The following is a 115,343-nucleotide window of genomic DNA, read 5'->3' as shown; positions in this document are numbered from 1 at the left end:
CGCCACGGCCGACGCGCCGAGCACCTTCTCCACGCCGACCAGGCTGTCCCGGCCGAAGTCGTCGTCCTGGCCGAGGAAGCAGACCTTCTGACCAGCCAGGTTCGTCTTCGCGTAGGTGGCGAGGATCTTGCCCTCGACCGTGTAGTCCGGGTTGAACCCGAACGTGCCCGGATACTTGTCGGGCTGGTCCCAGCTGCGGCTGCCCGAGGCGACGAAGAGATCCGGCACGCGGTTGCTCTTGAGGAAGTCGAGCACCCCGGTGTGCGTCGGCGTACCCAGACCATTGAGGACGGCGAAGACCTTGTCCTGCAGGACGAGCTGACGGACCACCTGCTGGGTGTTCGCCGGGTTGTAGCCGTCGTCCATGATCTTGTAAGTGATCTTGCGGCCGTGTACACCGCCGTTGGCGTTGACGTAGTCGAAGTACGCCTTCGTCGCCGGGGCGATCTTCGAGTAGCCGGCCGAGGCCGGCCCGGTCAGCGGCATGTGGGTGCCGACGGTGATCTCGGTGTCGGTGACGCCCGGCACCGGCGCCCCGCCGGAGCTGGGGCCGTCGTCACCGCCGCAGCCGGCCACGGCGATGAGCAGGGCAAGGGTGCTGGCGATCGCGAGGCCGCGATGCGCTTTACGGTGCATGGGAAACACCGACCTTTCTCGGTCCGGTTGTCTGGGGAACGGTGTGGTGGTGGGGCGCCCGGCCGAGGCCGGACCGAGGACAGCTCAGGAACGCCGGGTCGGCCGCCTGGCCAGCAGAGCCCGGCCGAGACGCGACAGCAGACCCTGCACACCGCCCGGGGCGGCGATCATGACGACGATCAGGGTGAGTCCGAAGATCGCCAGCGGGAGGTTGCCCTCCAGCCGCTGCGCCACCGCGGGCGAGAGCGTCAGCAGCTCGGTCAGCGAGTGGGTGAGATCGGGCAGGGCGACCAGCAGGACCGCCCCCCACAGCGCGCCGCTCAGTCGACCCAGGCCACCGATCACCACCGCCATCAGCAGGAACAGCGACAGGGTCAGCGAGAACGCCCCGGGTGAGACGCTCTGCGCGAGCACCGCCAGCAGCGCGCCGCCGAGCCCGGCGGTGGCGGCGCTGACCACGAACGCGAGGACCTGGGTGCGGGCCACGTGGATACCGGCGAGGCGGGCCGCCACCTCGTCGTCGCGGACCGCCCGGAAGGTCCGCCCGTACCGGCTGCGGATCAGGTTCGCCAGCAGCAGCAACGCCAGCAGGGTGGCCGCGCCGGTGACCCAGAGCTGCCACCGCTCGTACGGGAAGTACGCGCCGAGCGACAACGGCGGCGGCTCCACCGGCACCGACAACCCCTGCTCGCCGTTGAACACGCCGTCGAAGGTGACGGCCAGCGCCGGCACCACCACGGCCACGGCGAGAGTGACCCCGGCCAGGTAGGGGCCGCGCAGCCGGGCCGCGGCCACCCCGACCACCGCGCCGACCGCCACCGTGCTGACGACCGCCGCCGCCAGCGAGAGCGGCAACAGCCAGCCGCCGGTCATCCCCCGGTCGGCGAACGCGGTCTGGCACAGCGCCACTGTGTACGCACCGGTGGCCATCAACGCGCCGTGCCCGAGCGACAGTTGACCGTTGAGCCCGGTGAGGACGGTCAGCCCGGCGGTCGCGCAGAAGTAAGCGGCCACCGTGGCGAGCTGGAAGTTGCGGAACGGCTCCACGGAGTAGCTGACCGCCACCAGCAGCAACCCGGCGGCGAGCACGACCGCCAGGTGACGCAGCAGGGTCGAGCCGCGCCGACGGTCGGCCGGTCGGCCCGCCCCGACGAGCTGCTGTTTCGGCGGCACCGCCGCCCTGGTGGCGCTCACACCCGCCTCGCCGCGACCGGGGCGAACAGCCCACCGGGCCGGACCAACAGCACCGCCAGCAGCAGGACCAGCACCGCGAGCGGCGTCAGGTCGCTGCCGGCGTAGCCACTCACGTAGGAGAGCAGCAACCCCACCACCAGGCCGCCGACCACCGCCCCCGGCGGACTGTCCAGCCCGCCGACCACCGCCGCGGTGAACGCCGAGACGAACACCAGGTCCATCGCGTGCGGGTGCAGGCCCAACTCGGTCGGAAGAACCAGCATGGCGGCCAGCGCGCCCACCCCGGAGGCGAGCGCCCAGCCGAGAGTCAGCATCCCACCCACGTTGACCCCGAGCAGCCGGGACACCTCGGGGGCGAAGGCCGCCGCGCGCATCCGCAACCCCACCGGGGTACGGGCGAACATCCAGGCCAGGCCACTGACCACCACGCCGATCGTGGCGAAGACGAACAGGTCGTACGGGGACAGCACGGCCACCCCGCCCACGGTGAGGGCGGACCGGCTGAACGGGGCCTGCGCGGGGCGGAACTCGCTGCCGTACACCATGCCCAGCACGGCCTGGATCAGCAGCACCAGCCCGAGCGCGACGATCACCGGGTTCAGCGGTGAGACGTGATCGACGTGCCGCATCACCACCCGGTCCACCAGCGCGCCGAGCAACAGGCCGGCGACGATCGCGACCACGAAGCCCAGCCAGTACGAGCCGGTCGCGGTGCTGACGGAGTAGGCGACGTACGCGGCGGCGACGGCCATCGCCCCCTGGGCGAAGTTGACGACCCGCGCCGCCCGCCAGATGAGCACCAGGGCCAACGCGAACGCGGCGTACACCGCGCCCCGGGACAGGCCGTCGACGGTGAGGAAGACGAAGCGGTCCAACAGTCCTCCCTCCGGGGGACGAGGTGGTGGTCAGAAACCGAGGTACGCGTGGCGCAGGTCGACGTCGTCGCGCAGTTGCGCCGCCGGGGCGGCGATCACCACCCGACCGAGAGACATCACGACGCCCTGGTCGGCGACGGCGAGCGCGCTGCGCACGTTCTGCTCGACGAGCAGGACGGTCAGGCCGGTGCTGTCGCGCAGTTGGCGGAGCAGGGCCATGGTCCGCGCGACCACCCGTGGCGCCAGGCCGAGGGACGGCTCGTCCAGCAGCAGCAGACGGGGTCGGCCGACCAGGGCCCGACCGAGCGCGAGCATCTGCCGCTCACCCCCGGAGAGCTGGTGACCCAGGTGCCGACGGCGTCGGGCCAGTGGCTCGAAGAGCTGGTAGACCTCGTCGAGAGCCCGTCCCGCGTCGGCCCGGTCACGCCGCCACAACCCGCCGAGCCGCAGGTTCTCGTCAACGGTCAGCTCGCTGATCACGCCCCGGCCCTCCGGGACGTGCGCCATGCCGCGTCGAACGAGCTGCTCCACCGGCGTACCCCGAAGGTCCTCCCCGCCCAGCAGAACCTGGCCGGCGGTCGGGCGGATCATGCCGGACAGCGCGCGCAGCAGAGTGGTCTTGCCGGCGCCGTTGGCGCCGACCACAGCGGCGATCGTGCCGGCCGGGACGGTGAGGTCGATGGCCCGCAGCACGGGCGCGGCGCCGTAACCGGCGGCCAGCCCCCGCACGACGAGCAGGTCGGTCCCGGTCACCGTGCCGCCTTTCGTTCGCGACTGCGGGGCTCGCAAACCCGGCTCACTCCTCGCGCTCACACCGTGCCGCCTTTCGTTCGCGACTGCGGGGCTCGCAAACCCGGCTCACTCCTCGCGCTCACGGGGAGACCTCTTCCTCGACGGTGGCACCGAGGTACGCGTCGGTGACCGCGGGGTCGTCGCGGACCTCGTCCGGGGTGCCGGCGGCGATGACCCGGCCGAAGTCGAGCACCACGATCTCGTCGCAGACGGCCATCACCAGATCCATGTGGTGCTCGACCAGGAGCACCGCACAGGGATCGGTGTCCCGCCGGGGCAGTTGCCGGACCAGCTCCGCCAGCTCGGCGATGTCGTCGGCGCCGAGGCCACCGGCCGGCTCGTCGAGCAGCAGCAGCCGGGGCCGGGCGGCGAGCGCGCGGGCCAGGGCCACCCGCTGACGTACCGCGAAGGGCAGGGTGCCCGGCGCGGCCTCGGCGTGCCCGGCGATGCCCAGCTCGTCGAGGATGGCCAGGGCGTCGCCGCGCAGCCGGCGCTCGTCGCGGTCGCTGGCCGGCAGCCCGAGCAGCGCCGGGACGAAGCCGGCACGGGCGGTGTGCGACGCGCCGGTCATCACGTTCTCCACCACGCTGAGCCCGGCGAAGAGCCCGGTGCCCTGCAGGGTCCGGGCGATGCCGAGCCGGGTCAGCCGGTGCGGTCGGGGCCGCAGCGGCCGGCCGTCGAGGGTGAGCGAGCCCGTCTCCGGCGCGACGAAACCACAGATCACGTTGAAGAGCGTGGTCTTGCCGGCGCCGTTGGGCCCGATCACGCCCACCACCCGGTTGGGTGGCACCCGCAGGGACACGTCGTCGAGGGCGGTGAGGCCGCCGAAACGGACGCCGATGTGGTGCAGTTCGAGGCCGCGCTCCATCACCCATCCCTCTGTCGTGGCGGGTGTTTATTTACACTCGCAGTGTACGTTTCTCGGGTATGGCGTCAAGACCTTCAATGCTCCCGCGCGCAGGTGGACGGGGCGGCCGCCAACGGCGACCGCCCCGGTGACCGCCGTCAGGCGCTCGGACAGGTGTTGCGGTACTCCTGGATGGCCGAACCGCTCGGGCCGGGGCAGAGGAACTGCTCGTAGCGGGTGTCGTCGTCGACGAACCGCTTCAACCAGGCCACCATCTGCCGGGCGGTCGGCGTGTTGGTGGTCTGCGGGAAGAAGTGGCTCGCCCCGTTCAGCTCCAGGTACGCCTTCTCCGCCGAGGCCGGGATGCTGTTGTAGAAGGGCACCGAGTGCGTCGCCACCGGCGCGACGCTGTCGCTCTCCCCACCGATGATCAGGGTCGGCACCCGCAGCTCGGACCAGCTCTTGTCCAGGTTCCACGGCGCCAGTGGCACCGCTGCCTGCAACGAGGGCCGCGACGAGGCGGCCTCCAGGCTGCCCCCGCCACCCATGGAGTGGCCGGCCACAGCGAGTCGGCTGCTGTCGATCCGGGTCCGCACCGAGCTGCGTTCGGTGAGGTAGTCCAGCGCGGCGAGCAGCTGCCGGCCCCGGCTGTCCGGCTGGTCCAGCCGGGTGTTGGTCTCGATGCCGATCACCACGAAGCCGTGCGAGGCGATGCGCGGTCCGAGCCAGCTGATGCTCGACCAGCTGGCGGTGTAGCCGGGCGAGATGGCGATGGCGCCGAAGGTGCCCTCGCTGGTGCTGGTCGGGTAGTAGATGACGCCGCCGCCGAAGCCGGTGACGCTCAGCGAGGACACGCTCTGCGAGGCCGTGGCGAACGGGCCGCGACTGGCCTCCAGGATCGCGGTGGTCGGGGCCGGGCCCCGCTCGTACGGGCTCGCGGCCTGGGCGGCACCGGCCGAGCCGGCCACGACGCCGCCGGCGGCCAGGACGGCGGCCAGTGCGAACCGGGCTACGACGGAACGGGGACGGGTGGTGGTTGGTGAGGACACGTCGGGCACTCCCTAGAGTCGAGGGATATCGACGTGTGTCAGTTTCAGCCGCTCCGGCGGTCCCGGCATCGGCGAAATCACCAGTCCCCGCGAAGGATGCCGCGCCCAGATGTGTTTCGACCCTCTGACCAGGGGTAGCAGGGCAGGCGCCTGCCCGTACACGCGCCATGGAGAGGGTTCGTTCAGTGGATTCCAGCAAGCCCGCCGAGGCGGTCAAGAACGCCGTGAAGACCGCCTCAGGAAAGATCGCCGACGCCCTCACCCCGGACGTCCCCGGTGCGCCGGGGAGCGCGCCACCGCCCGTCGAGGAGCCGACGACGCCGCACGAGCCGCTGCCGCCGAAGCCGGAGCAGGGGGCACCGCAGACGCGGACGCCGACCGGGGCGGAAACCGGCGCGCCAACGACCGCGAACGGTCAGCAGGGGGCGTACCTCACGACCGCGAACGGGGCGCGGCTGCGCGACACCGACCACTCGCTCAAGGCCGGCCCGCGCGGCCCGGTGCTCCTGCAGGACCACCACCTCCGCGAGAAGATCACGCACTTCGACCACGAACGCATCCCCGAGCGGGTGGTGCACGCCCGGGGCGCCGGCGCGCACGGCGTGTTCACCGCGTACGGCACCGCCGAGGCGGTCACCCGGGCCGGCTTCCTCAAGAAGGGGCGCGAGACCGAGGTCTTCGTCCGCTTCTCCACGGTGCTCGGTTCGCGAGGCTCGGCCGACACGGTCCGCGACACCCGCGGCTTCGCCACGAAGTTCTACACCGACGAAGGCACCTTCGACCTGGTCGGCAACAACATGCCGGTCTTCTTCATCCAGGACGCCATCAAGTTCCCGGACATCATCCACGCCGGCAAGCCGCACCCGGACCGGGAGATCCCGCAGGCGCAGAGCGCCCACGACACCTTCTGGGACTTCGTGTCGCTGCACACCGAGGCGCAGCACCACACCATCTGGAACATGTCCGACCGAGGCATCCCCCGTTCGTACCGGACGATGGAGGGCTTCGGCGTGCACACCTTCCGGCTGGTCAACGAGGCCGGTGAGACGGTGCTGGCGAAGTTCCACTGGAAGCCGAAGCTGGGTGTGCACTCGCTGACCTGGGAGGAGGCGCAGCTGCTCGGCGGCATGGATCCGGACTTCCACCGCCGCGACCTGTACGACGCCATCGAGGCCGGCGCGTACCCCGAGTGGGAGCTGGGCATCCAGGTCTTCCCGGACACTCCCGAGGAGACCTTCGCCGGCATCGACCTGCTGGACCCGACGAAGATCGTGCCGGAGGAGCTGGCCGAGGTGCAGCCGATCGGCCGGCTGGTGCTCAACCGGACGCCGACGAACTTCTTCGCCGAGACCGAACAGGTCGCCTTCCACCTCGGTCACCTGCCCCCGGGCATCGACGTCACCAACGACCCGCTGCTGCAGGGCCGGCTCTTCTCGTACCTCGACACGCAGCTCACCCGGCTGGGCGGGCCCAACTTCGCGCAGATCCCCATCAACCGCCCGCACGCCGCCGTGAACGACATGCTGCGCGACGGCTTCCACCAGCACGCCGTGCACGCGGGCGTCGCTCCGTACCGGCCGAACTCGCTCGACGGCGGCAACCCGTTCCCCGCCGGGGACGCCGAGCACGCCTTCGTCGACGTGCCGGTCACGGTGGCGGAAGCGCCGAAGGTACGCGCCAACCCCGCCTCGTTCGACGACCACTACAGCCAGGTCCGCCTGTTCTGGCTGAGCATGTCGCCGGTCGAGAAGGAGCACATCATCCGGGCGTACACCTTCGAGCTGGGCAAGTGCTACCACCAGGCGATCAAGGAGCGTCAGCTGCAGAGCCTGGCCAACATCGACCCGGTGCTGTGTGAGCAGGTCGCCACCGGCCTGGGTCTGCCCGCGCCGCAGCCGAGCGTGCCGCTGGCCGACGTCGCGCCCAGCCCGGCGCTGTCGCAGGTCGGCCGGGAGTGGCCCGGCGACGGCCGTACCGTCGGGATCGTCGTCGACCCCGCCGGTGACCTGGACGGTGTCGACGAGGTCCGCCGGGCCGTGTTCGACGCCGGCATGGTGCCGCTGCTGATCGCCCCGCACGGCGGCATGGTGGGTGACCTGCCGGTGCAGCGCACCTTCGCCACCGGCCGGTCGGTCGAGTTCGACGCGGTCCTGCTGGCCGGAGCGCCGGCACCCGCGCCGGACGCCCTGCCCGCCCGCGACGCCAAGGCGGGCCGGCCGGAACCGACCACTGTCGACCCACGGGTGCTGCTGCTGGTCGAGGAGTGCTGGCGGCACGCGAAGGCGATCGGCGCCTGGGGCGCCGGCGTCACGGTGCTGGAGCAGGCCGGCGTCGCCGGCACGCCGGGTGTCGTCGCGGCGGGCTCGGGCACCGAGGCACTGACCGCGGTGCAGCAGTTGATGGCCGCGCACCGGGTGTGGGAACGATTCCCCGTCTCGGTCGCCTGACCTGACCTGACCGACCGACGAGGGCCGTCCTCCGCTCCACCGGGAGGACGGCCCTCGTCGGTGTCCTGACGCTGTCGCCGGATCCACCGCGGCTGTCTCGTGTCGACACCGCCAGTCGCGGCCCCCGTCAGCCGATGTCGGCCAACCGGGGCAGCACCTCGTCGCCGAGCCGCTGGGCGAACTCGACCGGGTGCCGATCTGGCGTCACCTGCACCTCGCTCACGCCGAGCGCCGCGTACGCGGACACCTCGGCGAGGAACGCGTCGGTGTCGTCCAGCGGCGCCTGGGCGGCGACCACCGTCTTCTCGATGGTGTCGTAGTCGCGGCCCTCGGCGGCGCAGTGCCCGCGCAGCACATCCAGCTTGCGCGCGACGTCGTCGATGCCCGCGCGGCCGAACAGGTTGCAGGCGTCGGCGTACCGGGCCACCAGCAGCAGGGTCTTCTTCTCGCCCCCGCCACCGATCATGATGGGCGGGTGCGGGCGGCTCAACGGCTGCGGCGAGTTGATGGTCTCGGCGAGCTGGTAGTGCTTGCCGTTGAACGGGCCGTCGTCGGCGCTCCACATCTGCAGGCAGATGCGCAGCGTCTCCTCCAACCGCTCGAACCGTTCGGCCACCGGTACCACCGGCACACCCAGCCCGAGCTGCTCCCGCTCGTACCAGGAGGCGCCGATGCCGAGGCGGGCCCGGCCGCCGGAGAGCACGTCGAGGGTCGTCACGGTCTTGGCCAGCAATCCCGGGTACCGGTACATCACACCGGTAACCAGCACGCCCAGCGTCATCCGCTGGGTCTTCGCCGCGACGTAGGCCAGCGTGGTGTACGCCTCCAGCATCGGTTCGTCGGCCGCGAACACCGCGTCCATCTGGAAGAAGTGGTCCATCACCGTGAACGACGCGACGCCGGCCTGCTCGGCGCTGGCGGCGGCCTGGGCCAGTGTCGGTGCGATGGCGGCCGGGTCGGCCGGGGTCGAGTAGTTCCAGTAGTGCAGCCCGAGCTTCATGTTCGGCACCTCCGCAACGAGCCTAGTGCCGCCCGGCCCGCGCCGGGGCGGCTCCGCGTCGCCGACGAGTCGGGTGCGGCCACGTCCATTACCGGATCATGACAATTCGGGGATCACGCGCGGATATCCGGCTGGCAGCTTTCGGTGGGTGATCCAACAGACCACCGAGTCCCGGCCCACCGAGCGGGAGCCCGACGCGACGCGTGTCCGGTTCCGCCACCGCCAGCGGACCGGACCCATCCCTGCCACCGTGTCCGCGCCCGCCGCCGGATCACCGCGGGCCCAGTGGGCCGATGCCGCGAAGGGCGTCTGCATCGTCCTCGTCGTGCTGTGGCACGTGGTGGTGAAGGACTACCTCCAGATCGACTGGCACATCGGCGTACCGGTGCCCGGCTTCTGGGGAACGCTCGGCGAGCAGTTCCTCCCGCTGCGGATGCCGCTGTTCTTCACCATCTCGGGCGTCTTCGCGGCGAACGCCGCCCAGCGGCCCTGGCGGCTGGTCGCCCGCGGCCGGATCGCCGGGTTCCTCTACCTGTACGCCGTCTGGCTGCTGATCCACACGGCGGTGCTCGCCGCCGCGCCGCAACTGCCGACCGACCGGGCCACCTCGGCCCTCGGTCTGCTGGAGCAGCTCACCATCACGCCGTCCAACCTCTGGTACCTGTACGCCCTGGCGGTGTACTTCACGATCGCCAAGGCGACCCGACGGCTGCCCCGGACGCTGGTCCTGCTCCCCGCCGCCGCGCTGTCCGCCGTCGCCGCCGCCGGCCTGCTCGACACCCCGGGCAACCGTGCGGGTCTCTACCAGAACCTGGTCTTCTTCCTCGCCGGCCTGTCCCTGCGACCGCAGATCGAACGGTGGGCGGCCACTGCCAACCGCCGCCGGCTGGTGCTGACCTCGGGGGCCTACCTCCTGGCGCTCGCCGCGATGGCGGTGACCGGCGCGCAGCAGTGGTTCGCTGTGTGGCCGGCGGTCTCCGTGCTGGCAGTGATCTTCGGCATAACCGCCGCCGCCCGGCTGACCTCCTGGTCGGTGCTCAGCGATCCACTGGCTAGGCTCGGCCGCATCACCCTGCCGATCTACGTCGTCCACATGCCGGTCCTGGCCCTGCTGCACCGGCTGTTGCTCGTACCGGTTTCCGGGTTGGGTGGGTCTGCTCAGGGCCTGATCGTGTTCGGTTATCCGATTCTGCTGACCGGGCTGGTGATCGGCCTGAGCCTGGCCGTGCACCGCGCGCTGCTCGCGGTCCGCGCGGGCTGGCTGTTCGCGCTCCCCGACCGACGGCGGGTGGAGGCGGCCCGATGAGCATGCTCGCCGAAGCCCTGGTCGACCTGGAGGCGATCTCCACCAACGTGCGGACGATCGCGTCGGTCACCGGCACCGGGCTGATGGCCGTGGTGAAGGCCAACGGGTTCGGCCACGGCGCGGTGCAGGTGGCCCGGGCCGCGCTCCGGGCCGGCGCCGCCTGGTTGGGGGTGACCTCGACGGCCGAGGCGCTGAGCCTGCGCGAGGCGGGTGTGACAGCGCCCACGTTGAGCTGGCTGCACCGCCCGGACGACGACTTCGGTATGTTGATCAAGGGTGGCGTCGACATCGGCGTGTCCACGACGACGCACCTGCACGCCGTCGCCGACGCGGCCCGTCTGCTCGGCGCGCCGGCGATGGTGCAGCTCAAGGCGGACACCGGGTTGTCCCGCAACGGGGCCGCCGGGGACGACTGGCCCGAGATGGTCGGTTGGGCCCGCAAGTACGAACGGGAGGGCGGTATCCGCGTGCGCGGGGTGTGGTCCCACCTCGCCGACGCCGACCTGCCGGGCGCCCCCGCGCTCACCCGACAGGTGGCGATCTTCGAGGAGGCGCTGCGGATCGCACGGTCGGCGGGTCTGGACCCCGATCTCGTCCACCTGGCCAACTCGGCGGCCGCGTTCTGCGCACCAGAGACCCGCTTCGACCTCTGCCGGATCGGGATCGCCCTGTACGGCGTGGACCCGTTCGGCGCGAGTGGTCCCGGCGAGTACGGGCTGCGCGCCGCGATGACACTGCGGACGAGCGTGGTCAACGTCAAGCGGGTGCCGGCCGGTACGGGTGTCTCCTACGGGTTCGAACACGTGACCAGCGCACCGACCACGCTGGCGCTGCTGCCGCTCGGCTACGCCGACGGGCTGCCCCGGGTCGCGGGTGGGCGCGCCTCGGTGTGGCTCGGCGGTCGGCGGTGCCCGATCGTCGGACGCATCGCCATGGACCAGTGCGTGGTCGACGCCGGCGATCTTCCCGTGACGATCGGCGACCCGGTGGTGGTGTTCGGCCCCGCCGAGGGTGACCACCACCCTCCGACCGTCGTCGAGTGGGCCCGTTGGGCCGACACCAACCCACACGAGATCTTGACCGGCATCGGGGCTCGGGTGGCCCGCGACCACCTCGACGGAAGGGCACGGAAATCATGACAACGCGACTGGCGGTCCTCTACGGCGGGCAGAGCGGCGAGCACGAGGTGTCCTGCCGCTCGGCGGCGAGCATCCTCGCCCACCTGGACCGTGAGCGGTACCAGGTCACCGAGGTCCTCATCGACCGCGACGGCGGGTGGCACGTCGGCGGTCGACCGACGCCACTTCCCGCGGCGTTGCGTGTGCTGCGCGCCCAGGACGTGGTGTTCCCCGCCCTGCACGGCCCGTACGGCGAGGACGGCATCGTGTCGTCGCTGCTGGAATGGCTCGGCGTGCCCTACGTCGGCAACGGTGTGTTCGCCAGCGCCGCCGGCATGGACAAGGGCGTCACCAAGCGGCTCCTCGCGGCGGAGGGCCTGCGGGTCAGCCCGGGGGTGACAGTGCGTCCCGGCGAGGACCTGTCACCCGATGACCAGCGCCGGCTGCAGCTGCCGGTCTTCGTGAAACCGGCCCGGGCGGGTTCGAGCCTGGGTGTGGTCAAGGTCGACGACTGGGCGGGGGTTCCCGCCGCGCTGGAGCAGGCCCGTCAGGTCGACCCGAAGGTGCTCATCGAGCAGGGCGCGCGCGGACGCGAGATCGACGTGGCCGTCCTCCAGCACCCGGACGGGCGGGTGCAGGCCGGCCCGCCGCTGGAGATCAGGGTGAGCGGCGCGGGTTTCTTCGACTACGACGCGAAGTACGACGGCGGGGCGACCTTCCAGATTCCGGCCCCGCTCGACGCGGCGACCACCGAGGTGCTCCAGGACCGTGCGATCCGCGCCTTCCAGGCCCTCGACTGCCGCGGGCTGCTGCGGGTCGACTTCTTCCTGCCCGCCGAGGGGTCGCCCGAGCCCATCGTGAACGAGGTCAACACCTTCCCCGGCTTCACCGCCGCGTCACAGTTCCCGCAGATCTGGCAGCAGGCCGGTATCGGGTTCGCCACCCTGATCGACATCCTGATCTCCGGCGCGCTGGCCGATCAGGACCACCGCCCCCACACCGGCCTGCCCCGGCAGGCCCGAGCTGTCGACCTGGTGTGAGGCGGTGGGGCCCGGTCACCTGGCGGGACACCGGCGGGCTGGCTGGGCACCGTCGGACCCGACGATGGTGACCGGGCCCGAGCTTGCCACCACACCGGCCTGGGCGGCGGCGTCGGACACCGTACAGATGATCTGGTCGGTCGCCGTCGGCGACAACGCCTGCGCCGTCCCGGTGACGCGCACCGTGAGACCACCGAACCGACCGGCCGTGGGCGTCACCTCGACGACCGGGTTCAACCCGGTCGGCACGTCGCTGGTCAGACCCTGGTCGCGTTCGTTCGGCTGCGGGCCGGCGGCGAGCAGGGCAAGTGCCTTGGTCGGTGAGGAATCCCCCCGGGCCGGGCGCAGGACCAGCACCAGTTCGCCCTGCGCGACCAGGTAGAGCCCGACTCCCTGCGCGGGGCCGCTGACCGCGGGACGACCGGTGATGACGAGGCTGGGCCGTACCCCGCACCCCGCCAGCAGCGGACCGAGCAGCAGTGCGCCGGCGAGCAGCGCCCGCCCGGTGCGCCGGCCGGTCACCGGGCACCCCCGGTGTCCGTCGTCTCGCGGGGCAGCCGGAGCGTGAAGACCGCGCCGCCACCCGGGGCGTTGCCGGCGACGAGAGCCCCCCGGCGCTCGCCGTGGTGGTGCAGCCGCGCGTTCTCCCAGGAGATGGCGAGGCCGAGGCCGCTGCCCTCGGAGCGGGTCCGCGCCGTGTCGGCCTTGTAGAAGCGGTCGAACACGTGCGGTAACACCTCCGGGTCCAGCCCCGGCCCCTGGTCGGCCACCTCGATGGTGACCCAGTCCGGATCGGCGCTCAGGCGTACGGTCACCGGCTCGGCACCGTGCCGGAAGGCGTTGCCGACCAGGTTGGCGACGATGACGTCCAGCCGGCGGGGATCGAGCCGGGCCACCACAGCGGGCGGCAGGTCGGCGCGTACCCGGTCGGTCCAGCCGCGGATCCGCAGGGTCGCGGTCACCGCCGCGCCCACGTCCACGTCGTCGAGGGCGAGCCGGGCCGTGCCAGAGTCGAACCTGCTGATCTCGATGAGGTCGTTGACCAGGTGGGTGAGGTTCTGCGTCTCCTGGCTGACCAGCCGAGCGGCCCGGCCCGCGTCCCCGGGCAGGTGCTCGGCCTCCTCGTCGAGCACGTCGGTGACCGCCGTCATCGCGGCCAGCGGGGTGCGGAGCTCGTGCGAGACGTCGGCGACGAAGCGGCGGGCGTCGGACTCCATCCGCCGCAGCTCCCCGACCTGCCGCTCCAGCGTGCCGGCGGTGTCGTTGAAGGTCCGCGCCACGTCGGCCAGCTCGTCCACGCCCCGGACCGTCAGCCGGGTGCTCAGGTCGCCCTCGCCGAGGCGGCGGGCCGCTCGGCCCAGATCGCGGACGGGTCGCAGGACCCCCCGGGCGGACAGCAGGGCCAGCAGGACGGCGAGCAGCAGGGACAACCCTCCGGTCCACCACGCCCTGGTGGCGAGCTGGTCGATGCTCTGCTGCTCGGGCACGAGATCGCGCACCGAATAGACCTCCAACCCGGACGGGTGGGCCGTGCCGTCGGGGCGCTCGAGCCGCAGTTGGGTGCCGATGAGCAGCCAGGGCCGCCCGTCCTGCGAGACACGCTGCCAGGCGATCTGACCGTCGCCGACCTCCGCCCGCAGCTCGGGGCTGAGCGGGGCGGGTGTCTGCGAGCCCTGTGCCCGCATGTCCCGGTAGATGACCACCGCGAAGCCCTCGCGGTCGGAGAGCCGCTGGGCCAACAGGTCCAGGTCGTTCTGGGTCGGCGGAAGCTGGGCGATCGGGTAGACCTTGGTGAGCTGGTCGGTCAGCGACATCACCGCGGCGTCCTGCGCCTGCTGGAGGATGACGGTCCGGGCCTGGAAGTAGCTGCCGCTGGCCACGACGGCCGTGGTGGTGACCCCGAGCAGCGCGAACGCCAGCAGCAGCCGGACCCGCAGGCTCGATGCCTGGGCGGCGACCGAGCGCCAGAAGGTCACAGCGGCCCGAACCGGTATCCGAAACCACGCACGGTCTGGATGAAGACCGGCGCCGACGAATCGGCCTCGATCTTGGCGCGGACCCGCTGGACGCACGCGTCCACCAGTCGCGAGTCACCGAGATACCCGTGCTCCCACACGGCCTCCAGCAGTTGCTGCCGGCTGAGCACCTGACCGGGCGTGTGCGAGAGTTCGAGCAGCAGCCGCAGCTCCGTGGGGGCGAGGCTGACCGGCGTCCCGTCCTTGCTGACCACCAGCGCCGCCCGGTCGATGGTCAACGCGCCGTGCTGTTCCAGGCCGGCCCGCTCGCCGCCGCGCCGCGAGTCGCCACCGGTGCGTCGCAGCACCGCGCGGATGCGCGCCTCCAGGACCCGGGCCTGCACCGGCTTGACCACGTAGTCGTCGGCGCCGGCCTCCAGGCCGGCGACCACGTCCATGTCGTCGTTGCGGGCCGTGAGCATGATGATCGGCAGGTCACCGAGCTGCCGGATCCGGCGGCAGACCTCGAACCCGTCCATCCCGGGCAGCATGAGATCGAGCACCACGACATCGGACGGGGCCGCGCGCAGTCGCTCCAGCCCCTGCTCACCGGTGCCCACGGCGTGCACCGTGTGGCCCTGCCGGGTGAGCGCCAACTGCAATCCGTCGCGCACCGTCTGGTGGTCTTCGATCAACAGCACCTGGGACATGTCGTCAAGTATCCCATCATGAGATCTTTCGGGCTTCGGTCGACGGCTGCGGCTGTGCGGGGCTCCGCGCCGCCCTCGGCACCGCGAAATCCGTCGAACGCACCAGGAACACCACAGCGCCCACCAGGAACATCGTCGAAACGGCCGCGGCCACGATCGCAACCAGCGGCCCGCGCTGCACCGACGCGGCCAGACCGGGCACGACCACCACCAGCGCCCAGACCAGCACGACCAGCCCGACCGCCGCCTCGGCCAGCCCGCGCCAGAGGCCGCCGCCGGCCGCGTCGTGGTCGGTGGGCCGGGCCGCCAACGCGGCCGCGGCCAGGAGAAACAGTGTCACCCCCAGCAGTACGCCACCGAGCACGTCGCTGAACCGGTGCCAGCCCGCGATCATCGTGGCGGCGGCGATCACCGAGACTCCCGCCGCACCCGGCACCGCCAGCCAGCGCCGGGCCCAACCGGGAAGGACCAGCAGAAACGCCAGCAGCAGGGCGGTCGCCGCCGCGACGTGACCGCTGGGAAAGCTGTTGTGGGTGGTGGAACTCTCGATCTGCAGGTCCGGGCGGGGCAGTTGTGTCTTCATCGCGCCGGCCACCAGCACCGCGCAGACGACCATGCCCACGCCGACGACGCCCGCCACCAGCCGGCGGCGCAGCACACCCACCAGCAGCACCACGCCGAGCAGGGCCGCGATGAGCGTCGGGTTGCCGAAGGTGGCCAGCGCGGTCTTGGCCGGGCCCACGAGCGCTGTCCGCTGCTCGTACCCGCCGCCGGATTCGGCGGGCGGCAGGAGCACCCCGTCCAGCCACTGCCCGGGATAGGTCCGCACGAAGACAGCGGCGGTGAGGGTCAGCGCGAGCAGACCACACAGCGCCGCGGCGAGCAGTCGGAGCCCCAACGGCACCGCCGCGCGGGCGTGGGGCAGCGGGCGCGCCGGACCGGGTGTCGGGCGCCCGACGGAGTACAGCGATCCGGTGGACATGGCGACCATGCTCGCCCCCGCAGGTCCGTACGCCGTCCTCGAATTGTCTTGGTTCTGTCACAACCACCCCCGCCGCTTCCGGAGAAGCGCATGGTCGGCGGTGGGGTCGGGTGGCCTGGCCGGCGCAACGGGATTCACATGCTTACATGCAACTATGTTTTACCCAGCCGAGATCAGCCACCACTAGGGTCAGGACGCCGATCGATGTCTCGGTCGGCGGTACGACAATCCATCCGGAGTGATGTGGGGAACCGGAAGGTGTTGGCACATGCAGGAAATTCCAGTCGCCAGCCTGGTCATCGGCATCGCATCCTCGCCGGCCGAGCGGCGACATCTGGCCCGGCTGCTCGGCGGCAGCGACGCCTTTCTGATCGTCTCGACAGTCGACCAGGCGCGAGAGTTTCTCGGGGTGGTCGAGGCGCCCGCCGCACCGGCCCCGCCGACCACCGCGGCGCGCGCCGAGGTGGCGCCGAGCCCGCAACCCCCGCCACCGGACCTGGCGGTCGACTCCGACCGTCGGGTGCTGCGGTGGCGTGACCAGGAGATCGACCTGACCCGGTTGGAGCACGACGTGCTGCTCTGCCTGGTGCACGCCCCCGGGCAGGTGTGGACCTACGAGCGGCTGCACCTGGAGGTCTGGGGCAACCGGCACCTCGGCCGGGGCTCGGACATGCACTCGGTGGTCCGCCGGGTGCGCGCCAAACTCGCCAGGCTCAACGCCGCGGCGACGATCCACTCGGTACGCGGCGTCGGATTCCGGCTCGCGCCCGTCTGATCACCCCGGGCGCGGTCCGGCCCGCCTGGTCGAGGACCAGGCGGGCCGGACGTCACGCGACTAGTGCTCGGCTGTCAGCACCTGATGGGCGCCAACCCGAAGTTCTCCACCGTGGGGGTCGCGGTGTCGATCCGGGTCTGGCGGGTCTGCGGCTTCCAGCCGTCCTTGGCCACGATCATCGTGAGCGGGTTGTTGCGGCGGTCCACCCAGTAGGCGTACTTGCCCTCGGCATCGGTGGCGAAGGTGTACGACGCCGCCCACGAGTCGACCTGCACGACCGCACCGGCGAGCGGCGAGGTCGCACCCTGGCAGCTGGTGCCGGTGACCGTACCCATGAGCTTGCCCCAGGTCTTCGGGGGGTTCGCGGTCATGGTCACCGCGACCGGCGCGACCGAGTACGGGGTGTTCTCGGAGATCGCTACCGCGCCGGAGTAGGTGCCCGGCTGGTCCACGTTCGCCGTCAGACCGACGGTGACAGTGACCTTCGCACCCGGTGCGAGGGTGACCTCCGACTTGTCGACGGTCATCCAGCTGACGTCGGCGGCCGACTCGGAGCATCCCTCGAAGCCCGGGAGCACCTCACTCTCGGGAGCCGCGTCGAAGCTGCCGGACGAGCCGCCGATCTTGTAGAAGCCGCACGCCGCGCCGCCGCGGTACCGCGCGGTGTTGGCGTTGGGCAGGTTGGACCACGAACCGGCGGCCGGGTCGTAGGCGAAGCCGGCGTTGCTGATGGCCCCGCCCTGCGAACCACCGACGACGAGCAGCTTGCCGCTGGCGACGGCGTACGCGCTGGCCCAGTTGTCGGTCGGCGCGTCGGCGATGGCGGTCCACGTGTTGGCACCCGGGTCGAAGGCGTAGCTGGACTTCTGCGCGGCGGAACCGTCGTTGCCGCCGGTGCAGTAGAGGACGCCGTCGATCCCGCCGCAGGAGGCGAAGGCCACCGACTTCGGGTAGTTGGCCATCGTCTCCCAGGTGTCACTGGTCGGGTCGTACCGGACCACGCTGTTCGACATCGGCGTGCAGGACGCGGTCGTGCAGCCACCGACCGCGTACAGCTTGCCGTCGACGACACCCTGACCGGCCGCGGCCCGGGGCGCCGGGTTGTCGGCCAGCTCGGTCCAGGTGTTGGCCCCGGGGTCGTACGACCAGGTGGCGGAGTCCGGGCCGGCGTCGCCCCAGCCACCACTGACGATGATCTTGCCGTTCACCACGCCGGCGGTCACGGCGTTGCGGGCGCCCGGAAGGTCGGCGATCGCCGTCCAGGTCTGCGCGGCCGGGTCGTAGGCGTAGTTCTTGGTGGTGGACGCCTCACCGTTGCCGCCACCGAGCGAGTACACCTTGCCGTCCAGGTTCACCACCCGGTTGTCCATGATCGTGGCCGGGTAGTTGGCGATGTCGGTCCACGGCGCCGCGCTCGGGCCGACCGCAGCGGCAGCGGCCTTGGCCTCCTTGCCGGACGCCTTGGCGGCGAACGACGTCGGCACGGTGAGCCGCTGCTCCGGCGCGCCGCCGGACCCGAGCACCTGCTGCCGGGTGACAGTGGAGCCGTCCGCCCGCAGGAGTTCGAACCCGTTGTCCCGCTCACCGAACTTCACCTCGACCGGCGCGCCGCCGGTGTTGGTCACCGTGAACGTCTTGCTGGTCTTGCCGTTGGGCATCTGGAGGGTGGCGCTGAGCTGCGTCGGCGTCACCGACAGCCGGCCGGCCGCGAGCTGGAAGTTCGCGGTGGTCGCCCAGTCGGCCTCGACGTCGACAGTCTTGGTCTGGCTGACGTAGTTGCCGGCGGACGCGGTGAACGGGTGCTCGCCGGTCAGCGACGAGTAGATCCAGTAGAAGCCGTCGGCCAGCTCCGGGTCGTCCGGGGTCGCCACCGTGACGGCCTTCTCGGCGGGCCGGTCCTTGCTGGTGACGGTCGCGCCGTTGACGTAGCTGCCGTCGTTCTTGTCACGGACGTTGCCGACGACCAGACCACCGTCGACCGGCACGCAGGTCACCTGGCTGCCGATCAGGACGTTGTCGACCTCCCACCACCACTCGTACGAGGCGTCGTAGTAGTGGAACCGGACCTGCACCCGCGCCTGACCGGCGGCCTGCGGGATCGGGATCTCGGTCAGCTTCGGTCCCCGGACGTCCGTCTCCTGCCGGAGCACGTTGGTCCAGGTGGCGCCGCCGTCGATGCTCAGGTCGACGTCGGCGGTGTCGTCGTTGAGCTGGTTGAAGTCCTGGTTGAACCGGATCACCGGGGCGGTGACGGCGGTCAGGTCGACCACCGGGCTGACCAGGGAGGTGTCCTGGCTGGTGCCCGCACCGTAGTCGTCGCTGTCGATCATCGCGAAGTTGCCGCTGCCCCCGGTCAGGTTGCCCCGGTTGCCGTCGTCGGTGAACTTCCAGACCTGACCGCTGCCCGCGTTGTCCACGACGGTCCAGCCGGCCGGCGTGGTGGTGGCGTCGAAGGTCTCGTACTCACCGTCGGAGCCGAACGTGTACCCGGCGGCGGTGGTGCAGTCGGTGGTGTCCACCGGCACGGCGACGTTGGCGGTGACGTTGCCCGAGCCGACCACGACCTGCTTGGTGACGGTCTGGTAGCCGGGGTACTGCGACTCGTACGTCAGGGTGTACGTCTGCCCGGCCGGCAGCTTGATGCTGTAGCGACCGTTCGACGGGGTGGTGTAGTCGTAGACGCCGGACACGCCGGTCACTGTCACCTTCGCGTACAACGGCCAGCCGTGGCCGGAGCCGTCGGTGACCGCTCCGGTGACGTTGACACTCGGCACCGCGGTGAGGGCGACGTTGAGCGTCGTGGTCGTGCCCTTGGCGATGGTTGCCGTCGTGGTGGTGCCGCCGTACCCGAACGCCGCGACGGCGACCTGGTAGTCACCGGTGGGGAGCTGGGTCGAGAACTTGCCGTCGGCACCGGTGGTCAGCTCACGCTCGGACGGGCCGGTGAGCGTCAGCGTCGCGCCGGCGATCGGGGCGCCGGAGGTCGCGTCGGTGACGGTGCCGGCCAGCGTGCCGATGTCGCCGGTCGGGGCGGCGTTGAGCAGCGCGAGGGCGTCCAGTCGGCCTTCGCCGTAGACGTTGTTGTCGGCGGCGGTGCCACCGCACTGGTCGTCCGCCTTGTCGATCGCGGCGCCGTTGAGCAGTGCGCGGGTCGCGTTGACGTCACCGACCAGCGACGGCGCCGCCGAGTACAGCAGCGCGATCGCGCCCGCGAGGTGCGGCGCGGCCATCGAGGTGCCGCTGATGCTGCCGTAGGCGCTGCCCGGGATGCTCGACCGGACGTTCACGCCCGGCGCGGAGATGTTGGGCTTGATCTCACCGTTCTGACCGGCGCCCCGGGAGGAGAAGCCGGCGACGTTGTTGTTGATGTCGTACGCGCCGGTGGAGTAGTTGCTGGCGAGGCTGCCCGGCGAGCCACTGGTCTGGCAGGCCGGTCCGCTGTTGCCGTTGGACCAGACGCCGAAGATGCCGGACGCGGCCCAGGCGTTCGTCACGTCCTCCATGAACGGCTCGTTGGACGGGTCCCGGGTGCCCCACGAGTTGTTGATGATGTTCGGTCGCTTGCTCGCGTCCGCGTTCTGACCGTTGAGGTCCAGCGGCTCCAGCATCCACTGACCGGATTCGATCAGGGCGGCGTCACTGGGGCAGCACCCGTTCGCCGCGATCCACCTGACCCCGGGGGCGACACCGATCTGGTTCGCGCCGTCGGAGCCGGCCATGGTGCCCATCGTGTGCGTACCGTGGCCGTCGCCGTCGCAGGGAGCTGTCGCGCAGGCCCCGGTGGCGTTGGCGGCGTTGAACCAGTTGTAGTTGTGGTCGAAGGTCCCGTCACCGTTGTTGCCCCGGTAGGAGTTCACCAGCGCCGGGTGGTCGAACTGCACCCCGGTGTCGATGTTCGCGATGGTGATGCCCTCGCCCTTGACGCCGTACTGGGACCAGACGTCGTCGGCGTTGATGTTGGCGATGCCCCACTCCAGGGCGTTCACCGTGTTCTCGTCGGCGCCCTTCGTCGTCTCCGGCACCTTGTACGCGACCGGGGCGTAGAGGCCCTCGACCTCCGAGTGGCCGGCGAACTTCTGCGCCATCGCCAGCGAGCCGCTGTTCACCTTGATGGCGTTGGTGGCCCAGAAGGTCTGGTACTTCGTGCCCGAGCTGTCGAGGTCGGCCCGGATCTTGCCCTGGCTCGCCGCGGCGGTCTTGCGCAGCGCGTCCGCCACCGCCGTGCCGCGCTTCGACCAGTCCTTGATGGCGCTGGCCTTGCTCAGGTCCGCCCGGTCCTTGAACCGGATCCAGAAGTCCCCTTCACTCTTGGCCTGGAGCTGCTTGGCGAGTTCGGGTCGGATCTTGTCCCCGGTCGAGGTGCCCGCCCCCATCGCACCGCCCGGCGCGGCCTGCGCGCCCGAACCGATGGTGGCCAGGCATGTCGCGGCGAGGATCGTCGCCGCACCGGCGCTCACCAGCGATCTGGCTGCGCGCCGCCATTGTGGACGTCTGAACATAGGTGCTGCCTCCCTCAGAACGACCCAGGGTGTAGTGGGCCATGGTGGACCTCCCCATGCACCGCGCGGGTCACGCCGGTTGCCCGAGTGGACACTATGATCGAGAAGAACGGACGATCAAGAACTTGCCGTGAGCAACTTGTCGCTAAGAGTCGCAGTGGCCGGCGGCGCGCTTGCCAATCATTGTCAGAACCGTGACGAGAGCTGGGCAGGGATGCCCATCGATCCCGGGTGGTGCGGTGGCCAAGGACGAGGCAACGGTGAACAGGGGTGATGCGGCCGACGAGCCGTTCCCGCTGCTGATCGCGGTCACCCCGTCGCCGGCCGAGCGCATCCGGCTCGCGGAGCTTCTCGACGGCATCGCGCCGCTGCTGCTGGTCGCCGACCTCGACGAGCTGCGCCGGCTGATCGCCGCTCCGCAGCAGGTCGCCGCCGCGTCCGAACCGGCGCCGGTCGCCACCCTGGTGATCGACTCCGCCCGCTCCAGCGCCCGCTGCGGAGATCGGGAGATCGACCTCACCCGGCTGGAACACGACCTGCTGACCTGCCTGATCACCGAGCCGGCCCGGGTGTGGAGCTACGCCGAGCTGCACCGGTCGGTCTGGGGTGACGAGGGGCGCGAACGCAAGGCGGACGTGCAGTCGCTGGTGAAGCGACTGCGCCGCAAGCTGACCGACCTGGGCACCGGGGCCACCATCGACGTGGTGCGCGGGGTGGGGCTACGGCTGACCGATCACCAGCAGGCCCGGGTCGAACGGGCCTGACAGCGACGTCGCCTGAACCGATCTCGACCGGAAGATCAGCAACAACCCCGGACCCCCACGACGTCGCACCGGGTGACGACCGGTCAGATCAGCCCGGCCCGGGCCCACAGCAGACGCCCCGGCCCCGCCACCAGGCCGACACCCGCCAGGTTGGCGTGCACCCGCGCCGCCGACCAGCGCAGGGTGGCTCGCCAGTGCGGGTTGGCGCGGGCGGCGGCACGACCGACCGCCGGTGGAATGCCCACCGCCGCGTACACGTCGGGATGGACCAGGCGGTTGGCGATCGTGTAGGCGGCGCGGCCGACCAACAGCCGGGCGTACGCCATGCCCACCGGGCCGGTGGCCGCCACCGCGGCGGCCAACTCCTCGCGGGCGAACCGGACGTGCCGCGCCTCCTCCACGACGTGGATGCGGGAGACCATCCGGATCAACGGTTGGAGCGACTCGTCCGCCATGATCTCGCGCTGGAACGCGTCGAGGATCTCCTCCGCGATGAGGATCGCGGCGTACATCCGGGGTCCGCTGGCGGTGGCCTTGAGGAAGCGCCCGAGGTGATGGTCCACAGTGCTCGCGCGGTAGACCGGGCAACCCATCGCCTCGATCAGCCGGCCGAACATGATGGAGTGGCGGCACTCGTCGGCGACCTCGGTCAACGCGTACTGGGCCTGGCGGCTGGTCGGGTCGGCGCGGTAGTACTCCCGGATCAGCATCTGCATGAGGATCGTCTCGAACCACAGCCCGGCGCTGGCGGCGCTGGCCACCTCGTGCCTGGTCAGGTCGACGCGCTGCTCCTCGCTGAGCCGCTCCCACAACGGCGTGCCGTAGAGGCTGCTGCGTTGTGGGGGCAGCCAGTAGGCGCCGGGAATGTGCGGGGCGTCCCAGTCGATCTCGACGGTGGGGTCGTAGCTGGTCCGCAGTGTGGACGTGAGCAGTCGCTCGGCGACCGCCGCGCGCTCGGTTTTCGCCGGTGCGGCCTCCATGACTCCTCCATATTGACGTGACGGCCGGTAACTGTTACGAGTAGTAGCATGCAATCGCCGCTCACTGATGTCAATGCATCCGACCCACCTCCGGCCGACGATCCGAAAGCGAAGGGCAACGGCCGCCGGGACCGCTGGGCAGACCATCGTGAGCACCGACGGCAGGAGTTGGTCGGCGCCGCCGTGCAGGCGCTGCTGCGACACGGCCCGGACGTCGACATGGAACAGGTCGCTGCCACCGCGGGCGTCAGCAAACCGGTCCTGTACCGCTACTTCGCCGACAAGTCGCAGCTCTGGGTCGCGGTGAGCGAGGTGGTGGCGGCCCGGGTGGTCGACGCCATCGCGCCGGCGATCGAGCAGGTCCGCGAGGAACGTGACCTGGTCGAGGCGACGATCGACGCGTACCTCGGGGTGATCGAGTCACAGCCCACGCTCTACCGGTTCCTGATGCGACAGTCCGGTCAACCCGGCATCCACCAGGTGGTCGCCGGCACCAGCCGGCAGGTCGCCGCCGGGCTGGCCCGGGTGATCGGTGACCGGCTACGGGCGCTCGGGCTGGACGCCGGCCCGGCGGAGCCGTGGGCGTACGGCCTGGTGGGCTTCGTGCAGGCGGTCGGCGACTGGTGGACCACGCACGGCCAGCCGATCAGCCGGGCCGCCCTCACCGACTACCTGACCACTCTGCTGTGGAGCGGCATCGAGGGGGTACGCGCCAGCGCCGACCTGCCGCCCGAGCTGACCCGCGCCCACGAACGGATCGTGCCGTGACCTACCACGGCCCGGCGGGTGTCGAGGGCATCTCGGTCCGGGTGCACCTCAGCGGGCGGTGGGAGCCGGTCGACGGTCGCTTCCACTGGGGTGGGCGGATCGAACCGGCGCCACTGGTGACCCACCTGCTGCGCCGCGGGCGGCGCGACGTCGAGGTGCGCATCGCCGACCGGGTCCGACCCGCCCGACTGGCCGAGGTCGACCCGTGGGGCGGCGTACGCGTCACCGGCGTGGGCGATCCGCCCTGGCCGCCCGAGCCCGACCCAGCCGCCGCAACCGAGCCCACGGAGGAGTGAATGGAGACAGACGTTGCCATCATCGGCGCCGGCTTCGGTGGCCTGGGCGCCGCCATCCGCCTGCAGCGGGCCGGCTTCACCGACTTTCTCGTCTTCGACCGGGGTGACGACGTCGGCGGCACCTGGCGGGACAACAGCTACCCCGGCTGCGCCTGCGACGTCCCGTCGCACCTCTACTCGTTCTCCTTCGCGCCCAACCCGAACTGGTCCAACACCTTCTCCGGTCAGCCGGAGATCTGGGACTACCTGCGCGGCTGCGTCGACCGCTTCGGGATCCGCCCGAGGTTGCGGCTGCGCCACGAGGTGCACGAGGCGAGGTGGGACGATCAGCGCCAACGGTGGCTGCTGCGCACCTCCGGCGGCGAGCACACCGCCCGGGTCCTGATCTGTGCGGCCGGCCCGCTCAGCGACCCGGCCATCCCCGACCTGCCCGGGATCGACGAGTTCGCCGGCACCGTGTTCCACTCGGCGCGGTGGCGGCACGATCACGACCTCACCGGCCGCCGCGTCGCGGTGATCGGCACCGGCGCCTCCGCCGTCCAGTTCGTGCCCCAGATCCAGCCGACGGTCGAGAAGCTGACGCTCTTCCAGCGCACCCCCGCGTGGATCATGCCGAGGCTGTCGCGCCGGATCAGCGCTGTCGAGCAGGCCGCGTTTCGCACAGTGCCCGGCGCGCAACGCCTCGCCCGGGCACGGCTCTATCTGCTCCGCGAGAGCCTGGGCCTGGGCTTCCTGTACCCGGCGCTCAACCGCTTCGCCTCCCGGCTGTCACTGCGTACGCTGCGCCGGCAGGTCCCCGACCAGCACCTGCGGGACAAGCTCACCCCCCGGTACACGATGGGTTGCAAGCGGGTGCTGATCTCCAACGACTACTGGCCGTCGCTCACCCGGCCCAACGTCGACGTGGTGACCGCCGGCATCGCCCGGCTCGTGCCGGACGGCCTCGTCACCGACGACGGTGTGCACCACGCGGCGGACACGGTCATCTTCGGCACCGGCTTCCACGTCACCGACTCCCCCGTCGTGCGGCGCATCCACGGCCGTGCCGGACGTAGCCTGAGCGAGGCCTGGACCCCGAGCATGCACGCGTACCGGGGCACCACCATCGCCGGCTTCCCCAACCTGTTCTTCCTGCTCGGCCCGAACACCGGGCTCGGGCACACCTCGGTGGTGCTGATGATCGAGGCGCAGTTGCGCCTGGTCCTCGCGGCCCTGCGGCACATGCGGGCCACGGGCATCCAGGCCATCGAGCCCACCGCGCAGGCGCAACAGCGCTGGACCGAGCGGATCGACCAGAAGATGGCCGGCACCGTCTGGCAGACCGGCTGTTCGAGCTGGTATCTCGACGCCACCGGCCGCAACACCACCGTCTGGCCGGGCCTCGCCACCAGCTTCCGGATGCGTCTGCGCCGCTTCCGCCCGGCCGACTACCGGACCGCTTCGGCCGGCAGCACCCCCAACGACTCGGAACGGGAGCATGCCGATGCGCTATGACCTGGCCGGCAAGACCATTCTCATCACCGGCGCGGCGCGCGGCATCGGGGCGCAACTGGCCCGCGAGGCCGTCGCCCGCGGGGCCCGGGTCGCCCTCGTCGGCCTGGAGGGCGAGCTGCTCAAGCGGCTCAGCGCCGACCTCGACGCGCACTGGTACGAGTGCGACGTCACCGACCAGGCTGCGTTGGACGCCGCGGTGACCTCGACCGTGGACCGTTTCGGTGGCATCGACGTCGTCGTGGCCAACGCGGGCATCGCGAACCTCGGCACCGTCGCCGTGGGACCGGTCGACGCGCTGGTCCGTACCGTCGAGGTGAACCTCTGCGGCGCGATCCGCACGGTCAGCGCGGCGCTGCCCCACGTCACCGCCGCCCGTGGTCACGTCCTGATCGTCTCGTCCGCCGCGGCCTTCACGGCGATGCCCGGCATGGCCGCCTACTGCGCGTCCAAGGCGGGGGTGGAGCAGTTCGCCAACGTGCTGCGCCTGGAGACCCGCCCGCAGGGCGTCACCGTCGGCACCGCGCATCCGATCTGGATCGACACCGACCTGGTCCGCGACATCCGTGACGACCTGGCGTCGTTCCGCACCGCGCTGCGCCGGCTGCCACGGCCGCTGTCCACGGTCGTCCCGGTCGAGCAGTGCGTCGAGGCCCTGCTGCGCGGTGTCGAGCGCCGCAGACGCAAGGTGTACGTGCCACGCTCGCTCGCCGTGGTGCAGGCGCTGCGACCGGTGGTGCTGAGCGGCTTGACGGACGCGTTGATCACCAGGTTCGGCGGCCGGACGATGGTCGACCAGATGGAGGACGAGGTGCGCCAGCTCGGGCGGTCCTTCGGCAGGACGTCGGTGGGAGGGCGGTCATGACAGTTCATTTCCGCCGGGCGGGCAGCGGGGAGCCGCTCGTGCTCGTCCACGGCATCGGTCACCGTCATCAGGCGTGGGAGCCGGTGTTCGACCGGCTCACCGCCCACCACGACGTGATCGCGCTCGACCTGCCCGGGTTCGGGAACTCGCCGGTGCCCGGCACCGGCATGCCCGCCGACATGGCCGCCACCGTGGCCGGGGTCCTGCCGGTCCTGACCGGGTGGGGGCTGACGCGTCCGCACGTCGCCGGCTACAGCCTCGGTGGGGCGATCGCCCTGGAACTCGCCGCCGCCGGGGCGGTCGCCTCGGCCACCGCCCTTTCCCCCGCCGGCTTCTTCACCCCGGCGGAGCGCCGCCGGGCGCTGGCCATCCTCCGGATGCTCCGGGCCAACTCGTACCTGCCCACGCCGATCATGCGGGTCGCGCTGCGCTCGGCGTACCTGCGGGCGTTGTGCTTCGCGCCGCTGATGGCCCGCCCGACGCTGCTGGACGTCGAGCGCGCGCTGGGCGACGCGCTCGCCCTACGCCGTGGACGCGGCTTCAACGCGGTGGCCAGAGCCGCCCGCGACTACCGCTTCGACTGCCATCGACTGTCCGACCCGGCGGTGCCGGTGACCGTCGGCTGGGGCGACCGCGACCGGATCTTCGGCGTTCACCAGGCCGAGCGCGTCCGGGCGGGCCTGCCGGCGGCACGGGTGGTGACGCTGCCCCGTTGCGGTCACGTGCCGATGAGCGACGACCCGGACCTGGTCGCCGCGCTCATCCTGGAGACCACCGGCGCCGTCCCCCGCGGCGACCGGCCGGATCCGTCGGTCGCCGTCTGACGGTCCCGAGTCAGGAAGATCACTTCACACGCTAAAAACTTGCAGTCTGTGCAACTTCGCTCCTAGCCTCGCTCGCGTGACCGACACCGACCACGCCGCCACCGGGCGTCGCGACCGCAAGAAAGCGCAGACGCGGGCCGCGCTGACCGCCGCCGCGCTGCGGCTGGTCGCCGAACGCGGCCTGGAGCACGTGACGGTGGAGGAGATCAGCGAGGCCGCGGACGTCTCCTCGCGGACCTTCTTCAACTACTTCACCTGCAAGGACGAGGCCCTCACCGACGATCCGGCGCTCGACGGCAACCCGGTCGTGGCGCGTCTGGCGGCCACCCCCGCACAGGTGTCGGCGCTGCAGGCCGTGCGGGTCGCCCTCGACGAGTCGGTCGACACGATCCAGGCCGACCGGGAGTTGTGGCGGTTGCGACTGACGGTCATCGCCCAGAACCCGGTGCTGCTGCCCCGGCTGGTGGCCGGCAACAGCGCGACCGAGCAGGCCATGGTCGCGATCGTCGCCACCCGCCTCGGCGTCGGCCTCGACCACGGCCACCCGCCGCTGGTCATCGCTGTCGCCGGTGCCGCCTTCCGCACCGCCATGCTGCGCTGGGCCGCCGACGACGACACCCGGCCGCTGCACGACTTCGTCGATGAGGCGTTCGCCGCGATCGCGGCCGGCCTGCCGGATCCGCCGTCCCCCTCCTGACCCGCCAGTCTCTGCCCCGCCGCATCAGCTGCGGGGCCAGCGCTGCGCCAGAAACCCGACAAGGGAGCGTCAATGACCACCACCGTCCCGCCCGCCGACACCGCCGGCGTCGGCACGCGCATGTCGCGTCGGGAGGTTCTCCAGGCCCTGTCCGGCCTGATGGTCGGCATGTTCGTGGCCATCCTCGCCTCCACAGTGGTGGCGAACGCGCTGCCGCGGATCATCGCGGATCTCAACGGCAGCCAGACCGTCTACACCTGGATCGTCACCAGCGAACTGCTCGCCATGACGGCGACGGTGCCGCTGTGGGGCAAGATGGCCGACCTGTACAGCAAGAAGCTGCTGATCCAGCTGTCGCTGGGACTGTTCGTGGTCGGTTCGCTCATCGCGGGCTTCACGCCGAACGTCGAGGTTCTGCTGCTCAGCCGGGTCGTCCAGGGCATCGGCGCCGGCGGCATGACAGCGCTGGCCACGATCGTCATGGCGGCGATGATCCCGCCGCGTGAGCTGGGCCGCTACGCCGGCATCTTCGGCGCGGTCTTCGGTGTGGGCACCATCGCCGGTCCGCTGATCGGCGGCCTGCTCGTCGACACGTCGTGGTTGGGCTGGCGGTGGTGCTTCCTGATCGGCGTCCCGTTCAGCATCATCTCCATCGCCCTGCTCCAGCGCACCCTGCACCTGCCGGTCGTCCGCCGCAAGGCGACGATCGACTGGCTGGGCGCCGTGCTCATCACCTCGGGCGTCTCCACCCTGCTGATCTGGTCGTCCCTGGCCGGCAACAAGTTCGACTGGGCCTCCGGCTGGACGGTCCTGATGGTCATCGGCGGTCTGGTTCTGCTGGCCCTGGCCGTGGTCGTCGAGTCGCGGGCGGCGGAGCCGATCGTCCCGCTGGACATCTTCCGCAACCGGACGGTCTCCCTGGCCACGATCGCCAGCGTGCTGGTCGGCGTCGCCATGTTCGGCGGCACCGTCTTCCTGTCCCAGTACTTCCAGATCTCGCTGGGCAAGTCGCCCACCGTCGCTGGCCTGATGAGCCTCCCGATGATCTTCGGTCTGCTGGTCTCGTCAACGGTGGCCGGCCAGCTCATCACGAAGTACGGCCGCTGGAAGGCGTACCTGGTGGCCGGCGCCGCGGTGATGACCGCCGGGATGCTGCTGCTGGGCACCATCGACGCCAACACCAGCGTCGTCGTGCTGTCGATCTACATGGCCGTGCTGGGCGTCGGCGTCGGCATGCTCATGCAGAACCTCGTGCTCGCCGCGCAGAACGACGTGCCGGCGCAGGAGCTCGGCGCCGCCACGTCGGTGCTGACGTTCTTCCGCAGCATGGGCGGCGCGATCGGGGTCAGCGCCCTCGGCGCGGTCCTGGCGAGCCGGGTGACCTCACTGACGACCGAGCGTCTCGGCCCGGCGGCCACCGCCGGTGGTGGCTCCACGGAGGTGCCCGACCTGTCCACCCTGCCCGAACCGGTGGTACGCATCGTGCAGGACGTGTACGGCATCGCCACCGCCGACCTCTTCCTGGTCGGCGCGCCGTTCGCGCTGCTGGCGCTGATCGTCGTGCTGTTCATCAAGGAGAAGCCGCTGCACACCGTCAGCGGGGACGAACGACGCGCCCAGGAGGAGGCGGCCGCAAAGGCCGCGATGCACTGAGCGGTACGACAGAGCAGTCGGGGGCGGGCCGGAGGGCCCGCCCCCGCTTCGTGCCCCCTTCCGGCCTCACCCGCGGGCGCCGACGTCGCCATCCCGCGTTTTTCGGTAATCACCTGGCGTGCACAAGTCGCCACGTAACGTGAGGTAGAGCCGGTAATCGGCTGATCGCCAGACGTGCGCCGGGCCGCCACTGCGGCGGCGCCGCTCGGCCAACTGCCGGGTCGGACAGCTCCGCAACGTCGCTCAGCCGCAGGAGGTGTGGACGATGCCCATGCTCTCGGTCTTCGATCCTCGGCACACTGTCGCTCCCCCGGGATACAGCCGCTGGCTCATCCCGACCGCGGCACTGGCTGTGCACGTGTGCATCGGTCAGGTCTACGCGACGAGTGTCTACAAGAACTCCCTCATCGCGCACTTCGACACCAGCCAGACGGCGATCGGGGCGATCTTCAGTATCGCCATCGTCATGCTGGGTTCGTCCGCCGCGGTGGGTGGCCGTTGGGTGGAAAAGAACGGGCCGCGCCGGGCGATGTTCGCCTCCGCCTGCTTCTGGGCCACCGGGTTCCTGGTCGGCGCGCTCGGCATCGCGACGCAACAACTCTGGCTGCTCTACCTCGGATACGGCGTCATCGGCGGCATCGGGCTCGGCATCGGCTACATCTCACCCGTCTCGACACTGATCAAGTGGTTCCCGGACCGCCCCGGCCTGGCCACCGGGCTGGCCATCATGGGGTTCGGCGGTGGCGCCCTGGTCGCCGGCCCGCTCGCGCGCCAACTGCTCTCCCTCTACGACTCCGGCTACAACCCCGACAACCCGGCCGCCGTGGCGTCGGGCAGCGCCCTCGTGGCGCTCTTCGTCACGTTCGGCATCGGGTATTTCGTGATCATGATGTTCGGCCCGTTCAACGTCCGGGTTCCGGCACCGGACTGGCGGCCCGCCGGGTTCGACCCGGCGAGCGTTGCCGCCAAACCTCTGGTGACGACGGCGAGCGTGTCCGCGTCGAACGCGGTGCGTACCCGGTCGTTCTGGTTGCTGTGGATCGTGCTGTTCTGCAACGTCACCGCGGGCATCGGCATCCTGGAGCAGGCCAGCCCGATGATCCAGGACTTCTTCCGGGACAACGGAACCGCCACCACGGTCTCGGTGTCGGCGGCGGCCGGCTTCGTGGGGGTGCTGTCGCTGTTCAACATGGCGGGCCGGTTCGTCTGGTCCACGACGTCCGACCTCATCGGCCGCAAGCCCATCTACATGGTCTACCTCGGCGTCGGCATGGTGCTGTACCTGCTGCTCGCCGTGGCCGGGCACTCCGCGACAGCGGTCTTCGTGCTGATCGCCGCCGCCATCATCTCCTTCTACGGCGGTGGCTTCGCCACCATGCCCGCCTACCTGCGTGACCTGTTCGGCACCTTCCAGGTCGGGGCCATCCACGGCCGGATCCTCACCGCCTGGTCGGCCGCGGGTGTCGCCGGCCCGCTGATCGTCAACGGGATCCTCGACACGCAGGGCAAGCCCGGCACACTCACCGCGGCGGCGTACCGTCCCGCGCTGTTCACCATGGTCGGCGTCCTCGCCATCGGGTTCATCGCGAACCTGCTGGTCCGTTCGGTGCCCGAGCGGTTCCACGAACCAAACCGGGGGCCGACGTCGCCCGTGGCGAAGGCGACCATCACCGAACCGGTGGCCATCGGGCCGCAGAGCCAGCCGCCCGCGCCGCCACGAGTCGGTAGCCAGACCGGGCGACTGTGGTTGTCGTGGCTGCTGGTCGCGGTGCTCCTCGGGTACGGCATCGTCCAGACCGCCATCACCGCCGCGAAGCTGTTCACCGGCTGACCGGCCGCGCCGGCGGTGGCCCGTCGCGCCCACACCTCTCCTCGGATCCGAAGAAGGCGCCCCGTCAGGGGGCGCCTTCCTCGTCGGTCCGCTCAGAGTGGGGTCGTCGACCGGCTCTCGTCGAGCCGCTCCCGCTGGGGCACGACCGTGTACTTCGGATCGCGCGCCGAGACCCGTCCCGCCTCGAAGACACCGAACCGGGTCGCGATCGACGACGCCACCAGGGCGGCGCCGGAGAGCGCCGACAGGATCCGGCTGCGTCGACTGACCAGTGCGGCGACCGTGCCCACTGTCAGCAGGACGCGTCCCGCCTTGACCAGCCGGCCGCTGCGTCCGTGCGTGTAGGGCTCGCCGGTGAGGCCCTGCCGCTCCAGATGGTGCCCCCCACCGAACTCGACGGCCGCCGCGGCCACTGCGAGTCGCCGTAGTGGGGCGGTCTCCGAGGGCGGTGCCGCGATCAGTCCGACCCCGGACGCGGCGGCGAGCGCGCTGCCGGCGAAGACGAACGGCAGCGAGGGGTAGGCGTCGTGCCAGGACGGCACGGCCGTGTCGGCGAGCAGCACCCCGGTGTACGTCGCCAGCGCCGGTGCCGTGGCCGCGGCGGCCAGTCCGGCGACGTTGCCGACGGGCGGTCCGATCCGGCGGGCGAGGCCGAGCACACCATGCCGCGGGAGCAGCGGTGCGAGTTCGGCGACCGCTGCCACGCCTGCGAGGGGCCCGAACGCGGCGAGGATCCAGGTGCCGACCGACATCGGCGAGGTCACCTTGGCCACCCGGAGCATGTGATGGAACCGGGTCGGCCGGCCGAGGTCGTGGATCAGCAGGTACGTGCTGGCGGCGACGCCGCCGAGCGCCGTCCACCGGCCCACCTTGCGCAGCCCCGGTCGTCCGGTCAGCTGGGCGCCCGCGCCGACCAGCGCGCTTCCGGCGGCGAGGCCACCGGTGAACAGGTAGCCGGCGATGTCGTACTTCCACACCGGCGGCTTCAGCACGGGCCGGCCGTAGTAGGAGGCGAAGTCGGCCGGCGGCACGGTGAGCTGCTCACCGCCGTCGCCGCGTCGCCGGCCGGGCTGCCGGTGGCGCTTCCCGTCGGGCTGGTCGAGGCCGGCCTGGAACTCGCGGAACCGGGCGCCGACCGACTCGTTCGATGGTGTCTCGTCGGTCATTGCCGCCTACCCATGAACGCGACCGCCGCGGCGACCGCCATCGTCATCGCCGCCAGGCCGGCGCGTTTCCACATGGCCGGTAGGTCGCGGGTGGTCACCACCGGGTCCGGTGGCAGCCCGTACACCTCAGGCTCGTCCAGGAGCAGGAAGAACGCCCCGTCCCCACCCACACCGTCGTTCGGGTCGTGCCCGTACAGTCGCGCCTCGGGCACCCCCCGCTCGTGCAGCGTCGCCACCCGCGCGGCGGCGCGCTCCCGCAACTCGTCGAGGGGCCCGTACTGGATCGACTCGGTCGGACACGCCTGCGCACACGCCGGCGTCATCCCCACACCCAACCGGTCGTAGCACAACGTGCACTTCCACGCCCGACCGTCGTCCTTACGCTGATCAATCACCCCGTACGGGCAGGCGGAGATGCAGTAACCGCAGCCGTTGCAGATGTCCTCCTGCACCACCACCGTCCCGAACTCCGTCCGGAACAACGAACCCGTCGGACACACATCCAGACACGCCGCATGCGTGCAGTGCTTACAGACATCCGACATCATCAACCACCGGAAATCCGTCCGACCCTCCGCGCCCGTGCCCCGCCCCGGCGGCTGCGCACCCGGCATCCCCAGAAACTCCGGCCCACCCGACATCCGCGCCGCCGCCCCCGGCGAACCGGTGGGCAGACCCGGATCCGTACCGGTGTCGGTCTCGGTACGCGCGCCGACGGCCGCCGTGAGCGGACTGACCGCCGGCCCGTCCGGGTTGTCCTCGAACGCCGCAGTCGCCCAGCCCACCGAGCGGGGCTGTTCGATGAACGCGACGTGCCGCCACGAGTTCGCGGTCAGAGCGCCGGTGTTGTCGTACGACATACCCAGCAGGTCGAGCCCACTCTCCGGCACACCGTTCCACTCCTTGCAGGCCACCTCACACGCCTTGCACCCGATACAGACGCTGGTATCGGTGAAGAACCCCATCCGCGGCGGCGCGTCCTCGTAGCCCGCGTCCGGTGCGGGGTCCAGCGGCCCGTACAGGGCATTGGCGTGGGGCATCGGTCAGGCCTCCTGGTCGCTGGCGCTGTCGGCGACGTCGGTCGTGACCATCGGTGGGTAACGGTGCACGAGGTTCCCCGACCGCCGTCGGTAGTCGACGACGAGGTCCAACAGTTCCTGGCCTCTGGGGCGTCGTCCGGGCCGGACGTCGCACGTGCCGACCTTGCTCTCCTGAATCAGGACGTTGGGGTCGAGGGTGATGCCGAACAGGTCGTTGGCCGAGTCGCCGGTCACCAGACCCTCAAAACCGAAGTGGTACGGCAACCAGACCTGGTGGATGATCCGGCCGTCCACCCGCAACGGCGTGACACGGTCGGTCACCAGCACCTTCGCCTCCACCGACGCGCGGCTGGTCACCAGATGGGCCCAGCCCAGATGGCTCAGCCCTCGCAGGGCAGCCAGCTCCGGCGACACCTCGACGAACATCTCGGGCTGCAACTCGGCCAACGGCGACACGTTGCGGCTCATCGCGCCGGCGGTGTGGTGCTCGGTGAGCCGGCTGACAGTGAACACGTACGGGAACACCTGACTGTGCTCCTGCGGCGGGCTCGGATTCAACGTGTTGATCGGGTGCGTGTAGACCTTCCGGGTCGGGTTGGCCTGCTGCCGGTAGAGCGGATTACGCACCGGCGACTCCACCGGCTCGTAGTGGGTGGGCAGGGGCCCGTCCAGGACGCCGGTGGGCGCGTACAGCCAGCCCTTGCCGTCGCCCTGAAGGATGAACGGGTCGTCGCCGGCGATGCCCGCCACGCCTGCGGCGTCGTGCTCCGGTCGGTAGGACGGTGGTTTGGTCTTCTCGAAGTCCGGCACGTCGTAACCGGTCCACTCGCCCTTGTCCGCGTCCCACCACACGTAGCGTTTGCGCTCACTCCACGGGTTGCCGTCCGGGTCGGCGGAGGCCCGGTTGTAGAGGATCCGCCGGTTCGCCGGCCACGCCCAACCCCACTCGGGCGCCACCAGTGACTGCTGCGCGCCGGGTTTGCGCCGGGCGGCCTGGTTGACGCCGTCCGCGTACACCCCGGTGTAGATCCAACAGCCGCCGACGGTGGAGCCGTCGTCCTTCATCTCGGTGAACGACGCCAGCGGCCGGCCGGTGGCCACGTCGTACCCGTTGATCTCGCGCAGCACCGCCTCGGCGCTCGGCTCCGCGTACGGACCGTGCGTGGGATAGTCCCAGGCGAGGTCGAGCAACGCCCGGTCGCGCGGCATGGTCGACGCCGCCAGCCGTTCCCGGATGATGCGCCCGAGGTGGTAGAAGAACCACAGCTCGGAGCGGGCGTCACCCGGCGGCTCGACGGCCTTCTCCCGCCACTGCAACAACCGCTGCGTCTGCGTGAACGTGCCCTCCTTCTCCACATGCGACGCCGCGGGCAGGAAGAACACCTCGGTACGGCACTCCTCGGGCACGATCTCCCCGGTCTCGATCTCCGGCGCGTTCTTCCAGAACGTGGCGCTTTCGATCTCGAACAGGTCCCGGACGACGAGCCAGTCGAGGTTGGCCATGCCGAGACGCTGCGCCCGACCGTGCGCCGACCCGACGGCCGGGTTCTGACCGAGCAGGAAGTACCCCTTGATCTTCCCGTCGATCATGTTCAGCACCTGCTGGTAGGTGCCGTGATCACCGGTCATCCGCGGCATGTAGCCGTAGCAGAAGTCGTTCTCGGCGGTGGCGGCATCTCCCCAGTACGCCTTGAGCAGGTTGACGCCGTAGGTGCGGGCGTTGCCCCAGAACCCCTTCTGCCCGGGGTGCGCGATGCTGTCCACCCACTCGGTCAGGGTGGGGTGGTCGGCGTGGTGCGGCATCGGCAGGTAACCGGGCAGCAGGTTGAACAGTGTCGGGATGTCGGTCGACCCCTGGATGCTGGCGTGCCCGCGCAGGGCCATCACCCCGCCACCTGGGCGACCCATGTTGCCCAGCAACAGCTGGATGATCGCGCCGGTGCGGATGTACTGCACACCCACGCTGTGCTGCGTCCACCCCACCGAGTAGACGAGCATGCCGGTGCGGTCCCGGCCGGAGTTCTGCGTCCAGGCCTGGGCCAGTTCGAGGAACTTCTCCTGTGGGATGCCGCAGACCCGTTCCACCATCTCCGGCGTGTAGCGGGCGTAGTGCCGCTTGAGGATCTGGTAGACGCAGCGCGGGTGCTGCAACGTCTCGTCACGTTCGGTCTCGCCGCCGACAGGCGCGCCGTGCGACTCGTTCTCCAACCCGGCCGCCGTCTCCCGCTGCGTCTCGCTGTCGCGGGTCGTCTGGTTCTGCGAGTGACCCTGGTAGCGCCAACTGGCCTGGTCGTAGGTGGCGTTGTCGTCGTTGAAGCCGGAGAAGAGGCCGTGCATGTCCTCGGTGTCGGCGTACTCATCGGTCACGATGGTCGCGGCGTTGGTGTAGGCGACGACGTACTCCCGGAAGTCCAGTTCGTTGTCGAGGATGTAGCGGATCACCCCGCCGAGCAGCGCGATGTCGGTGCCGGCCCGGATCGGCAGGTACGCGTCGGCCAGCGCGCTGGTACGGGTGAAGCGAGGGTCGATGTGGAAGACCTTCGCCCCCCGGCGCTTGGCCTCCATCACCCATTGGAAACCCACCGGGTGCGCCTCGGCCATGTTCGAACCCTGGATGACGATGACGTCGGAGTTCGACAGGTCCTGCTGGTACTGGGTGGCGCCGCCACGACCGAAGCTGGTCCCCAGACCGGGGACGGTGGAGGAGTGTCAAATACGGGCCTGGTTCTCGATCTGAAGCGCCCCCATCGCGGTGAACAACTTCTTGATCAGGTAGTTCTCCTCGTTGTCGAGCGTCGCCCCGCCCAGGCTGGAGATGCCCAGCGTCCGGTTGAGCGGTCGACCCTCGGCGTCGACGTCCTCCCAGGTTTCGTCCCGAGCGGCCAGGACCCGATCGGCGATCATGTTCATCGCGGTGTCGAGGTCCAGGTCCTCCCACTCGGTGCTGTACGGGCGGCGGTAGCGCACGGTGGTCTGCCGCAGCGGGCTGGTCACCAGGCTCTTGCTCGCCGAACCCTTCGGGCAGAGCCGACCCCGGGAGATCGGGCTGTCCGGATCGCCCTCGATCTGACTGACCTGCCCGTCCTTGACGAACACCCGCTGACCACACCCCACCGCGCAGTACGGGCACACCGACCGCGCCACGCTGTCAGCGGTATCGGTACGGGCAGTCAGCGCGCGGGACCCGTCCGACTTCGCGGCGGCACCCCGGCCCAGCGGGTCCGTGCCGGTGAGCTGGCGGTACACCGGCCAACCCGCGAACCAGCTGCGCACCCCCATCGCCGCACCTTCCCGACCAATCCGCCATATATGAACACTCTGACGGTAGATGAGGTGCCGGTCCGGTCGCAGCGGGATCACCAACAGTCATGCCTGCCCCGGCCGTTCGTGCCAGCCGTTCGTGCCAGCCGTTCGCACCGGCCGGGCGAGGCGCCGGGTGGGGCGCTGGTCAGCTCGGTGCGAGCTGACCGACGGGGTGCTCGCCGAAGGTGCGGTAGCGGCGCAGCGCCCAGAACAACCAGCCGATGCTGATGATCGCCACCACGACGAAGACCAGCGAGCCGGAGAACGTGTCCCAGAGGGTGTGCAGGGCGACGACACCCAGAAACGTGCCGATGAACCCGAAGATCCGACCGACACTCGGGCTCGCCAGCAACGCCCACAGCGCGCCAGCGGTGAGCCCGGTCCAGGCGGTGTGCCCGGCCGGCGCGGTCAGCCCACGGATGAACAAGGTCTGCTCCACCGCGCCGATGTTGCCCTGCGAGCTCAGCAGCGCGGTGAAGGCGTAGCCCATCGTCTCCAGCGCGGCGAAACCCATGCCGGCCGCGACACCGATGATCAGCCCGTCCGAGGGCACCCGACGCCGGTGCTGGGCCACCACCGTGAACAGCAGGATCACCGGGACGATCAACTTCGCCGACTCCTCGATCAACGCCACGAACAGCATCGGCAGGGTGCCGAGCCCCCGCAGGGTGTCGTACTCCAGCGTTCCGGCGACCACCGTGCCGATCACACCACCGAAGAACGCCGACGTCACCAGGACCGACGCCGGCACCTGCCACCGCCCGGTACGGGCCTGCGCGAACGTCAGGAACGTCAACGGCACCAGCGTCGCCCCGAGCAGGATCAACGCCGGTACGAAGTTCGGATTCTTGGTGCTGACCAGGGTGCGCAGCACCGCCAGATAGAGGATCAGCCCGACGACGAACACCCCGACCCACGCCCACCGGCGCCAACCATCACGCATACCGCGCAGTCTGTCGGACCAAGGTTACGAAGACGAACAACGGGTACTGAGATCCTGGCGACGTCCCGGCGGCAGCGCTGCTCCCTCGATCGTTGGCAGCTGAGCTGTTCGACACGCCGAGCGGTGCCCCGCTGAGCTGCCACCGATCGACGTGCCAAACCCCGCCTACTCCGCTTGCCCGGAAGCAGGGTGGGCACTGCCGCCTGGCTGCGGCCGGCGATCCCACAGCACCAGGCCCGCGAGCAGCATCGCCACACCCAGGCCGATCATGGCCAACCCCACGGCGGTGCGCGCACCCCCGCTCAGGTGGCCCGCCAGGATCCACCCGCTGTCGATTCCGAACGCCAACGGCATCACCCCCTGCGGGATGACCGGGATCCACCCCACGGTGAGCAACCCCAGCGCCCACGCGGTCAGCTTGTTCTCCCGGAACCACTGTGCGTCCCAGGTCGGCGGGAGCACCGTCTCCGGGGGCCGGCTGCGCTGGCCGGCGGCGGCGAGCACGTCGAGCCCGCGTCGGGTGAGACGTTCGTCGGCCAACCAGATGCCGCCCCGCCAGGCGGCGGCGCCGCTGAGCAGCCCGACCAGTGGCAGCAGCGGCGTCACTCCCGACGGACCCCAGATCACCAGGGCGAGCACCGGCGCGGCGGCCACCAGCCCTGACCCGGTCGCGACCAGCACGCTGACGATGTCCGTGGGGTTGTCGGCCGCGGTGGGGTGCCGGCGGTCGGCCACCGGCCGTACCCGCAGCAGCGACACCCACACCGGCACCGACGCGCCCGCGCCGAGCAGAGCCGGCAGGGTGCAGAGCGCGGCCAGCGGGTCGACGTCCGGTGCGAGGAGGACACCGGCGACGGTGAGCAGCACCCCGATCGGGGTGACCAGTACCAGCCAGGCCAGGGCCCGTCCCCGGACCTCGGCTCGTTCGCCGCCGGGCGTGGTGAGCGGCAGCCACAACGCGGTGCCGTCCAGCCCGACCAGGCCGGCCGACATGGCCGCCGCGCCGAGCACGGCGAGCGGCCCGGCCCACGGCAGCAGCAGATCCACGTCGGACAGCAGCGGCAGCCCGGCGAGCAGCGCCCCGTACACCACCGCGAACGCCAGATACTGCAACCGCAGCGGATGCCGCGTCCAGGCCCGCAGCTCGCGGCCGACGACCGCCCGCGTCGCGGCCGGCACCCAGCCCAGCCACTCGCGGTCAGGTGCGGCGGGCGACGCCGCGGTGGTCCGGCGCGGCCGGAACGGCACGCCAGCGGCGATCACCCTTCGGACAAGCATGAGGTACGCGGCGGCGCAGAGCGCCACGATGCCCACCAGGGCCGCCATCATGCCCACCCCTCGCCCGGTTGGCCCGGTCACGGCGGCGATCGGCCAACCGCTCGGCACGTACGCCATCGCCCGGACCACCTCCTGCGGCGCTGCCACGAGCAGGACCGACACCCACGGGAAGACCGCCCAGAGCGACCCCGCGACACCCATCGCTGTGCCGGTGAAGACGCCGGTGAGCAGCGCCCCGGCGGGACCACCGGCGTGGCCGACGACCTCCAGCGCGATGGCCGAACCGATCAGCCCGAACAGCCAGAGCAGCACCGCGCCGCCGGCGGTGACGAGGACCGCGACGGTGCCGTGCCGGGCGGCGTGCACCGGCAGCGCGGCGAGCGCCACCAGCGAGACGGCCGGACCGATGCCGATCGCCGACGCGGCGAGCAGACCGATCGCGGCCGGGACCCCGCCGATCGGCTCCAACCGCAGGTGGGCCGGGCGGACCCGGCCGCGCCCGCCGCCGAGCAGCAGCGGCAGGACGATCCAGCCGAGCACCCAGGCACCGGCGAGCAGGCCGAGGGTGTGCTGGTCGCCGCGCAGCGCGTACCGGATCAGCCAGGCGGCGGCCAGCAGACCGACCAGGGCGGCCACGGTCGGCCCGGGGTGCTCGCGCAGCGAGCGGCGCAGCATTGTCGTGCGCATCCGGGCCGGCACCGCGATCGCGCCGAGGGTGTCGGCCAGCGGGGCGAGGGAGGGTTGCGCGTTCATCGTGCCCCGGTCAGCCAGTCCAGGCCGGCGCTGCCGGAGGTTTCGGCGCCGACCAACTCGACGAACCGGTCCTCCAGGCTGCTGCCGGCGGCGACCTCGGCGACCGGCCCGGCGGCGACCACCCGGCCCTGGTGGATCACGGTGACGTCGTCGCACATCTGCTCGACGAGCAGCATCGAGTGGGTGGACAGCACACAGGTGCCGCCGCCGGCCACGAACCGGCGCAGCACCCGGCGGATGGTGGCCGCCGACACCGGGTCGACCGCCTCGAACGGTTCGTCGAGCACGAGCAGCCGGGGCGCGTGCAGCAGCGCCTGGGCGAGGCCGAGCTTCTTGCGGGTGCCGGTGGAACAGTCGGCCAGGGGTGTGCCGGCACCCTTGGTCAGGCCGAGCACGTCGATCAGTTCGGCGGCCCGGTCGGTGGCCGCGGCCCGGGTCAGCCCGCGCAGGCCGGCGCTGTAGCGCAGCAGTTCGGCACCGGTGAGGCGTTCCGGGAAGTCGAGGCCGTCGGGGAGTACGCCGGTCAGCGCGCGGGTCACGCCGCGCTCGCGCAGCGCGTCGTGGCCGAGGATCCGGATCTCGCCGGAGTCCGGGGTGACCAGGCCGACGGCCATCCCGATGGTGGTGGACTTGCCGGCGCCGTTGGGACCGACGATGCCGTGGAAGGTGCCGGGGTGGACGGTCAGATCGACGCCGTCCACCGCGCGATGCGCCGCGAAGGTCTTGACCAGGCCACGGATCTCGAGTGCCGGGGGGATCACGCGCCGAGCATAGGTGACCTTGCACGACCGTGTGGCCCGTCGCGGACCGGTGCGCGGCGGCTCCGGTCGCTCAGACGACGTGCACCAGCCAGAAGCGTTCGGTCACGACCAGGGTGTCGTCGTCCACTGTGAAGTCGGGGTCGCCCAGTTCGGCGCGCACGGCGGCGCTGTGCCAGAACGTCTCGTGTCCCGCGCGCCACTGGGCCACCGACTCGTCGCCCTCCCCCTCGGCAAGGGCGTGTGCCAGGTCGACGTCGGCGAGCCGGATCACCCGTACGTCGGTCAGCTCGATGGCCGCGACCCGCCGACCGGCGGAGTCCACCACGGCGGACAGTTGGCCCACCGTCGGCAGCGGCTCGTTGGCGCGCTGGTAGCCGATCAGCAGACCGGTCGTCGAGGTCTTCGCCCCGGACAGGATCGCGCCCACGAGTTTGTCCCGCAGTGGCCCCGGAAACGCGAACTCGGCGAGCGGAAGATCATCGAGGTCCATCCGCGAAGGCTACCCGGATCATCGGAGGGGCTGTTGCGGTGACCGACCGGTACGGGGGCACCCGGATCGCCACGAATCTGCGCGCCCTGCTCACCTCCCACCACGCGGAGGCGACCCGCGGGGCGGTGGTGGTGATCGGGTCGGACGGCTGGGACGCCGATCCGCCGGCCGAGCTGGCCGCCGTGATGGCCCGGCTGAGCCGCCGCGCGTCGAATTCCCTGCACATCCCGGTCATTGCATTCGGCCATCATCCCCTCACTCGATTGGGTGACCACGTATCGGGTGATTCTGTCTGGCGTTCGCGATTTGAGATCGTCAGGCGCGGTCGGAACGCCACTACTGCGACTCCTGCAGGCCGCATGACGGGGGAAACGAATATGGTTCGCGGGGAACGCCGATGGTTCACATCAGCGCTGGCGGCGGTCGGCGCGTTTGCCGCGTCGTCCACGCTGGTGGTTGTGGCGTCGAGCCAACCCGCATTGGCGACCGTGCCGGGCCTGCCCGGAACGCCTCAGCCCGGCACCCCGATTTTCACTGAGGACTTTTCCAACGAGAGCGCGGCTGCGGCGCCGATTCGCATTGGTTCCTACACCGGATCGCCAGGTTCCGTTTACGTGCCGGGGCCGGGTGGCAGCGGCGCGGACGGTGAGACCTATACGGCGGATCCCGCGTGGAGCCCCGGCGCGGGCGCGTGCAACGGCTGGATCATGCGTCAGACGTCGCCGCTGCCGCCCAACGGTGGCGACGCGCCGGTCACCAACAACGACCAGTGCGGTCGTTCAGACGCATGGGGCCGGCTACAGGAGATGGCCCGTGACATGGGGCTGTTTCAGGGGCAGAGCCCCGGGGAGGCCGCCACGAACCAGGTACTCACCGAGTACACCAACAGCGTGACCGGCGCGCAGCTTCCCGGATACCAACTGGAGACCGACAACAACACCATTCCGGCGATCGGTGGCCACTTCTACTCGGTCTCGGCGATCTTCGCTGAGAGGAACTGCACCGTTCCGTCCGCCCAGCGGGCGCGACTTCGGTTCGAGCTGCTTCTCAACGGCGTCCCGACGGTGCTCGCACAGAACCTGAGCCCATGCACGGATCCCGGCGCCGAGATCGTCAACAACACCTGGATAGCCAAGCTGCAATCGTTGGCACTGCAATTGTCGGTGGCTGACACACCGACCCTGGGCCTGCGCCTCTACAACGCGACCGCAACGGGCATCGGCAACGACGTCGCGTTCGACCTTCCGCAGATCGTCGACGTCACCCCCCAACTCGACAAGGCTTTCAACCCCACCACCATCGGGCAGGGGCAGACGTCCACGCTGACGTTCACCATCACCAACACCGACGATCTGCAAGCCAAGAACGGGATGAGTTTCACCGACACCCTTCCCGCCAATGTGACCGCCACCGGGGTCAACAGCACCACGTGCTCGGACGCCACCGTGACCGCTCCCGCCGGCGCCACGTCCGTCGACTTCGCCGGCAACCTGGACCTGAACGTCGCCTCCTGCACGATCTCCGTCCAGGTGACCAGCACTGTGGTCGGCTCGTACACCAACACCGGATGCGTCGCCCCGGACGGCTCCACGATCCCCGGCTGCGAGAGCAACTTCCCCACCATCGTCGGGATCAACCCGCCCGGCTCCACCACCCTCACCGTCATCCCCACTGTTGACCTCGCTGTGGTGAAGACCGCGTCGCAAAGTCCCTACGTGCCGGGCGCGCCCTTCTCCTACACGGTGACAGTGACCAACGGCGGACCGTCCGATGCGGTTGGGGCAACCCTGACCGACCCGCTGCGCACCGCTGGCCGGGTTCACCTGGAGCTGTGAGGCGTCCGCCGGCAGTGCGTGCGCCGCGTCCGGCACCGGCAGCATCAACGACACCATCACCGTTCTCGCAGGCGGGACCGTGACGTACACGATCAGCGGGACCGTGCCGTCGGGCACCACGGGCGACCTGACCAACACCGCAACGCTCACCCCACCAGACGGCGTCTCGGATCCGGAGTGCACACCGAACTGCTCGTCGACGGTCGTGACCCCGGCTGCGCTGACGGTGGATCTGGCGGTGGTGAAAACCGCAAACCCGAGCCCGTACGTGCCGGGCGCCCCCTTCTCCTACACGGTGACAGTGACCAACGGCGGACCGTCCGATGCGGTCGGGGCAACCCTGACCGACCCACTGCCCACACCGCTGGCCGGGTTCACCTGGACCTGCGAGGCGTCCGCCGGCAGTGCATGCACCGCCTCCGGCACCGGCAGCATCAACGACACCATCACCGTCCTCGCAGGCGGGACAGTGACCTACACGATCAACGGAACCGTGCCCTCCGGAACCAGCGGCGACCTGACCAACACGGCCACGCTCACCCCGCCCACCGGCGCGACTGACCCGGACTGCACCCCGAACTGCTCGTCGGCTGTGGCCACCCCCGCCGGACCCGTGGTCGACCTGGCCGTCGTGAAGACCGCATCCCCCAACCCATACGTGCCAGGTACGCCGCTGACCTACACGGTGACAGTCACCAACGGCGGACCGTCCGATGCGATTGGGGCGAACCTGACCGACCCACTGCCCACACCGCTGGCCGGGTTCACCTGGACCTGTGCACCATCCCCTGGCAGCGCGTGCACCGCGTCCGGAACGGGCACCATCAACGACACGATCACCGTCCTCGCGGGCGGAGCGGTGACGTACACGATCAGCGGAACGGTCCCGTCGGGCACCACCGGCGACCTCACCAACACGGCCACTCTCACCCCACCGGAGGGCGTCTCAGATCCGGACTGCACGCCTAGTTGCTCATCGACCGTCGTGACTCCGGCGACGCTGACGGTGGATCTGGCGGTGGTCAAGACCGCAAACCCGAGCCCGTATGTTCCGGGCGCGTCCTTCTCCTACGCAGTCACCGTGACCAACGGCGGCCCGTCCGACGTCGTCGGTGCGAACCTGACCGACCCGCTGCCCGCACCACTGGCCGGGTTCACCTGGACCTGCGAGCCGTCCGCCGGAAGTTCCTGCACCGCCTCCGGCACCGGCAGCATCAACGACACCATCACCGTCCTCGCGGGCGGAACGGTGACGTACACGATCAGCGGCACCGTCCCGGCGGGCACCACCGGCGATCTGACCAACACCGCCACCGTCAGCCCACCGGCCGGAGCCTCGGATCCGGAGTGCACTCCGAACTGCTCGTCGACCGTCGTGACGCCGGCTGCCCTGACGGTGGACCTCGCCGTCGTCAAAACAGCCACCCCGAGCCCCTACGTGCCAGGCGCAGCCTTCTCCTACACAGTGACCGTCAGCAACGGCGGCCCTTCGGACGCGGTCGGCGCGAATCTGACCGACCCCCTGGCCGCACCCTTGGCCGGATTCACCTGGACCTGTGTGGCATCCCCCGGCAGCGCGTGCACCGCGTCCGGCACAGGCAACATCAATGACAGCATCACCGTCCTCTCGGGCGGGACCGTGACCTACACGATCAGCGGAACCGTGCCCTCCGGCACCACCGGCGACCTCACCAACACCGCCACCCTCACCCCACCCGCCGGCGCGATCGACCCGGACTGCACCCCGAACTGCTCATCGACAGTGGTCACGCCCGCAGCCCCGACGGTGGACCTCGTTGTCGTCAAAACAGCGACACCAAGTCCTTACGTACCAGGCGCAGCCTTCTCCTACACGGTCACGGTGACCAACGGTGGCCCGTCCGACGCGGTCGGCGCGAACCTGACCGACCCACTGCCCGCACCACTGGCCGGCTTCACCTGGACCTGTGAAGCGTCCACTGGAAGTTCCTGCACCGCGTCCGGGACCGGCAGCATCAACGACACGATCACCGTCCTAGCGGGCGGGGCAGTGACCTACACGATCAGCGGAACCGTGCCGTCGGGCACCACCGGCGACCTGACCAACACCGCCACCCTCACCCCACCGGACGGCGCGATCGACCCGGACTGCACCCCGAACTGCTCGTCGACGGTCGTGACCCCGGCCGCCGCCACCGTGGATCTGACGGTGGTCAAGACCGCAACTCCCAGCCCTTACGTTCCGGGCGCGCCCTTCCGCTACACGGTCACGGTCACCAACGGCGGACCATCCGACGCCGTCGGCGCGAACCTGACCGACCCACTGCCCGCACCACTGGCCGGCTTCACCTGGACCTGTGAAGCGTCCACCGGAAGTTCCTGCACCGCGTCCGGGACCGGCAACATCAACGACACGATCACCGTCCTCGCCGGCGGGACAGTGACCTACACGATCAGCGGAACCGTGCCGTCGGGCACCACCGGCGACCTCACCAACACCGCCACCCTCACCCCACCCGCCGGCGCGATCGACCCGGACTGCACCCCGAACTGCTCATCGACAGTGGTCACCTCCATCGCCCCCGCGGTCGACCTGGCAGTGGTGAAAACCGCAACCCCGAGCCACTACGTGCCAGGTGAACCGGTGACCTTCACAGTGGCAGTGACCAACCGGGGACCGTCCGACGCGGTCGGCGCGACACTGACCGACCCCCTGCCCACACCACTGGCCGGATTCACCTGGACCTGCGAACCATCCACCGGAAGCACCTGCACAACGTCCGGCACCGGTGACATCAACGACACCATCACCGTCCTCGCTGGCGGCACAGTGACCTACACGATCAGCGGAACCGTGCCGAAGGGCACCGCCGGCGACCTCACCAACACGGCCACCCTCACCCCGCCCACTGGTGTGTCCGACCCGGACTGCACACCGAGCTGCTCCTCGACAGTGGTCCTCACCGGGCCGGTTCCGCCCATGCCCGTCACGGGTGGACGTCTGACAGCCATCGCCACACTTGGAGCTTCTGTGGCTGCCCTCGGTGTTCTCCTGGTCGGCGGCCTGGCCCTGATACGCCTACGCACTCGCCGCGAGCCCTGACCCCTGGCGGCCGGCAGTCACGAGCGGTGGCCCCTTCTGAGCCTGGCTACCGCCGCTTCGGGTCGTGCGGCGGCGGTAGCTGTCGCAACCGGCCACGGGACACGCAGTACACGTCGCCGGAGTTCGCGTCGTGCGGCAACGCGGCGAGGTGGGTGGTCATGTCGGTCGCGGAGACCCAGCGTTGGAACGTCATCGACTTGTCGTCGCCCAACGCCACGTCGAAGCCGTCGAAGCTGAGCGCGGTCAGCCGGTCGAGACACCGGGAGGCGACCGGTCGCGCGATCGTGGTGAACTCGAACGAGAGCGCGGGCAGCGGGCGGGTCAGCCCGGCCAGCACCTCGTCCTCGAAACCCTCCACGTCGATCTTCGCGAACGTCGGCTCGCCGTACTCGGTGATGAGCGCGTCGACGGTGACCACCGGGACCTCGATGTCGGCGTCCCACACCTCGCCCTCCCACCCGCCCGCGCCTTCCGCGGCCCGAACGAAGTCGGGCGAGGCGGTGGACACTGTGGGGTTGGCGGAGTTGACGTGGAAGCGGGTGCTGCCGGGGGCCGCGCCGCAGACCGCTTCGACAAGCGTCACCTGGTCGTCGTCGGCGTAGATGGCCCGTAGGGCGCGGAGGCACAGCGGCTGCGGCTCCACCGCGACCACCCGCGCCCCGAGGCGACGGAAGCTGGCGATGTGGTCACCCACGTGCGAGCCGACGTCGAAGACGAGATCGCCCTCGGTGACGAAACGGGAGTAGAAGGCGTCCATCCGGGCGTCGCGCTCGGCGTCGCCGTAGTAGACGTCCAGCGATCGGTGCAGGAGGGACATCGCGGGGTCGGTTCTGAGCGCGGCGATCCTGGTGTCGGTGCCAGCCGTCATCTGTGTGAGTCCAGTCCGTGGGGTTGGCCGGGCCTACGGCCCGAAGGCGGTCAGGAAGCGGTCCCGGAAGGTGTCCATCCGCCAGACCGGCGCCTGCGGACCGGGCTTGAGCCCGTCCTGCCAGCCCCACCCGGAGATCCGGTCCAGTACGGCCCGGTCCCGGGTGATGATGCTGATCGGGACGTCGCGGCTGGCGTTGTCGCCGGTGACCACGGCGGCGGGCTGGTGGTCACCGAGGAAGATGAACACGAGGTCATCGTCGCCGTAGGTCTGCACGTAGGAGATCAGTGCGCTCAACGTGTACTCGATGGAGTGCCGGTAGTCGGCGCGGATCTGTTCGGTGTTGCGTCGTTTGTCGTCGGACTCCTTGGCGGTCCCCTTGAAGATCGTCCCGTTGCCGATGGCGGCCCAGTCGACCAGGTCCGGTACGGGCGTCCAGGGCGCGTGACTCGACACCAGCGCGAGTTCCGTCATCGTCGGCCCGCCGTCGCGCTTCGCCTGCTCCAGCCGCCGCCAACTGGCGAGGGTGTACTGGTCGGGCATCGTGCCGAAGCTGAACTTCGGGCCGCGGTACCCGAGGGCTCTGGCGTCGTAGAACCGCTCGTAGCCGAAGAAGGAGCCCTCCGGCCATGCCCTGCTGACGGCGGGCATCACGCCCACGGTCTGCCAGTCGGCCCGGCGGAAGGCGCCGTTGAGGGTCATCCGGTCACTCGCCAGCAGGGTGCGGTGCCGCTGGTCGTTGTCGACCCACAGGCCGGAGAGCAGCGTGTCGTGCGCGAGCCAACTGCCGCCGCCGAACGTTGGCGAGGTGAGGAAGCCGCTCTGCGCGGCGAACCCCGCCGCGTTCAGCCGGTTGGTCCCGTCGTCGAGGACCGCACCGACCTGCGGGGCGAACTCCGGGTCCTCGACGGCGTCGCGGCCGTAGCTCTCGACGAAGGAGATGACCACGTTCTTGCCGCGCAGCGCGGTGAGGAGTTGGTCGCCGGGGGTCTGCGCGAACCGGTCGTCCTTGAGTAGCGCGGCGAACTTCTCCCGGTCGTCGAGTCGCAGGCGCACCTGGAAGCCGTGGCCGTTGGTGAGCGTGGTCGCGGACGTGTCGGCAACCGTCACGCCCTCGACCACCCGCACGTTGAACGCGGCGCAGACCACCCAGACGACCACCAGCGCCGCCACGGTCCGGGTGGTCCCGGCGCGGTGCCGGATCACCAGCCCGCGCAGCCGCCGCATCGACAGCGTGACCGCTGTGGGCAGGCCCACCGCCACCACCGCCAGGGCGACCGCCACGGCGATGGCGGCGGGCCGGCCGTACGACTCGCTGAGGAACGCGAACCCCTCGTCGAGCAGCGCCCAGTCGAGCACCGGGTCGAAGGCCCGGCTGAGCGAGGCGGTGAATCCCAGGTCGAACAGCTTGAGCAGTCCGAGCAGGCCGAGGGCCAGCCCGGCGAGGGTGGCGACGAACCGGCTTGCGCGCGGCGGCAGGGCGAGCAGGAGCGCGACGGCGAGCAGGGCCTCCAGGGGGATCCGCACGAACGCACCGGGGCTGAACCGGCCGAAGTCGTACGGCAGGGTGAGCACGAGCAGCACCAGCAGCACGGCCAGCAGGGTGACCAGTCGGCCCACGATGGAACGGCGCGGCCGCCCCTCGGGTGCGGCGCCGTCGGTGGCGGTGGCGTCCGTGGCGGTGGTGTCCGTGGCGGTGGTGGCGTCCGACAGTTCGCCCCTCATCGCCCTCCGTCCCTGGCTCGGCAGCTGACGTACGCGCGTCAAGAGCGACAACCCGGGCATCCTTCCATGATCTTCGTTGGGTGCGGCATCCGGGCGGCTCAGACGCGGGCGATCCCGCGTCGGGCCACGGCGACCGGCCGGTGTTCCGGCCAGGGCAGCCCATCCGTCCTGCCGTGGCCCAGGCCGGTCAGCCCTGCGCCCGCGCTCGGGGCGCTGTGGCTCGGCTGGTTGCCCGCGTGGACCATCGCGTCCGACTCGTGTGCGACGCCCACCCGTTGGTCGACCGGGGCGTCGTGGGCGACGGCGTGGCGGAGGTGACGGGTCGTCCACAGCCACCTGACGTCCCGCCCGAACGACTCGACCAGCAGCGCCAGTGACGCCACCAGCACGACTGTCGTCAGCGGACCGGGCAGCGCGTCGCCCATCGCCACCGTCAGCACCACGCCCTGGACCGCGGCGACGACCTTGCGCCAGTAGCGCGGCGGCAACGAGCCGCGCATCCAGCTCAGCACCCAGCTCGCGGCGACGAAGACGTACCGCATCGCGCCGATCGCGAGCACCCAGGCACCCGTCGAGGGGGCCACGTACAGGCAGAGCACCAGGACGAGGAAGGAGTCGATCTCCATGTCGAAGCGCGCGCCGAGTTCGCTGGACGTCCCGGTGCGGCGGGCTGTATATCCGTCCACCGCGTCGAGGGCCAGCGCCACGCTGGTGAGGACGACCATCACCGCGACCGGTGCCGGTCGGGTGAACGAGTCCGCAGCCAGGGCCGTCACGCCGCCGACGAGGATGGCCCGGCTCAGGGTCACCCGATCGGCGGGGCTCAGATCGCCAGCGCCCGCGCGGGTCATCCCCTGGCTGAGCAGGGCGCACAGGACCACCCCGTAGACCAGCCCGGCCGCCCACCCGGCCGGGCCGAGGCCGACCGTCTGTGCGAGCACCGCCAGCACGCCGATCTGCGCGAGCAGTCCGATGACCGGACCCGTTCGAACCGTTGACATCGCGCCTCCGTGACTCTGGTGGGTGACCCTGACCGTCATCACGGAAAACATGACCGATCGGTTCATTCTGAACGGGCCTCACCATGTATACGGAGGGACGTGCCCCGTCGGATGCGGATTAGCCGTCGCCAGTGAGAGCGGCCCGTCCCAGCCGACGACGCCCCGGACGCGATGACGGTGTTCGGGTCAGGCCACCGTGCCGAGGGCGTGCAGCGTGGCCCTGGTAACCGGGTCGGCCGGGAAGAACGCCTCGACGGCCAGCTCGGAGACGGTGACATCCAGCGGGGTGCCGAAGAGGGTGGTCGTGCTGACGAAGGACAGCTCCCGGTCGCCGTGGCGGTAGCGCAGTGGGATGACGACACGCGACAGGGTGTCGCCCTCCGGTGCTGCGACATCGTCGCCGTCGGGATAGCCACGAAGCTCCTGGAGCAGGGCGGACAGGGCCGCGTCGTCGGTTGCCAGGACCTGCTGGCGCAACCGTCCGAGAAGGTGGGCCCGCCACTGGGAGAGGTTGACGATGCGCGGTGCCATTCCGCCGGGGTGCAGGGTGAGCCGCAGGACGTTGACCGGTGGGACCAGGAGGCGAGGGTCGGCGCCGGCGGTGAACAGCGCGACGGCGGGGTTGGCCTCGACGAGGTGCCACTGTCGGTCGACGAGCACCGCGGGGTACGGGCCGTGTCCGTCGAGGATCTGCCGGACGGCTGCCCGCAGTGGGGCCAGTTCCGGGTCGGTCAGCTGATGGCTGGGGTAGGCGGGGGCATATCCGGCAGCGAGCAGCACGGTGTTGCGCTCAGCCAGCGGAATGTCGAGCTGCTCCGCCAGCCGCAGGATCAGGTCGGGGCTCGGCCGGGATCGCCCGGTCTCCACGAAGCTCAGGTGCCGGGCCGACACCCCCGCCTCGATCGACAGGTCGAGCTGACTCAGTCCGCGCGCTCGACGCCACTCGCGCAGGAGTTCCCCCAGCGGTCGTTTCGGTCTGGCCACTGTCGTCACACCCCGACCCTAGTGACCTCACCTGTGTACGCCGCTTTACCTGCGACGTAATCGACAACGCACGCCCGTGCTCGCGATCATTTCTTCGAAGGCGAGGCCGACCGAAACGAACGGAGAGTCATGACCGCGTACGCGCTTGCTCATCTGCGTAAGGCACCCATGCATGCCGAGGTGCTGGAATACCTGGAGCGCATCCAGGCCACCCTCGTGCCCTTCGGTGGCCGGTTCATCGTGCACGGCGGGCCGATCGAGGTGCTGGAGGGCGACTGGGAGGGCGACCTGGTCGTCATCGAGTTCCCCGATCTGAGCGCGGCACGCTCCTGGTACGGGTCCCCCGCGTACCAGGAGATCAAGCCCCTGCGGACGAGGCACCTCGCAGGCGAGGTGATCCTCGTCGAGGGGGTGGAGGCCGACCACGACTCGTCGGCGATGGCCGCCGCGATCCGCCGGGCCGGTGGTCACTGACGTCGGGGTCAGGACCTCGGCAGGGTGAGCACCTCGGCGCCGTCGTCGGTGATGGCGATGGTGTGCTCGCTGTGCGCGGTCCGGCAGCCGGTCACGCTGCGCAGGGTCCAGCCGTCGGGGTCGGTGACGAGCGTGGCGGTGTCCGCCATGACCCACGGCTCCAGCGCCAGTAGCAGCCCCGGGCGCAGCCGGTATCCGCGCCCGGGGCGCCCGGTGTTGGAGATGTGGGGGTCCTGGTGCATCGTCGACCCGACGCCGTGGCCGCCGAACTCGGTGTTGATCGAGTATCCCGCCGCGCCGAGAACCGAGCCGATGGCGTGCGAGATGTCACCGATGCGAGCGCCGGGCCCGGCGGCGGCGATCCCGGCCTGCAACGCGCGCTCGGTCGCATCGATCAGCGCGACGCTCTCCGGGGGCCGGACGTCGCCGACGATGAAGCTGATGGCCGAATCCGTGACAACTCCCCCCAGTGAGACGGCGAGGTCGAGTGAGAGCAGGTCGCCGTCGGCGAGCGGGTAGTCGTGCGGCAGCCCGTGCAACACGGCGTCGTTGACCGACGTGCAGATGTAGTGGCCGAACGGGCCGCGCCCGAAGGACGGCTCGTAGTCGACGTAGCAGGACTGCGCCCCGGCTTCGGTGATCATGGCCTGGGCCCAGCGGTCGATGTCCAGCAGGTTGGTGCCGACCACGCAGCGACTCTTCAGTGTCTGCAGGATGCCGGCGACCAGCGCGCCGGTCTCCTTCGCTCGCAGCACGTCGGCGGGGCTCAGGATCTCGATCATGCAACGCCTTCCACGGACCAATAAGTATCCCGGCCATATTATCCCGGTACTAGAATCGGACCATGGTCAGGTTGCCACTCACCCCCGCAGAGGTCGAACGCGGACAGCGCCTCGGCGCCCTGCTGCGTCGCGCCCGCGGAGAGCGTTCGATGCTCCTCACCGCGCTCGACGCGGGCGTCTCGCCGGAGACCCTTCGAAAGATCGAGTCCGGCCGGATAGCCACCCCCGCCTTCCCGACCATCGCGGCGATCGCCGACGTGCTCGGCCTCTCCCTCGACGCCGTCTGGTCGGAGATCAACACGTCGGACGCCGCCGCCAACCTCCCCCGACCGGCGCACGTCGCTGGCGAGCGACTGGCCTCGTAGTCTCGGCCCCACCTCAACGGGACGGGTCGACCGGTGACCGACCACACAGCGCTGGTCCCGGTCGATGACCGACCGGGACCAGCGGGTGGTGCGCTCAGGAGGCGGCGATGCCCTCCATGCCGATGCCGTCGGCGAACTTCGGCAGGCCCTCCACTGTGGTGACGAGTGTCAGCGACCCGTCCTTGCCCACCTCGTAGCCCTGCACGTTGCCGGCGACGGCGTTCTGCACGTACAGGAAGCCGTCGCTGGTGGTCATGTCGATCGACCCGCCGCCGGTGTCGGCGGCGACGCCCTTGACGAGTTCGAGCTTGCCGTGGTCGTTGACCCGGTAGGAGCTGATGGTGGAGGTGCCGGCGTTGGCGGCGAAGAAGTAGTCGCCGACGCGCTGGATCCAGCACGTCGCCTGCTGACCGTTGGGCACCGACGGCCCGATCTGGTCGAGCGCCCCGTCGTCCTCCAGCTCGAACCGGCTCACCGCGTTCGCGCCGGACTCGGTGACCAGCAGCGTGTCGTCGGTGTCGAAGGTGAAGCCGAACGGGGTGTTGCCCGCGTCGCTGATGACCGGGGTGCGCGACAGGTTGCCGTGGCGTCCGATCTCGTAGCTGAACATGACGTTGGCGGCCTTGGTCGAGACCAACACGAACTCGCTGTCCGGGTCGATCTTGACCTGGGCCGGGGCGGTGCCGAACGCGGGCGGGTTGCCGTTGTGCAACCCGAGTGACCGGTTGGCGTCCTCGATCCGGGACAGCCGACCCTTGTGCAGCTCGAAGCCCTGCACCGAGCCCTCGCCACCGGCGTTGAGGACGTAGACGAGGTCGCCACGGGCCGCGACGCTGACCGGCAGCAGGCCACCGGACCAGATGACCTGGAGCTTGTGCAGCCTGGTGCCCTCGACGCGGAAGACAGTGACGGTGTTGCTGCCGGCGTTGACGGCGAACAGCAGCCCCTTGTGATAGGTCAGGGAACCCTGCGAGGCCAGCGCGTCGAGCGGCGCGCCGATGGTGAAGCCACCCAGCCCGCCCGTCTCGTACTCACCCGCCTTGGTGAGACGGCCGTCCTCGTCGCGGTCGTACACCTTGATGGTGTTGCCCTCGGCCTTGTTGGTCTGGACGAAGACCGCGCCCTCGTCGCCGTGGTGGTGATCACCCCCCTTGCGGTCGTCGTGGTACCCGGGGCCACCGCCATCGGCGAGGGCGGTCCCGGGGATCGATCCGATGCTGGTCAGACCTGCCAGGAGGGCTGCCGCGAGTGCGACACTGCGCTTCATCACTGACTCCTCATGCATCCGAAGGGAGGAATACGAGTTTTCCTCTCCTTCGAAAGCTATCGGAGCAGCTATCGCAGATCGTCATACTTACCCTAAAGCGGTAATTCCGTGCCGTTTCATGGAATTACCCGACGCACCCACCAGAAATCGGCTATCCCGGGATGATCGGGCCGTCCGTCGGCGTCGGCACCCGGACTTGCCGCGGTCCCGCGACTCACGCCCGCTGCGGCCGACGCTCAGCTGGCGTCGGGCCACCACGGTTCCAGGACGGCCGGGTCGGCGACGTACTGCCGCACCTGCGTCCGCTGCTCCGGAGGCAGGTGCAGCGCGCGGAGGCGCTCGCCCCACTCCGGCACCCGATCGTCCTTGTCCAACGCGGTCGCCAGTTCGATCAGCGCGGCCAGCGCCATCGCCTGCTCGACCACCGGCGCGTCCTCCGCGCGGCGGCGCATCCCCGAGTCGAGCGCCCGGTACGCCGCCCGGTCGTCCATCTTGAACTCGCGCAGGATCCGCGCGTTGTCGAGCACCCGGGCCAACCCCTCGAGCTCCGTCGAACCGCCGTACTCCAGGTCCTTCGGCTCATCCCGCTGGATGAAGGTGATGGTGTTGCCCGACGGGTCGACGATGCTGAACCGCGACGCCCCGGCCCGGTAGCGGGTCATCCGCGGCAGGCCCTTGACCAGCACCTTGCCGTAGCTGCGGCGCATCGCCTCGGTGAACACCGCGTGGTACGCGGCGACCGCGTCCACCAACACCAGGCAGCCGCCGGAGTGCTCCCTCGCCGGGTCGAGATCCTTCGGTGCCGGCCCGTAGTGCAGGTCGAAGCCGCTCCACCGAAACGCCAGGTACACGTACGGCCTGGTCTGCTCGTAGGTCACCTCGAACCCGAGCGCCCGCCAGAACGCCAGGGTCTGCTCCGGGTCCGCGCAGTGCAGCAGCGGCACGGCGGTCTCGTTCGGTTGGACACGGTCGGCATTGGTGGTCATGGTCACTCCCCGTCCGGTCGGCAGACCGGCCATTGTGCCAGCACCGTCGAGCGACTCTGACGGTTTTCGTCTCCTACCCGGGGAGGAGACGGACTCCGACCACCGGCCGCGAACAGGGCTCGGGGTCGGACGCGACCGGCGGGTACGGCCACGAACATCTACAGGCATGACAACCCTGCTGCGCCGGGCGACGCACTGGAATCGCCCCCTGATGGTCTTCGTCTCCGCGATGGCGGTGCTCGCCGTCGTCGCGGCGGTCGGCATCCTCGTCGACCCGCGCGTCCTCACCGGAGCGCCGATCTGGCTCAAGCCGTTCAAGTTCGCGGTGTCCTTCGTGCTGTACGGCGCGACGCTCGCCTGGATGCTCTCCCTGCTGCCGCGCCGCAGCCGGGCCGCCGAATGGGCCGTCACGGTCATCGTCGCGATGGCGGTGATCGAGATGCTGGTGATCGTCGGTCAGGTCATACGCGGGCAGACCAGCCACTTCAACGGCACCTCCGCGCTGAACGGCGCGCTGTTCTCGGTGATGGGCGCGGCGATCATGGTGCTCTTCCTCGCGCACCTCGTGGTCGGCATCGTGGTGCTGATCCGGCGGATCCCGGACCGGGCGGCTCTGACGGCCATCGGGTGGGGGCTCGGCCTGTCCCTGCTGGGCATGCTCGCGGCGATACCTATGGTGCTGCCCATGCAGGAGCCGGGCATCGACGGGATCTCCGGGGCGCACAGCGTGGGCGTCATCGACGGCGGACCGGGGTTGCCGGTGGTGGGTTGGAGCACCACTGGCGGTGACCTGCGGATCGGGCACTTCGTGGGGCTGCACGCCCTGCAGGCGTTGCCGATCCTGGCGATCCTGCTGAGCCGGTTCGCAACGCGGTTGGACGAGCGCACCCGCGCCCGGCTGCTGGCCGTCGCGGGCGGCGCGTACGGCGTACTCACTGTGTTGTTGACCTGGCAGGCCCTGCGCGGACAGCCGCTGCTGCGCCCGGACGCCACCACGCTCGTCGCGGTCGCGTCACTGGTGCTCGCGACGGCGACCGCGACCGGCCTGGTGCTGGCCCGCCGCCGCCCTGATGTGGCGCTGGCCGCATGACCGCGACGCTGTTCGCCCTGACCTTCGCGGTGGCCGCGCCGTTCTGGGCGCTGATGATCCTCCTGCCGAACTGGTCGTGGACCGCCCGGATCGTCGGCTCGCCGCTGATCGTGCTGCCGGTCGTGGTGATCTACGCGCTGCTGGTGCTGCCGGCCTTCGGTGAGGTGCTGCCGGCCGTTGCGTCGCCGACCCTGGCCGGGGTACGCGACCTGCTCGGCACCTCCGACGGGGCGGCGGCGGGCTGGGCGCACATGGTCGCGTTCGATCTGTTCGTCGGGCGGTGGGCGTGGTTGGACAGCAGGGAACGGGGGGTGCCGGCGCTGGTGATGGCTCCGGTGCTGCTGCTGACCATCCTGTTCGGACCGCTCGGCCTGGCCGCCTACCTCGCGGTCCGGACCCGGTGGCGGCGGCCGGCGACCGCCGCCACCGGCCCGCAGCGCCTAGGCTGACCGTCGTGAGCTGGCTGGTGCGACTGTTCGACCTGCGGGACACACTCGTGCGGATGGTGCTGCTCGACCTCACCGGGTTGTGCTACCTGCTCGTCGTCCCGCACTCCACCAGCACGCCCACGACGACACAGTGGGTCCTCGCGGTGCCGGCGTTCGCGGTGGCGCTGGCGGCGCACCGTCGACCGGTGGTGAACATGGTGGCGCAGACCGCCCTGCTGGCGGTCGCCATCAGCCTGATCGACGACTTCACCATCAACCAGGTCGGCGCCAGTTGGGCGTTGCTCGAGATGACCATGCGGGCGCGCGGCCCCCGGGCCATCTGGCTGGCCACCGCGCTGCTGGTGGTGGTCGACCTGACCGACTCGATCGGCGACCCGCCACGCCGGTTCGCCTCCGGGGTCGTCGGGCTCGCCGTGGAGGTCGGCGTGCCGGTGCTGCTCGGCCTCGTCATCCGCGCCAACCGGGAGTTGAGTCGGCAGGCCGTGGAGCGGGCCCTGGCCGAGCAACGCCAACACGAGTCGGAGAGCCGCGCGGCCCGCGCCGACGAACGCAGCGCCATCGCCCGCGAGCTGCACGACGTCGTCGCGCATCACGTGGCGTCGATGGTCCTGCGGGTCGGCGTGGCCCGGCACGTGCTCACCGACCCGGACCCCCGCGTGGCCGAGGTGTTCGACGACGTGCACGGCACCGGCACCGCGGCCCTCGCGGAGCTGCGCCGGCTGGTCGCGGTGCTGCGCAACCCCGACGGGGTACGCGGCGACGCGGCGCTGACCGCAATCGAGCCCACCGCGCTGCCGGCGGCGCTCGGCGCGTCCATCGACCGGGCCCGCCAGGCCGGTATCACCGTGGAGGCCGACCTCGACCCGGCGATCGGTTCCCTCGACGCGGTGCGCGGCATGGCGGTGCTGCGACTGACCCAGGAGGCGCTGACCAACGTGGCCAAACACGCGGGAACGTCCGCGCTCGCGCACCTCGTGGTCGCCGTCCGGGACGGCGCGGTGCACTGGGAGGTCAGCGACAACGGCCGTGGTGGGGTGCCGGTGGGCGTGCCGGCCGGCGGCGGGCACGGCATCACCGGAATGCGCGAGCGGGTCGAGGTCCTCGGCGGCCGGCTGGAGGCCGGCCCGACGGAGACGGGGTGGCGGGTGCGGACCGTGCTCCCGGCCAACGCCACCGAGCCGTCGACCCGGTCGCTGCCGCGGGACCGCGCGGCGTCCGCCGGCTCCCCCGCACCGGAGCCGGCGTGATCCGGGTGCTGCTGGTCGACGACCAGCACCTCATCCGGGCCGGGCTGCGCATGCTCTGCGACGCCCAACCCGACATCGAGGTCGTCGGGGAGGCCGACAACGGCCGCGAGGCGATTGCGCTGGCCGGGCGGCTCGTCCCCGACGTCGTCGTGATGGACCTGCGGATGCCCGGTGTCGACGGGATCACCGCGACCAGCCGGATCCTCGCCGACCGTCCCACCACCCGCATCCTGGTGCTGACCACGTTCGGCGACGACGACCACCTGTACCCCGCGTTGACCGCCGGGGCGTGCGGGTTCCTGCTCAAGGACGCGCCCCCGACCGAGCTGCTGGACGGCATCCGCCGGGCCGCCGTCGGTGACAGCCCGTTCAGCCCGGAGGTGCTGCGTCGCCTCGTCCAGCGCGCGGTGCACGCCCGCCCCGACGCCCCACCGGCCCTGCCGGGTCTGACCGCCCGGGAACGCGACGTGCTCGACCTGGTCGCCGAGGGTCTGTCCAACACCGAGATCGCCGACCGGCTCCACATCGGCGTCACCACGGTCAAGACCCACATCACCAGCCTGATGGCCAAGACCGACAGCCCCAACCGGGTCCGTCTGGCACTGTTCGCTCGCGGCGTCTGACGCGCGGAAGCCGTCCGCTCGCGCCTCTTGACGTGCCGCTGGGAGCGCTCCAAGATCAGCTGGAGCGGAGCCGCACGAACGGCGGGCCGCCCGAGGCGGGTGTGGTGGTCTGTTGCTGGGCGCATTCGGTCTGAGCGAGCTGGAGGAGAAGGTCTACCTGGAGTTGGTCCGGGGCAGTGCCGGGACCGCTGCGGAGCTGGCACCACGGGTCGCGGCCACGGTCGCCGAGCTGGAGCACGCGCTCGACGCCCTCACCCGGGCCGGGCTGGTCCGCGTGGTCGCCGGCCGCGCCGGTGCCGCCCCACCCGACCTGGCCATCGAGTCGCTGCTGAACCAGCGGATGCGCGAGCTTCAGGAGGCGCGGGTCGGCCTGTGGGACTGGCTGCGGCAGCAACGCCCGGCGGACCCGATGGACCAGGACGTCCAGCTGGTGGTCGGCGTTCCCGCGATCATGCAGGCGTTCGACCAGTTCCTGCGCGGGGCGCAGGAGGAGGTGCTCGGCTTCGACCGCCCGCCGTACGCGGCAGTGCTGCAGGACAACCCGACCGAGATCGAGATGCTCGGCCGGGGCGTCGCCTTCCGGGTGGTGTACGACCGGCGGGGGTTGGAACGGCCGGGTGCGGCCGCCCACATCGGCCGGTTCGTCGCCGCCGGTGAACAGGCACGGGTCGCCGCGAACGTGCCCGGCAAGCTCGCCGTCGCCGACCGCCGGGTCGCCCTGATCTCCTTCCCCGCCCGCGCCGACAGCACCGAACCGTGGGCACTGGTGGTCCGGGGCGCCACCTGGGTGGAGGTGCTCGTGGCGCTGTTCACCGAGGTCTGGGACCGGGCCACGCCGCTGCGGCTCGCCCCGGCCAGCGAGGTGGTCGACGACGTCGAGCGGCAGAGCACGCCCACCCTCGTCGACCGGCAGATCCTGTCCCTGCTGATGACCGGGCTGCCGGACAAGGCGGTCGCCTCCCAGTTGGGCATCTCGCTGCGGACGGTGCAGCGGCGGTTGCGGCAGTTGATGGACGCGACCGGGAGCGCCACCCGGATGCAGCTCGGCTGGTTCATCGCCCGCCACGACTGGCTCTGAACCCGGCGGTGGGGGGCCTGCCGACACGGGAGGTGACGGCAGGCCCCGGTGCTCACTTCGTGACCGTCACCGACACGGTGACCGGGGTGGACGCGCCCTTCGCGCCGTTGTTGGTGACCAGCAGCGTGGCGACGTACGTGCCCGGCGCCAGGCCGGTGGTGTCCACAGTGACGGCCAGCGTGCCCTTCGCCCCAGCCGGCACCTCGCCGGAGGTGGCGGCGGACAGCCACGACACGTCGCTGTACGCCGGCAGCGAACCGTCGACGTGATAGACCTTGGCGCCGTACGGCCGGCCGGTCGCGTTACCGAGCACCCACAGGTTGCCCTGCTCGTCCAGGTCCAGCCCGGCCCCGCTGAGCGGGTTCGGGTCCGGGTCGGGCACCGAGGCCAGCGGCTGGCAGGTGGCCGGGTCGAGCGCCCAGATCGACTCCTTGGAGTCCTGGTTGATGCCCCACAACACGTTGTGTTCCTCGTTGAGGGCCAGGCCGGTCATCCACGGGATGGGCGGGGTGCACTCCCCCAGCACCGAGCCGGGCTGCGGGTGCGACAGCCCGGCGAGGTGCCGGATGCGGTTGTCGCCGCTGAGGTAGAAGGTGTCGTCCGAGGCGCGGTAGGCCAGCCCGTAGTAGAGCTTGCCGGCCCACGGCCCGGTGATGGTCTCCTTCACCTCCAGGGTGTCCGGGTCGAAACACACGATCGGCAGGTCCCCGATGAACGACATCTTCGGCGCGCACATCAGGTCCCGGCTCGCCACGTACGCCATGTCCGAGGGCCAGCCGTCGATCGGCAGCACACCCTTGGCCAGTGACCGGCCGTCGGTGCTGAAGCGCTGCAACTGCCCGAACAGGTACGAGTTGGAGACGATCAACTCGCCGTTGCGGTAGCCGACGCCGTAGGCGTTGTAGAGCTCCTTGAGCGGGAACGAGCTGAGCTGCCGGCCGGGGATGCCGGTCGGCGGGGTGGGCGAGTTGATTTCCCGGGCCAGCCAGGTGGCCGGCAGGTCACCCCGGTTGGTCAGTGTCACCGTCGCGGTCCGGGTCGCCCCGGCGCGGGCGGTCACCGAGATCGCGTCCCTGTTGGCCAGCAGCAGCGGCGTACGCAGCGCCAGGTCGTGCGTGACGACCGTCGACTCGACCACGTCGACGGTGCTCCCCGGCAGGTCGTAGCCCGGTTGCAGCGCGGTCACCGTGACCGGTCCGGCCGGCGCCTCCAGCTGGTAGAAGCCGTCCGCGTCGGTGGTAGCGGTGACCGGCTGCGGGGCGTCGGCGGACTCGACCCGTACCGTCGCGCCGGCCAGCGGCTGACGGTCGTTCGCGTCGCGCACCGTGCCCCGCAGCAGGCCCCGACCGGCCACCCGGAAGGTGACCGCGTCGCCCGCGTCGAGTGCCTGCTCGTCGCGCGAGTAGGTCAACGCGTCGCGGCCGGTGGCGTCCTCGATGCCGACGGTCGCCGAGCCGCCGGCCCCCGCCGCGGTGGTGGCGAGCTTGCGGTACTGGATGGTGACGGTGCCGTTCTCGCCGAGGCGTACCTGCACGTCGATCCGGTTCTTCGGCGCGCTCTTGAGCGCGGCCCGGTTCCAGCTGACCACGAACTGTCGGGCCGTGCCGGTGCCGGACACCCTGGTACGCACCGTCGAAGCGTGGTCCAGGATCAGGTCGTCCCAGAACGCGTAGACGGCCGGCGCCGAGACCGCCGGGGCGGGCAGCGGACCATTGTCGCCGACCGAGGTGCTCGTGTCGACGCCGAGGGTCAGGTAACCGTCGGTGTGCACGGTGAGCCGACGGTAGGTGCTGCCGTAGAAGGTCATCGGGAACGGCAGGTCGACGGCCCGGCTCGCGGCGTCACCGGTGAGGGCGAGCACGCTGCCGCCGTCGACCCACTGCGCGGTGGCCGTCCCCGCCTGGTAGCCGTGCCGGTCGGCCTTCGCGGCGAGCGCCACGTCCACCGTCTGCGGCCCGTCGACGCTCAGCGCGACAGTCTTCGGTGCCAGCCACCGGCCGTACTCGACCAGCAGGTCGTAGTCGGCCTCGGGCAGCATCCCGGTGTAGTGACCGTCGGCGTCGGTGACGAATGCCGGGAACGTCTCCCCGGCGAGCGCCAACCGGGCGCCCACGACCGGTTTGCCCGCCGGGTCGGTGACCCGACCCTGGATCGCCTGCCACGGCGCGGGCTCGGACAGGTCCACGGTCAGGTTGGTGGTGCCGCTGGTCGACACGGTGATGCTCTGCCGTACGGTCCGCCGCGCGAAGAACGACGCGGTCAGGGTGTACTCCCCGGCCGGGACCCGACCCAGTTGGACGGTGCCGCGCGCGTCGGTGCGGGCGGTGCGGGTGACCAGCGCGGAGGTCAGGGTGATCTTCGCACCGGAGAGCACGGTCCCGTTCAGCTTCGCGTGCACCACGACGCCGCCGAGCTGCGCCGTCGAGGCCTGGGTCACCAGGTCGTACGCGTCGAGCCGACCCTCGCCGTAGACGTTGTTGTCGGCCGGGGTGCCACCGCACTGAAGGTCGTTGACGTCGTGCGCGGTGCGGTCCAGCAGTTCCCGGGTGGTCGCCAGGTCGCGGCGCAGGTTCGGCACCGCCGACCACGCCAGGGCGACCGCGCCGGCGACGTGCGGCGCGGCCATGGAGGTGCCGTCGCTCATGCCCCAGTCGCTGCCCGGCACTGACGAGAGGATGCCCACCCCGGGGGCGGTGATGTCCGGCCGTACCGCGTCCTCGCGGCCCGGCCCACGGCTGGAGAAGTCGGCGATCACACCGGTGGAGTCGGTCGCGCCGACGGCGTACGCCAGCGGGTTGGTGGCCGGGTGCCCCGCCGAGCCGCACGGCTCGGGCAGCTCCTTGGCCTCGTTGCCGACCGCGAAGACCGGGAAGATGCCGGCGGCGACCCAGGAGTCGATGATGGTGTCGTAGAAGGTGGGGTCACCGTCGTGGCCGCCCCAGGAGTTGTTGATGATGTCCGGGGCGAGGTCGGGGCGGGGGTTCTCGCCGTTGTGGTCGGTCGGTGCGAGCATCCACTGACCGGCGGCGAGCAACGCGCTGTTGCTGCAGTAGTTGGCCTCGCACCCCTTGGCCGCGATCCAGCTGGCGCCCGGGGCCACACCGGTGATCCGCCCGTCGCCGTCGTCGCCGACCATCGTGCCGACCGTGTGGGTGCCGTGCCCGAAGTTGTCGCAGGGCATCGACGGCAGGCAGATCCCGGTCGGGTCGTACCAGTTGTAGTCGTGCGTGAAGGTGCCGTCACCGTCGTTGCCACGGTACTGGCGGACCAGGGCCGGGTGGTCGTACTGCACACCGGAGTCGACGCTGCCGACGACGATGCCCTCGCCGCGGGTGCCGTACTCGCGCCAGACCTTGTCGGCGGCGAGCGACGTGAGGTTCCACGGCAGCTGCGGGTCGTCGGCGGCGGCGCCGGCGGTGCGGACCGGCTCCGCGAGCGCGGTCCCACCGATCGCGGTGATCCGCGCGACGTCCGCCCGGCCGGCCAGCTCGGTCACCAGCTTCAGGTCGCCGGTGACCTCGATGATGTTCGCGATCCAGTACGGGGTGAAGTCGGCGTGCCGCTCGCGCAGCAGGGCACGCAGCCCACGCTGGGTCTTCTCGGCATGGGCCAGCTTGGTCTGGTAGACCCGGGTGGTGCGGGCGACCCGCCCGGCCCGGCCACCGGCGGCCCGCGCGACCCGGTCCAGGTCGCTCTGGTTCAGCGTGGCCTCGTCGGTCAGCTCGACGAAGAAGCTGGCGTTGGTGCCGGCGCGGGCCGAGCCGAGCACCAGCGGGTCCACCTTGCGCAGTGGGTCGGCAGCGCCGTTGCCCGGTGCGGGCGCGGCCACGGCGGCGCCGGTCGGCAGTGCGAGCACGATGGCCAGCGCCGCGCCGACGGCGCCCATGGCTCGACGTGTCAGCGGTCTGGGTCTGAGCATGACGTACGTCCCTCCCTCGGGCGGTCGCCCGGGAGGGCCGACACCGCCGTCGCCGATTCTCGGGCGACGGGCATCCGGTTGACCCGCAAGATCACTGGCGGAGCACGGACATGGCGGGTCTCCGCCATCCCGCGTTGGCCCCACCGACACCGGCGGGCCACCACCCCTGTCAGCCCCGCATCCGCGCGGACACGACGATGACGAGCACCAGCGGCACCAGCGGCAGGGCCGGGGCGACGACCGGCAGGTGCAGGGCGACCAGGGCGCCGACCGCCGCGCCGACCATCAGGGCCAGCAGCACCTGCGCCTTGGGCCGCAGGCCGGCCCACGGGCTGCGGGCGGCGACCCCGGCGATCAGGCTGGTGAGCGTGCCGGTCAGGTACGTGGAGGACAGGCCGGAGACGCCGAAGCGTTGGATGGCGCTGCTCTGCACGCCCAACGCGACCGCGGACAGCATCAGCAGCGCCAGGTGCACGCGCGCGTCGGGGGCGTGCAGCGTGACCTCCCAGACGACGGCGAACACCACGAACACCGACAGCTCCAGGACCAGCGCCCAGGTGACCCGTCGAGGCCAGACCGGGTCGTCAGGCTGCGCCGAGCCGACGACGCGGGCGCCCGCGAGGACACCGACGATGAAGCTGACGATGGCGCAGCCCGACGTCAGGGCCAAATCGGCCTCGCCCCGGCCCGCCGAGAGCCCGAGCAGGACCATGTTGCCGGTCATCACGCTGGCGAACGCGCCGCCGAGGGCGAGGAACCCGAGAGCGTCGGCGGTTCCGGTCAGGAAGGTGAGGACGACGACGAGCGCGTGCCGTCGGCGCAGCAGTCGATCGTCTGGGTGTGCGGCGACGTGGGGGCGGGTGACGCGGGGCGCTGTGCTCGACACTGTCGGCCACCTTCCGGTGATTGTTCTTCGTATACACTTTGTCCGGACACGTTCACGGAGAGGCGACCAGGTGGCTGAAGACCTACGGGACAAGCTCGGCGCGCAACACCTGCCGCTCCGCGATCAGGTCCTCGCCGCGCTGCGGACCGCCATCATCGACGGCGACTACCTTCCCGGGGAACGGCTCACCGAGGACCGGCTCGCCGAGGACTTCGGCGTCTCCCGCAACCCCGTCCGGGAGGCGCTGCGGGTCGCCGAGGCGGAGGGGTTCGTGGTGATCCTCCCCCGCCGGGGAGCTGTCGTCGCCTCACCGAGCAGCGGGACCATCGCCGACATGTTCGCCGTACGCGAGCGGCTGGAGGCGTTGGCCGCCCGGCTGGCCGCCGAGCGGGCCACCGCCGCCGACGTGGCGTCCCTGCGCGCCCTGCTCGACCAGGGCCGCGAGGCGACGCAGCGACAGGACCTGGCCCGGGTCGCCGAGCTCAACAGCACGCTGCACCTGCGCATCCTGCAGATCAGCGGAAACCCCTGGCTGTCGTCGATCGCCAAGTCGCTCTACCTCCATGTGCAGTGGATCTTCCGGCTCGGGGCGGCCGAACGGGCCCCCCACTCGTGGGCCGAGCACATCCAGCTCGTCGACGCCATCGAGTCGGGCGACGGCGACCGCGCCGAGCGGGCCGCGCTCAACCACCTCGACGCGGCCTCCGCCGCGGCCTACGAGAACGCCGAAGGCGGCTACGCCGCCCGCTGACGCTCAGGTGGCCGCGGCACCCGCTACCGGCCGCACGCGTAACCCTGCATCCCCCGGGGGTTCGCACCGGCGGCCAGCAGCCCGGTGGCCGGGTCGCGGGTCACCGCACAGAGCCGGCCCAGGCTCCACCCGTCGGTGACCCGCACCTCGTGCCCGTACGCCCGCAGCGCCGCCAGCACGCCCTCGTCGAACCGGTCCTCCACCACCAGGACACCCGGCTGCATGTCGCGTGGATAGAACGACCCCGGCAGGCTGACCGTGTGCCACGCCGGCGCGTCGATGGCCTCCTGCAGACTCTGACCACTCACGAGGTGCCGCAGCAGGAACGGCAACTGCCACTGGTCCTGCTGGTCGCCACCGGGGGTGCCGCACGCCAGCACCGGCTCACCGTCGCGGTGCACCATCGTCGGGCTCAACGTCGTCCGCGGGCGACGGCCCGGTGCCAGCGACGAGGCCAGCCCCTCCTCCAGCCAGAACATCTGCAACCTGCTGCCCAACGGGAAGCCGAGCTCCGGAATCGTCGGGGAGCTCTGCAACCAGCCGCCGCTGGGCGTCGCGGAGATCATGTTGCCCCAGCGGTCGACCACGTCCACGTGACACGTGTCGCCCCGGGTCACCCCGTCCGACTGCACCGTCGGCTCCCCCGTCGCGGCATCCGTCGACCCGGTACGCCGGACGGCACCGGGTCGGACGTGGGCCGGCAGGCGCGGCTGCGCACCGTCCGGACGCCCCGGCCGCAGCTCCGCCGACGCGCGGTCGCCGATCAGGGCGGCCCGCTCCCGCGCGTACTGCGGGGAGAGCAGCGCCTTGGCGGGCACGTCGACGTCGTCGCCGTACCAGGCCTCCCGGTCGGCGAAGGCGAGCTTGAGCGCCTCGACCTGGGCGTGGACGCCGGCCGCGGTCCCCGGGTCGTACGCGCCCGGGTCGTCGAGCGCGTCCAATGTGGCCAGTGACTCCAGCAGCACCGGGCCCTGACCCCAGAACCCGGTCTTCGCCACCGAGTAGCCGTGCCAGTCGAGGGTGGCGGGCGCCTCCCAGCTCGCCGAGTACGCGGCCAGGTCGTCGCCGGTGACCAGCCCGGCGTGCGGGCGCCCGCTGGAGTCCTGGAACGGTCGCCGGCTGAACGCGTCGATCGCCTCGGCGACGAAACCCGTGCTCCAGGCCCGGCGCGCCGCCTCGATCTGGGCCTCCCGGTCGACGCCGGCAGCCTGTCCCGCCTCGACGAGCCGACGCAGCGTGTCCGCGTACGCCGGGTTGGTGACCAACTCCCCCGCGGCCGGTGGCCGGCCGTCGCGCAGCCAGAGCGCGGCGGACGTGGGCCAGTGTTCCTCGAACAACGACCGGACGGCGGCCACCGTGTCACCGACCCGGCCCACCACGGGGTGTCCGGCGCCGGCGTAGCCGATGGCCGGTTCCAGCACCTCGGCGAGGGTGAGCGTGCCGTGCTCACGCAGCAGCAGGAGCCAGGCGTCCACGGCGCCGGGCACGGCCGCCGCGAGCGGGCCGGCGCCCGGGATGAGGTCCATCCCGAGGGACCGGAAGTGCGCGATGGTGGCGCCGGCCGGTGCCGGCCCCTGCCCGCACAGCACCTTCGGCCGGGGGTCCTGTGCGGTGGCCACGATGGCCGGCACCTCGCCGCCCGGCCCGTTCAGGTGCGGCTCGACGACGTGCAGGACGAACCCGGCGGTGACCGCGGCGTCGAAGGCGTTTCCCCCGCGTTCGAGGATGCCCATCGCCGCCTGGCTGGCGAGCCAGTGGGTGGAGGACACCATGCCGAAGGTGCCCTGCAACGTGGGTCGGGTGGTGAACGTCATGACAACACCTCACTGGGATCTGCGGTGCGAACGTCGGGGCCGGTGCCGTCCGGCTGGACCAGGTGGCACGCGGCCATGCCGTCGCCGATCGCGGTCTGCGCCGGCACCTCGGTCGCGCACCTGTCGAAGGCGAGCGGGCACCGGGTCCGGAACCGGCAGCCCGACGGCGGGTCGAGCGCGGACGGCAGGTCGTCGCCGAGCAGCACCGGCTGACGGTCGCGCTGACGCACCGGATCGGCCACCGGCGCGGCGGACAGCAGGGCCTGCGTGTACGGGTGGGCGGGCCGGGCGAAGATCCGCTCGCGGCTGCCCCGCTCGACGAGTTGCCCCAGGTACATGACCGCGATCTCGTCGGCCAGGTACTCGACGGCGGAGAGGTCGTGGGTGATGAAGAGGCAGGCGAACCCGATGTCGCGTTGCAGGTCGGCGAGGAGGTTGAGCACCGACGCCTGCACCGACACGTCGAGCGCGCTGGTCGGTTCGTCAGCGATGAGCAGCATCGGTTCGGAGATCAGTGCCCGTGCGATGCTGACCCGCTGGCGTTGCCCGCCGGACAGTTCGTGGGGATAGCGACGGGCCACCTCGGCGCGCAGGCCCACCCGTTCCAGTTGGGGAGCGACGCGGGCCTCCCGCTCGCGCCGGGACATCCGTTTGCCGGCCAGCCGCAGCGGCTCGGCCACGATGTCCCCCACCAGCATGCGCGGGTCCAGGGACGCGGCCGGGTCCTGAAAGACGATCGACACCGCGCCGCGATGGGGGCGCAGGTGCCGCCGGGACAGGTGGGTGACGTCGGTGCCGGCGATCCGCACCGTTCCCGCTGTCGGCTCGACGAGGCGCACCACGCAGCGGCCCACCGTCGACTTTCCGGAGCCGCTCTCCCCCACCAGGGCGGTGACCCGGCCGCGCGGGATGGTCAGCGACACCCCGTCCACGGCACGCACCGGGCCGAAGTGCATCACCAGGTCCGTGATCTCCAGAGCGTTCGGCTGCGGCGTCATCGGTTCGCCTCTTGAGGGGCCATCTCGCACGGGTGCCAGCAGGCCGCGACGTGGTCGGTGCCACCGACACCCGCCAGCGGCGGGGCGGCCGTCCGACACCGCTCGTCGGCGGCCGGGCAGCGATCCGCGAAGGTGCAGGCGTCGGGTTGGCTGGCCAGGACGGGCACCAGCCCGGGGATCTCGGTCAACCGATCCGTGCCGGCGTGCCGGCCCGGCTGCGGTGACGCCGACAGCAGACCGGCGGTGTACCGGTGTCGGGGGTGGGCGAACAGGTCGTCCACCGGTGCCCGTTCCGCCACCCGTCCCGCGTACATGACGACGACGCGGTCCGCGATGTCGGCGATCACGCCGAGGTCGTGGGTGATGATGAGGACGCTCGTGCCGAGCTGGTCGCGCAGGTCCCGCAGCACCTGGAGGATGCCGGCCTGCACGGTGACGTCCAGCGCGGTGGTCGGCTCGTCGGCCACCAGCACCTTCGGGCCGCAGGCCACCGCCATCGCGATCATCACGCGCTGGCGCATGCCGCCGGAGAGCTGGTGCGGATAGTTGTCGACGCGAAGGGCTGCGGACGGGATCCCGACGAGCGTCAGCAGCTCGACGGCGCGCGCCCGCGCCGCCCGCCGGGACATCCGCTCGTGGACCTGGAGCACCTCCCCGATCTGCCGCCCGACGGTGAGCACCGGGTTCAACGACGTCATCGGCTCCTGGAAGATGTAGGCGATCTCCCGGCCCCGGACCCGACGAAGCGCCGCCTCGCGGGCCCCGATCAGCTGCGTGCCGTCCAGGCGCACCGAACCGGTGACCCGGGCGCTGCCCGGTAGCAGCCCGGCGATGCTCATCGCGGTGACGCTCTTCCCACACCCCGACTCACCCACCATCCCGACGATCTCGCCGGGCGCGAGGTCCAGGCTGACACCGTCGACCGCCGAGACGGTGCCGGTCTCGGTGGGGAACGACACCGACAGGTCGCGGATCTCCAGCACGGGCGCGCCGGTCGTGGTCATCGTCGGTCTCCCTTCGGGTCGAGGGCGTCGCGCAGGGCGTCACCGAAGACGTTGAACGCCAGCGCCAGACCCATGATGACCACGCCGGGCAGGACGGCGGCCCACGGTGCGCGGGCGGCGAACTGCTGGGCGGTGGCCAGCATCGTGCCGAGGCTGGGCGCCGGGGGCTGGATGCCGAGGCCGAGGAAGGAGAGCACCGCCTCGCCGAGGATCGCGGCCGGGATGGCGACGGTGGCCTGCACCAGGATCACCGACGTCGCGTTCGGCAGGATGTGCCGGGCCAGCACCCACAGGTCGCTCGCGCCGTCGACGACGGCCGCCGCCACGAAGTCGAGGGACTTGAGGCGCAGGGTGTCCGAGCGGACCACCCGGATCACCCCGGGGATCTGGGCGATGCCGATGGCCACCGCGGCGTTGCCGAGGCTGGCACCCCGGATGGCCGCCAGCCCCACCGCCATGATCAGGAACGGAAACGCCAACAGCAGGTCGGTGAAGCGGGAGATCACCGCGTCCCAGGCCCGGAAGTAGCCGGCCGCGAGCCCGAGCGGCACCCCGATGACCAGGGACGTGGCCACCGCGAGGAGCCCCACCTGCAACGACGCCCGGGCACCGAGCATGATGCGGGAGAGGACGTCGCGGCCGAGGTCGTCGGTGCCCAGCAGGTGCCCGGCGGTGCCGGGCGGTGCGAACGTACGGGCGAAGTCGGTCTGGTCGACCGAGTACGGCGCGAGCCAGGGCGACAGCACCGCGATGACGCCCGCCAACGCGAGTACGACGAAACTCACGACGGCGAGCGGGTTGCGGCGCAGCCGCCGCAGCACGCGGGTACGCCGGGTGACGCTGGCGGCGCCGGCCTCCGCCATCGGTACGGTGAGGACGGTCATGCCGGATCTCCCGTCACCCGGATGCGTGGATCGATGACGGAGTAGAGCAGATCCACGAAGAAGTTGATCACGATGTAGGCCGCCGCGGTGAGCAGGACGACGGCCTGGATCACCGGGTAGTCCCGTTGGAAAACCGCATCGATGGTCATCTTGCCGAAGCCCGGCAGCCCGAAGATCTGTTCGGTGACGACCGCGCCGGAGATCAGCCCGCCGAGTTGCAGGCCCACGACGGTCACCACCACGATGAGGCTGTTGCGCAGGGCGTGCCGGGTGATGACGGCGCGCGGTCGCAGCCCCTTCGCCTTCGCCGTCCGCACGTAGTCGGAGGAGAGCGAGTCGAGCATCGCCGAGCGGGTCTGCCGCATGATGATGGCGGCCAGGCCGGTGCCGAGGATCACCGCGGGCAGGACGATGTGGTGCAGGTTGTCCACCGGGTCCTCCAGGATCGGCACGAAGCCGGAGGCGGGGAACAGCCCGGTCGCCACGGACAGGTAGAGGATCGCCAGCAGCCCCAGCCAGAAGTGCGGCACGGACAGGCCGATCAGGGCCAGGCCGTTGGCGAGCCACTCCGCCGGGCGTCCACGACGGACCGCCGCGAGCACCCCGGCGCCGACACCGAGCGCCGACGCGATGAGGATCGCCAGGACGGACAGCTCGACGGTCACCGGCAGCGCGGTGGTGAGCATCGACGAGACCGGCGTGCCGGTGCGGATCGACACGCCGAAGTCGCCCTGCGCCATCCGCTCCACGTACTGGGCGAACTGCACCGGCAGCGGCTGGTCCAGCCCGTAGTGCCGACGGATGGCCTCCAGGGCCTCCGGCGACCGGTCCTCGCCAGCGAGGGCGAGGGCCGGGTCACCGGGGAGCGCCCGTACGCCGACGAAGACCACGATCGTCGACAACAGCAGGGTCACTGCCGACTGCCAGGCACGGGTGAGCAGATATCGGGCCACGACGACCTACTTGCCGAAGCCGGCGAAGGCCGCCCGGATGACGCCGTCCGGGTAGACCTGCAAACCCTGGACCTGCTTGCTGACGGCGGTCAGGTTGCGCTGCCGGTAGAGGTAGATCAGGGCGTCGTCCTGCTGCATCAGGGTGACCGCCTGGCCGTACAGCTTGCGGCGCTGCTCGACGTCACCGGCCTGGCGGGCCTGGGTCAGCAGCGTGTCGAGCTGCGGGTTGCGGTAGCCGGCGACGTTCTGGCTGCCGCCGGTGCCGACGAAGTTGGTGATGTTGGCGTCCGGGTCGATCCGTCCGCTCCACCCCAGTTGCAGCAGCTCGAAGTTGCCGCGGTCCTGCTCGTCGAGGAGCGAGGAATACTCCACCGGGTTGATCTTCAGGTCGAATCCGCCGTCCTTGACCATGGACTGCAACGCCTGGGCCAGGCGCAGCGTGTCAGGGGTGTTCGAGGCGAGCATCGTCACCTCGTACGGCGTCTGCACGCCGGCCTCGGTCAGCAGCTGCTTGGCCTTGGCGGGGTCGTGCGCCGGGCAGGTCTGCGCCTCGGGGGACGAGAACGTGCTCGCTGGCGAGATCGGCGAGCAGGCGACGGCGTGCTCACCGTTGAAGACCGCGTCGACCAGGGCCTTGCGGTCGATGGCGTGCTCGAAGGCCTGCCGCACCTTGGCGTTCTGGGCGAGCGGGCGGTTGATGGGCTTGGGAGTGGTGCCGACACCGTCGACGTTGCCGACGTTGATGGTCAGGCCCTGGTATCCGAGGGACTGCGACTGAAGGACGGAGACCGCGGCGTCCTGCCGGAGCGAGGCGACGTCCTGGGTGGAGACGGAGTCGGCCACCTGCGCGTCACCGGAGCGCAGGTTGGCGGCCCGGATGCTCGCGTCGGTGAGGATCCGCCACGAGATGCCATCCAGGTGCACCTTGCTGGCGTCGTAGTAGTTCGGGTCCCGCACCACCTCGATCGAGTTCTGGGGCACCCGCTTGGCGAACTTGAAGGGACCGACGCAGACCGGCGCCGAGGCGAAGTCGTCCCCCCGGGCCTGCAGTGCCTGCGCGCTCATGATCATGCCGGCCCGGTCGGCGAGGGCGCCGAGCAGCGGCGCGAACGGCTGCTTCAGCCGTAGGACGACGGTCTGCGCGTCCGGGGTGTCGACGCCGTCGATGGGGCCGAGTTCGCTCTTGCGCGCCGACCGGGCGTTGGTGAGGTGGCGTTGCAGGGTGGCCTTCACCGCGGCCGAGTCGAACGCCGTCCCGTCCGCGAAGCGCACGCCGGGCCGCAGCGGGATGGTCACCGTCCGGCCGTCGTCGCTCGTGGTGGGCAGGGCCGTCGCGAGCTGCGGTACGACCTGCGCCTGCTCGTTGACGTCGTAGAGCTTCTCGCACATCGCCTGGAAGACGTAGCGGGAGTAGAGGCTTCTCGACAGTGTCGGGTCCAGCGCGTCGGGTTCGGCGGAGAGGGCGATGACCAGGTTGCCGCCCTGCTTCACGGAGGCGGGGTCCGCGGGCGTGCCGAAGGCGTCCTGGCCGGCCGACTGGTCGCCGCCGGACGGGTTGCCGCCATCGCTGTTCGACACCGGTGAGCAGGCGACGGCCGTGCAGACGACGGCAACCGCCGCCACCGCGGCCCGGAGCACCCGACGGCGGGGCAGTGTCGTTTCGCGGACGGAGAGGTTCGTCATGGAGAGCTCCTCAAGTGGGCGATTCGGGGAGCGTATGTTGTATACGATGACCGCCGCAAGACCTCCGTGACGGGGCTTCTCAGGCCGGGGTGCGGCCGTACAGGGCCGCGCGCAGCGCCGGCCGGAAGACCCGCCGGACATCGGCCGGGGACAGCGCACCGACCGAGCGGATCGGGTTCAGGTACCGCGTGAAGATCAGCCCACCCAGCACACCGACCGCTGCGGTGGCCCGTCGCGTCGCGTCCGGCCCGCCGATAAATTCAGCGATGCGGAGGCGCAGCTCACCGTCCAGGTAGTCCCTCAGGGCGCGCATGGTGGCGTCATCCTGCACCGCCATCCGGCTCTGCGCGGGCCCGGCGGCGTCCCACAAGCCGGTGACCGAGTCCAGCAGACGGTCGGCCAACTGCTCCCGGTTGCCCTGCAACGCCTGGTCGAGAGCGGTGGGATCAACGCAGAGCAGGTTCAGTGACTGACTGAAGAGGCCCTGCTTGGAGCCGAAGTGGTAGCTGATCAGCGCCACGTCGACGCCAACGGCGGCGGCGACGGCCCGCAGGGTGGTGCCCGGATAGCCGTGCTTCAGGAACAGCTCGCGGGCGGCCTGCGCGATGCGGGCCTTGGTGTCGGGGTTGCCGCGGGGCCGGCCCCGAGTTTTATTCAACATGGTTGAATACTGCGCTTCCCCGCTGGCACGGTCAACGCCGTCAACCCCAGCGAGGAGCGAACGCATGCGCACTGTCGTCTTCGGCGCCACCGGCCCCACCGGCCGTCAGATCACCGAACAGGCTCTGGCCGCCGGCCACGAGGTCGTCGCTGTCACCCGCCGCCCGCCCGCCGGGCCACCGCGCCCCGGCCTCACCGTGGTCAGCGCCGACGTCGCCGACCCGGAGGCCGTCGACCGGGCGGTGGCCGGCGGCGACGCCGTCCTGTCCAGCCTGGGCGTCCCGCTCACCCCGAAGCCGATCACCGTCTACTCGACGGGCAACGCGAACATCCTGGCCGCCATGCACCGCCACGGGGTCAAGCGCCTGATCACCGTCAGCTCCAGCGTGCTCGACCCCACCTGGCGACCGACCGGCGAGTTCTTCTTCAACAACGTGCTGGACCCGCTGTTCAACCGCAGGGCGGGCCGCACCGCGCACGAGGACATGCGGCGGATGGAGTCCCTCGTCCGCGAGAGCGACCTGGACTGGACCATCGCCCGACCGTCCGGGCTGTTCGACCACCCGAGCGTCACCCGCTACCAGGTGGCCGAGGACGTCGCCGACGGCCTCTTCACGGCACGCGCGGACCTGGCGGCGAGCATGCTGGCGCAGCTGACCGACGAGCGGTACGTCCGGCGGGCGATGGCGGTGGTCACCACCGAGGTCAGGCCGAGCATCGCGGGTCTGATCTGGCGCGAGGCCGTGCTGAAGAAGAAGTGACCCGACGGCCGGGCCCCGGTGGGAAGCGGCCCGCTCAGCGCCGCTTCCCACCGTCCTCCTAGGAGTTGTACGCCTGCGCGGTCACCGTGACCTGACGGGCTACGCCCGGGCGCGCCGGCCAGGAGACCCGTACCTCCCGGGTCTCCCCCGGCAGCAGCCAGAAGTAGTTGTCGTCGTAGCGGGCCGGCAGAACCCGGTTGCCGTCCTTGTCGCGCACGGCGAGCCGGACCAGCGCGGCGACCGTACGGCCCTGGTTGCGGACGGTCGTGGTGACGGTGTTGCGCCCGTCCACGACGCGTACGGTGCTCGACGACGTCGACAGTCGGGTGCTCGGCACGTCGTTGAGCGCCCGCATCTGCTCGGCCTTGTCGTAGCGCCAGTAGGTGTTCTCCGCGAGCAGCCGGTCCCGGCTGTCGCGCAGCTCCAGTCGCACCAGGTGCAGCCCGCCGCCGTCCGGCGCGGCGAGGGGGAAGACCGTCGTCGTGGCCGAGCGGGCCACGTCCACCCGCTGACGCCGCGCCGGACCCAACGACCGGCCGCTCAGGTCGTAGCGTCGGGCGCTCACGGTGACCCCGCTCAGCGGCGCGGCGGTGTGGTTGACCACCCGCACCTGCCAGGTGCCCGGGTCGGCCTGGACGTGCACCGGCTCGCACCCCTTGCGGGCGCCGTAGTAGGCGCCGTTCACGTCGAGGTCGTAGTCGTAGGTCTGCCAGACCGTGCTGTGCCACGCCGGGTGCGACATCCACAGCAGCAGACCGGTGGCGTCCTGCCACAGGTTGGCGTTCCACGCCTCGAACATGGCGCGGTGGCTCTCGTAGTTGACGAACTGCGCCCGGGTGGCGAACTCGTCGAGCGAGCCGGACTCACCGAGGCGCGCGTCGATCGCCGCCTGGTACGTGCCGACGCGCTGGTTACCGACCGTCGACCAGTCGTGGTAGTTCCACACCTCACCGATCGGCCACTCCGGAGCGTCCCCGACGAGGTTGCGCATGCTCTCGGTCACCGACACCACCGGCATGCCGATCTCGGTGTGGAAGCCGAACGAGTCCGCCTCGTAGATCGTCTTGTCGGTGTAGGTCGCCGGGTCGACCCAGCCGTACGGCCCACGCCCGCTCACGATGCCGCTGGCCGAGTTGGGGATGTAGAGGATCTCCGGGTGCTCGGTGGCGACGGCCTGCTTGAGCCCGGCGTCGACGATCGGCGGCGGGTCCCCCTCGTTGGCGCCGCACCAGACGACGATGCTCGGGTGGTGGCGGAAACGCCGGATGGTGTCGGCGGCGATGTCGACGTAGCCGGGCGGGTTGGGCAGGAACGCGCCGGCCTGCCAGAAGTCGTTCCACACCAGGATGCCCTGCTCGTCGCAGGCCTGGTACAGCTCCTCGCGGTTGCTGCTGCCGAGCCAGTTGCGGATCATCGTGAAGTTCATGTCGCGGTGCATCTCGACCGTGTCGGCCAGCCGGTCGGGCAGCACCCGGCGCAGCAGCTCGTCCCAGCCCCAGTTGCCGCCACGGGCGAACACCGGCACGCCGTTCACCGTGATCTTCAGTTCGGTGATCTTGTTGCTGACCGTCTTGACGTCGGTCCAGCGCTGCCCGTCGGCGGAGACCTGGATGACGAAGTCGCGGGCGTACGCCTGCTCCCAGACGATGGTGACCTGGTCGAACGCGACGGGAGCGCCGAGGTCGACCTGGATCCACTGGTTGTCCTCGAACTTCGACGACCACCGGGTCCGCGGGTTGCCGTCGACGGCCCGCTCCGGGCCGTTGGAGTCGCCGTCGGACGACGACGCGGTGGCGGTGCGGCGCAGCGCCAGGTCGACGTCCGGCTCGGCCTGCCGCTGCACCGAGAGCGCCCACATGGACACACCCCACGACGTCGCCCGCGCACCGGTCTGGATGCGCAGGTGCTGGGCGGTCTGGCTGGGGAACGTCTCGACCTGGGTGGCGCGGCTGCCCAGCGGGGTGTCGTTACTGACGGCCTTCACGTCGGTCCACGCGTTCCCGTCGGCGGAGACCTGGACGCGGTAGTCCAGCGCGTACGCCTGCTCCCACACGATGGTGACCCGGTCGAAGTCGACCGCCGCGCCGAGGTCGACCTGGATCCACTGGTCGTCCTCGGCCCGGGAGGCCCACCGGGTCGCCGGATCGCCGTCGACGGCCCTGCCGGGACCGTTGCCGTCGTTCTCCGAGGACGACGCGATGGCGTCGCGGCGCAGGGCGAGATCCGGGCCGGTGCCGTCGGCGACCGACAGCGAGAACATCGAGATGCCCCAACCGGTGGCGCGCTGGCCGGCCTGGATGCGTACGTGCTGGGCGTGCTGACGGTCGAACGTGACCGTCTGGGTCGCGGCGCCGTCGACGAACTCCAGCGCCGGCTTGCCGGGAGGCGAGATGAGGACCGGCTGGTGCCAGTCGTAGGCGAACTCGCGGACACCGAAGCGCAGCGCGCGCCGGTCGCTGACCGAGCGGTTGACGGTGGCGGTGAGGGTGAGGTCGTACAGGTGCGGGTCGCCGTAGCCGTTGGGCCACCAGAGCCGGGGCTTGCGCAGCCGCAACGCGGGGAAGCGCTCCGGGCTGAAGGTGACTGTGGTGTTCGCGCCGGCGGGGACGGTCACCGTGGACTCGACGCGTACCTTGTCGAACTCGGCGCGGACGGTGACAGTGGTGGCGCTGGCCGCCGCGTTGCGGACCGGCACCCGGATGGTGACCTCGGCGGTGTCGGTGCCGGGCAGGTCGGGCAGCGTGGTCTGCACGTGCGGATCGCCGATGACCACGGCGCCGGTGCTGCGCAGGCGGACGTGGTCCCAGAGGCCGGTGACCCGGTCGCGGACGGCGGGCATCCAGTCCCACCCGGACACCGCCAGGTAGGTCGGCGCGTCCAGGTAGTGGCGGGCCGACTGGAGGAAGGTACGGCCGTCGGGGCCCTTGTCGCCGGGGGTGCCCGGGTGCGGCATCGGGGTCACCCGGACGGCGAGGACGTGCTCGCCACGGTGACCGGCCAACGCGTCGGTGATGTCGAAGGCCGCCCGCGCGAACGGGTGCGTGACGGTGCCGACCTGGACGCCGTTGACCCAGGCGGTCGCCTCGTGGTTGATCCCGTCGAACTCCAGCCAGATCCGTCGGCCTGCCGAGGTGTCCAGCTCGCGTGGCAGTCGCAGCGCACGCCGGTACCACCAGGCGTGCCGTGACAGCGCCTCCGGGATGCGCATGTTGTTGAAGCCGGCTACGGGGTCGGGCAGGTGCCCCTGCTCGACCAGGGTGCCCAGCGCGGTGCCGGGCACCGTCGCCGGCAGCCAGGACCGGACGTCGACACCGGCGCGGGAGAGTTCCGCGCCGTCGGCGGTGCCGGCGAAGTCGTCCATCGTCAACGACCAGCCCGACTCCAGCGGGACCGTACCGTCGGCGGCGACTCTCAGCTCGGGGGCCGGGCCGGTGTTGCCGCCCTCCCAGCTGGTCCAACCAGCGGCCTTCGGCCGGCCGGCCAGCGGTACGCCGTAGACCTGGAAGCCGTTGAGGCCCACCGGGTTGTTGTTCGAGCGCTTCGTGACGGTCATCCGGATCCATCGGGCGGTGACGGGCTCCGGCAGCTTGATGGTCTGTACGCCGCCCTGCCCCTCGCTGGTCTCGTACACCGACCGCCAGGAACGGCCGTCGGTGGAGACCTCGATCCGGTACGCCGTCGCGGCGCTGGACAGGATCTCGTCGCCGTCGGTGTCGGTGTAGTTGCCGTCGAACGGCGCGTCGGTGAGCGTGGCCTCGAAGACCAGGCAGACGGCCTCGACCCGGCACGGCGCCTCGAGGTCCACCGAGATCCACTGTGGATCGCCGTTGGCAGCCCGCCATCCGCTCCCCCGCACGCCCACCAGCGGCAGACCGTCCACGGCGAAGGTGGCGGGGGTCGGGGCGTAGTCGGTCGAGGAGACCGCCACCGGGCGGTACCGGGCGAGGTCGGTGGTGGTCGGGGTGGTGCTCGGCGTCGGCCCGGCGGCGGACGCGAGGGCGTCCGGCAGGACCGCTGTCACCCCGACCGAGGCGAGCAGCGTCGCACCGGCGGAGAGGAAGGTACGCCGCGAAATCGGCGATGGCTCGGACATCGTGCCTCCAGAAGTGACAACGTTGTCAGACGGCGGGGATCCGTGACAACGTTGTCAGATGGTGGCCTGATGTTTCCCGGGAGTCAAGAGCCGGCGTCCATCGTGATTCCGCCACCACGTTCCGCAGCTGTTCCACTCCGGACATCGACCGTGACCGTCTTTCCTGCTGCCTGGCCGCCGGCACACGGCGAGGGCTCTAAGCCCATCGGATCGCGAGGGCGTGGGGCTCCGGGGTGTCACGGGTTCGGCGGCTCGGCGGCTCGGCGGCTCGGCGGCTCGGCGGCTCGGCGTGGCAGGCTTAGCGGATTGCCTTTGGAGCTGATGTCACAAACGAATCAGCCGTCCACTCCGCCGGGCCGACGATGCCACAAACGATCACACCGCCCACCGCCAGGCCGGCGATCCCGCAAACGATCAGACCACCCACACCGACAAGCGGGCGATGCCGCAAACGATTCAGCTCCAAAGGCAGCGACCGCCACCTACGGATCCGCCCCGAAGATGCCCACCCCCGCGGCAACACCCGCTCGGCCGCCGATCACACCCGGAGGCCCGGCGACCCAGCCGCCGACCCAGCCGCCGATCCGGTGGCGCCGCGAGTGCCCGGCGCTGGGCGAGGTGTTTGCCCATCCGTACCCGTCAATCACCTGGCCGGAGGCGATCAGCGCCCGCGCGGTCACCTCGCCGGCCCGCCCTCGCGGCGATCGGGATCCCGGGGGCGGTACTCGGGGCGCAGCTTCGCGCTCGCGAACGCCGCCTTCACCGCCGCCGAGAGTGCGGCGATGTCGTACGCGCCGTGGTGTCGACGGCCGTTGATGAAGAAGGTCGGGGTGCCGGTGACGCCGCTGAGATCGGCGGAGTCGACGTCCTCGGCGATCCGGTCCACGCCCATCCGCTTCACCATGTGCTCCCGGAACCCGTCCAGATCCAGGCCGAGCTGCTCGGCGTAGCCGAGCACGTCGGTGGGGCTGAGCGCGTCCTGGTGGGCGAGCAGCAGGTCGTGCATCTCCCAGAACGCGCCCTGTTCCCCCGCCGCCTCGGCGGCCTCGGCGGCGAGTTGGGCATGCGGGTGGACGTCGGTGAGCGGCAGGTGCCGCCAGACGTACCGGACGTTGGCGAAATCCGCCAACAGCTCTCGGACCACCGGCTCGGCCTGCCCGCAGTAGGGGCACTCGAAGTCGCCGTACTCCACCACCGTCACCGGCGCTTCGAGCGACCCGCGCATGTGGTCGCGGTTCGGGTCGACCGGCAACATCAGGTCGACGATGCCCTCGGTGACGCCCAGCAGCGCGCGTGACCGCCGCGCCGGCGAGAGCCGGCCGACGGAGCGGAACACCAGCCAGGTGACGAGGGACGCGCCGAACGTGGCCACGAGGATGCCGAACTTCGCCTCGTCCAGGGCCGGGCCGTGCAGGGCATGGGTGGCGATCAGCAGCGCGACGGTGAACCCGATGCCGGAGACCGTGCCGACCCCGAGGACGGCGAGCCAGCCGACGGGCGGCCGGAACCGGTTGCCGCTCAGCCGGGCCACCAGCCACGCGGTGAGCACGATCCCGGCCGGCTTGCCGACGACGTACGCCACCACGACGCCGAGCGTGACCGGGGAGGTCACGGCCCTGGCCAGCAGGTCGCCGTCGATCACGATCCCGACGTTGGCCAGCGCGAACAGTGGCACCACCAGGTAACTGGCCCACGGGTGGTAGAGCGTCTGCAGCCGCTCGTTCGGCGACAGCGCGGCGGTGAGCCCGGCTCGGGCCATCCGGGCCAGTTGCGGGGTGGGCTGTTCCCGGAAGAGGCGGAACTGGTCGCTGGCGTGTTGCAGGTCGCTGCGGCCGGGGGCGTACGCGTAGGTCAGCAACCCCATCACCAGGCCCACCGCCACCGGATCGACACCGGACATCGAGACCGCCAGCCAGGCCGCCACCCCCAACAGGCCGTAGATCGGCCCGAACTGCACACCCCACGCCCGGATGAGCAGGACGACGCCGAAGATCACCGTCGCGACGACCAGCGCCGTCACCGAGGGATGGTGCGGGTACGCGATGGCCAGCACCGCGATCGCCACCACGTCGTCGACGACGGCGACGGTCAGCAGGAAACCCCGCAACCGTTCCGAGAACCGCGGCCCGAAGACGGCCAGCGCCCCGAGCGCGAGCGCCGTGTCCGTGGCCATCACCGCGCCCCACCCCGCGGCGGTGGTCCGCCCGGCGTTGATCGCGAGATAGATCGCGACCGGCACGAGCATGCCACCGATCCCGACCAGCATGGGCAACGCCAGGCGACGCCGCTCCCGCAACTCGCCGATGTCGAACTCGCGGCGCAACTCCAGCCCCGCGACCAGGAAGAAGAACGTCATCAGGCCGCTGTTGATCCAGGTACGCAGGTCGTGCGACACGGTCCATCCGCCGAGCTGGATCGACAGGGAGGTACCCCAGACCGACTCGTACGACGACACATGCAGGTTCGCCCAGCCGAGAGCGGCCACCGCGGCGATGAGCACCACCCGCGCGCCGCCGGTCTCGGTGCGCAGGAACCGGCGCAGCGGAGCGTTGATCCGCCCCTGCCAGGCCGTTCGGCTGGTCCAGCCCCGGCGCATGTTGTCGCTCGTCACGGGGACAATCTTCGCCGACCCGACCGTCACACGGCCCCGATTGCCACTCCTCCCCGCCGAAGACGACCGCGCGCGCTCATCCCTCCCCCACTGCGCCGATCTTGCGCTTTCGGTGGTCGGGTTGCGGGCTTCCGTGTCATTTGTCGCGACAGAAAGTGCAAGATCGCGCGGGGAGGGCGGCGACCTTGGCGGGCATGCACGCAGCGGCACCGGTTGGTAACGTGTCGTGGGGTCGCCGGTTGCCGTCGGCGGCGCTCCCCTGGGGAGGGTCGACATGTGGGCGGACGACGCCGCGCTCGACGCGGCGGCGCGCCGGCTCGACGAGTGGGAATCATCGCTCGCCGAACGGGCGGAACGCGCCAGGGCGCTGTCGACGACGATGCGGGACCTGACCGGCACCGCCCGCAACGCCGACCGGACGGTCGAGGTCACCGTCGACTCGACCGGCATCCTGATCGACCTCAGGCTCGACGAGCGCATCCGGCAACAATCAGCTACCCACACCGCCCGGCAGATCCTGGAAACCACCGCCGCCGCCCGCGCCGACCTGCTCCGACAGGTCACCACCGCAGCAGGGGAAACGCTCGGCGACGACGCGAGCACCCAGGCCATCATCGACTCGTACCGCAGCCGGCTTCTCCCCGACCAGAGGTCGAACGATGCCCGCCGGTGACGGCATCCAGGTCGACCCGGACGACCTGACCGCCCACGCCGCGCGCCTCGACCGCTGCGCCGGCAGTCTCGATACCGCCCACCAGGCAGGCCAGCACGTCCGGTTGGGCGCTGACGCCTACGGGCAGCTCTGCGCGATGATGCCGGTGCTGCTCGGCGGCCTCCAGCAGGCAGTGGTCGACGGCATCGGCGCCGCCGCCACGTCGGTCCGCGACACCGCCGGCAGGCTGCGGGTCGGCGCGGACCGCTACCGCAGCTCCGACGCCCATGCCCAACACCTGTTCGACAGCGTGCGGCAGCACCGGCCCGATGAGGTGCGGCAGCACCCGCTCGACGGGGTGCGGCAGCACCGGTGACGTCGAACCCGCTCGTCGCCACCGCTGCGGACACCCCGCCCAGCGCCTGGGCGGGCGTGTGGATCTGCGAGGACATCGACCTCATCGCGCAGGGCATCCGCAACGGCAGCTGGATCGACGGCAGCCTCGGCGTCGTGAGCGCCGGGCTGGACGCCCTCGCCCTCGTCTCCGACCCGGTCGGTGCGCTGCTCCAGTACGGGATCGCCTGGCTCATCGAACACGTCAAGCCGCTCAGCGAGGCGCTGGACTGGCTCGCCGGCGACCCCGCGCAGATCACCGCACACGCCCAGACCTGGCGCGCCGTCGCCGGGTCACTGCGCGACGACGCCGCCGAACTGGCCCGCGCGGTGCGCAACGACGTCGCCGGCTGGGGCGGCAGCGCCGGCCCCGCCTACCGGGCCTGGGCCGCCGAACAACACCAGGCCATCACCGGCCTCGCCCAGGGCGCCGACACCCTGGCCGCGATCACCGAAGGCGCCGCCGGCCTGGTCGCCGCCGTCCGGCTCCTCGTCCGCGACGCCATCGCCACCTGCGTGTCCCGCATCATCGTGTACGCGGGCGAACTCCTCATCACCGGCGGACTGGCCGCGCCCCTGGTCGTGGAGCAGGTGACGACCTTGGTCGCGTCGTGGGGTGCGCGGATCGCGCGGCTGCTGCGCGGGTTGCTGGCCAGCCTGCGGCGGCTGATCCCGGAGGTACGCCGACTCGCCGACCTCATCGAGAAGCTCAAGCAGGTGTTGGGGCGGCTACGGAGAGGTGAATCGCCATCGGGCCGGAACACGCCGGAACCTGAGCCACCTCGCGAGACAACATCCCATTCCCTGACGGAGCAGCAACGAGTCCACGACCTTGGCATGGATCCGGCCACAGGAAGGTTCCGTCCGGGTGAGGCGGAGACGGCGCTTCGTCTGGAGCAGGAACTGGGCGTGCGGCTGCATCGCGCTCCTGCGGATTCCTCAGCCGACTGGGTTGACGATGCCGGCCGGACCTACGATGCGGTGGGCAACTTTCCGGGGCAGTACTTTGACCGTCAGTGGCCGCAATTGCAGTATCAGATCGAGCGACACTTAGATAAAGCAGACCTGGTGCCGGTAGACGTCTCGCGGTTCGCTCCGGAACAGGTCGCCCGGATCGAGCAGTTCATTGGGGACCGACGCCTCGGTCCACGAGTATTCGTTGTGGGGAAGTAATGGCTGGCCTCATCGTCCTGAAACCAGGCGTCGACTGGACCGCAACCGGAGGGTTGTTCGACTGGACGCTGGAGTTCCTGATTTCCCGCCTCTCGGACAGGCAGACCGCCAACCACCTGCAGGAGATCGTCGACAACAACCTTGGGTCGGTGTGGATCGACGACTTGCCCGCCGCAGCGCAGGAGGAGATCGTCAGTCACTGGCGCGACGGCCTGGTGGCGGCTGGCGAGCGACAACTTCCGGAAACTGAACACAAGGTCGATGTCATCCGCCACCTTCAGGAACTGGTCGACGCCACCTATTCGGCTGGGTTCCCCGGATCAAGCAACCCTGGTGGTCGCTGACGCCGTGCGGTCCCATCGTCGCAGGAGTTGGACTGCGAACCGGTACTATGCGCCCATGAGCTCAGAGGCGGTTGGCAGGTACATGCCCCCGGTCGTGACGCTCGATGACCTGACGGCGATGATGGCCGCAGACGAGAACCACCGGTACGAAATCAGCCCCGAGGGAGTCGTCTCGATCATGCCGCCGCCGGGCTACACCCACGCGATCATCGCGACCCGGCTCATGGTGTGGCTCGCCCAGGGCGGTGTTCCAGCGGAACACATCGCTCAAGCAGTCGGCTTACGCATCCCGGGCCGTGACGGTGGTGTCGGTGGGCGCATTCCGGACCTGGTTGTATGGAGCAAGGCTCAGGTAGATGGCGTGTGGCTGCCGGTGGCCGACGTGCTCCTCGTGGTCGAGATCGTTTCGCCCGGCTCCGAGGGCGTCGACACGGTGACCAAGCGCAGCGAATACGCTGCCGCCGGCATCCCCCAGTACTGGGTAGTGGATCAGGATTCGGCGCAGACCGTGACCATGCACCGCCTGGACGGCGACCAGTACGTCACCCAGGCGACCATGCCGCTCGCGTGGGTTCTCAACACCGGCCTGGATGAGCACGGCCTAGGCTGACGCGGCCAGTGCCGGGCCCATCCGCCATCCCGGCCTGGGCAGCTCAGTTGAAGGCGAGCGCCTGAGTCAAGATCGGTAGGTCGAACGGAACCACCAGGCGCAACGGCTTGTCGGTCCGCCTCCCGTTCTGAGTGATGATGAGCGCCATACTCTGTTGCCCGGCAAGACAACTCTGGCTGAGCAGGTCGATCGCCTCCACCACGGTGATCGCCCTGGGGACCAGAACCGCACCCTCCCCTGGTTCGGCGAAACGAAGCACCTGCCGAACCGGTTCCTCCTCGGCCATCCCCGTGTTCCTGGTCATCTGATCGGCGAGCCAGCGCGCGATGGCGTTGGTGGTCAGCACGCCGACGTAGCCGTCGTCGTAAACCGGCAACTGTGAGTACCCGAATGCGCGGACGTGCTCCAGCGCGATGCTGATGGGGTCGTCCGGGCGCACCGCGCAGACCTTGCCGGATTTGAGGACCGTCAGCGCCAACGGCGGTTCGATGATCTGCTGTCGAAGATGCTCGATTTCCTGCACGACGGTTTCAACCGGGTCGGCGATCGGCCGGCCGCCGTAGTAGGTGCCGTGGCTGATCGCGTTGCGCAGCGAGGCGAACGCGACCAGGGCGTTCCGCTGCTGCTGCGACAGCGTCCGCCGTTGCCCATAGTCCCGGATCAGTTGGGCGAAGCCGACCGCCACATCGGCCCGCAGGGTGGAGCGGAAGTGGTTTTCGATGTCATTGAAGGCGGCGAGAAATCGCGCGCCTGCCGTCGTGATCGTCACCGGCGGAGCCTGACACACCCCGAATCATCACCGTGATGCCGAGCGAACGCTGTTCACCAGCTCACACGACGACGGCAGTCATTGTGACCGAGCCGGACATTTTGGAAGCTGACCGGCGCATACCGTGTCATGGCCCTGCTCATTCAGCCGTGTCATGGCGGTCCGTCGCCGGCAGCGCTCCGTCAGCGGCGTAGGCGGCGGGAGCAGTCGCCGTCGTGACCGTCGCGCAGGAGGCAACGCCGACCGCCGGGCAGTCGCAGGTCGCAGAAGACCCGGTGACGGAGGAACTGCTGGTCCTCCGCGGAAACGGTGGTCTCCCCCGGGTCTGCCATGGGCAGCACCAGCATCCATCGGCCGATGACCCTAGCCAGGCGTTGCACGGCCGGCAGGTCGTTGGCAACGACGGGCAGATGGATGACGTACCGCTGGCTCATCGGGCCTGGTCCCGCTCGTTGCTGGCGCGGGCCTGATCGGTCTGCCAGCGACGCAGGCCGGCCTTGATCCGGGCGGTCTCGCGGCGGCTCTCGGCGAGCGCGGCGTAGACGGCGGCCATGTCGACGGCCACCCGGTCGAGGAAGGCGTACACGTCGTCGGGGTTCAGACCGCGACGCCCGAGCCCGACCGGCGGGAAGCGGCGCTCACGCACCTGCCATGGCAGCAGACCGGTGTACGCGGCGGAGCGGTAGGTCGCGCCGCCGCGCGGCCGCTCTGGTCGCTGGTTGCTGGCGTTCATGTCTGCCTGCCTTCCTGCTGCGGAGGGGCGAGGGGTTTCGGGAGGCACGGCGGCCGTTCGGGGGAACCGGCCGGCCGCCGTGCTGTGATCAGCCTGCGACAGTCCGCAGTGGAAACACAACGTTCCACACCGCAATTTCGCCGTTGTGCATTGACTTTCTTTGCTGAAACCCGTAGGAGTTGCAGGAGCAGGTCACGCAGTGTTGCGTGACGGAACCAGGGAGTGTGCGGATGCCCGAAGACATCGGATCGACAGTGCCGCGTCGGCAACTCGGCCGGCTGCTGCGACAGTTCCGCAACGAGGCCGGGGTGACGCTCGACGCCGCCGCCGAAGCCCTCGAATACAGCCGGCAGAAGATCTGGCGGCTCGAATGCGGCCAGGGCTCCGTCCGGGTGCTCGACGTCAAGGCGATGTGCGAGCTGTACGGGGTGTCGCCCGAGATGACCGAGGCGATGCGCGGGCTGGCCGCGGAAACGAAGTCGAAGGGCTGGTGGCACGCGTACGGCGATGCGGTGCCGAACTGGTTCGAGCTGTACGTCGGCCTGGAGTCCGCCGCCGCCCACCTCCGCCGTTATGACGAGTCGCTCATCCCTGGGATCCTTCAGACCAAGGAGTACGCCCGCGCGCTCTACCGCCTTGGCGGGATGCTGAACGAGGAAGAACGCGAGCGCGCGGTCCAGGTCCGGCTGCAACGGCAGGCACTACTCTCTCGGCGTCTCCCGGCAGCTCCCAGGGTTGAATCCGTGTTGTCCGAGGCGGTGCTTCGGCGTGGTGTCGGCGGCCCACCCGTCATGACCGAGCAGCTCGCTCACCTCACCAAGCTGTCCGAGCTACCGAACGTCAGCGTCAGAGTGCTGCCCCTGGCAGCAGGACCGCAGCCCGGGGCGGTTGCGGGGTCCTTTGTGATCCTCGACTTCCCGGCGACCAAGGGCGGTCGTACCGCGCCGGAGCCCTCCGTGGTCTACAGCGAGTCATTGACCGGCGCTCTGTACCTCGACAAGCCCGACGAGCTGGCCGCCTACCAGCGCGTCTGGCGAGGCCTGGATGCGCTGGCCCTCGGCGAGGCAGAATCGACTGACATGATCAAGCGGATCGCTGGGGAGATGCGGCATGACTGACCTGAGTGGCGCCGTCTGGCGCAAAAGCACCCGCAGCGGCGACAACGGCGGTGACTGCGTCGAGGTCGCCATCAACCTCCCCAACGCTGTCGCCGTGCGCGACTCGAAGGATTCCGCGGGACCGCTACTCACCTTCACCGCCCAGGCCTGGACGGACTTCATCGCGGCGGCCAAACATGAGGGCCGCGCCAGCTGAAGGTCGGGCGTCGCCGACGGTGTGCGGGCGCCGCCTTAACCAGTCGGTCACCAGTCACCTGCCCACTTCGACGGCGGTGTGACGGCGAGGTGCGGCTCCGCACTGATCGGTTCGAGGGCGTGCACCACCCGCAGGTGCCCGTCGGCCGCCGCGTCCTCGTCGATGATGACGCGGCCACTGCTGCCGTCGGTGCTGACCAGCAGCCACCGGCTGGGGTAGATGCTGCCGTCGTCGACCAGCGCCCGCACCCCGAAGGCGCGGGCCAAGGTAATCGCCGACTCTCGTTCACCCTGACCGGTGGCATCGGCTGGGTCGGTGTCACCGGTCAGGATCCAGCCGAACTCCTCGTCGTGCGGTGGAGGGCTGAGCATGGCGACCGGCCGAGGGTCATCGACTGCTCGATCCTCGACGCGTCCCACGTAGACGGCGTCCGGCGAGATGCCGTAGCTCTCGTCCAGAAATCGGCAGAGCGCCCCTGCGGGCAACTCCTGCTCGACGTGGATCTGATAACGCACCCTCACCCCCCGGGTAGCTCCCCCAACGCCGGCTGCCATCGCACGTCTGTTGCACGTGCGGGAATTGCGCATCCGTGATGGACAGCAATCACGTGTCACTCCGTCGAAGCCGCCAGCATTTTGTCCGACCACCGACAGAGTTAAATGCGAGCCGGATAGCTGACAGGGCACTTCTTCGACCACCACGCTAATCTGCCTTCGGCGGTTTCGCTGAAACAGGCGACCATTCCTAAAGGAGAATGTCATGTTCATCGTGGCGACGCAGGATCCGAAGACACGCGGTCAGTCTGAGGCTCCCGAATCGGGCGCGGACGCGTGGGGTGCCCTCCTACCCATCGACGCCGGGCTCACGCAGGCCGAGGCGGACCGGCAACTGGCCACCTACCTGGCCGGGGTGCAGGCGGGCGAGCCGCTGTGCATCCGCGCGCACGGCAACGACGAGGAAATCGGCGACGCCGAAGCCGGTGCCAAGGACTGGGGCTGGACGTACAAGAAGCTGGCCCGAATGCTGGCCACCCACCTGACCGCCACCCCGAGCGTCGTCCTGATCCGGTCGTGCGCCGAGGAGGTGACCAACTTCCCCACCCAGATGGCGGTCCGCCTGGAGTCGAACTGGCCGGGCGCGAACCACCTCGACGGGGTCGTCATCTACGGCTACAACACGTCCGTCAGCATCAGCACGCCAATCCCCTCGCCGCAGCAGCTGAAAAAGAACGTCCAGATCCAGCCGGTCATCATTTCGTTGTGACCGACGACGGCACCTAGCAATCGGTTCCGTACATAATTCCTTCAGCAACTCGGGCTCTCGCATCGACCTGTCACATTCGCACTGAATAGACAGTCCGAGATTCTTGAGGAATCCGACGGCGGGCCCGCCGCTGACCATCTCACCTCTGAATTGGTCACCGGAGTTGCCGACGACCGCGTCCACTCGCAGTCGGTCCGCCGGCATCGCCAGTAGCGGAGGGACAGCAATGGGGCTGCCGCCGCTGGCTCGCAGGCCTGCCATGCTCAGGCCATGGACGACCTGACGAGCCGCGTACGGCAATTCGCGGAAGAACGGGACTGGCAACAGTTCCACACGCCCAAGAACTTGGCCATGGCACTCGCTGGTGAAGTTGGTGAGCTGATTGCCGAGTTCCAGTGGCTCACGCCCGAGCAGTCTGCGGCGGTCATGTCTGACCCGGACGCCGGCAAACGGGTGAGAGCCGAGATCGGCGACGTCATGATCTACCTGACCCGGCTCGCCGATGTACTCGACGTCGATCTAGTGGAGGCGGCTCTGACCAAGCTTCAGGATTCGGCTCGTCGCTACCCCGTTGACCTGGCTCGCGGTTCAGCCTCGAAGCGGTAGCCGCAGGCAGCGTCGGCATGGCGCCGAGTTGATCTATTCGTTACAGTCCACCACGTAGGAGCGCGTCACGACGGGCTTCCGGCGAGTGTCGGATACGCCCCCCATGCGCACGATCACTTCGTGCTGCCCGGGGGCAAGAGTTGTCAGCGTTTCGTACGTCCGCCGATGGTCTGCTGCGCCTGGTCGCTAACGGAACTCTCGCGGACCGGATCGCGGAGCAGATCGGCCGAAACGTGAGTCCGGCGGAACGCCGTGCCTGGTCGCGCAGCCTTGAGGTGCTAGGCCAGGATCTCGCCGATGCCGGCCTGAGCCAGGTCGAGATGCTCGTCGAGTACCAGTTGCCGCTGACCAGCAAGCGGGTCGACGTGGTTCTCGCCGGTGTGGACCCGAGGACCGCCGACGACTCCTACGTTGTCGTGGAGTTGAAGCAGTGGTCCTACGCCGAGTCCTACGAAGGCTCCGGCGACCTCGTGGCGGTGGAACACGCACGTGGCCCACGGCTCCACCCTGGCGTCCAAGTCGAGCTGTACTGCCAGTACCTGACGGACTTTCTCGGCGTCCTCACCACGGAGCGGAACCGGATCCGTGGGGTGGCATACCTACACAACGCGGTCGACCGAGACATCAGTGACCTGTTCGATCGCGGATCAACCGAGCAGAGCCGCATCTTCACCAAGCAGCGGCGCGGCCAGTTCATCGACTACCTGCGCACCCATCTCGCCCCGACATCAGGTACCGGGGCCGCAGACCGGTTCCTCACCAGTTCCGTTCGCCCCAGTCGTCATCTGCTCAGGTACGCCGCACAGGAACTGCAGAGCCGGTCGCACTTCACGCTGCTGGATCAGCAGCGTGTGGCTTACGAGTTGGTGCTGCACGCCGTGGAGCGCGCCCGATCGGCGGATCGGAAATCGGTCGTTGTCGTATCGGGCGGACCGGGCAGCGGCAAGAGCGTGATCGCGTTGTCGGTGCTCGGTGAGTTGGCACGCCAGAACCGGTCCGTCATGCACGCGACCGGCTCGCGGTCGTTCACCCAGACGTTGCGCCGGTACGCAGGCAAAGGCTCGACCCGGATCAAGAACCTGTTCAGCTACTTCAACAGCTTCATGTCCGCCGAGCGCAACGGTCTGGACGTCTTGATCTGCGACGAGGCGCACCGCATCCGGGAAACCTCCGTCAACCGGTTCACGCCGAAAGTCAAGCGGGAGAAGGCTCGGTCGCAGATCGACGAGCTTATCGCCGCTGCTCGGGTGCCGGTCTTCCTGCTCGATGAGCACCAGGTAGTCAAGCCGGGTGAGTTGGGCAACGTGGAGGTCATCTCGTCGTACGCGAAGCAGCTCAACCTTGACGTCGAGGTGGTGTCTCTACACACTCAGTTCCGCTGCGGCGGCAGCGAGGCGTACGAGCAGTGGGTCGTTGATCTGCTCGGGCTCGACGGCGGCGAGCCGTCGGTCTGGACCGGCGACGGGAGGGTCGACCTGCGCCTCGCCGAGTCGCCGCAGGAGTTGGAGACCTTCCTCGCCGGCAGGCAGGCAGCCGGTCTCACGGCGCGCATGTCCGCCGGCTACTGCTGGCCGTGGAGCGACCCGCGAGCGGACGACAGCCTGGTGCCGGACGTACAGATCGGCGGCTGGTCGAGGCCCTGGAACGTCAAGAGCGACCGCAGCGTCGGCGAGGCGCCAGGTAGCGCGTTCTGGGCCACTGACCCGGACGGCTTTGGCCAGGTGGGCTGCGTCTACACCGCGCAGGGTTTCGAGTACACCTGGTCGGGCGTCATCATCGGACCGGATCTGGTGGCGCGGGATGGCCGGCTGGTGACTCGACGCGAGGAGTCGAAGGACCCGGCGTTTCGCAGTCGCAAATTGGTCAGCGACACCGAAGCCGACTTGCTGATTCGCAACACCTACAAGGTTCTGCTGACCCGCGGGATGCGGGGCACGATCGTCTACTCCACGGACCCGGAGACGCGGGAATACCTCGCGTCGATGGTCAAGGTGATCCGACCGGTCGAGACTGTCTACGAAACGGTCATCGGAGACGACCTCGGCTGACGACCGGTGGGCTCGGCGGCACGACAGGTGCGAAGGGGCACTCGCCACACGGGGTCAACTGGTCAAGGGATGTCTGGGCGAGGAGGTCAGCCCGACCGACCCTGTGGCTTATGGTGAGAAATCGGGCGTCGGGTGGGCGGCCCAGGGCCGTGGGGTTTCACGTTGATCAGCCGGAGAGTGGACCGATGACCGACAACGCCCTCGGCGTCGACGACCGCTGAGATGGACTGGGCCGGATGGGCGTTGTTCGGGTTGGTCGCCACCGCGGCGCTCACCGCGGCGATGATCACTGCTCAACTGGCCGGTCTCACCCGGCTCGACCTTCCCCTGGTGCTCGGGGCCTTCGTCACCGGGGACCCGGACCGGGCGCGGGTCGTCGGGTTCTTCGCGCATCTCTGCATTGGTCAGGGTTTCGCGCTCGGTTACGCGGCCGCGTTCGCGCTGTTGCACCGTTCCACGTGGTGGCTCGGGGCGGTGTTGGGGGTCGTGCACGTCGGGATCGCGCTGACGGTGATTCTGCCGCTGCTTCCTGGTGTCCATCCGCGGATGGCGTCGCAACGGGCGGGGCCGGCCAGCACTGCGGTGTTGGAGCCGCCCGGGTTGTTCGCCGTCAACTACGGCATCCAGACCCCACTGGTCACGGTTGTCGTCCACGTCGTCTACGGGGCCTTCCTCGGGTTGCTGCTGCAGGCCAGGTGAACCGCGTGACCCACCGCTCGTCCAGGCGGCCCGGCACGGAGCGATCTGCATGACCGACGGGCCACCGATCAGCGACTACGGGCTGCTCGGCGACACGCGCACCGCCGCCCTGGTGTCCAGTGACGGCGCGATGGACTGGCTGTGCGTACCACGTTTCGACGGCGATCCGCTGTTCGGTCGGCTGGTCGGAGGCCCGGAAGCCGGCACGTTCCGGGTCGGCCCGGCCGGAGCGGCCACCGTCGTCGAGCGACGGTACAAGCAGCACACCGCCACAGTGGAGACGACCTGGTTGGTGGGCGGCGGCCGGCTGCGCCTCACCGAGGCGATGCTGGCCGAGGTCAGCGGTCGGCTGCTGCCGACCACACTGATCGTGCGACGGTTGTCGGCCGAGCAGGCGGCGGTCGACGCGGTGGTGGAGTTCGATCCCCGCCTCGGTGTACGGCACCGCCGGCCGCGTATCCACCACCGGCGCCAGGGCCTCGTGTGTGAGTGGGAGGCGCTCGCGGTCGCGCTGGACAGCACGCCCCCGTTCAGAATTGAACCGGGTCGGCCCGCCTCGGTCACGGTCCGGCCGGGCCGTCCGGTCACCCTCGTCCTGGCCGTGGCCCACCGCGAACCGCTGATCCACGTCGAGCCGGAGGCCGCCTGGGACCTGCTCGTCGAGGACGAGGCCCGGTGGCGGGCCTGGACCGCGGAGATCGACGAGCGGCTGCCGTTCCGGGAACACGTCGCCCGAAGCCTGCTCACCATGCGGCTGCTGACCTACTCGCCGTCGGGAGCGCCGGTGGCCGCACCGACCACGTCGTTGCCCGAGGATCCCGGTGGCGGACGCAACTGGGACTACCGCTATGTCTGGCCCCGGGACGCCAGCATCGGCGTCAGCGCCTTCCTCAGTGTCGGCAAGGCCGACGAGGCCCGCGGTTTCCTCGCCTGGCTGCTGCACGCCAGCCGGCTGCAACGGCCACGCCTGCCAGCGCTGCTCACCGTGCACGGCCGGCACGTGCCAGCCGAACGAGAACTGCCTGGTTGGCCCGGCTACCTCGGCAGCCGTCCGGTGCGGATGGGCAACGGTGCGGCCGGTCAACACCAGCTCGACGGCTACGGCTGGGTGATCGACGCCGCCTGGGCGTTCGCTTCGGCCGGGCATCGCCTCGACGCCGAGACGTGGCGGGCGGTGCGCGGCTTCGCCGACGTGGTCGCCGAGTGTTGGCAGGAACCCGATGCCGGCATCTGGGAGGTGCGGGAACCCGGCCAGCACGTCCATTCCAAGCTCATGGGCTGGCTCGCGTTGGACCGCGCCCTGGCCATCGCCGACACGCATCCCCTGCGGGAGGCTCAGCGTCGACGCTGGCAGCACGCCCGTGATGCCATCGCCGCCGAGGTCCGGACGCGCGGCTTCGACGCGAGGGCGGACAGCTACGTCCGGGGGTACGGCTCCGCCGATCTCGACGCGGCAGTGCTCGTCCTGCCGTTGCTGGACATGGACCGGGCCGAGTCACAGCGGGTGCGGGGCACCGTCGACGCCGTGCGAGACAGGTTGTCCGCCGGCGGCCCACTGCTCTACCGCTACCCGCCCGGACGTGACGGCCTGCCCGGCACCGAGGGCGCGTTCCTGCCGTGCTCGTTCTGGCTCGTTCAGGGCCTTGCCCGCACCGGGCGTCGCCGCGAGGCCGTCGACATGTTCCGGGCCATGGTTGATTACGCCAGCCCGCTCGGCCTCTACGCCGAGGAGGTGGACCCGGCGACGGGTGCCCACCTCGGCAACTACCCGCAGACGCTGACCCACGCCGCGCTCGTCCAGGCGGCACTCGCCATCCGGGACGCCCCCGCTGATGCCGGGTCCGCCTGAGGGGCCGTCCGGACGCGGGACACGCCTGTGGGACGGCTCGCGCGGGTAGGGTTCCGATCATGACGATTCCGCATCTGACGGCCGCCGACGGCACCACGTTGCCGGCGATCGGGCTCGGCACCTACCAACTGAACGGCTCGGCGGGTGTCGACGCGATCGGTCAGGCGATCCGGGCGGGTTACCGGTTGCTCGACTCGGCGTTCAACTACGAGAACGAGGGCGCTGTCGGTCGGGCCGTGCGGTCGGCGGGCGACGTACGGGACGAGCTGATCGTCACCTCGAAGCTGCCGGGGCGGCACCACAGCTACGACGAGGCGCTGACCACCGTCGAGGAGAGTGTGTTCCGCACCGGCCTCGACCGGATCGACCTGTACCTGATCCACTGGCCGAACCCGAAGGTCGACAGGTACGTGCAGGCGTGGCAAGCGCTGATCGAGGCCCGCGAGCGCGGGCTGGTGCGGCACATCGGTCTGTCCAACTTCCTGCCCGAGCACATCGAGCGGCTGGTGGCCGAGACCGGTGTCGCCCCGGTGGTCAACCAGATCGAGGTGCACCCGTACTTCCCGCAGCAGGAGGCGCTCGACTACCACCGGGAGCACGGCATCCTGGTGCAGGGGTGGAGCCCGCTCGGCCACGGCAACGACCTGCGACAGCATCCGGTGATCGGGGAGATCGCTGCGGCGCACGGCGTCAGCCCGGCGCAGGCCATCCTCGCCTGGCACGTGGCCCGTCAGGTGATCCCGCTGCCCAAGGCCGCCTCCCCGCAGCGGCAGGCCGAGAACCTGGACGTCTTCGGGATCACGCTCACCGACGCGGAGGTCGCGGCCATCACCGCGCTGGGCCGCCCGGACGGGCGTCTCGCGGACCAGGACCCGGCGGTGTACGAGGAGTTCTGACCGGCCCGCCGCACCGGACGGTCAGGGGTCGGGAGAGCATGGGGCGTGCTCGACGGACTCGACGACATCGACTGGGCGCGGCTCGGTCACGCCTACGGGGCGGCCGACGACGTGCCCGACCAACTGCGCGCCCTCGCCTCGCCCGACCCGGCCGTCCGGGACTCGGCGCTGGGCGAGTTGTACACCAACGTCTTCCACCAGGGCGGCCGGTTCGAGGCGAGCGCGTACGCGGTGCCGTTCCTGCTGGAACTGCTCGCCGATGCGGCCACCCCGGACCCGGCGGCGGTGCTCGGGCTGCTGGGTGCCCTGGCGGTCGGCTTCGACGAGGGTGTCCTCCCCGACGGTTTCCCCGTCGCCGAACACCGCCGGGCCGCCGAGGGCGGGCGTGAGCTGCTCGCCGCGAAGCCGCCACCGTGGACCGGCGCGGACGAGTCGACCAAGGAGTACGTCGAGTACACCTACGTCGAGTCCCTCTCCGCTGCGGATCAGCGTCGGCTGTGGGCGTACATCGAACTGTCGGTCTACGACGCGGTGCGCGCCGGGGTGCCGCTGTTGCGCACCCTGCTGCACCACAGCGACCCGGGCGTGCGGACGGGCGCGGCGTACACAGTGGCCTGGTTTCCGGAGGAGGCCACCGGCAGCGTGCCCGCGCTGGCCGCCGCGATCGACGCCGCCGGGAAGCCTGGCGTCGAGGTGGCGTCCGGCGAGGTGGCGACGATGCTGGTGGCGTCGGGGTTGCTCGGCGCGGCGCCGGACGTCCGCTGGTTGGCCGATCCGCGCCCGGTTGTCCGGTGGGGCGCCGCGATCGGTCGGGCCCGTGTCCTCGGCGCGGCGGCCGACCCGGCGACCGTCGAGGAGCTGCTGAGCTGGGCGGCGTCCCCGCCCGACGGCATCGCCGCCCCCGACCACGCGGCCGATCCGAGCCGGGACGAGGTGCTGGCACCCCTGCCCGAGGGGTGGGTGCCGTTCCTCGACGGCGACCTCGGCGGCTACGCGGGCCTGGCCCTGCGGCAGCTCGGCCCCCGGCACAGCGACCGGGCCTTCGACGCGTTGCTCGACCGGCTGCCCGTCGTCAGCGGTGACCGGTCGTTGACGGTGCTGGGTGCCGCGCTGCGCCTCGCCTTCCCGGACGGCCCCGCGCCGGCGGGGACACCGGTCGCGGCGTTGACGCCCCGGCAGCGGCGGCTCGCCGAGGTGCTGGGCCGCTCACCGCAGCCGTGGCTGATCGACGGGCAGGAGTTCGGCAACGTCAGCATGCTGGTCGAGGAGTACGGCCTGCCGGGAAGCCGCCCGGCGGTGCTCGCGTACCTCGCGCACCCGGGGTAGCCGGCCGCGTCGAGTGCTGCTTATTACTGCCAGGTTGGGGAATTCGACGCGGCGATATCGCCGTTGAAGCGCCGGAAGCAGCGGAAGAACGGATGCGGCGGACGCATCGTGATCAGGAGGACCGACGTGGCCACCGAGGTGGAGTTCGGGCTGGACAGCTTCGGGGATGTCACAGTCGACGCGAAGGGCAAACCGTTGCCGTACGCGCAGGTGATCCGCAACGTCGTCGAGCAGGCGGTCCTCGCGGACCGGCTCGGCGTGGACGCCATCGGCCTCGGTGAGCACCACCGCGACGACTTCGCGATCTCCGCCCCGGAGATCGTGCTCGCCGCTATCGCCGGTCGGACCGAGCGGATCCGGCTCGGCACCGCGGTGACGGTGCTCAGCTCGGACGATCCGGTGCGGGTCTTCGAGCGCTTCGCCACCCTCGACGCGGTCTCTCAGGGCCGTGCCGAGATCACCCTGGGCCGGGGCTCGTTCACCGAGTCGTTCCCGCTGTTCGGCTACGACCTGGGTGACTACGAGGAGTTGTTCGAGGAGAAGCTGGAGCTGATGTCCCGGCTGCTCGCGGAAGGTCCGGTGACCTGGGAGGGCAGCGTACGGGCGCCGCTGAAGCAGCAGGAGGTCTACCCGAAGACGGAGTCCGGGCGGATTCGCACCTGGGTCGGCGTCGGCGGCAGCCCGCAGTCGGTGGTCCGGGCCGCCCGGCTCGGTTTCCCGCTGGCCCTGGCGGTGATCGGTGGTGACCCGGCCCGGTTCGCGCCCTACGTGGAGCTGTACCACCGTGCCCTCGACCAGTTCGGCCGCGAGCGCCTTCCGGTCATCGCACACGTGCCCGGCTTCGTCGCCGCTACCGACAAGGAGGCGGCCGATCGGCTCTGGCCGCACGCCCGCAACATGTTGAACCGGATCGGCCGGGAGCGCGGTTGGCCGCCGGCCACCCGGGCCCGGTTCGAAGCCGACATCGCCGAGGGGTCCTGGCACGTCGGTTCGCCGGAGACGGTGGCCCGCAAGGTCGCGGAGACGGTGCGGGTGCTCGGTCTGCAGCGCATCGACCTCAAGTACGCCACCGGCACCCTGGCCCACGAACACCTGATGAGCAGCATCGAGCTGTACGCCACGGCGGTGATCCCGCGGGTGCGGGAGCTGCTGGCCGACTGAGCCCGCGACCCCCGCCTTGCCGGGCGCTCAGGCCGCCGCTTGCCGGCGCGGAGGACTATCTGGTCAAGCCTGCCGAAGTCGCCGAACTGCTGGCCAGAATCCGGGCGCTGCTCCGCCGTCACCAGGACGCGGCACGCCGACTCCCCCTGGGCCTGCGAAGCTGGTTGGACGTGGGCAACCGCCGGGCGCGGCGGCGACGACTGAACCCACGCCGGTGCCGGGCGGCCACGTGGCGGCCGCCCGGCACGGCATCGGCGTGCGTCAGATCAGACGAGCCCGCCGAGGGACGGGTCGCTGATGCTGTCCTTGCCGTTCTCGACGTGGCCCGCGTACCGGTACTCGAAGGCGGCGTCACCCGCGACGCTGACGGTCAGGTCGTACCAGCCGTGGGTACGGGAGAGCGGCCACTGCGCCCGCTCCGTCTCGCCGGGCCGCAGCGACAGCTTGACCGGACGGGAGTAGTAGAGGTCCCGGACGGTTACCTCGACCCGCTTCGACCCACGGTTGGTGAGCGTGAGGGCGACCTTGAAGTCCCGCTCGTCGTACGAGGGGGTGACGTCGAGGTTCGACCGGCCGCCCGTGAACCGGCGGAAGAACCCGTTCGGCCCGTGCACCGACAGGTCGTACCCGGACTCGACCTTCCACGTGTCCGACAGGTGCTTGCCCGGCTCGACGGTGAAGCTGCGCGGGGCGTCCGCGCTGCCTGCCTGGCGGACCTGGAAGACCGCGGCGACCCCGCCCGAGTTGCGGAAGTCGATCCGGAACGCGCCGTCGGCGAGGTGCCCGTCGGCGTGCAGGGTGTACGGGATCGGCCGCGCCGGTCGTACCCCGTGCTCCTGCTTCGGCAGCCGCTGGTCCGCCGGCGGGACCGGCACCTCGTCGGGGTGCCGGATGAGGTCCTCGGGCTTGAAGTCGTCGGTGTCGGGCAGCCGGACCTCGCGTGAGCGGTTCGGGTGTCGGAAATCGAAGGCCGTGGTCAGGTCGCCGACGACGGCACGCCGCCACGGGGTGATGTTCTGCTCGATCAGGTCCGGCCGGCCGTGTCCGAACCGCGCCTCCAGGAACTTGATCAGCGAGGTGTGGTCGAAGACCTGGGAGTTCACGTAGCCGCCGCGGGTCCACGGCGACACGATGATCATCGGTACGCGAAGGCCGAGCCCGTAGGGTCCGGCCGGGTGGTTGGCATCGCCGGGGAAGATCTCGTTGGTGGTGGGCACCGTGGACTGCCCGTGCTCCCGCGACTGCGGCGGGGTCGGCGGGACCACGTGGTCGAAGAAGCCGCCCTCCTCGTCGTACGTGATGAAGAGCGCCATCTTGCTCCACACCTCGGGGTTCGCCGCGAGGATGTCGATGACCTGCGAGATGTACCAGGAGCCGTACGCCGGCTCCCAGTTCGGGTGCTCGGTGTACGCCTCGGGAGCGGTGATCCAGGAAACCTGGGGCAGGCGTCCCGCCTCGACGTCGGCGCGGAAGTCGGCCAGCAGCGCCTCCGGGTCGCGGCCCTGCGTCCTGATTTCGGTGCCGGTCTTGGCCTTGTCTGCCAGCGGCGTTCCGGGCTGCGCGTTCTGGTACTGGTGGAAGTAGAGCAGCGAGTTGTCGCCGTAGTTGCCGATGTACGGGTCGTTCGTCCAGCCCCAGGAGCCGCCGGCGTTCAGGCCGGTGCCGACGTCCTGGTAGATCTTCCAGGAGATGCCGTTGCGCTCCAGCCGCTCCGGGTAGGTGGACCAGTCGTAGCCGGCCTCCGCGTTGGTGATGACCGGACCGCCACCCTTGCCATCGTTGCCGACCCAGCCGCTGAACATGTGGTAGCGGTTCGGGTCGGTCGGCCCCATCAGCGAACAGTGGTAGCTGTCGCAGACAGTGAAGGCGTCGGCGAGCGCGTAGTGGTACGGCAGGTCCTGGCGGGTGTGGTAGGTCATCGCCGTGACGCCCTTGTTCGGCACCCACCTGTCGAACCGGCCGTCGTTCCAGGCGGCGTGCCCGTCGTTCCAGCCGTGCGGCGGGTCCGGCAGGAAGGTCTGGCCGAGGTCCTTCACCTCGGGCCGGAAGGGCAGCAGCTCGTTGGCCCCATTGGGCTGGTGCCACACGTCCTTGCCGGACGGCAGTGTCGCCGGATGGGGGTCACCGAATCCGCGTACGCCGCGCATGGTGCCGAAGTAGTGGTCGAAGGAACGGTTCTCCTGCATCAGGATGATGACGTGCTCGACGTCCTTGATCGTGCCCGTCCGGTTGTTCGCCGGGATGGCGAGCGCCTTGCTGAGGTCCAGCGGGAGCGCCGCGCCGATCGCGGGGACTCCCATCGCCTTGAGGAACGTGCGCCGATCCACCGTGCCCATAACTCCGCCTTTTGTGCGATCTGGTCGAGAAACTGGCGACCGGACGCTACCGACGACGGGTTGACGGCAGATGACCGTAGTTCGTTGGTATTGCGACCACTCGTCGACCGGCTCTGGGCCCTCGATGAGTGCCGGTCACGCCGCCGTGACGTCGACCCGGGTGAGCCGTCGATGCCCGCTCGGGCTCAGGCCGTGCACGCGTTTGAAGGCCGCGCTGAAGCCGAACGCGTCCGCGTACCCGAGGCGACGCGCCACGGCGGCGACCGTCGCTGTTGACTCGGACAGCAGGTCGGCGGCCACCGCCATGCGCCAGTCGGTCAGGTAGGTGAGCGGCGGTTCACCCACCAATGCGGTGAACCGTTTCGCCAGTGTGGACCGGGAAACCCCGGCCTGGACGGCCAGGCTGGCCAGGGTCCACGGTCGGCCCGGCGCGTCGTGCATGGCGCGCAGCACCGGACCGACAGTGTCGTCGCTCAGGGCGCGGTACCAGCCGGGCGCCTCGGCCTCCGGCTGGTCGAACCAGTCCCGGACCGTGCACACCAACAACCAGTCCAGCAGACGGTCCAGCACGACCTGCCGTCCGGGCCGACCCGCGTTGAGTTGGGCGTCCAGGTAGTCGCGCAGCGCGGCGCAGTCCTGGTCTTCCGGCACGACGAGCACCGGCGGCAGCGCGCCCAGCAACCGCTGAGGCACCCGACCCCGGACGTGGTACACCCCGACCAACAGCACGAGGCGGTCGGTGTGATCCGCGTCCACCGGGTCGACGACCCCGGTCTGGCCGCGCCGGACGTCCCGCAGTTCCCCGGGCTCGAAGCTCGACCGGGGCTCGGCGGAGAATACGAACGGCGCCGGCCCGCGCACGATGGCCGCCTCGCCGACCCGGACCAGGCGAGGCTTGTCGCTGTCCGGATGGGAGATCCAGCCCTCGCCCCGCATCGGAACACAGAGCGTCAGCGGGGCGCCGTCGGTGAACCGCAGCGCCCACGGCGGCGTCAGCACCGACCGGCCGAAGGCCGCGCCGTCGGCGTGCAGACCGCGCAGCAGATTGTCGAACGGGTCCATGTCTCCGACGATAGGTCGCGGAGGATGGACCGCGGACGATCGGACATGCCCGGCGTACGACAGGACATGTCCCGCAAACGACCGGGCGCGTTGACTCGTGGTCATGACGACGAACGCACCTTCGACACTCGTGATGGCCGGCACCGGCAAGACCGGTCGCCGGCTGGTCCAGACGCTGCGGGCGGCGGGTCACCACGCCCGGGCCGCCTCTCGCTCCGGTGAGGTGCGCTTCGACTGGTCGCGGCGGGATACCTGGCGGCCGGCCGTGGCAGGTGCCTCTGCTGTCTATCTGCTCGCTCCGGAGGACCCGGCGCTGGCCACCGACTTCGTGACGCAGGCAGTCGACTCAGGTGTCGGCCGGATCGTGGCGCTCTCCGGGCGCGGGATCGACCGGATCGGTAACTTCTCCCCCGGCATGCTCGCCGCGGAAGAGGCAGTGCGGAAGTCCGGCATCGAGTGGACGATCATCCGGGCGAACAACTTCAGTCAGAACTTCAGCGAGGACCTGTTTCGCCAACCACTGCTCGACGGTCGGCTGGCCCTGCCGATGGGGGCCACGCCCGAGCCGTTCGTCGACGCCCAGGACGTCGCCGACGTGGCGGCCACGCTGTTGACCTCGCCCGGTCACCACGGACAGGTGTACGACCTGTCCGGCCCCCGTGCGCTCACCTTCGCTACGGCGGTCGCCACGATCGCGCGGGTGACCGGCCGCTCGATCCGCTACGTGGAGCTCACTCCGGAGCAGTACCACGCCGAACTGCGCGCCGAGGGTTATCCGGCGCAGGCGGCCACGGGGCTGAACGCCCTGTTCGCCGGGATGCGGGCGGGCCATCTCGCCGAACCGACCGACGGGGTACGTCGAGTTCTCGGACGGGACCCGCTCGACTTCGACACCTACGCCGAACGGGCCGTTGCGGCCGGCGCGTGGTCGTAGTCCGCCCGGCGGGCGGCATGAGAGCGGCGTAACAGGTGATCTGCCCGCATACCGCGAGCACCCGGACGTACCGTGAGATCGTGTCGACGAAAGACGTACTCACCAAGGCTGACCTCGCTGAACTTCGCCGCTCGGCGCTCGGGACGGCCAACCCGCTCGGCGTCGCCGCTGATCTCGCCGAGGCGGCGGAGCAGGGCCGACTGGAGGATCCCGACGACGCCGGGGACGCGCTGACCCTGGCCGCCGAGATCGCCGAGATCCGGGCCCGACCGGATGCCGCCCTGCGCTACGCCGAGCGGGCCCTGGCGGCGTACCCGTCCGGGGACGATCCGCGGGCCGGGTTCGCCCGGGCGCTGCGGGCCCGGGCCCTGTTCCGCGCCGGCGGTCGGGCCGACGAGGCGATGGCGGAGTTGACAGCGCTGCGCCCGTTGCTGCGCACGCAGCCCCACGCCCCCGCCTACGTCAGCGCGGCGCTGGATGCCGGTGGTCGTTCGGCGATTGCCGAGCAGTGGCTGAGCGAGGCGGTCGACGCGGTGCTCAACGAACGCGCGACCGCCGCCTCCGGGCCGGCCAGCACCGCGATCGACCCGGTGGTCGATCTCGGTCCGCCGGACGCGCCCGGTGTCACCTTCTTCCTGCTGCAACAGCGGCATCGGGTACGCCGGAACCTGAACCTGCCGCACGACCGGCAGGACGACCTGGCAGACCGGCTGGAGACCCAACTCGTGCGCCGGGCCGGCGAGCGCAGGGACGCCGAGTCCGACCTGCTCTTCTGGCCCCGGGTCGAGTTCGACCGACTGCTCGCCGAGCACCCCGCGCTGAGCGAGGTGTACGGGTCGGACTGGGACGCGCACCGGGGCCGGCTGGAGAAGGAACTGGTCCGGCTGAGGGGTGCCGGTCAGGCCGGGTTGGCCGTGTTCCGTGCCACCGTGGACGGGTTGAACGCGTTTGCCGGTCGACGTGACGGCGATCCGGCCGACGCCGCGGTCCGGGCGGGATACGCGGCCGAGGTGCAGGCACGACCCAGCGCGCGGATCGCCTGGCCTCCGGAGCGCAACGACGCCTGCTGGTGCGGGTCGGGCCTCAAGTACAAGAAGGACTGCCTGCCGCGTTCCCGTAGCTGAGCGCGGCAGCTAGCGAGGTGCGGCGCGCCGCTGGTAGTGGCGGGCGACCCGGGCCCGGTTGCCGCAGGAGGGCTTGCACCACTCCTGACGCGGGTGGTCCTTGACGAAGTAGCGCACGCATCGGGGTGCGGGGCAGGCGCGCAACTCTTCGCGCGCCGGACCGGTGAGGAAGCCGATGACGGCCCGGGCCAGGCCGGCGGTGATCGCGAGCCGCGCGTCGGCGGCCTCGCCGTGCCAGGCGAGGGACGGTGCGCCCTCCTGCGCCCAGCTCAGCACGGGCCGGACCGGCACCGCCCCGGCGGCCTGGTTGAGCTGGGCGACCGCCTCCTGCGGCGAGAGCAGTGAGGCCGAGTCGGCCCGGCTCGGTGGGCCTGGGCGGACCGCCACGGCGAACAGGCCACGCGCGGCACGGCGCACCGCCACCACGTCGAGTCGGGTCCGTTCGTCGACGACGTCGCCGTGGGCGTCGAACCCGTCGACGTACTCCCGCAGTGCGTCGGCCTGCTCGTGCAGCCAGGCGGTGAGGCCGGCGAGGTCGTCGAGGTCGTCGGCGACGCCGCCGCTGCCGTCGTGCCGAATCGTGCTGACCAGGGCGAGCGCGAGCTGCGCTGACATCGGTCCCTCCGGTGCTGGCTTGTGCTGTCGATGCTGCCAAGAGTAGCTTCCCTAATGCTTACGCCGTTCGTGAACCATTAGGGGGCGCCGTGCTGGTCATCGCACACCTCAGTGACACCCACATCGACAGCCATCCCCGATCGGCCGAGCGGACCGCCCGGGTCATGGACCACCTGCACTCCCTGCCACGACCGGTCGACGCCATCCTGATCACCGGGGACATCGCCGACCATGGCGAGGTGGCCGAGTACGAGACCGCCGCGAAGCTCTTCGACTCCCCGCTGCCGGTCATGGTCTGTCCCGGCAACCACGATGTGCGCGACGCGTACCGCAAGGGTCTGCTCGGCGACGACGATGGCGGCGCCGGCCCGATCAACGCCCGGCACGACGTGGCCGGCGCGGTCTTCCTCCTCGCCGACTCGTCGGTGCCCGGTGCCGACGAGGGCCACCTGGACGACGAGACCATGGCGTGGCTCGTCGACGAGCTGGGTTCGGTGCCGGCCGGGACGCCGACGTTCATCGCCCTACATCACCCGCCGGTGGTGCTGCACCACCCGGTCATCGATCCGATGCGGCTGCTGCCGGCCGACCCCCTGGCCGACCTCGTCGCCGCCCACCCCCAGGTCGTCGCCGTGCTGACCGGGCACTTCCACACCGCCGCCGCGAGCACCTTCGCGGGCCGTCCACTGCGGATCGCGCCGGGTGTCGTCTCCACGCTGCGGATGCCCTGGGAGGGTGACGGCCCGCTGACCACCCAGACCCAGCCGCCCGGCGTCGCGTTCCACGTGTACGACGACAGCGGGCTGCTCACCACCCACTACCGGGTGGTGGTCTGAGCGTGCACGGGGTCGCGGTGCTCGGCTTCATGCTCGCCGTCGCGCCGATCACCGCCACGCCGGGCGCGAGCCTGACCCTGGTCGTCTCGCGGGTCGCCAGCGGCGGCCGGCGGCAGGGCTGGTGGGTGATCCTGGGTACGGTGACCGGGCTGTACGTGCACGCCACCCTGGCCGCTGTCGGTCTGGCCGCGCTGGTGCTCCGCTCGTCGCAGGCGTTCTGGGTCGTCAAGCTGGTCGGGGCCGGTTACCTGGTCGGGCTCGGGCTCTGGCTGCTCTGGTCCGCGTCACGCCGTCGCACGACGGCGCAACGACGACCGACGGTTGCCAGCCGGAGGCTGCCCTGGCGGGTGGACCACCCTTACCTGCAGGGGTTGCTCGGCAACGTGCTGAACCCGAAGGCCGCCGCCATCTACCTCACCCTGGCACCACAGTTCCTCGAACCGGGTCGACCGGTGCTCGTGCCGATGGTGCTTCTCGCCACGGCACACGCCGCGCTGCACACCTGTTGGCTCGCCGGCTGGACCGAGGTCTCCGGTGCCGCCGCCCGGCTGCTCCGCACCGCCTCGGTGCGACGCGCGTTCGATCGGTTGACCGGTGCGATCCTGCTCGGCCTCGGGGTACGGGCGGCGGTGACCTGAGGTCGCCGTGGCTCGCGCCCCGCCGGGCGATCGTGGGGGCTGACACATCCGAGCGGTACCGATAGCGTCCATGCCCGGACGAACGACGTCCGGCCGGTATCAGGAGGAGACGCCGATGTTCGAGGAGTTCATGGGCATCCCCGCCCACCCTCTGCTGCTGCACGCAGCCGTGGTGTTCGTGCCGCTGCTGGCCCTGCTGACCGTCGGCTACGCGTTGGTCGCCCCGATCCGGCCGCACACCCGCTGGGTGTTGGGGCTGCTCGCCGTGGGCGCGCCGATCGCCGCCCTGCTGACGAAGCTCTCCGGTGACGCCTTCCTCGATCGCATGCAGGCGGCCAACCGGGTCACTCCCGAGTTCCTGCCGAAGCTTGAGGCGCATCAGGAGTTCGGTGACATCACGCTGTACGCGACGATCGGGTTGGCCGTGGTGGCGCTGGCACTGGTCTGGTTCGTCGCGCCCAGGGCGACCGACGGCGACGTCGACCGGCGCCCCTCCCTTGCGCTGACAGTGGCGTTGCAGGTGTTGTCCGTGGTGGCCGCCGGCGTCGCCGTCTACTACGTGTTCCGTACCGGCGACTCCGGGGCGAAGGCGGTCTGGGAGGGCCAGTGACCCGCCAGGCGAGCAGCAGACCGGCCGCGATCAGCGACCGGAACGCCGCCCCGCCGGATCGACACCTCCGGCGACAGAAGGATTCGGCACCGGGTCGAGGGCGGGCCCGAGGTCTCCGGTTGCTGGTCAGCCAACACGCTGACCAGCAACCGGAGACGGCACCGGCCCAGCCGGGAGACCTGAACGGGACAGCTAGCTCTGGAATCGCCGACGGCGACGCGTCCACCAGAGCATGCCACTGCCGACGGCGATGAGCGCGGCAGCGAACGTGAGCACCAGACCGACGGGCAGGCTGTCGCCGGTGATGGGCAGACCACCACCCGATCCGCCGTCGTTGGACGGCGGCTCGGGGGTCGCGCCTCCGCCCCTGGACGCCTTCACGGTGGTGTTACCGCCGAGGTAGAGGATGTTCTTGGTCTCGGCGTCGTCGGTCATCGCCTTGACGGAGGTCTGCGTGGTGCGCGGCAGGTGCGGGTGCGCCGTGGTGAACTCCGATTTGGTGATGTTCTTCTTCGGTGCCTGTGAGAAGTCCACGCCGCCGACGGTGTAGACGTAGACCCTGCCGCCGTACTCGCGCTCGAAGCTGTAGTCGCCCTCCTTGAAGGATTTCAGGTACCGCTGCCAGGTTTCGTTCTTGTCCCACTTCGCACCGCGGATCGGCCATCGGGACACCTCGTTGCTGTTGATGATGGCGCGGTAGTCGGTGGCCTTCTCCGCGTCCTGCAGCCGGATCCACTCCGCGGCGACGCGCGAGGTGTACACCCGGCGCAGGTCGGCGTACGCCGCATGGTTGTTGATCTTCTTTTCGACTTCGGGGAGGATCATGGTGTTGACGAGGCTCTGGTTGTGCTCGATCTGCGCTTTGGTCAGGTCGCAGGTGCCGCCTGGCACAGGCGTGTTGACCTCCTGCGGAACGGAGTTGACCTTCAGCGGCGCGTCGAGGATGTAGATGCCGCCGTCCTGCTCCCGCACCTGCGCCGGCTGGGGGACGATCCAGTTGCGGATGCTGTGCAGGCAGGGCCGTCCGTCGACCCGACTCAGCGAGTCCCAGAAGCGGGCGCCGCGGGCGGTGCTGGGGTTCATCGTCTGGGCGAAGTCGTGCTTCATATCCAGGTCAGCTTCGAGCAGCACGCGGCCAGCGTCGGTCTCGCCGAACCGGTCGTCCATGATCTTGTCGGGTTGGTCCGGGTTGAGGTTCACCCAGAACTTGTCCGGGGTGAGCGCGAGCCAGGTGAAGAACGAGTCGGAGACCAGCTCCGCCTTCTCCTTGCCGCCCGCACCGGGATTGGTGTCCGGATCTGGCATCTTCTTGGCGCTGAAGGAATAGTCCAGGCCCTCGCCCTTGACCGGCGCGCCCACGAAGCGCAGTTCCAGGGTGGAGAAGTCCACGCCGCCGGGACCACGCACGCGCTGACCGGTCGTGTCCAACTGACGGGCACGCTCGATCTGCTGGCGCGCGGTCTCCGGGTTCGGCGCGGACCGGTTGATCATGTCGTTGCCGCCGCCGCGTGAGCCCTGGTTCACGCCCGGCTTGGCGTTGAGGGTGGAGTCGTACCTGCTGTGCGGGCCAGGCGTGTAGCGGACGACTGCAGTGGAACGGTGCTCGTAGGTGGTGACCCTTGGCCTGCCCTGCGCGTCGTTGCCGATGTCCGCGCCCAGGTTCCGCACAGCCGTCCTGGTCTTCGGTTCCTGCTCCTGGCCGAAGGCGTACCGCAGTTTGTAGTCCTGGTACCTCGGGTCCTTGAGTACGACGCGGTCCTTCGGCGGCTGGCTCGTGTCGTGCGCGCCGCCGGACTTGAACTCGACGAATTCCTTGGTCCGGTGGTTGGCCGCGTCGTACTTGCGGATGGTCTTGCCGTCCTTGTCGAGGATGTACTCCTCACACAGCCAGTCCGGTCCGACGAGGTTCAGATCGCGTACGATCTTCGCGGTGAACGCGGCACCACGCCGGTTACGGGCGTAGTTCTCGATGTAGACCTCGTTCAGCCACTCGTCGAACGTGCCCGCGAACGGCCTGGTGCCGTTCTTCTGGTTGTTGTTGTAGGTGGCGTAGACCCGCTTCGGGTCGCCCTCCTTGTATCGCGAGCTGTCCTCGCCGATCTCGTCCAGGAATTTCGTGCGTTCGGCCGGGTCAGAGGGAAGGGTCAGACCGTCCATGGCCTGCCGTGGGTTGTCGAACTCGTACTCGTCCCAGTCCGCCTCGCGACGGATCGTGCTGTCCGCCGGCAGTCCGCCCGGCTTCGCTGGATCGCCTCTGACGCCGTACATCTCGTCGCAGCGCTTCGCCTTCGGTGCCGCCTCCACGCCGCCGGTGAGAACAGGCAGGCCACTGAAGGTCATCACGCTGGCGCAGGCGACCGCCACCGCGATTCGCGCCAGGCTGCGTGGGCGACGTCTGGGTGTCGGGTAGCTCATCTGGATCCTCGTCTGGGGAGGCTGAAAGACCAGACAGCGGAAGCGCTGCGGCAGATGCCTCCCCGTAGTCATCTGGTCACCAGCGCCGTCAGGCACCCTAGGCGTGAGTTCGCCGCCGATGCAGTCCAGCACTACCTGATCGATAGCTTTGGATGCGGGATCGTTACGTTCGCGCCACCACAGTCGTAGGGTGGAACGCCATGAGCGTCGATCGGCAGAGCGAAGAGCAGGAGTGGGCCGACAACCCACGGCTGAACGCGTGGCTGGCGAAGCAGGAGGCGGCCTTCCCGGGGTGGGCGCAGCAGAGTGGCCAGGCGTGGGACTTCACGCCCGGGTCGCTGGATCAGCTCGAAGACCTGCTCCGGCGGCAGTTCTCCATCTGGGAGGAGGTGAGCGCGGCGCAGGAGGATCCGATCGTGGCAGTCTCGGCCTGGTACCTCGGCGAGGTGCAGAACCGGCACTACGGCACCGTGTGGCACTGCAACCCGCAACTCCCGGTGAACCACCCTGACCAGGACGGCACACCGTTCGTGCTCATGCCCGAGGATCCACGCGACGAGTACGAAGAGGACGACGACGAAAGGTACCGACCCGGCAACAACCCCTTCGTCGAGATCCGAGCCCTGTTTGTCCGGGGCCCGGAGAACCGACTGCGTGACGTCCTCAACCGGTACCGATGACGGTCTCGGGGTGCCGGTGCGGCCCGGTCGAGGGCCCGGGCCGCACCAGCGGGGTGACCGTCAGCCGGCGTGGTACGCCCGGATGATGGTCTGGTCGATGCCGCTACCACCGTTCGCGCCGGCCTTCACCCGCAGCGAGACGGCCTGCCCGGCGGCGGCCTTCGGCAGCACGACCCGGTAGCTGTCGCCGCTGCTGGTGACCCGGGCCGAGGTCCAGGTGGCACCGTCGTTGGTCGACGTCCACACCTCGAACGAGGTCACCTTCTGCGCCGTGACACCGTGTGCCTGCCGGACGGCCAGCTCGGCCGTACCGCCGGTGGCGTGGTTGTTGGTGTCCATCGGCAGCGCGTAGTCCAGCGCGAGCAGCGGCAACGGCACGCTTGCGGTCCCGTCCGGCCCGGCCGACCGGAACGTCCACGAGGTGCTGACCTTGGTGGAGATCGGCAGGATCAGGCTCGTGTCGACGTCGAGGGTCAACCGGTAGTCAGACAGCTGCTGCGGCACCGTGAAGTCGGCGAGCGGGCGGTCCCGTTCCTCGACCAGCTTGCCGTTGCGGTACAGCGACAGCTTGCGGTTCACACCGATGGAGGGGCCCTGGAGGCAGTCGGCCCGCTGGTGCTGGTCGGTCAGCGACACCAGGTCGATGTGCAGGTTGCCCCGGGTCCGCGACGGCGCGGTGGCGCAGCTGTGGTCGACGCCGGCCGGGTCGTCGTAGAAGCCGGAGTGCAGGGGTTGCCGCGCCCACACCTTGGTCTGCTGGCTGCCCGGCTGGTAGCTGCGGGGCGCCTCCTGGGCCGACAGGCCACCGTAGACACCCTCGTCCGCCCAGCGGAACCCGGGCGAGAGGTAGTCGGTGCGGTTCGGCGGCAGGTTCCCCTCGTGGGTCTGCGTCACCGGGAACCCGTCCGGCGTGAAGCCGCTGCGGACCAGTTGGGTGACCATCCCCTCCGAGTCCATCTGGTGGAATCGCTCATCGATGCGGGCGAGCGTCGCCTGCTCGGCCCGGCCCACCCGGAAGGCGGGGTCGGCCGGTACGCCGTCCGGGTACTCGTGCACCAGGTTGTACCGGTACGGCTTGGCCGTGCCGGCCGGCGAATCGAGGTTGACGGCCGCCCAGCTGCTCCGGGATCCGACACCGGGTTTCGGCATCGCGGTGGTGCGGACAGTGGTCTGGGACCCGTACCCGCTGACCTGGTGCCACCAGGACAACCCGTTCGGCGCGGTCTGGACGTTGGTGAGGTCGGTCTTGGTGGGTGTGGTGGACACCCCGTCGACAGTCGCCGTCACCGGCCTGGCCCGCGCCGGGTCGAGGGTCACGCTCCGGGCACCGCGCACGTCCAGGTCGGCCTCGGCGGCGAGCGTGGTCTCCAGCACGTCACTGTCGACGTAGTAGGCGACGGACGAGCCGAGGATCGCGTACCGGCCGGCTGGCACCCGCAGCGTGAAGGTGTCTCCGGGGGCACCGCCCGCGCCGCTGTAGTAGACCACCGGGTCGGCGAGGTTGGTGACCAGCAGGTTGATCCAGCTCTCCGCGCCGTCCTTGAGCCCGGGCAGCGGCTTCGTGTGGATGGTCAGGTCATAGCTGGGCGGCTCGACGGAGAAGCTCACCGGGGTGGTCGAGACCAGCTTGCGGCCGGGACCGCGCGCGGTGACGGTGGCCAGGTAGAAGCCCGGCCGGGCGGACAGCGCCGCACGGTCGATCCGCACTGTCGTACCGGCGGTGGAACCGCGCTTGAGCGTCACCCGGTCGGTCGACAGCGACGCCGCCCCGCGCGGCACCGGCTGGCCGTCGTGGTTGACCACCGACACGTCGAGGTCGAGGTGGGTCGTCGCCGGGGTCGCCGCGCCGGTCCAGCTCAGCTTCGCCTCGCTGGTCCCGGACTGCGGGTACGCGAAGGTGCCGAGGTTGACCACCGGCTGGTTGCTGGTCGGGCCGCCGAGGGCCCGCGCCGCGTTGAGCCGGCCGGCCCCGACGGCGTACGCGTCGACACCGGTCAGCGGGTCGGCGGCGCCGACGAGCGCGGCCTTGATCTGCTCGCCGGTCCAGTCGGGGTGCCGCTGGACGAGGAGCGCGGCGGCGCCCGCCACGTGCGGGCTGGCCATCGAGGTGCCGCTGATCGCCTCGTAGTGCTCGTCGATCGGATCCTGCAGGTTGGTGCCGGCGGCCCGGGCGGCGACGATGTCGACACCGGGCGCCACCAGTTCCGGCTTCGCCACGTGGCTGGTGACCAGCGGTCCGCGGCTGGAGAAGTCGGCGAGCTTGTCGTTGCGGTCGACAGCGCCGACGGTCAGCGCGCTGGCGGCGGAGCCGGGCGAGGAGATCGCGCCGCCGCTGTTGCCGGCGGCGATCACGAAGAGGACGCCGGTGGACTTGCTCAGACCGTCGACGGCGAGCGAGAGCGGGTCGTTGCCGTCGTCCGCGTCGCTGCCGCCGAGGCTCATGTTGATGACGTCGGCTCGGGCGGCGGCCCACTCCATGCCGGCGATGATGCCGGAGTCCTCACCGGAGCCGTGGTCGTCGAGGACCTTGCCGATCATCAGCCTGGCGTCCGGCGCCACGCCGCGACGCTGCCCCTGTGCGGCCGCGCCGGTGCCGGCGATGGTGGCGGCGACGTGCGTACCGTGGCCGTTGTGGTCGACGGCGTCACCGCCCTCGGCGGTGAAGTCGGCCCGGTCGGCGACCCGGCCGACCAGGTCCGGGTGGGTGAAGTCGGCGCCGGTGTCGAGCACCGCGACGGTGCTCCCCTTGCCGGTGTAGCCAGCCCGCCAGGCGTCGGACGCGGCGATCTGCTCCAGGTTGCGGTCGAGGTCGGCGCGCTTGCCGCCGGTCAGCGCGGTGGCGCGGACCCTGCGGTCGAGCCAGACCTTCTTCGCGCCGGCGAGCAGCGAGTTCGTCGCCAGCTTCGCGGTGGCCGGGCCCTTCTTGGGTACGCGGCCGGCGACCGCGCCGATGCTGGGCAACGGCAGCACGTCGCCGAGCGCGGCCACCCGGGCCGACGCCGTGGCGGGCTGCACGATGAGCGGCAACTCGAGGGTGTTCTCGTCGTCGTACCCGTCGGCGATCAGCGCGGTGACGTCGAAGAGGTCGGGGTCGAGGACCGAGCCGATCTGGGACGCGACGCGGGCGGGGATGACGTGCAGGTGACCGTCGGGGCCACAGTTCTGGCGGATCACCGCGTTCTCGTCGGCCGGCCGGACCGTGGCGTGCGGGCAGCCCGGTCCGGTGTCCCGTACGGTCACCACGTCCCCGGTCAGCAGGGTGACGGTGTGCGTCTTCGGATCGGCCGTGGCTGCGGGTGCGCCGGTCTGACCGATGTGGCTGGGTCCGGCCGTGGCCGCGCCGCCCGGTAGGGCGGTCAGCGTGGTGGCCGTGACGGCGATGGCCAACAGCCACCGCGTTTTCCTGAGCATGGTGCTCCTCGTCTTATGTGGACGAAAGCGCCTCTTCGGGCGACTTCCCGCAAGATCATATGCACGGAGACGACCAGGCGGGCACCCCTTGACGAGGGGGTTTTCCGGCCCACGCGCTGCGGATTTCGGCGTTGTATCGCCGACGGGCTCAGTTCGATGTCGTTTCGATTGCGGCCCGCCGGACCGGCGGCGACGGCGTGGACGACAGGTGCGTACCCGGTCGAAGGGATCGACGCGACGCCGGACCGGACCTAGCATGGCGACGAATGGATCTTCGAGATCGGCCCCCGCCGACCCCGGCAACCAGCCCAACCGAAGGGAGACGCGCATGCGTCGACCCCGTCATCTGGCACTCCTGAGCGTCGGCGTGTCCGGCGCGCTGGTGCTCAGCGCAGCCCCACCAGCGGCTGCCGCCCCGCCCCCGCCCACCACGCCCACCGGCATCGTGGTCAGCGACGGCATGACCCAACCCGTGTTCTCGCTCGCCGACGCGATCGAGGAACGCGTGTTCGTCCAGACCCCGGTGGACACCGACCACGACGGTCGACTCGACCGGGTGGCCATCGACATCTCCCGTCCCCGGGAAACCGCCACCCAGGGCTTCAAGGTGCCGGTCATCTTCGAGCACAGCCCCTACCGCAAGGGCACCTGGGGTGACGTGCCGTACCCGAGCGTGCTGGTCGACGACCTGCCGCAGAACGGTCTGACCGACCGCTCCGGCCGCCGGGCGCTCGACGTGGGCACGCAGCGGGCCCAGGCCAAGGCCAACCTGCCCGGCTCGCTGGACGACTACTACGTGCCCCGCGGGTACGCGGTGGTGCTCGGCCAGAGCGTCGGCACCGGCGACTCGGACGGCTGCCCGACCAGCGGCGACCAGGCCGAGACGCTGGGCACCAAGGCCGTCATCGACTGGCTCAACGGCCGGGCGAAGGGGTACGACGCCAACGGCGCCCCGGTCACCGCCGGCTGGACCACCGGCGCGGTCGGCATGACCGGGGTCTCCTACAACGGGACGCTGCCCAACCAGGTCGCCACCACGGGCGTCAAGGGGCTCAAGACCATCGTGCCGGTCTCCGCGATCAGCAGCTGGTACGACTACTACCGGGCCAACGGCCTCGTCGTCGCACCCGGCACGTTCCAGGGCGAGGACCTCGACATCCTGGCCCAGTACACCGCCGGACAGGCCCGCGCCGAGGGGCAGTGCGCCGACGAGCTCGCGAAGATCACCGAGGAGCAGGACCGGATCACCGGCGACTACTCCACGTTCTGGCGCGACCGCGACTACCTCGACGCCCGCGACGTCGAGGCCAGCGTCTTCGTGGTGCACGGCCTCAACGACTGGAACGTGAAGACCGAACACTTCGCCGGCTGGTGGGACGAGCTCGCCAAGCGCCACGTGCCGCGCAAGATCTGGCTGCACCAGGGCGGGCACGGCGGCCCGGGCAGCAGCGCCTCGGTGACCCTGCCGAGCGGCCAGACGTGGACGTACAAGCAGACCGAGAACCGCTGGTTCGACTTCTGGTTGTGGAACGTACGCAACGGCATCATGGACGAGCCGACGGCGGTGCTCCAGCGCGAGGACCGCGCCTACACCACGTACGCCAACTGGCCCGACCCGGCCGCGCGGGAGGTCGGGCTGCGCTTCGCCGCCACCGACGCCACCGCGCCGGGCACCCTCACCACCGGCAAGCCGCCCAAGGCCGCTGTCGAGCAGAGCTTCGTCGACGAGGGCCGGACCATCCACCCGGACACCCTGGTGTCCGATCCGGACACCGCGAGCGCCAACCGGCTCGCCTACCGATCCCCGGAGCTGACGCAGAGCGTACGCATCTCAGGGCGTCCGGAGATGCGGCTGCGGATGGCGATCGACAACAAGCCGGACGCGAACCTCACCGCGTACCTGGTCGACTACGGCCCGGCCGGGTCGACCGTCGCACCGACAGTGGTGACGCGAGGCTGGATGGACCCGCAGAACCGCAAGAGCGCCGCCCGCACCGAGCCGGTCAAGCAGGGCAAGCTGTACGACTACCGGTGGACCATGGAGCCGAAGGACTACGTCTTCCCGGCGGGCCACCGCATCGGCGTGGTGGTCTTCTCCAGCGACCAGGAGTACACCCTGCTGCCGCTGGGCGGCACCGAGCTGCGGGTCGCGCCGAAGGACAGCGAGCTGCGACTGCCGGTGGTCGGCGGGCGGGCCGTCCTCGGTTTCTGATCAGCTCCGTCAACGGGTGGGGCGGTTCGACGACGCGTCGGGCCGCCCCACCCGGCTGTTGTCGTCGGCAATCTCGGTGTGCGCGAGTGCGGCGAGCAGCCGCAGTTTCTCGTCGCTGTCGCTGTCCTTGTCGGGGTAGTAGACGACGAGGATGACGTCACCGATGGGGAGTTTGTCCCGGTGGAGGCGCAGTTCACCGACGACGGGATGGTGGACGGTGGTCGTGCCCCCGTCGAGGCTGCGGACGTCGTGGCGGGCCCACAGGGTCCGGAACCGCTGACTGGACAGCGCGAGTTCGCCCACCAGCTCGACGAACCGGGGGTTGTCGATGTCGTCGCCGATGGTGGTGCGCAGGGTGGCGATGAAGTCGGCGGTGGCCTTCGTCCAGTCCTGGTGGAAGGCTCGTTCCTCCGGATCGAGCAGGAGCGAGCGCAGCCGGTTCTGACCGGGCCGCAGGCGCGGGGAGAGCGCCACGGCCATCGGGTTGGAGGCCAGGACGTCGAAGGCGCGTCCTTCCACGAACGCGGGGATCTGAAGGTGGGCGAGCAGTTCGTACACCCGCGCCGGTACGTGCTCGGACCGCTTGCGGCGCGGCGCCCTGGGACGCGCCGCCGCGAGGTCGAGCAGATACGTCCGCTCGATGTCGTCGAGTTGCAGGACGCGCGCGAGTGATTCGAGGACCTGCGGTGAGGGGTTCTTGTCCCGGCCCCGTTCCAGCCGCAGGTAGTAGTCGGGGCTGATCCCGGCGAGCAGGGCGACCTCCTCGCGGCGCAGGCCGGGCACGCGGCGCCGGCCGCCGGTCGGGAGCCCCACCTGCGCCGGTGAGACCAGTTCGCGCCGGGCCCGGAGGTAGCTGCCCAGCCGGTGGCCGCCGCCCGACTCCTCATCCCTCATGCTCACCACGGTAGTGCGGTGCGCGTGCCGCAGAGGGGTCCTGGTGGGACCTGGGAAAACGGGGGCCCTGCCACCCCCGCCGGGCCCCGTCAAGACTGTGATCGCGCTGTCGTCGAGAAGGACAGCGCGCATCACTGTTCGCGCCGCGAGTTGACGCGTCGGCGCCCTCTGGATCGAAGGGAAGATCTCGTGGATCTCTCCAACCGCACAGTTCTCATCGTCGGCGGCACGTCGGGTATCGGGCGGGAGCTGGCCCGGCGGTTCGCCGCGGCGGGCAGCACGGTGGCCGTTGGCGGTCGCAACCCCGAAGCCCTCTCCGCGCTCGCCGCGGAAGGTTTCGGCACGTTCGGCATCGACGTCACCGACGGCGCCTCTGTCGGCGCTGTCCGGGACGCCGTGCTCGCCCGTTACCCCGAACTGGACACGGTGGTGACGATGTCGGGTGTCATGCTCACCGAAGACCTTCGCGATCCTGCGCACTTCGGGGCGGCGCAGGCGACGATCGACACCAACCTGGTCGGCACCATCCGGGTCATCGACGCCTTCACGCCGCACCTGGTGGGTCGGGGTGCCGGCACCTTCATCACCGTCACCTCCGGCATCGCCTTCCTGCCGTTCCCGCCCATGCCCAGCTACGCCGCCTCGAAGGCAGCGGTGCACGCCTACTCCGAGGCGCTGCGCGCGCAGCTCGACGGCACCGGTGTCGACGTCGTCGAGCTCGTTCCCCCGGCCGTCGCGACAGCCGGGCAGGAGAAGGTGAACCCGCACGCGCTGCCGCTCGACGACTTCGCCACCGAGGTCATGCAGCTGCTCTCGGCGAACCCCACCCCGCGCGAAATCCTCGTGAAGGGCGTTCTCATGCACCGTTGGGCCGAACGTGACGGGACCTACGCCGATCTCGTCGCGCAGCGCGCGAAGGCCCTGGCGATGCTCCCCGGTCGCGAAGGCTGACACCCCTCCCGATCGGGAGGGCTTCGTCGAGGGGCACGCGAACGGGCCCGCGACGTGACCCAAGGGTGGGACCGGGTCCGGCCAAGTCGCCCGGTTCCGTCAGGCACTGTCTCCCCGCGTCGGCCCCGGTCGAGCGGGCGCAAATGGCGCAGACGGACGTGATCCACTCGGCTTTCAGGAAACCGCGGTATCCCCCACACCCGGACAGCGCGCTTTTCAGGAACCCGAGTCGATCATCCCGTTCGTCCGTCATGTCGGGGCATCCCGGCGAGCACCGGTGTCCGGTTTGGGTGGGGATGTCGGGTGGTCGGGGCCACCCCGACGGCGGAATCGGGGGCCGGGCCGGGTCGTTATACCTGGCAGACCACCGCGCCCCCGCCGGCCGGTGGAGCAGCCGCCGGGAACACCCGCCCGGCCGCCCCGGTTACATCCCCCGCACGGCCAAGCACCACCGGCCAGCTCCGGGCACGCCGAACCAGCCAGCCCCCGAGCATCACAACAGGGCCGATGGGCCGGCGGAATGACCCGCCACCGCGAACCGTTACACCCTGTCCCGACGCCGACCCCAGCGGGTCGCCGGGCCCCCGCGAACCTCCCCGCACCGCCACGCACCCCCGCGTTCAGTGCTCGTGCGGAAACACCCCCGATGCAGAGGAGCACGCCATCATGCGTACCGATCTGATCCGTAAGACCGCCCTGACCGCCGCCGGCCTCGCCTTCACCGGCGGTGCCATCGCCGGCCCCGTCACCACCGCTTTCGCCGCCCCGAACACCAGCAAGCCGGCGTC

General features: G+C 70.7%; 95 protein-coding genes and 2 pseudogenes (1 of these 97 running past the window's edge). 49 read left to right on the top strand and 48 right to left on the bottom strand.

Annotated features, from left to right (window positions below; translation table 11 throughout):
* From ACX27O_RS07705 to ACX27O_RS07680, 6 genes are all read right to left on the bottom strand, one after another.
* Window positions 1-636: the start of an ABC transporter substrate-binding protein gene (locus ACX27O_RS07705; protein WP_360054576.1), read on the bottom strand. Its footprint begins 651 nt before the window's first position; the window shows 636 of its 1,287 coding nt (coding positions 1-636); its start codon is at window positions 634-636; its stop codon lies off the left edge, out of view.
* Window positions 637-720: 84 nt separating this feature from the next.
* On the bottom strand, window positions 721-1,830 hold the full coding sequence (locus ACX27O_RS07700) for a branched-chain amino acid ABC transporter permease (protein WP_210858723.1): 1,110 nt from the start codon (window positions 1,828-1,830) through the stop codon (window positions 721-723).
* Window positions 1,827-2,705: a branched-chain amino acid ABC transporter permease gene (locus tag ACX27O_RS07695; protein WP_458939155.1), complete on the bottom strand. Its 879-nt coding sequence runs from the start codon at window positions 2,703-2,705 to the stop codon at window positions 1,827-1,829. Before ACX27O_RS07695 ends, ACX27O_RS07700 begins: the two co-directional genes overlap by 4 nt.
* A 30-nt stretch (window positions 2,706-2,735) precedes the next feature.
* Window positions 2,736-3,458: an ABC transporter ATP-binding protein gene (locus tag ACX27O_RS07690; RefSeq protein WP_458939154.1), complete on the bottom strand. Its 723-nt coding sequence runs from the start codon at window positions 3,456-3,458 to the stop codon at window positions 2,736-2,738.
* A gap of 118 nt (window positions 3,459-3,576) precedes the next feature.
* A complete protein-coding gene (locus tag ACX27O_RS07685; RefSeq protein ID WP_030337000.1) occupies window positions 3,577-4,365 on the bottom strand; it encodes an ABC transporter ATP-binding protein in 789 nt (262 codons plus the stop codon).
* A 137-nt stretch (window positions 4,366-4,502) separates the two neighbouring features.
* Entirely contained in the window at window positions 4,503-5,393 is an 891-nt protein-coding gene (locus ACX27O_RS07680; protein ID WP_030337001.1) for an alpha/beta hydrolase family protein, read from the bottom strand.
* Between the two features lie 185 nt (window positions 5,394-5,578).
* Between ACX27O_RS07680 and ACX27O_RS07675 the strand changes: the two genes are divergently transcribed.
* Window positions 5,579-7,840: a catalase gene (locus ACX27O_RS07675; protein ID WP_030337003.1), complete on the top strand. Its 2,262-nt coding sequence runs from the start codon at window positions 5,579-5,581 to the stop codon at window positions 7,838-7,840.
* Between the two features lie 127 nt (window positions 7,841-7,967).
* On the opposite strand, the gene ACX27O_RS07670 is transcribed toward ACX27O_RS07675, so the two are convergent.
* Entirely contained in the window at window positions 7,968-8,840 is an 873-nt protein-coding gene (locus tag ACX27O_RS07670) for an LLM class F420-dependent oxidoreductase (protein ID WP_030337005.1), read from the bottom strand.
* 148 nt (window positions 8,841-8,988) lie between these two features.
* Between ACX27O_RS07670 and ACX27O_RS07665 the strand changes: the two genes are divergently transcribed.
* From ACX27O_RS07665 to ACX27O_RS07655, 3 genes are read left to right on the top strand one after another with little or no spacing between them, the layout of a single operon-like run.
* Window positions 8,989-10,146 carry an acyltransferase family protein gene (locus ACX27O_RS07665; RefSeq protein WP_458939153.1) on the top strand — a complete coding sequence of 386 codons (1,158 nt, stop codon included), beginning with the start codon at window positions 8,989-8,991 and terminating at the stop codon, window positions 10,144-10,146.
* Window positions 10,143-11,285: an alanine racemase gene (gene alr, locus ACX27O_RS07660; protein ID WP_210864359.1), complete on the top strand. Its 1,143-nt coding sequence runs from the start codon at window positions 10,143-10,145 to the stop codon at window positions 11,283-11,285. The genes ACX27O_RS07665 and alr overlap by 4 nt, the downstream gene beginning before the upstream one ends.
* Window positions 11,282-12,304 carry a D-alanine--D-alanine ligase family protein gene (locus tag ACX27O_RS07655; RefSeq protein ID WP_458939152.1) on the top strand — a complete coding sequence of 341 codons (1,023 nt, stop codon included), beginning with the start codon at window positions 11,282-11,284 and terminating at the stop codon, window positions 12,302-12,304. Before alr ends, ACX27O_RS07655 begins: the two co-directional genes overlap by 4 nt.
* 15 nt (window positions 12,305-12,319) lie before the next feature.
* Here ACX27O_RS07655 and ACX27O_RS07650 read toward each other — a convergent pair whose 3' ends face one another.
* Genes ACX27O_RS07650 through ACX27O_RS07635 form a run of 4 tightly spaced genes read right to left on the bottom strand, consistent with a single transcriptional unit; the run spans window position 12,320 to window position 15,951 of the window.
* Window positions 12,320-12,826 (bottom strand): hypothetical protein, encoded by a 507-nt coding sequence (locus tag ACX27O_RS07650; RefSeq protein ID WP_245233750.1) that lies wholly within the window; start codon window positions 12,824-12,826, stop codon window positions 12,320-12,322.
* The gene (locus ACX27O_RS07645; protein WP_458939151.1) at window positions 12,823-14,280 is read right to left on the bottom strand and encodes an ATP-binding protein; all 1,458 of its coding nucleotides are present in this window, start codon (window positions 14,278-14,280) and stop codon (window positions 12,823-12,825) included. Before ACX27O_RS07645 ends, ACX27O_RS07650 begins: the two co-directional genes overlap by 4 nt.
* The gene (locus ACX27O_RS07640) at window positions 14,277-14,969 is read right to left on the bottom strand and encodes a response regulator transcription factor (protein ID WP_030337016.1); all 693 of its coding nucleotides are present in this window, start codon (window positions 14,967-14,969) and stop codon (window positions 14,277-14,279) included. Before ACX27O_RS07640 ends, ACX27O_RS07645 begins: the two co-directional genes overlap by 4 nt.
* A gap of 16 nt (window positions 14,970-14,985) precedes the next feature.
* Window positions 14,986-15,951, bottom strand: coding sequence for a phosphatase PAP2 family protein (locus tag ACX27O_RS07635; RefSeq protein WP_458939150.1), 966 nt, complete (start codon window positions 15,949-15,951; stop codon window positions 14,986-14,988).
* A gap of 268 nt (window positions 15,952-16,219) precedes the next feature.
* On the opposite strand from ACX27O_RS07635, the gene ACX27O_RS07630 reads away from it, so the two are divergent.
* Window positions 16,220-16,726 (top strand): winged helix-turn-helix domain-containing protein, encoded by a 507-nt coding sequence (locus ACX27O_RS07630; RefSeq protein WP_030337020.1) that lies wholly within the window; start codon window positions 16,220-16,222, stop codon window positions 16,724-16,726.
* A 74-nt stretch (window positions 16,727-16,800) separates the two neighbouring features.
* Here ACX27O_RS07630 and ACX27O_RS07625 read toward each other — a convergent pair whose 3' ends face one another.
* Window positions 16,801-21,183, bottom strand: coding sequence for a S8 family serine peptidase (locus tag ACX27O_RS07625; protein ID WP_458939149.1), 4,383 nt, complete (start codon window positions 21,181-21,183; stop codon window positions 16,801-16,803).
* 302 nt (window positions 21,184-21,485) lie between these two features.
* On the opposite strand from ACX27O_RS07625, the gene ACX27O_RS07620 reads away from it, so the two are divergent.
* On the top strand, window positions 21,486-21,989 hold the full coding sequence (locus ACX27O_RS07620; RefSeq protein WP_245233752.1) for a winged helix-turn-helix domain-containing protein: 504 nt from the start codon (window positions 21,486-21,488) through the stop codon (window positions 21,987-21,989).
* A gap of 83 nt (window positions 21,990-22,072) precedes the next feature.
* Here the strand turns inward: ACX27O_RS07620 and ACX27O_RS07615 are convergent, their stop codons facing one another.
* On the bottom strand, window positions 22,073-22,969 hold the full coding sequence (locus ACX27O_RS07615) for an AurF N-oxygenase family protein (RefSeq protein WP_358131130.1): 897 nt from the start codon (window positions 22,967-22,969) through the stop codon (window positions 22,073-22,075).
* Between the two features lie 48 nt (window positions 22,970-23,017).
* On the opposite strand from ACX27O_RS07615, the gene ACX27O_RS07610 reads away from it, so the two are divergent.
* From ACX27O_RS07610 to ACX27O_RS07575, 8 genes are all read left to right on the top strand, one after another.
* Entirely contained in the window at window positions 23,018-23,737 is a 720-nt protein-coding gene (locus ACX27O_RS07610) for a TetR family transcriptional regulator (protein WP_030337026.1), read from the top strand.
* Window positions 23,734-24,033 carry a DUF4873 domain-containing protein gene (locus ACX27O_RS07605; protein ID WP_030337027.1) on the top strand — a complete coding sequence of 100 codons (300 nt, stop codon included), beginning with the start codon at window positions 23,734-23,736 and terminating at the stop codon, window positions 24,031-24,033. Before ACX27O_RS07610 ends, ACX27O_RS07605 begins: the two co-directional genes overlap by 4 nt.
* Window positions 24,034-25,527, top strand: a complete 1,494-nt coding sequence (locus ACX27O_RS07600) for a flavin-containing monooxygenase (RefSeq protein ID WP_210864365.1) — start codon at window positions 24,034-24,036, stop codon at window positions 25,525-25,527. It begins immediately after the preceding gene.
* Complete coding sequence (locus tag ACX27O_RS07595) at window positions 25,517-26,389, top strand: SDR family oxidoreductase (RefSeq protein ID WP_210862906.1); 873 nt, start codon at window positions 25,517-25,519, stop codon at window positions 26,387-26,389. The genes ACX27O_RS07600 and ACX27O_RS07595 overlap by 11 nt, the downstream gene beginning before the upstream one ends.
* Entirely contained in the window at window positions 26,386-27,213 is an 828-nt protein-coding gene (locus ACX27O_RS07590) for an alpha/beta fold hydrolase (RefSeq protein ID WP_036412430.1), read from the top strand. Before ACX27O_RS07595 ends, ACX27O_RS07590 begins: the two co-directional genes overlap by 4 nt.
* Before the next feature lie 76 nt (window positions 27,214-27,289).
* On the top strand, window positions 27,290-27,910 hold the full coding sequence (locus tag ACX27O_RS07585) for an acyl-CoA-like ligand-binding transcription factor (RefSeq protein ID WP_458939148.1): 621 nt from the start codon (window positions 27,290-27,292) through the stop codon (window positions 27,908-27,910).
* 72 nt (window positions 27,911-27,982) lie between these two features.
* Window positions 27,983-29,563: an MDR family MFS transporter gene (locus tag ACX27O_RS07580; protein ID WP_458939147.1), complete on the top strand. Its 1,581-nt coding sequence runs from the start codon at window positions 27,983-27,985 to the stop codon at window positions 29,561-29,563.
* A gap of 271 nt (window positions 29,564-29,834) precedes the next feature.
* Window positions 29,835-31,394 (top strand): OFA family MFS transporter, encoded by a 1,560-nt coding sequence (locus ACX27O_RS07575; protein WP_210860743.1) that lies wholly within the window; start codon window positions 29,835-29,837, stop codon window positions 31,392-31,394.
* A gap of 92 nt (window positions 31,395-31,486) precedes the next feature.
* Here ACX27O_RS07575 and nrfD read toward each other — a convergent pair whose 3' ends face one another.
* From nrfD to ACX27O_RS07540, 7 genes are all read right to left on the bottom strand, one after another.
* On the bottom strand, window positions 31,487-32,560 hold the full coding sequence (gene nrfD / locus ACX27O_RS07570; RefSeq protein WP_030337041.1) for an NrfD/PsrC family molybdoenzyme membrane anchor subunit: 1,074 nt from the start codon (window positions 32,558-32,560) through the stop codon (window positions 31,487-31,489).
* Entirely contained in the window at window positions 32,557-33,600 is a 1,044-nt protein-coding gene (locus ACX27O_RS07565; RefSeq protein WP_458939146.1) for a 4Fe-4S dicluster domain-containing protein, read from the bottom strand. Before ACX27O_RS07565 ends, nrfD begins: the two co-directional genes overlap by 4 nt.
* Before the next feature lie 3 nt (window positions 33,601-33,603).
* Window positions 33,604-36,879 (bottom strand): formate dehydrogenase, encoded by a 3,276-nt coding sequence (fdh, locus tag ACX27O_RS07560; protein ID WP_458939145.1) that lies wholly within the window; start codon window positions 36,877-36,879, stop codon window positions 33,604-33,606.
* A 169-nt stretch (window positions 36,880-37,048) separates the two neighbouring features.
* Window positions 37,049-37,846 carry a PrsW family intramembrane metalloprotease gene (locus ACX27O_RS07555; protein WP_210857805.1) on the bottom strand — a complete coding sequence of 266 codons (798 nt, stop codon included), beginning with the start codon at window positions 37,844-37,846 and terminating at the stop codon, window positions 37,049-37,051.
* 165 nt (window positions 37,847-38,011) lie between these two features.
* Window positions 38,012-39,877: a hypothetical protein gene (locus ACX27O_RS07550; RefSeq protein WP_458939144.1), complete on the bottom strand. Its 1,866-nt coding sequence runs from the start codon at window positions 39,875-39,877 to the stop codon at window positions 38,012-38,014.
* Window positions 39,874-40,638: an ABC transporter ATP-binding protein gene (locus ACX27O_RS07545; RefSeq protein WP_210857807.1), complete on the bottom strand. Its 765-nt coding sequence runs from the start codon at window positions 40,636-40,638 to the stop codon at window positions 39,874-39,876. Before ACX27O_RS07545 ends, ACX27O_RS07550 begins: the two co-directional genes overlap by 4 nt.
* Before the next feature lie 70 nt (window positions 40,639-40,708).
* Window positions 40,709-41,128 (bottom strand): ASCH domain-containing protein, encoded by a 420-nt coding sequence (locus tag ACX27O_RS07540; RefSeq protein ID WP_210857808.1) that lies wholly within the window; start codon window positions 41,126-41,128, stop codon window positions 40,709-40,711.
* Window positions 41,129-41,166: 38 nt separating this feature from the next.
* On the opposite strand from ACX27O_RS07540, the gene ACX27O_RS07535 reads away from it, so the two are divergent.
* Both ACX27O_RS07535 and ACX27O_RS07530 read left to right on the top strand, forming a co-directional pair.
* Window positions 41,167-42,963: a DUF7933 domain-containing protein gene (locus tag ACX27O_RS07535; RefSeq protein WP_458939143.1), complete on the top strand. Its 1,797-nt coding sequence runs from the start codon at window positions 41,167-41,169 to the stop codon at window positions 42,961-42,963.
* A 79-nt stretch (window positions 42,964-43,042) separates the two neighbouring features.
* Window positions 43,043-46,045: a hypothetical protein gene (locus ACX27O_RS07530; protein ID WP_458939142.1), complete on the top strand. Its 3,003-nt coding sequence runs from the start codon at window positions 43,043-43,045 to the stop codon at window positions 46,043-46,045.
* A gap of 46 nt (window positions 46,046-46,091) precedes the next feature.
* Here the strand turns inward: ACX27O_RS07530 and ACX27O_RS07525 are convergent, their stop codons facing one another.
* The 4 genes and pseudogenes from ACX27O_RS07525 to ACX27O_RS07510 all read right to left on the bottom strand — a co-directional run bounded on the left by ACX27O_RS07525 (window position 46,092) and on the right by ACX27O_RS07510 (window position 50,632).
* On the bottom strand, window positions 46,092-46,913 hold the full coding sequence (locus ACX27O_RS07525; RefSeq protein ID WP_458939141.1) for an FkbM family methyltransferase: 822 nt from the start codon (window positions 46,911-46,913) through the stop codon (window positions 46,092-46,094).
* 33 nt (window positions 46,914-46,946) lie between these two features.
* On the bottom strand, window positions 46,947-48,638 hold the full coding sequence (locus ACX27O_RS07520) for a sulfatase-like hydrolase/transferase (protein ID WP_458939140.1): 1,692 nt from the start codon (window positions 48,636-48,638) through the stop codon (window positions 46,947-46,949).
* A gap of 308 nt (window positions 48,639-48,946) precedes the next feature.
* Window positions 48,947-49,639: pseudogene (locus ACX27O_RS07515) on the bottom strand (CDP-alcohol phosphatidyltransferase family protein); the annotation flags it as partial.
* Window positions 49,640-49,825: 186 nt separating this feature from the next.
* A complete protein-coding gene (locus ACX27O_RS07510) occupies window positions 49,826-50,632 on the bottom strand; it encodes a helix-turn-helix domain-containing protein (protein WP_458939139.1) in 807 nt (268 codons plus the stop codon).
* Between the two features lie 120 nt (window positions 50,633-50,752).
* Here ACX27O_RS07510 and ACX27O_RS07505 point away from each other — a divergent pair, with 120 nt between their 5' ends.
* Window positions 50,753-51,097 (top strand): DUF1330 domain-containing protein, encoded by a 345-nt coding sequence (locus ACX27O_RS07505; RefSeq protein WP_285796637.1) that lies wholly within the window; start codon window positions 50,753-50,755, stop codon window positions 51,095-51,097.
* 8 nt (window positions 51,098-51,105) lie between these two features.
* Here ACX27O_RS07505 and map read toward each other — a convergent pair whose 3' ends face one another.
* Window positions 51,106-51,879, bottom strand: a complete 774-nt coding sequence (gene map / locus ACX27O_RS07500) for a type I methionyl aminopeptidase (RefSeq protein WP_285796638.1) — start codon at window positions 51,877-51,879, stop codon at window positions 51,106-51,108.
* A gap of 62 nt (window positions 51,880-51,941) precedes the next feature.
* Here map and ACX27O_RS07495 point away from each other — a divergent pair, with 62 nt between their 5' ends.
* The gene (locus tag ACX27O_RS07495; RefSeq protein WP_030337069.1) at window positions 51,942-52,244 is read left to right on the top strand and encodes a helix-turn-helix domain-containing protein; all 303 of its coding nucleotides are present in this window, start codon (window positions 51,942-51,944) and stop codon (window positions 52,242-52,244) included.
* A gap of 94 nt (window positions 52,245-52,338) precedes the next feature.
* On the opposite strand, the gene ACX27O_RS07490 is transcribed toward ACX27O_RS07495, so the two are convergent.
* Together ACX27O_RS07490 and ACX27O_RS07485 are read right to left on the bottom strand one after the other, a co-directional pair.
* Window positions 52,339-53,511 (bottom strand): lactonase family protein, encoded by a 1,173-nt coding sequence (locus tag ACX27O_RS07490; RefSeq protein ID WP_051708823.1) that lies wholly within the window; start codon window positions 53,509-53,511, stop codon window positions 52,339-52,341.
* A gap of 236 nt (window positions 53,512-53,747) precedes the next feature.
* On the bottom strand, window positions 53,748-54,497 hold the full coding sequence (locus ACX27O_RS07485; protein WP_285796641.1) for a VOC family protein: 750 nt from the start codon (window positions 54,495-54,497) through the stop codon (window positions 53,748-53,750).
* Window positions 54,498-54,663: 166 nt separating this feature from the next.
* On the opposite strand from ACX27O_RS07485, the gene ACX27O_RS07480 reads away from it, so the two are divergent.
* The 5 genes from ACX27O_RS07480 (at window position 54,664) to ACX27O_RS07460 (ending at window position 58,984) form a co-directional block, all read left to right on the top strand.
* A complete protein-coding gene (locus ACX27O_RS07480) occupies window positions 54,664-55,587 on the top strand; it encodes a hypothetical protein (protein ID WP_458939138.1) in 924 nt (307 codons plus the stop codon).
* Complete coding sequence (locus ACX27O_RS07475; protein ID WP_458939137.1) at window positions 55,584-56,036, top strand: ABA4-like family protein; 453 nt, start codon at window positions 55,584-55,586, stop codon at window positions 56,034-56,036. The genes ACX27O_RS07480 and ACX27O_RS07475 overlap by 4 nt, the downstream gene beginning before the upstream one ends.
* 5 nt (window positions 56,037-56,041) lie before the next feature.
* Window positions 56,042-57,283 carry a sensor histidine kinase gene (locus tag ACX27O_RS07470; protein ID WP_458939136.1) on the top strand — a complete coding sequence of 414 codons (1,242 nt, stop codon included), beginning with the start codon at window positions 56,042-56,044 and terminating at the stop codon, window positions 57,281-57,283.
* Window positions 57,280-57,906 carry a response regulator transcription factor gene (locus tag ACX27O_RS07465; protein WP_358129952.1) on the top strand — a complete coding sequence of 209 codons (627 nt, stop codon included), beginning with the start codon at window positions 57,280-57,282 and terminating at the stop codon, window positions 57,904-57,906. The genes ACX27O_RS07470 and ACX27O_RS07465 overlap by 4 nt, the downstream gene beginning before the upstream one ends.
* 112 nt (window positions 57,907-58,018) lie before the next feature.
* Entirely contained in the window at window positions 58,019-58,984 is a 966-nt protein-coding gene (locus ACX27O_RS07460; protein ID WP_051708824.1) for a helix-turn-helix domain-containing protein, read from the top strand.
* A gap of 52 nt (window positions 58,985-59,036) precedes the next feature.
* On the opposite strand, the gene ACX27O_RS07455 is transcribed toward ACX27O_RS07460, so the two are convergent.
* Entirely contained in the window at window positions 59,037-62,903 is a 3,867-nt protein-coding gene (locus ACX27O_RS07455) for a S8 family serine peptidase (RefSeq protein WP_458939135.1), read from the bottom strand.
* 169 nt (window positions 62,904-63,072) lie between these two features.
* Complete coding sequence (locus ACX27O_RS07450; RefSeq protein WP_051708826.1) at window positions 63,073-63,789, bottom strand: YoaK family protein; 717 nt, start codon at window positions 63,787-63,789, stop codon at window positions 63,073-63,075.
* Between the two features lie 70 nt (window positions 63,790-63,859).
* On the opposite strand from ACX27O_RS07450, the gene ACX27O_RS07445 reads away from it, so the two are divergent.
* Window positions 63,860-64,540: a GntR family transcriptional regulator gene (locus ACX27O_RS07445; protein ID WP_036412443.1), complete on the top strand. Its 681-nt coding sequence runs from the start codon at window positions 63,860-63,862 to the stop codon at window positions 64,538-64,540.
* Window positions 64,541-64,563: 23 nt separating this feature from the next.
* Here ACX27O_RS07445 and ACX27O_RS07440 read toward each other — a convergent pair whose 3' ends face one another.
* The 7 genes from ACX27O_RS07440 to ACX27O_RS07410 all read right to left on the bottom strand — a co-directional run bounded on the left by ACX27O_RS07440 (window position 64,564) and on the right by ACX27O_RS07410 (window position 72,537).
* On the bottom strand, window positions 64,564-66,354 hold the full coding sequence (locus tag ACX27O_RS07440) for a gamma-glutamyltransferase family protein (RefSeq protein ID WP_458939134.1): 1,791 nt from the start codon (window positions 66,352-66,354) through the stop codon (window positions 64,564-64,566).
* Entirely contained in the window at window positions 66,351-67,352 is a 1,002-nt protein-coding gene (locus ACX27O_RS07435) for an ABC transporter ATP-binding protein (protein WP_458939133.1), read from the bottom strand. The genes ACX27O_RS07440 and ACX27O_RS07435 overlap by 4 nt, the downstream gene beginning before the upstream one ends.
* A complete protein-coding gene (locus tag ACX27O_RS07430; RefSeq protein ID WP_377633032.1) occupies window positions 67,349-68,356 on the bottom strand; it encodes an ABC transporter ATP-binding protein in 1,008 nt (335 codons plus the stop codon). Before ACX27O_RS07430 ends, ACX27O_RS07435 begins: the two co-directional genes overlap by 4 nt.
* Window positions 68,353-69,240: an ABC transporter permease gene (locus tag ACX27O_RS07425; protein WP_285796653.1), complete on the bottom strand. Its 888-nt coding sequence runs from the start codon at window positions 69,238-69,240 to the stop codon at window positions 68,353-68,355. Before ACX27O_RS07425 ends, ACX27O_RS07430 begins: the two co-directional genes overlap by 4 nt.
* Window positions 69,237-70,193 carry an ABC transporter permease gene (locus ACX27O_RS07420; RefSeq protein ID WP_279516561.1) on the bottom strand — a complete coding sequence of 319 codons (957 nt, stop codon included), beginning with the start codon at window positions 70,191-70,193 and terminating at the stop codon, window positions 69,237-69,239. Before ACX27O_RS07420 ends, ACX27O_RS07425 begins: the two co-directional genes overlap by 4 nt.
* A gap of 6 nt (window positions 70,194-70,199) precedes the next feature.
* Complete coding sequence (locus tag ACX27O_RS07415; protein ID WP_458939132.1) at window positions 70,200-71,876, bottom strand: ABC transporter substrate-binding protein; 1,677 nt, start codon at window positions 71,874-71,876, stop codon at window positions 70,200-70,202.
* Window positions 71,877-71,955: 79 nt separating this feature from the next.
* Window positions 71,956-72,537 carry a TetR family transcriptional regulator gene (locus ACX27O_RS07410; protein ID WP_458939131.1) on the bottom strand — a complete coding sequence of 194 codons (582 nt, stop codon included), beginning with the start codon at window positions 72,535-72,537 and terminating at the stop codon, window positions 71,956-71,958.
* A 64-nt stretch (window positions 72,538-72,601) separates the two neighbouring features.
* Here ACX27O_RS07410 and ACX27O_RS07405 point away from each other — a divergent pair, with 64 nt between their 5' ends.
* Complete coding sequence (locus ACX27O_RS07405) at window positions 72,602-73,297, top strand: NAD(P)-dependent oxidoreductase (protein ID WP_210860129.1); 696 nt, start codon at window positions 72,602-72,604, stop codon at window positions 73,295-73,297.
* 58 nt (window positions 73,298-73,355) lie between these two features.
* On the opposite strand, the gene ACX27O_RS07400 is transcribed toward ACX27O_RS07405, so the two are convergent.
* Both ACX27O_RS07400 and ACX27O_RS07395 read right to left on the bottom strand, forming a co-directional pair.
* Window positions 73,356-77,390 carry a discoidin domain-containing protein gene (locus ACX27O_RS07400; RefSeq protein ID WP_458939130.1) on the bottom strand — a complete coding sequence of 1,345 codons (4,035 nt, stop codon included), beginning with the start codon at window positions 77,388-77,390 and terminating at the stop codon, window positions 73,356-73,358.
* Between the two features lie 676 nt (window positions 77,391-78,066).
* Entirely contained in the window at window positions 78,067-79,986 is a 1,920-nt protein-coding gene (locus ACX27O_RS07395; RefSeq protein ID WP_458939458.1) for a Na+/H+ antiporter NhaA, read from the bottom strand.
* Window positions 79,987-80,275: 289 nt separating this feature from the next.
* Here ACX27O_RS07395 and ACX27O_RS07390 point away from each other — a divergent pair, with 289 nt between their 5' ends.
* The 5 genes from ACX27O_RS07390 to ACX27O_RS07370 are packed head-to-tail and all read left to right on the top strand — an operon-like array spanning window position 80,276 to window position 83,173.
* On the top strand, window positions 80,276-80,674 hold the full coding sequence (locus tag ACX27O_RS07390) for a YbaB/EbfC family DNA-binding protein (protein ID WP_357640291.1): 399 nt from the start codon (window positions 80,276-80,278) through the stop codon (window positions 80,672-80,674).
* Window positions 80,661-81,029: a type VII secretion target gene (locus ACX27O_RS07385; RefSeq protein WP_357640288.1), complete on the top strand. Its 369-nt coding sequence runs from the start codon at window positions 80,661-80,663 to the stop codon at window positions 81,027-81,029. Before ACX27O_RS07390 ends, ACX27O_RS07385 begins: the two co-directional genes overlap by 14 nt.
* Window positions 81,030-81,085: 56 nt before the next feature.
* The gene (locus ACX27O_RS07380; RefSeq protein WP_458939129.1) at window positions 81,086-82,219 is read left to right on the top strand and encodes a WXG100-like domain-containing protein; all 1,134 of its coding nucleotides are present in this window, start codon (window positions 81,086-81,088) and stop codon (window positions 82,217-82,219) included.
* Window positions 82,219-82,563 carry a hypothetical protein gene (locus tag ACX27O_RS07375; RefSeq protein ID WP_210864394.1) on the top strand — a complete coding sequence of 115 codons (345 nt, stop codon included), beginning with the start codon at window positions 82,219-82,221 and terminating at the stop codon, window positions 82,561-82,563. Before ACX27O_RS07380 ends, ACX27O_RS07375 begins: the two co-directional genes overlap by 1 nt.
* Window positions 82,564-82,618: 55 nt before the next feature.
* Window positions 82,619-83,173 carry a Uma2 family endonuclease gene (locus ACX27O_RS07370; RefSeq protein ID WP_247680065.1) on the top strand — a complete coding sequence of 185 codons (555 nt, stop codon included), beginning with the start codon at window positions 82,619-82,621 and terminating at the stop codon, window positions 83,171-83,173.
* 43 nt (window positions 83,174-83,216) lie between these two features.
* On the opposite strand, the gene ACX27O_RS07365 is transcribed toward ACX27O_RS07370, so the two are convergent.
* The 3 genes from ACX27O_RS07365 to ACX27O_RS07355 all read right to left on the bottom strand — a co-directional run bounded on the left by ACX27O_RS07365 (window position 83,217) and on the right by ACX27O_RS07355 (window position 84,675).
* On the bottom strand, window positions 83,217-83,942 hold the full coding sequence (locus ACX27O_RS07365; protein ID WP_357640281.1) for a CBS domain-containing protein: 726 nt from the start codon (window positions 83,940-83,942) through the stop codon (window positions 83,217-83,219).
* A gap of 182 nt (window positions 83,943-84,124) precedes the next feature.
* A complete protein-coding gene (locus tag ACX27O_RS07360) occupies window positions 84,125-84,376 on the bottom strand; it encodes a hypothetical protein (protein WP_458939128.1) in 252 nt (83 codons plus the stop codon).
* Window positions 84,373-84,675, bottom strand: coding sequence for a DivIVA domain-containing protein (locus ACX27O_RS07355; protein WP_458939127.1), 303 nt, complete (start codon window positions 84,673-84,675; stop codon window positions 84,373-84,375). The genes ACX27O_RS07360 and ACX27O_RS07355 overlap by 4 nt, the downstream gene beginning before the upstream one ends.
* 230 nt (window positions 84,676-84,905) lie before the next feature.
* Here ACX27O_RS07355 and ACX27O_RS07350 point away from each other — a divergent pair, with 230 nt between their 5' ends.
* The gene (locus tag ACX27O_RS07350; RefSeq protein ID WP_458939126.1) at window positions 84,906-85,793 is read left to right on the top strand and encodes a helix-turn-helix domain-containing protein; all 888 of its coding nucleotides are present in this window, start codon (window positions 84,906-84,908) and stop codon (window positions 85,791-85,793) included.
* Complete coding sequence (locus ACX27O_RS07345) at window positions 85,786-85,989, top strand: DUF397 domain-containing protein (protein WP_458939125.1); 204 nt, start codon at window positions 85,786-85,788, stop codon at window positions 85,987-85,989. The genes ACX27O_RS07350 and ACX27O_RS07345 overlap by 8 nt, the downstream gene beginning before the upstream one ends.
* A gap of 47 nt (window positions 85,990-86,036) precedes the next feature.
* Here ACX27O_RS07345 and ACX27O_RS07340 read toward each other — a convergent pair whose 3' ends face one another.
* Window positions 86,037-86,504, bottom strand: a complete 468-nt coding sequence (locus ACX27O_RS07340; RefSeq protein WP_030337123.1) for a hypothetical protein — start codon at window positions 86,502-86,504, stop codon at window positions 86,037-86,039.
* 244 nt (window positions 86,505-86,748) lie between these two features.
* Here ACX27O_RS07340 and ACX27O_RS07335 point away from each other — a divergent pair, with 244 nt between their 5' ends.
* From ACX27O_RS07335 to ACX27O_RS07295, 9 genes and pseudogenes are all read left to right on the top strand, one after another.
* Window positions 86,749-87,252, top strand: coding sequence for a hypothetical protein (locus ACX27O_RS07335; protein WP_030337125.1), 504 nt, complete (start codon window positions 86,749-86,751; stop codon window positions 87,250-87,252).
* Window positions 87,253-87,522: 270 nt separating this feature from the next.
* Window positions 87,523-87,858 (top strand): nucleotide pyrophosphohydrolase, encoded by a 336-nt coding sequence (locus tag ACX27O_RS07330; RefSeq protein ID WP_030337126.1) that lies wholly within the window; start codon window positions 87,523-87,525, stop codon window positions 87,856-87,858.
* 275 nt (window positions 87,859-88,133) lie between these two features.
* On the top strand, window positions 88,134-89,906 hold the full coding sequence (locus ACX27O_RS07325; RefSeq protein WP_458939124.1) for a DNA/RNA helicase domain-containing protein: 1,773 nt from the start codon (window positions 88,134-88,136) through the stop codon (window positions 89,904-89,906).
* 222 nt (window positions 89,907-90,128) lie between these two features.
* Window positions 90,129-90,605: a hypothetical protein gene (locus tag ACX27O_RS07320; RefSeq protein WP_458939123.1), complete on the top strand. Its 477-nt coding sequence runs from the start codon at window positions 90,129-90,131 to the stop codon at window positions 90,603-90,605.
* A gap of 49 nt (window positions 90,606-90,654) precedes the next feature.
* Window positions 90,655-92,454, top strand: a complete 1,800-nt coding sequence (locus tag ACX27O_RS07315; protein ID WP_458939122.1) for a glycoside hydrolase family 15 protein — start codon at window positions 90,655-90,657, stop codon at window positions 92,452-92,454.
* 59 nt (window positions 92,455-92,513) lie between these two features.
* Complete coding sequence (locus ACX27O_RS07310; protein WP_030337131.1) at window positions 92,514-93,350, top strand: aldo/keto reductase; 837 nt, start codon at window positions 92,514-92,516, stop codon at window positions 93,348-93,350.
* 45 nt (window positions 93,351-93,395) lie between these two features.
* Window positions 93,396-94,676, top strand: coding sequence for a hypothetical protein (locus ACX27O_RS07305; protein ID WP_458939121.1), 1,281 nt, complete (start codon window positions 93,396-93,398; stop codon window positions 94,674-94,676).
* A gap of 126 nt (window positions 94,677-94,802) precedes the next feature.
* Entirely contained in the window at window positions 94,803-95,837 is a 1,035-nt protein-coding gene (locus tag ACX27O_RS07300) for an Atu2307/SP_0267 family LLM class monooxygenase (protein ID WP_458939120.1), read from the top strand.
* A 41-nt stretch (window positions 95,838-95,878) separates the two neighbouring features.
* A pseudogene (locus ACX27O_RS07295) lies at window positions 95,879-95,956 on the top strand (DNA-binding response regulator); the annotation flags it as partial.
* A 147-nt stretch (window positions 95,957-96,103) separates the two neighbouring features.
* Here the strand turns inward: ACX27O_RS07295 and ACX27O_RS07290 are convergent.
* Window positions 96,104-98,173: a phosphocholine-specific phospholipase C gene (locus ACX27O_RS07290; RefSeq protein WP_458939119.1), complete on the bottom strand. Its 2,070-nt coding sequence runs from the start codon at window positions 98,171-98,173 to the stop codon at window positions 96,104-96,106.
* Window positions 98,174-98,308: 135 nt separating this feature from the next.
* On the bottom strand, window positions 98,309-99,235 hold the full coding sequence (locus ACX27O_RS07285; protein ID WP_360054538.1) for an AraC family transcriptional regulator: 927 nt from the start codon (window positions 99,233-99,235) through the stop codon (window positions 98,309-98,311).
* Between the two features lie 103 nt (window positions 99,236-99,338).
* Between ACX27O_RS07285 and ACX27O_RS07280 the strand changes: the two genes are divergently transcribed.
* Entirely contained in the window at window positions 99,339-100,169 is an 831-nt protein-coding gene (locus ACX27O_RS07280; RefSeq protein WP_210864408.1) for an NmrA family NAD(P)-binding protein, read from the top strand.
* 80 nt (window positions 100,170-100,249) lie between these two features.
* A complete protein-coding gene (locus ACX27O_RS07275; RefSeq protein WP_307857719.1) occupies window positions 100,250-101,293 on the top strand; it encodes an SEC-C domain-containing protein in 1,044 nt (347 codons plus the stop codon).
* 9 nt (window positions 101,294-101,302) lie between these two features.
* Here the strand turns inward: ACX27O_RS07275 and ACX27O_RS07270 are convergent, their stop codons facing one another.
* Window positions 101,303-101,908, bottom strand: coding sequence for a CGNR zinc finger domain-containing protein (locus ACX27O_RS07270; RefSeq protein ID WP_210864409.1), 606 nt, complete (start codon window positions 101,906-101,908; stop codon window positions 101,303-101,305).
* Window positions 101,909-101,997: 89 nt separating this feature from the next.
* On the opposite strand from ACX27O_RS07270, the gene ACX27O_RS07265 reads away from it, so the two are divergent.
* From ACX27O_RS07265 to ACX27O_RS07255, 3 genes are all read left to right on the top strand, one after another.
* On the top strand, window positions 101,998-102,744 hold the full coding sequence (locus ACX27O_RS07265) for a metallophosphoesterase (protein WP_458939118.1): 747 nt from the start codon (window positions 101,998-102,000) through the stop codon (window positions 102,742-102,744).
* 2 nt (window positions 102,745-102,746) lie between these two features.
* Window positions 102,747-103,382, top strand: a complete 636-nt coding sequence (locus ACX27O_RS07260) for a LysE family translocator (RefSeq protein WP_357640238.1) — start codon at window positions 102,747-102,749, stop codon at window positions 103,380-103,382.
* A 115-nt stretch (window positions 103,383-103,497) separates the two neighbouring features.
* Window positions 103,498-103,992, top strand: coding sequence for a DUF2231 domain-containing protein (locus ACX27O_RS07255; protein WP_357640235.1), 495 nt, complete (start codon window positions 103,498-103,500; stop codon window positions 103,990-103,992).
* A 192-nt stretch (window positions 103,993-104,184) separates the two neighbouring features.
* Here ACX27O_RS07255 and ACX27O_RS07250 read toward each other — a convergent pair whose 3' ends face one another.
* Entirely contained in the window at window positions 104,185-106,407 is a 2,223-nt protein-coding gene (locus ACX27O_RS07250) for a hypothetical protein (protein WP_210859890.1), read from the bottom strand.
* A gap of 200 nt (window positions 106,408-106,607) precedes the next feature.
* On the opposite strand from ACX27O_RS07250, the gene ACX27O_RS07245 reads away from it, so the two are divergent.
* On the top strand, window positions 106,608-107,087 hold the full coding sequence (locus tag ACX27O_RS07245) for a hypothetical protein (RefSeq protein ID WP_210859892.1): 480 nt from the start codon (window positions 106,608-106,610) through the stop codon (window positions 107,085-107,087).
* Window positions 107,088-107,147: 60 nt separating this feature from the next.
* Here the strand turns inward: ACX27O_RS07245 and ACX27O_RS07240 are convergent, their stop codons facing one another.
* Entirely contained in the window at window positions 107,148-110,498 is a 3,351-nt protein-coding gene (locus tag ACX27O_RS07240; RefSeq protein WP_458939117.1) for a S8 family peptidase, read from the bottom strand.
* A 328-nt stretch (window positions 110,499-110,826) separates the two neighbouring features.
* Between ACX27O_RS07240 and ACX27O_RS07235 the strand changes: the two genes are divergently transcribed.
* Window positions 110,827-112,710 (top strand): Xaa-Pro dipeptidyl-peptidase, encoded by a 1,884-nt coding sequence (locus tag ACX27O_RS07235; RefSeq protein WP_458939116.1) that lies wholly within the window; start codon window positions 110,827-110,829, stop codon window positions 112,708-112,710.
* Between the two features lie 9 nt (window positions 112,711-112,719).
* Here the strand turns inward: ACX27O_RS07235 and ACX27O_RS07230 are convergent, their stop codons facing one another.
* The gene (locus ACX27O_RS07230) at window positions 112,720-113,604 is read right to left on the bottom strand and encodes a helix-turn-helix transcriptional regulator (protein ID WP_458939115.1); all 885 of its coding nucleotides are present in this window, start codon (window positions 113,602-113,604) and stop codon (window positions 112,720-112,722) included.
* A gap of 189 nt (window positions 113,605-113,793) precedes the next feature.
* On the opposite strand from ACX27O_RS07230, the gene ACX27O_RS07225 reads away from it, so the two are divergent.
* The gene (locus tag ACX27O_RS07225; RefSeq protein ID WP_458939114.1) at window positions 113,794-114,555 is read left to right on the top strand and encodes an SDR family oxidoreductase; all 762 of its coding nucleotides are present in this window, start codon (window positions 113,794-113,796) and stop codon (window positions 114,553-114,555) included.
* Window positions 114,556-115,343 lie beyond the last annotated feature (788 nt).

Source organism: Micromonospora sp. SD19, assembly GCF_054462275.1.
Note: the sequence above shows the minus strand (reverse complement) of the source record. Positions and strands in the feature narration are given on the sequence as shown.

Coding starts and splice junctions, on each gene's coding strand:
- ACX27O_RS07685 (WP_030337000.1), bottom strand. CDS start 4,365: ATGGAGCGCGGCCTCGAACTGCACCACATCGGCGTCCGTTTCGGCGGC.
- ACX27O_RS07670 (WP_030337005.1), bottom strand. CDS start 8,840: ATGAAGCTCGGGCTGCACTACTGGAACTACTCGACCCCGGCCGACCCG.
- alr (WP_210864359.1), top strand. CDS start 10,143: ATGAGCATGCTCGCCGAAGCCCTGGTCGACCTGGAGGCGATCTCCACC.
- ACX27O_RS07655 (WP_458939152.1), top strand. CDS start 11,282: ATGACAACGCGACTGGCGGTCCTCTACGGCGGGCAGAGCGGCGAGCAC.
- ACX27O_RS07640 (WP_030337016.1), bottom strand. CDS start 14,969: ATGTCCCAGGTGCTGTTGATCGAAGACCACCAGACGGTGCGCGACGGA.
- ACX27O_RS07635 (WP_458939150.1), bottom strand. CDS start 15,951: ATGTCCACCGGATCGCTGTACTCCGTCGGGCGCCCGACACCCGGTCCG.
- ACX27O_RS07630 (WP_030337020.1), top strand. CDS start 16,220: ATGCAGGAAATTCCAGTCGCCAGCCTGGTCATCGGCATCGCATCCTCG.
- ACX27O_RS07615 (WP_358131130.1), bottom strand. CDS start 22,969: ATGGAGGCCGCACCGGCGAAAACCGAGCGCGCGGCGGTCGCCGAGCGA.
- ACX27O_RS07610 (WP_030337026.1), top strand. CDS start 23,018: ATGCAATCGCCGCTCACTGATGTCAATGCATCCGACCCACCTCCGGCC.
- ACX27O_RS07600 (WP_210864365.1), top strand. CDS start 24,034: ATGGAGACAGACGTTGCCATCATCGGCGCCGGCTTCGGTGGCCTGGGC.
- ACX27O_RS07595 (WP_210862906.1), top strand. CDS start 25,517: ATGCGCTATGACCTGGCCGGCAAGACCATTCTCATCACCGGCGCGGCG.
- ACX27O_RS07590 (WP_036412430.1), top strand. CDS start 26,386: ATGACAGTTCATTTCCGCCGGGCGGGCAGCGGGGAGCCGCTCGTGCTC.
- ACX27O_RS07580 (WP_458939147.1), top strand. CDS start 27,983: ATGACCACCACCGTCCCGCCCGCCGACACCGCCGGCGTCGGCACGCGC.
- ACX27O_RS07575 (WP_210860743.1), top strand. CDS start 29,835: ATGCTCTCGGTCTTCGATCCTCGGCACACTGTCGCTCCCCCGGGATAC.
- nrfD (WP_030337041.1), bottom strand. CDS start 32,560: ATGACCGACGAGACACCATCGAACGAGTCGGTCGGCGCCCGGTTCCGC.
- ACX27O_RS07565 (WP_458939146.1), bottom strand. CDS start 33,600: ATGCCCCACGCCAATGCCCTGTACGGGCCGCTGGACCCCGCACCGGAC.
- ACX27O_RS07555 (WP_210857805.1), bottom strand. CDS start 37,846: ATGCGTGATGGTTGGCGCCGGTGGGCGTGGGTCGGGGTGTTCGTCGTC.
- ACX27O_RS07550 (WP_458939144.1), bottom strand. CDS start 39,877: ATGAACGCGCAACCCTCCCTCGCCCCGCTGGCCGACACCCTCGGCGCG.
- ACX27O_RS07540 (WP_210857808.1), bottom strand. CDS start 41,128: ATGGACCTCGATGATCTTCCGCTCGCCGAGTTCGCGTTTCCGGGGCCA.
- ACX27O_RS07525 (WP_458939141.1), bottom strand. CDS start 46,913: ATGACGGCTGGCACCGACACCAGGATCGCCGCGCTCAGAACCGACCCC.
- ACX27O_RS07520 (WP_458939140.1), bottom strand. CDS start 48,638: ATGAGGGGCGAACTGTCGGACGCCACCACCGCCACGGACACCACCGCC.
- ACX27O_RS07505 (WP_285796637.1), top strand. CDS start 50,753: ATGACCGCGTACGCGCTTGCTCATCTGCGTAAGGCACCCATGCATGCC.
- map (WP_285796638.1), bottom strand. CDS start 51,879: ATGATCGAGATCCTGAGCCCCGCCGACGTGCTGCGAGCGAAGGAGACC.
- ACX27O_RS07495 (WP_030337069.1), top strand. CDS start 51,942: ATGGTCAGGTTGCCACTCACCCCCGCAGAGGTCGAACGCGGACAGCGC.
- ACX27O_RS07490 (WP_051708823.1), bottom strand. CDS start 53,511: ATGAAGCGCAGTGTCGCACTCGCGGCAGCCCTCCTGGCAGGTCTGACC.
- ACX27O_RS07485 (WP_285796641.1), bottom strand. CDS start 54,497: ATGACCACCAATGCCGACCGTGTCCAACCGAACGAGACCGCCGTGCCG.
- ACX27O_RS07480 (WP_458939138.1), top strand. CDS start 54,664: ATGACAACCCTGCTGCGCCGGGCGACGCACTGGAATCGCCCCCTGATG.
- ACX27O_RS07475 (WP_458939137.1), top strand. CDS start 55,584: ATGACCGCGACGCTGTTCGCCCTGACCTTCGCGGTGGCCGCGCCGTTC.
- ACX27O_RS07455 (WP_458939135.1), bottom strand. CDS start 62,903: ATGCTCAGACCCAGACCGCTGACACGTCGAGCCATGGGCGCCGTCGGC.
- ACX27O_RS07440 (WP_458939134.1), bottom strand. CDS start 66,354: ATGACGTTCACCACCCGACCCACGTTGCAGGGCACCTTCGGCATGGTG.
- ACX27O_RS07435 (WP_458939133.1), bottom strand. CDS start 67,352: ATGACGCCGCAGCCGAACGCTCTGGAGATCACGGACCTGGTGATGCAC.
- ACX27O_RS07430 (WP_377633032.1), bottom strand. CDS start 68,356: ATGACCACGACCGGCGCGCCCGTGCTGGAGATCCGCGACCTGTCGGTG.
- ACX27O_RS07425 (WP_285796653.1), bottom strand. CDS start 69,240: ATGACCGTCCTCACCGTACCGATGGCGGAGGCCGGCGCCGCCAGCGTC.
- ACX27O_RS07415 (WP_458939132.1), bottom strand. CDS start 71,876: ATGACGAACCTCTCCGTCCGCGAAACGACACTGCCCCGCCGTCGGGTG.
- ACX27O_RS07410 (WP_458939131.1), bottom strand. CDS start 72,537: ATGTTGAATAAAACTCGGGGCCGGCCCCGCGGCAACCCCGACACCAAG.
- ACX27O_RS07405 (WP_210860129.1), top strand. CDS start 72,602: ATGCGCACTGTCGTCTTCGGCGCCACCGGCCCCACCGGCCGTCAGATC.
- ACX27O_RS07400 (WP_458939130.1), bottom strand. CDS start 77,390: ATGTCCGAGCCATCGCCGATTTCGCGGCGTACCTTCCTCTCCGCCGGT.
- ACX27O_RS07395 (WP_458939458.1), bottom strand. CDS start 79,986: ATGCGCCGGGGCTGGACCAGCCGAACGGCCTGGCAGGGGCGGATCAAC.
- ACX27O_RS07390 (WP_357640291.1), top strand. CDS start 80,276: ATGTGGGCGGACGACGCCGCGCTCGACGCGGCGGCGCGCCGGCTCGAC.
- ACX27O_RS07385 (WP_357640288.1), top strand. CDS start 80,661: ATGCCCGCCGGTGACGGCATCCAGGTCGACCCGGACGACCTGACCGCC.
- ACX27O_RS07375 (WP_210864394.1), top strand. CDS start 82,219: ATGGCTGGCCTCATCGTCCTGAAACCAGGCGTCGACTGGACCGCAACC.
- ACX27O_RS07370 (WP_247680065.1), top strand. CDS start 82,619: ATGAGCTCAGAGGCGGTTGGCAGGTACATGCCCCCGGTCGTGACGCTC.
- ACX27O_RS07360 (WP_458939128.1), bottom strand. CDS start 84,376: ATGAGCCAGCGGTACGTCATCCATCTGCCCGTCGTTGCCAACGACCTG.
- ACX27O_RS07355 (WP_458939127.1), bottom strand. CDS start 84,675: ATGAACGCCAGCAACCAGCGACCAGAGCGGCCGCGCGGCGGCGCGACC.
- ACX27O_RS07350 (WP_458939126.1), top strand. CDS start 84,906: ATGCCCGAAGACATCGGATCGACAGTGCCGCGTCGGCAACTCGGCCGG.
- ACX27O_RS07345 (WP_458939125.1), top strand. CDS start 85,786: ATGACTGACCTGAGTGGCGCCGTCTGGCGCAAAAGCACCCGCAGCGGC.
- ACX27O_RS07335 (WP_030337125.1), top strand. CDS start 86,749: ATGTTCATCGTGGCGACGCAGGATCCGAAGACACGCGGTCAGTCTGAG.
- ACX27O_RS07330 (WP_030337126.1), top strand. CDS start 87,523: ATGGACGACCTGACGAGCCGCGTACGGCAATTCGCGGAAGAACGGGAC.
- ACX27O_RS07320 (WP_458939123.1), top strand. CDS start 90,129: ATGGACTGGGCCGGATGGGCGTTGTTCGGGTTGGTCGCCACCGCGGCG.
- ACX27O_RS07315 (WP_458939122.1), top strand. CDS start 90,655: ATGACCGACGGGCCACCGATCAGCGACTACGGGCTGCTCGGCGACACG.
- ACX27O_RS07310 (WP_030337131.1), top strand. CDS start 92,514: ATGACGATTCCGCATCTGACGGCCGCCGACGGCACCACGTTGCCGGCG.
- ACX27O_RS07290 (WP_458939119.1), bottom strand. CDS start 98,173: ATGGGCACGGTGGATCGGCGCACGTTCCTCAAGGCGATGGGAGTCCCC.
- ACX27O_RS07285 (WP_360054538.1), bottom strand. CDS start 99,235: ATGGACCCGTTCGACAATCTGCTGCGCGGTCTGCACGCCGACGGCGCG.
- ACX27O_RS07280 (WP_210864408.1), top strand. CDS start 99,339: ATGACGACGAACGCACCTTCGACACTCGTGATGGCCGGCACCGGCAAG.
- ACX27O_RS07270 (WP_210864409.1), bottom strand. CDS start 101,908: ATGTCAGCGCAGCTCGCGCTCGCCCTGGTCAGCACGATTCGGCACGAC.
- ACX27O_RS07255 (WP_357640235.1), top strand. CDS start 103,498: ATGTTCGAGGAGTTCATGGGCATCCCCGCCCACCCTCTGCTGCTGCAC.
- ACX27O_RS07250 (WP_210859890.1), bottom strand. CDS start 106,407: ATGAGCTACCCGACACCCAGACGTCGCCCACGCAGCCTGGCGCGAATC.
- ACX27O_RS07245 (WP_210859892.1), top strand. CDS start 106,608: ATGAGCGTCGATCGGCAGAGCGAAGAGCAGGAGTGGGCCGACAACCCA.
- ACX27O_RS07240 (WP_458939117.1), bottom strand. CDS start 110,498: ATGCTCAGGAAAACGCGGTGGCTGTTGGCCATCGCCGTCACGGCCACC.
- ACX27O_RS07235 (WP_458939116.1), top strand. CDS start 110,827: ATGCGTCGACCCCGTCATCTGGCACTCCTGAGCGTCGGCGTGTCCGGC.
- ACX27O_RS07230 (WP_458939115.1), bottom strand. CDS start 113,604: ATGAGGGATGAGGAGTCGGGCGGCGGCCACCGGCTGGGCAGCTACCTC.